Origin of the sequence: Oerskovia jenensis (genome assembly GCF_016907235.1) — a bacterium.
Taxonomy (GTDB): domain Bacteria; phylum Actinomycetota; class Actinomycetes; order Actinomycetales; family Cellulomonadaceae; genus Oerskovia; species Oerskovia jenensis.
In genome coordinates this window covers 3715019-3830361 of record NZ_JAFBBO010000001.1, presented here as the reverse complement: position 1 = coordinate 3830361, position 115343 = coordinate 3715019, and the positions used below count along the sequence as shown (strand labels likewise).

The 115343-nt window shown below is 72.0% G+C and carries 101 protein-coding genes and 1 tRNA gene (2 of these 102 running past the window's edge); 30 read left to right on the top strand and 72 right to left on the bottom strand.

Annotation, left to right across the window (positions count from 1 at the left end; all coding sequences use genetic code 11):
* Positions 1-561, top strand: partial view of a 1,4-alpha-glucan branching protein GlgB gene (glgB, locus tag JOD49_RS17230; protein WP_205308259.1) — the 3' end only. The gene continues 1734 nt to the left of window position 1, outside the view; 561 of the gene's 2295 nt are visible here — the last part of the coding sequence; its start codon lies off the left edge, out of view; it ends in the stop codon at positions 559-561.
* Between the two features lie 138 nt (positions 562-699).
* On the opposite strand, the gene JOD49_RS17225 is transcribed toward glgB, so the two are convergent.
* The 3 genes from JOD49_RS17225 to JOD49_RS17215 all read right to left on the bottom strand — a co-directional run bounded on the left by JOD49_RS17225 (position 700) and on the right by JOD49_RS17215 (position 3994).
* The gene (locus tag JOD49_RS17225) at positions 700-1650 is read right to left on the bottom strand and encodes a tetratricopeptide repeat protein (RefSeq protein WP_205308258.1); all 951 of its coding nucleotides are present in this window, start codon (positions 1648-1650) and stop codon (positions 700-702) included.
* A gap of 110 nt (positions 1651-1760) precedes the next feature.
* On the bottom strand, positions 1761-2780 hold the full coding sequence (locus tag JOD49_RS17220; RefSeq protein ID WP_205308257.1) for a DUF8094 domain-containing protein: 1020 nt from the start codon (positions 2778-2780) through the stop codon (positions 1761-1763).
* Complete coding sequence (locus tag JOD49_RS17215; RefSeq protein WP_205308256.1) at positions 2777-3994, bottom strand: hypothetical protein; 1218 nt, start codon at positions 3992-3994, stop codon at positions 2777-2779. The genes JOD49_RS17220 and JOD49_RS17215 overlap by 4 nt, the downstream gene beginning before the upstream one ends.
* A gap of 261 nt (positions 3995-4255) precedes the next feature.
* On the opposite strand from JOD49_RS17215, the gene JOD49_RS17210 reads away from it, so the two are divergent.
* Together JOD49_RS17210 and JOD49_RS17205 are read left to right on the top strand one after the other, a co-directional pair.
* Positions 4256-5653: a coiled-coil domain-containing protein gene (locus tag JOD49_RS17210; RefSeq protein ID WP_205308255.1), complete on the top strand. Its 1398-nt coding sequence runs from the start codon at positions 4256-4258 to the stop codon at positions 5651-5653.
* Between the two features lie 5 nt (positions 5654-5658).
* Positions 5659-6195 carry a hypothetical protein gene (locus JOD49_RS17205; protein WP_239525248.1) on the top strand — a complete coding sequence of 179 codons (537 nt, stop codon included), beginning with the start codon at positions 5659-5661 and terminating at the stop codon, positions 6193-6195.
* Positions 6196-6254: 59 nt separating this feature from the next.
* Here JOD49_RS17205 and JOD49_RS17200 read toward each other — a convergent pair whose 3' ends face one another.
* The 3 genes from JOD49_RS17200 to JOD49_RS17190 all read right to left on the bottom strand — a co-directional run bounded on the left by JOD49_RS17200 (position 6255) and on the right by JOD49_RS17190 (position 8348).
* Entirely contained in the window at positions 6255-7049 is a 795-nt protein-coding gene (locus JOD49_RS17200; RefSeq protein WP_205308254.1) for an alpha/beta fold hydrolase, read from the bottom strand.
* Positions 7046-7849, bottom strand: a complete 804-nt coding sequence (locus JOD49_RS17195; protein ID WP_307822697.1) for an alpha/beta hydrolase — start codon at positions 7847-7849, stop codon at positions 7046-7048. Before JOD49_RS17195 ends, JOD49_RS17200 begins: the two co-directional genes overlap by 4 nt.
* A 199-nt stretch (positions 7850-8048) precedes the next feature.
* Positions 8049-8348, bottom strand: a complete 300-nt coding sequence (locus JOD49_RS17190) for an Rv1322 family protein (protein ID WP_205308253.1) — start codon at positions 8346-8348, stop codon at positions 8049-8051.
* Positions 8349-8554: 206 nt separating this feature from the next.
* Here JOD49_RS17190 and JOD49_RS17185 point away from each other — a divergent pair, with 206 nt between their 5' ends.
* Together JOD49_RS17185 and JOD49_RS17180 are read left to right on the top strand one after the other, a co-directional pair.
* Entirely contained in the window at positions 8555-9514 is a 960-nt protein-coding gene (locus JOD49_RS17185) for an FKBP-type peptidyl-prolyl cis-trans isomerase (RefSeq protein ID WP_205308252.1), read from the top strand.
* A gap of 148 nt (positions 9515-9662) precedes the next feature.
* On the top strand, positions 9663-10157 hold the full coding sequence (locus tag JOD49_RS17180) for a phosphoribosyltransferase (protein ID WP_205308251.1): 495 nt from the start codon (positions 9663-9665) through the stop codon (positions 10155-10157).
* Between the two features lie 791 nt (positions 10158-10948).
* On the opposite strand, the gene JOD49_RS17175 is transcribed toward JOD49_RS17180, so the two are convergent.
* The 40 genes from JOD49_RS17175 to JOD49_RS16980 form a co-directional block, all read right to left on the bottom strand.
* Positions 10949-12526: a ThiF family adenylyltransferase gene (locus JOD49_RS17175; protein ID WP_344716394.1), complete on the bottom strand. Its 1578-nt coding sequence runs from the start codon at positions 12524-12526 to the stop codon at positions 10949-10951.
* Positions 12527-12612: 86 nt separating this feature from the next.
* On the bottom strand, positions 12613-13596 hold the full coding sequence (locus tag JOD49_RS17170; RefSeq protein WP_205308249.1) for an SMODS domain-containing nucleotidyltransferase: 984 nt from the start codon (positions 13594-13596) through the stop codon (positions 12613-12615).
* A 10-nt stretch (positions 13597-13606) separates the two neighbouring features.
* Positions 13607-14794 (bottom strand): SAVED domain-containing protein, encoded by a 1188-nt coding sequence (locus JOD49_RS20845; RefSeq protein WP_205308248.1) that lies wholly within the window; start codon positions 14792-14794, stop codon positions 13607-13609.
* Between the two features lie 379 nt (positions 14795-15173).
* Complete coding sequence (gene nrdF, locus JOD49_RS17160) at positions 15174-16154, bottom strand: class 1b ribonucleoside-diphosphate reductase subunit beta (protein ID WP_205308247.1); 981 nt, start codon at positions 16152-16154, stop codon at positions 15174-15176.
* 173 nt (positions 16155-16327) lie between these two features.
* Positions 16328-18487: a class 1b ribonucleoside-diphosphate reductase subunit alpha gene (nrdE, locus tag JOD49_RS17155; protein ID WP_275588982.1), complete on the bottom strand. Its 2160-nt coding sequence runs from the start codon at positions 18485-18487 to the stop codon at positions 16328-16330.
* Positions 18457-18888 (bottom strand): class Ib ribonucleoside-diphosphate reductase assembly flavoprotein NrdI, encoded by a 432-nt coding sequence (gene nrdI, locus JOD49_RS17150; RefSeq protein ID WP_138823559.1) that lies wholly within the window; start codon positions 18886-18888, stop codon positions 18457-18459. Before nrdI ends, nrdE begins: the two co-directional genes overlap by 31 nt.
* A gap of 37 nt (positions 18889-18925) precedes the next feature.
* Positions 18926-19168 carry a glutaredoxin-like protein NrdH gene (gene nrdH, locus JOD49_RS17145; RefSeq protein ID WP_030149940.1) on the bottom strand — a complete coding sequence of 81 codons (243 nt, stop codon included), beginning with the start codon at positions 19166-19168 and terminating at the stop codon, positions 18926-18928.
* Between the two features lie 694 nt (positions 19169-19862).
* On the bottom strand, positions 19863-21350 hold the full coding sequence (locus tag JOD49_RS17140; RefSeq protein ID WP_205308246.1) for a GH1 family beta-glucosidase: 1488 nt from the start codon (positions 21348-21350) through the stop codon (positions 19863-19865).
* Positions 21351-21554: 204 nt separating this feature from the next.
* On the bottom strand, positions 21555-23834 hold the full coding sequence (gene yicI, locus JOD49_RS17135; RefSeq protein WP_205308245.1) for an alpha-xylosidase: 2280 nt from the start codon (positions 23832-23834) through the stop codon (positions 21555-21557).
* Between the two features lie 30 nt (positions 23835-23864).
* Complete coding sequence (locus JOD49_RS17130; protein WP_205308244.1) at positions 23865-24770, bottom strand: carbohydrate ABC transporter permease; 906 nt, start codon at positions 24768-24770, stop codon at positions 23865-23867.
* Entirely contained in the window at positions 24770-25735 is a 966-nt protein-coding gene (locus JOD49_RS17125; protein ID WP_205308243.1) for a carbohydrate ABC transporter permease, read from the bottom strand. The genes JOD49_RS17130 and JOD49_RS17125 overlap by 1 nt, the downstream gene beginning before the upstream one ends.
* A 77-nt stretch (positions 25736-25812) precedes the next feature.
* Complete coding sequence (locus JOD49_RS17120) at positions 25813-27117, bottom strand: ABC transporter substrate-binding protein (protein WP_239525247.1); 1305 nt, start codon at positions 27115-27117, stop codon at positions 25813-25815.
* Between the two features lie 147 nt (positions 27118-27264).
* Entirely contained in the window at positions 27265-28290 is a 1026-nt protein-coding gene (locus JOD49_RS17115) for a LacI family DNA-binding transcriptional regulator (protein ID WP_205308242.1), read from the bottom strand.
* 217 nt (positions 28291-28507) lie between these two features.
* Complete coding sequence (locus JOD49_RS17110; RefSeq protein ID WP_205308241.1) at positions 28508-29818, bottom strand: N-acetylglucosamine-6-phosphate deacetylase; 1311 nt, start codon at positions 29816-29818, stop codon at positions 28508-28510.
* An 86-nt stretch (positions 29819-29904) separates the two neighbouring features.
* Positions 29905-30429, bottom strand: a complete 525-nt coding sequence (locus JOD49_RS17105; protein ID WP_205308240.1) for a DUF1990 domain-containing protein — start codon at positions 30427-30429, stop codon at positions 29905-29907.
* A complete protein-coding gene (locus tag JOD49_RS17100; protein WP_205308239.1) occupies positions 30426-31400 on the bottom strand; it encodes a YndJ family protein in 975 nt (324 codons plus the stop codon). Before JOD49_RS17100 ends, JOD49_RS17105 begins: the two co-directional genes overlap by 4 nt.
* Positions 31397-32083 carry a TetR/AcrR family transcriptional regulator gene (locus JOD49_RS17095; RefSeq protein WP_205308238.1) on the bottom strand — a complete coding sequence of 229 codons (687 nt, stop codon included), beginning with the start codon at positions 32081-32083 and terminating at the stop codon, positions 31397-31399. Before JOD49_RS17095 ends, JOD49_RS17100 begins: the two co-directional genes overlap by 4 nt.
* Positions 32084-32298: 215 nt before the next feature.
* The gene (gene nucS / locus JOD49_RS17090) at positions 32299-32994 is read right to left on the bottom strand and encodes an endonuclease NucS (RefSeq protein WP_191790789.1); all 696 of its coding nucleotides are present in this window, start codon (positions 32992-32994) and stop codon (positions 32299-32301) included.
* 64 nt (positions 32995-33058) lie between these two features.
* On the bottom strand, positions 33059-33472 hold the full coding sequence (locus JOD49_RS17085; RefSeq protein ID WP_205308237.1) for a DUF2550 domain-containing protein: 414 nt from the start codon (positions 33470-33472) through the stop codon (positions 33059-33061).
* A gap of 18 nt (positions 33473-33490) precedes the next feature.
* Entirely contained in the window at positions 33491-33775 is a 285-nt protein-coding gene (locus JOD49_RS17080; RefSeq protein WP_205308236.1) for a F0F1 ATP synthase subunit epsilon, read from the bottom strand.
* Between the two features lie 88 nt (positions 33776-33863).
* Positions 33864-35345, bottom strand: coding sequence for a F0F1 ATP synthase subunit beta (gene atpD, locus JOD49_RS17075; protein ID WP_205308235.1), 1482 nt, complete (start codon positions 35343-35345; stop codon positions 33864-33866).
* Positions 35346-35430: 85 nt separating this feature from the next.
* A complete protein-coding gene (locus JOD49_RS17070) occupies positions 35431-36327 on the bottom strand; it encodes a F0F1 ATP synthase subunit gamma (RefSeq protein WP_205308234.1) in 897 nt (298 codons plus the stop codon).
* A 1-nt stretch (position 36328) separates the two neighbouring features.
* Positions 36329-37960: a F0F1 ATP synthase subunit alpha gene (gene atpA / locus JOD49_RS17065; protein ID WP_205308233.1), complete on the bottom strand. Its 1632-nt coding sequence runs from the start codon at positions 37958-37960 to the stop codon at positions 36329-36331.
* A 134-nt stretch (positions 37961-38094) separates the two neighbouring features.
* Positions 38095-38910, bottom strand: coding sequence for a F0F1 ATP synthase subunit delta (locus tag JOD49_RS17060; RefSeq protein ID WP_205308232.1), 816 nt, complete (start codon positions 38908-38910; stop codon positions 38095-38097).
* A complete protein-coding gene (locus JOD49_RS17055; RefSeq protein WP_205308231.1) occupies positions 38910-39503 on the bottom strand; it encodes a F0F1 ATP synthase subunit B in 594 nt (197 codons plus the stop codon). Before JOD49_RS17055 ends, JOD49_RS17060 begins: the two co-directional genes overlap by 1 nt.
* Entirely contained in the window at positions 39503-39730 is a 228-nt protein-coding gene (gene atpE / locus JOD49_RS17050; protein WP_030149959.1) for an ATP synthase F0 subunit C, read from the bottom strand. The genes JOD49_RS17055 and atpE overlap by 1 nt, the downstream gene beginning before the upstream one ends.
* Before the next feature lie 116 nt (positions 39731-39846).
* On the bottom strand, positions 39847-40737 hold the full coding sequence (gene atpB, locus JOD49_RS17045) for a F0F1 ATP synthase subunit A (RefSeq protein WP_205308230.1): 891 nt from the start codon (positions 40735-40737) through the stop codon (positions 39847-39849).
* A gap of 276 nt (positions 40738-41013) precedes the next feature.
* A complete protein-coding gene (locus tag JOD49_RS17040; protein WP_239525246.1) occupies positions 41014-41559 on the bottom strand; it encodes a Cg1360 family ATP-synthase-associated protein in 546 nt (181 codons plus the stop codon).
* A complete protein-coding gene (locus JOD49_RS17035) occupies positions 41556-42809 on the bottom strand; it encodes an MraY family glycosyltransferase (protein ID WP_205308229.1) in 1254 nt (417 codons plus the stop codon). The genes JOD49_RS17040 and JOD49_RS17035 overlap by 4 nt, the downstream gene beginning before the upstream one ends.
* On the bottom strand, positions 42806-43612 hold the full coding sequence (locus JOD49_RS17030; protein ID WP_205309063.1) for an L-threonylcarbamoyladenylate synthase: 807 nt from the start codon (positions 43610-43612) through the stop codon (positions 42806-42808). The genes JOD49_RS17035 and JOD49_RS17030 overlap by 4 nt, the downstream gene beginning before the upstream one ends.
* A 14-nt stretch (positions 43613-43626) precedes the next feature.
* Positions 43627-44712, bottom strand: a complete 1086-nt coding sequence (gene prmC / locus JOD49_RS17025; RefSeq protein WP_205309062.1) for a peptide chain release factor N(5)-glutamine methyltransferase — start codon at positions 44710-44712, stop codon at positions 43627-43629.
* A gap of 50 nt (positions 44713-44762) precedes the next feature.
* Complete coding sequence (gene prfA, locus JOD49_RS17020) at positions 44763-45851, bottom strand: peptide chain release factor 1 (RefSeq protein ID WP_205308228.1); 1089 nt, start codon at positions 45849-45851, stop codon at positions 44763-44765.
* 158 nt (positions 45852-46009) lie between these two features.
* A complete protein-coding gene (rpmE, locus tag JOD49_RS17015; RefSeq protein WP_138823520.1) occupies positions 46010-46228 on the bottom strand; it encodes a 50S ribosomal protein L31 in 219 nt (72 codons plus the stop codon).
* A 149-nt stretch (positions 46229-46377) separates the two neighbouring features.
* The gene (rho, locus tag JOD49_RS17010) at positions 46378-48438 is read right to left on the bottom strand and encodes a transcription termination factor Rho (protein ID WP_205308227.1); all 2061 of its coding nucleotides are present in this window, start codon (positions 48436-48438) and stop codon (positions 46378-46380) included.
* Positions 48439-48765: 327 nt separating this feature from the next.
* Entirely contained in the window at positions 48766-49743 is a 978-nt protein-coding gene (gene thrB, locus JOD49_RS17005; protein ID WP_205308226.1) for a homoserine kinase, read from the bottom strand.
* Positions 49744-49902: 159 nt separating this feature from the next.
* Positions 49903-51006 carry a threonine synthase gene (gene thrC, locus JOD49_RS17000; protein WP_205308225.1) on the bottom strand — a complete coding sequence of 368 codons (1104 nt, stop codon included), beginning with the start codon at positions 51004-51006 and terminating at the stop codon, positions 49903-49905.
* Entirely contained in the window at positions 51006-52361 is a 1356-nt protein-coding gene (locus tag JOD49_RS16995) for a homoserine dehydrogenase (RefSeq protein ID WP_205308224.1), read from the bottom strand. Before JOD49_RS16995 ends, thrC begins: the two co-directional genes overlap by 1 nt.
* Positions 52362-52607: 246 nt before the next feature.
* Positions 52608-54071 (bottom strand): diaminopimelate decarboxylase, encoded by a 1464-nt coding sequence (gene lysA, locus JOD49_RS16990; protein ID WP_372441334.1) that lies wholly within the window; start codon positions 54069-54071, stop codon positions 52608-52610.
* Entirely contained in the window at positions 54068-55762 is a 1695-nt protein-coding gene (gene argS, locus JOD49_RS16985; protein WP_205308223.1) for an arginine--tRNA ligase, read from the bottom strand. The genes lysA and argS overlap by 4 nt, the downstream gene beginning before the upstream one ends.
* Before the next feature lie 164 nt (positions 55763-55926).
* Positions 55927-57213 (bottom strand): MFS transporter, encoded by a 1287-nt coding sequence (locus JOD49_RS16980; RefSeq protein WP_205308222.1) that lies wholly within the window; start codon positions 57211-57213, stop codon positions 55927-55929.
* Between the two features lie 186 nt (positions 57214-57399).
* On the opposite strand from JOD49_RS16980, the gene JOD49_RS16975 reads away from it, so the two are divergent.
* A tRNA-Arg gene (locus JOD49_RS16975) sits at positions 57400-57472 on the top strand.
* Positions 57473-57778: 306 nt separating this feature from the next.
* Here JOD49_RS16975 and JOD49_RS16970 read toward each other — a convergent pair.
* Complete coding sequence (locus JOD49_RS16970; RefSeq protein WP_205308221.1) at positions 57779-58876, bottom strand: hypothetical protein; 1098 nt, start codon at positions 58874-58876, stop codon at positions 57779-57781.
* A 314-nt stretch (positions 58877-59190) separates the two neighbouring features.
* Here JOD49_RS16970 and JOD49_RS16965 point away from each other — a divergent pair, with 314 nt between their 5' ends.
* Positions 59191-60354, top strand: a complete 1164-nt coding sequence (locus JOD49_RS16965; RefSeq protein WP_205308220.1) for a N(5)-(carboxyethyl)ornithine synthase — start codon at positions 59191-59193, stop codon at positions 60352-60354.
* Positions 60355-60376: 22 nt separating this feature from the next.
* Entirely contained in the window at positions 60377-61003 is a 627-nt protein-coding gene (locus tag JOD49_RS16960; protein ID WP_205308219.1) for a CYTH domain-containing protein, read from the top strand.
* 93 nt (positions 61004-61096) lie between these two features.
* On the opposite strand, the gene JOD49_RS16955 is transcribed toward JOD49_RS16960, so the two are convergent.
* Complete coding sequence (locus tag JOD49_RS16955) at positions 61097-61741, bottom strand: hypothetical protein (protein WP_205308218.1); 645 nt, start codon at positions 61739-61741, stop codon at positions 61097-61099.
* Between the two features lie 207 nt (positions 61742-61948).
* Here JOD49_RS16955 and JOD49_RS16950 point away from each other — a divergent pair, with 207 nt between their 5' ends.
* Positions 61949-63649, top strand: a complete 1701-nt coding sequence (locus JOD49_RS16950) for a cation:proton antiporter (protein WP_205308217.1) — start codon at positions 61949-61951, stop codon at positions 63647-63649.
* Between the two features lie 9 nt (positions 63650-63658).
* Here the strand turns inward: JOD49_RS16950 and JOD49_RS20595 are convergent, their stop codons facing one another.
* From JOD49_RS20595 to JOD49_RS16935, 3 genes are all read right to left on the bottom strand, one after another.
* The gene (locus tag JOD49_RS20595; protein WP_205308216.1) at positions 63659-64450 is read right to left on the bottom strand and encodes a M15 family metallopeptidase; all 792 of its coding nucleotides are present in this window, start codon (positions 64448-64450) and stop codon (positions 63659-63661) included.
* Between the two features lie 312 nt (positions 64451-64762).
* Complete coding sequence (locus JOD49_RS16940; protein WP_205308215.1) at positions 64763-65896, bottom strand: hemolysin family protein; 1134 nt, start codon at positions 65894-65896, stop codon at positions 64763-64765.
* Complete coding sequence (locus tag JOD49_RS16935; protein ID WP_307822607.1) at positions 65893-67434, bottom strand: hemolysin family protein; 1542 nt, start codon at positions 67432-67434, stop codon at positions 65893-65895. Before JOD49_RS16935 ends, JOD49_RS16940 begins: the two co-directional genes overlap by 4 nt.
* A gap of 210 nt (positions 67435-67644) precedes the next feature.
* Between JOD49_RS16935 and JOD49_RS16930 the strand changes: the two genes are divergently transcribed.
* The 3 genes from JOD49_RS16930 (at position 67645) to JOD49_RS16920 (ending at position 73659) form a co-directional block, all read left to right on the top strand.
* The gene (locus JOD49_RS16930; protein ID WP_225227495.1) at positions 67645-68406 is read left to right on the top strand and encodes a response regulator transcription factor; all 762 of its coding nucleotides are present in this window, start codon (positions 67645-67647) and stop codon (positions 68404-68406) included.
* Positions 68403-69557 (top strand): sensor histidine kinase, encoded by a 1155-nt coding sequence (locus JOD49_RS16925; RefSeq protein WP_205308214.1) that lies wholly within the window; start codon positions 68403-68405, stop codon positions 69555-69557. Before JOD49_RS16930 ends, JOD49_RS16925 begins: the two co-directional genes overlap by 4 nt.
* A gap of 256 nt (positions 69558-69813) precedes the next feature.
* Complete coding sequence (locus tag JOD49_RS16920) at positions 69814-73659, top strand: multifunctional oxoglutarate decarboxylase/oxoglutarate dehydrogenase thiamine pyrophosphate-binding subunit/dihydrolipoyllysine-residue succinyltransferase subunit (RefSeq protein ID WP_205308213.1); 3846 nt, start codon at positions 69814-69816, stop codon at positions 73657-73659.
* Positions 73660-73778: 119 nt separating this feature from the next.
* On the opposite strand, the gene JOD49_RS16915 is transcribed toward JOD49_RS16920, so the two are convergent.
* Entirely contained in the window at positions 73779-74774 is a 996-nt protein-coding gene (locus tag JOD49_RS16915) for an aldo/keto reductase (protein ID WP_205308212.1), read from the bottom strand.
* Positions 74775-74922: 148 nt separating this feature from the next.
* On the opposite strand from JOD49_RS16915, the gene JOD49_RS16910 reads away from it, so the two are divergent.
* Positions 74923-75837, top strand: coding sequence for an aldose 1-epimerase family protein (locus JOD49_RS16910; RefSeq protein ID WP_307822606.1), 915 nt, complete (start codon positions 74923-74925; stop codon positions 75835-75837).
* 46 nt (positions 75838-75883) lie between these two features.
* Positions 75884-76531, top strand: coding sequence for a GDSL-type esterase/lipase family protein (locus JOD49_RS16905; RefSeq protein ID WP_307822605.1), 648 nt, complete (start codon positions 75884-75886; stop codon positions 76529-76531).
* A gap of 225 nt (positions 76532-76756) precedes the next feature.
* Here the strand turns inward: JOD49_RS16905 and JOD49_RS16900 are convergent, their stop codons facing one another.
* The 3 genes from JOD49_RS16900 to JOD49_RS16890 all read right to left on the bottom strand — a co-directional run bounded on the left by JOD49_RS16900 (position 76757) and on the right by JOD49_RS16890 (position 79238).
* Positions 76757-77554 (bottom strand): DUF4097 family beta strand repeat-containing protein, encoded by a 798-nt coding sequence (locus tag JOD49_RS16900; RefSeq protein WP_205308209.1) that lies wholly within the window; start codon positions 77552-77554, stop codon positions 76757-76759.
* Positions 77555-77658: 104 nt separating this feature from the next.
* Positions 77659-78261, bottom strand: a complete 603-nt coding sequence (locus JOD49_RS16895; RefSeq protein WP_205308208.1) for a PadR family transcriptional regulator — start codon at positions 78259-78261, stop codon at positions 77659-77661.
* Positions 78261-79238, bottom strand: a complete 978-nt coding sequence (locus JOD49_RS16890; RefSeq protein ID WP_205308207.1) for a DUF4097 family beta strand repeat-containing protein — start codon at positions 79236-79238, stop codon at positions 78261-78263. The genes JOD49_RS16895 and JOD49_RS16890 overlap by 1 nt, the downstream gene beginning before the upstream one ends.
* Positions 79239-79386: 148 nt before the next feature.
* On the opposite strand from JOD49_RS16890, the gene JOD49_RS20925 reads away from it, so the two are divergent.
* Positions 79387-79461, top strand: a complete 75-nt coding sequence (locus tag JOD49_RS20925; RefSeq protein WP_156968370.1) for a 50S ribosomal protein bL37 — start codon at positions 79387-79389, stop codon at positions 79459-79461.
* A 213-nt stretch (positions 79462-79674) separates the two neighbouring features.
* Here the strand turns inward: JOD49_RS20925 and rsrA are convergent, their stop codons facing one another.
* Together rsrA and JOD49_RS16880 are read right to left on the bottom strand one after the other, a co-directional pair.
* Positions 79675-79998, bottom strand: a complete 324-nt coding sequence (gene rsrA, locus JOD49_RS20360; RefSeq protein ID WP_205308206.1) for a mycothiol system anti-sigma-R factor — start codon at positions 79996-79998, stop codon at positions 79675-79677.
* Positions 79995-80771 (bottom strand): sigma-70 family RNA polymerase sigma factor, encoded by a 777-nt coding sequence (locus tag JOD49_RS16880; RefSeq protein WP_305778416.1) that lies wholly within the window; start codon positions 80769-80771, stop codon positions 79995-79997. Before JOD49_RS16880 ends, rsrA begins: the two co-directional genes overlap by 4 nt.
* Before the next feature lie 184 nt (positions 80772-80955).
* Between JOD49_RS16880 and JOD49_RS16875 the strand changes: the two genes are divergently transcribed.
* The 5 genes from JOD49_RS16875 (at position 80956) to hisN (ending at position 85968) form a co-directional block, all read left to right on the top strand.
* Positions 80956-81501 (top strand): ferritin, encoded by a 546-nt coding sequence (locus JOD49_RS16875; protein WP_205308205.1) that lies wholly within the window; start codon positions 80956-80958, stop codon positions 81499-81501.
* A 328-nt stretch (positions 81502-81829) separates the two neighbouring features.
* A complete protein-coding gene (locus tag JOD49_RS16870; protein WP_205308204.1) occupies positions 81830-82444 on the top strand; it encodes a DoxX family membrane protein in 615 nt (204 codons plus the stop codon).
* Positions 82445-82714: 270 nt separating this feature from the next.
* Complete coding sequence (gene aroA / locus JOD49_RS16865) at positions 82715-84058, top strand: 3-phosphoshikimate 1-carboxyvinyltransferase (RefSeq protein WP_205308203.1); 1344 nt, start codon at positions 82715-82717, stop codon at positions 84056-84058.
* Positions 84058-85185, top strand: a complete 1128-nt coding sequence (rsgA, locus tag JOD49_RS16860; RefSeq protein WP_205308202.1) for a ribosome small subunit-dependent GTPase A — start codon at positions 84058-84060, stop codon at positions 85183-85185. Before aroA ends, rsgA begins: the two co-directional genes overlap by 1 nt.
* A gap of 3 nt (positions 85186-85188) precedes the next feature.
* Entirely contained in the window at positions 85189-85968 is a 780-nt protein-coding gene (gene hisN, locus JOD49_RS16855) for a histidinol-phosphatase (RefSeq protein ID WP_205308201.1), read from the top strand.
* 123 nt (positions 85969-86091) lie between these two features.
* On the opposite strand, the gene JOD49_RS16850 is transcribed toward hisN, so the two are convergent.
* The 3 genes from JOD49_RS16850 to JOD49_RS16840 are packed head-to-tail and all read right to left on the bottom strand — an operon-like array spanning position 86092 to position 88716.
* The gene (locus tag JOD49_RS16850; protein WP_205308200.1) at positions 86092-86616 is read right to left on the bottom strand and encodes a DUF6912 family protein; all 525 of its coding nucleotides are present in this window, start codon (positions 86614-86616) and stop codon (positions 86092-86094) included.
* Between the two features lie 4 nt (positions 86617-86620).
* Positions 86621-88030, bottom strand: coding sequence for a CpaE/TadZ family protein (locus JOD49_RS16845; RefSeq protein ID WP_205308199.1), 1410 nt, complete (start codon positions 88028-88030; stop codon positions 86621-86623).
* Positions 88027-88716 carry a hypothetical protein gene (locus JOD49_RS16840; RefSeq protein ID WP_205308198.1) on the bottom strand — a complete coding sequence of 230 codons (690 nt, stop codon included), beginning with the start codon at positions 88714-88716 and terminating at the stop codon, positions 88027-88029. Before JOD49_RS16840 ends, JOD49_RS16845 begins: the two co-directional genes overlap by 4 nt.
* A 178-nt stretch (positions 88717-88894) precedes the next feature.
* On the opposite strand from JOD49_RS16840, the gene JOD49_RS16835 reads away from it, so the two are divergent.
* Positions 88895-89110, top strand: coding sequence for a helix-turn-helix domain-containing protein (locus JOD49_RS16835; protein WP_205308197.1), 216 nt, complete (start codon positions 88895-88897; stop codon positions 89108-89110).
* Between the two features lie 111 nt (positions 89111-89221).
* On the opposite strand, the gene JOD49_RS16830 is transcribed toward JOD49_RS16835, so the two are convergent.
* Complete coding sequence (locus tag JOD49_RS16830) at positions 89222-89746, bottom strand: hypothetical protein (protein ID WP_205308196.1); 525 nt, start codon at positions 89744-89746, stop codon at positions 89222-89224.
* Positions 89747-89918: 172 nt separating this feature from the next.
* On the opposite strand from JOD49_RS16830, the gene JOD49_RS16825 reads away from it, so the two are divergent.
* The gene (locus JOD49_RS16825; protein WP_205308195.1) at positions 89919-91031 is read left to right on the top strand and encodes a LysM peptidoglycan-binding domain-containing protein; all 1113 of its coding nucleotides are present in this window, start codon (positions 89919-89921) and stop codon (positions 91029-91031) included.
* 200 nt (positions 91032-91231) lie between these two features.
* Positions 91232-91759 (top strand): Rv3235 family protein, encoded by a 528-nt coding sequence (locus JOD49_RS16820; protein WP_205308194.1) that lies wholly within the window; start codon positions 91232-91234, stop codon positions 91757-91759.
* Between the two features lie 31 nt (positions 91760-91790).
* Here the strand turns inward: JOD49_RS16820 and secA are convergent, their stop codons facing one another.
* The 7 genes from secA to mtrA all read right to left on the bottom strand — a co-directional run bounded on the left by secA (position 91791) and on the right by mtrA (position 102524).
* Positions 91791-94805: a preprotein translocase subunit SecA gene (gene secA, locus JOD49_RS16815; protein ID WP_205308193.1), complete on the bottom strand. Its 3015-nt coding sequence runs from the start codon at positions 94803-94805 to the stop codon at positions 91791-91793.
* 184 nt (positions 94806-94989) lie between these two features.
* Positions 94990-96261, bottom strand: coding sequence for a winged helix-turn-helix domain-containing protein (locus JOD49_RS16810; protein ID WP_239525245.1), 1272 nt, complete (start codon positions 96259-96261; stop codon positions 94990-94992).
* A gap of 184 nt (positions 96262-96445) precedes the next feature.
* Positions 96446-97093: a ribosome hibernation-promoting factor, HPF/YfiA family gene (gene hpf / locus JOD49_RS16805; protein ID WP_205308191.1), complete on the bottom strand. Its 648-nt coding sequence runs from the start codon at positions 97091-97093 to the stop codon at positions 96446-96448.
* A gap of 191 nt (positions 97094-97284) precedes the next feature.
* Positions 97285-98151, bottom strand: coding sequence for a ComF family protein (locus JOD49_RS16800; RefSeq protein WP_307822602.1), 867 nt, complete (start codon positions 98149-98151; stop codon positions 97285-97287).
* Positions 98152-98317: 166 nt separating this feature from the next.
* Positions 98318-100048: an LpqB family beta-propeller domain-containing protein gene (locus JOD49_RS16795; protein WP_205308190.1), complete on the bottom strand. Its 1731-nt coding sequence runs from the start codon at positions 100046-100048 to the stop codon at positions 98318-98320.
* Positions 100045-101844 (bottom strand): MtrAB system histidine kinase MtrB, encoded by a 1800-nt coding sequence (mtrB, locus tag JOD49_RS16790; protein ID WP_307822601.1) that lies wholly within the window; start codon positions 101842-101844, stop codon positions 100045-100047. The genes JOD49_RS16795 and mtrB overlap by 4 nt, the downstream gene beginning before the upstream one ends.
* On the bottom strand, positions 101841-102524 hold the full coding sequence (gene mtrA, locus JOD49_RS16785; RefSeq protein ID WP_205308189.1) for an MtrAB system response regulator MtrA: 684 nt from the start codon (positions 102522-102524) through the stop codon (positions 101841-101843). Before mtrA ends, mtrB begins: the two co-directional genes overlap by 4 nt.
* Positions 102525-102731: 207 nt before the next feature.
* Between mtrA and JOD49_RS16780 the strand changes: the two genes are divergently transcribed.
* The 6 genes from JOD49_RS16780 (at position 102732) to JOD49_RS16755 (ending at position 110087) form a co-directional block, all read left to right on the top strand.
* On the top strand, positions 102732-104024 hold the full coding sequence (locus tag JOD49_RS16780) for a hypothetical protein (RefSeq protein WP_205308188.1): 1293 nt from the start codon (positions 102732-102734) through the stop codon (positions 104022-104024).
* Positions 104021-104791, top strand: a complete 771-nt coding sequence (locus JOD49_RS16775) for a DUF4129 domain-containing protein (RefSeq protein ID WP_205308187.1) — start codon at positions 104021-104023, stop codon at positions 104789-104791. Before JOD49_RS16780 ends, JOD49_RS16775 begins: the two co-directional genes overlap by 4 nt.
* The gene (locus JOD49_RS16770; RefSeq protein WP_307822600.1) at positions 104788-106047 is read left to right on the top strand and encodes a DUF4350 domain-containing protein; all 1260 of its coding nucleotides are present in this window, start codon (positions 104788-104790) and stop codon (positions 106045-106047) included. Before JOD49_RS16775 ends, JOD49_RS16770 begins: the two co-directional genes overlap by 4 nt.
* Positions 106044-107225, top strand: coding sequence for an AAA family ATPase (locus tag JOD49_RS16765; protein ID WP_307822599.1), 1182 nt, complete (start codon positions 106044-106046; stop codon positions 107223-107225). Before JOD49_RS16770 ends, JOD49_RS16765 begins: the two co-directional genes overlap by 4 nt.
* 24 nt (positions 107226-107249) lie before the next feature.
* A complete protein-coding gene (locus tag JOD49_RS16760) occupies positions 107250-108542 on the top strand; it encodes a DUF58 domain-containing protein (protein WP_205308186.1) in 1293 nt (430 codons plus the stop codon).
* 369 nt (positions 108543-108911) lie between these two features.
* Complete coding sequence (locus JOD49_RS16755; RefSeq protein ID WP_205308185.1) at positions 108912-110087, top strand: winged helix DNA-binding domain-containing protein; 1176 nt, start codon at positions 108912-108914, stop codon at positions 110085-110087.
* Between the two features lie 25 nt (positions 110088-110112).
* On the opposite strand, the gene JOD49_RS16750 is transcribed toward JOD49_RS16755, so the two are convergent.
* Positions 110113-111102, bottom strand: a complete 990-nt coding sequence (locus JOD49_RS16750; protein ID WP_205308184.1) for a stage II sporulation protein M — start codon at positions 111100-111102, stop codon at positions 110113-110115.
* 115 nt (positions 111103-111217) lie between these two features.
* On the opposite strand from JOD49_RS16750, the gene JOD49_RS16745 reads away from it, so the two are divergent.
* Positions 111218-112039: an RDD family protein gene (locus tag JOD49_RS16745; protein WP_205308183.1), complete on the top strand. Its 822-nt coding sequence runs from the start codon at positions 111218-111220 to the stop codon at positions 112037-112039.
* Here JOD49_RS16745 and JOD49_RS16740 read toward each other — a convergent pair.
* From JOD49_RS16740 to JOD49_RS16730, 3 genes are all read right to left on the bottom strand, one after another.
* Positions 111951-113417 (bottom strand): acyltransferase family protein, encoded by a 1467-nt coding sequence (locus JOD49_RS16740; RefSeq protein ID WP_205308182.1) that lies wholly within the window; start codon positions 113415-113417, stop codon positions 111951-111953. The two genes, JOD49_RS16745 and JOD49_RS16740, sit on opposite strands and share 89 nt — an antisense overlap.
* A gap of 147 nt (positions 113418-113564) precedes the next feature.
* On the bottom strand, positions 113565-114224 hold the full coding sequence (locus tag JOD49_RS16735; protein WP_205308181.1) for a response regulator transcription factor: 660 nt from the start codon (positions 114222-114224) through the stop codon (positions 113565-113567).
* Between the two features lie 91 nt (positions 114225-114315).
* A protein-coding gene (locus tag JOD49_RS16730; protein ID WP_205308180.1) for a sensor histidine kinase crosses the window boundary here: on the bottom strand, positions 114316-115343 show its 3' portion. The gene runs 448 nt beyond the window's last position; the window shows 1028 of its 1476 coding nt (coding positions 449-1476); the start codon falls outside the window, past its right edge — the gene reads right to left on this strand; its stop codon occupies positions 114316-114318.

Genomic DNA, 115343 nt, shown 5'->3' with positions numbered 1-115343 from the left:
ATGCCGGGCGACGACTGGCAGAAGCGCGCGGGAGTCCGGTCCTTCCTGGCCTACCAGTGGTCGCACCCCGGCAAGCAGCTGCTCTTCATGGGCTGCGAGATCGCCCAGCACGCCGAGTGGAACGAGGCCGCGAGCCTCGACTGGGCCGGCCTCGGCGACCCCGGCAAGGCGGGCGTCCAGCGCCAGGTGCGCGACCTCAACGCGCTCTACCGGCGCACCCCCGCCCTGTGGGCCCTCGACCACGACCCGGCGGGCTTCGAGTGGCTCGACGCCGAGGACGCCGACCACAACGTCATCGCGTACCTCCGGCGCGACGCCGCGGGCAACCAGGTCGCCGTCGTCGTGAACTTCGCGGGCACCCCGCACGAGGGCTACCGGCTCGCGCTGCCCCAGGGCGGCGCGTGGCGCGAGATCCTCAACACCGACGCCGAGGTCTACGGAGGCTCCGGGGTCGGGAACCTCGGCGAGGTCCTGGCAGAGGCACGGCCCTGGAAGGGGCGGGCGTACTCGGTCACGCTGCGCGTCCCGCCGCTCGGGGTGCTGTACCTGGCACCGGCCTGACCTCGAGCCGGTCCGGCCCGGTGGGTCCGGCCCGGGTGGGCGAGAGACGCGGCGCCCACGGGCCACGCACCGCCCGTGCACGACGGCGGCCGGTCACCTCGTGAGGTGACCGGCCGCCGTCGTGCGGGGTACGGGGTGTCAGTACAGGTTGATCGCCAGGACCTGACGCGCCTTGCCGACGCGGGGGTCGGTGGGGCCGAGGATCTCGAAGTAGTCGACGAGCCGACGGCGCAGCGTCTCCTTGTCCTCGGCGCTCGACCCGACGAGGAGGTCGAGCAGGCGCCCGAACGCGTCCTCGACCTTGCCGCCGAGGATGTCCAGGTCCGCGACGTCGAGCTGCGCCTGGAGGTCGGTGGGCCGGGCCGCCGCGGCCTCGCGCGCGGCCTGCAGGTCGAGGTCGCGCGTGCGACGCAGCAGCCCGACCTGCGCGAGCCCCGCGGTGGCGAGGTGGTCACGCGGGTCCTGCTTGATGGCCTTCTCGTACGCGGCGACGGCCGCGTCGAAGTCGTCTCGCTCGATCGCGTCGTACGCCTCCTGGTGCAGGGGCGGCAGCTCGGGCTCGGGGACGGGCGCCTCCGCGGCCTCGTCACCGTCCGCCGCGACGCCCTGCACGGGGGCTCGGCCCGTGACGCCGTTGCCCTCGGCGATCTGCAGGACCTGCTGCAGGACAGCGCGGATCTGGTCCCCCGCGGCAGCGCCCTGGAACAGCGGGACCGGCTGGCCTCCGACGATCGCGACGACCGTCGGCACGCTCTCGACCTGGAAGGCGGCAGCGATCTGCGGGTACGTCTGCGCGTCGACCCTGCCCAGGAGGAACCGCCCGGCGAACTCCTCGGCGATCACGCCGAGCTCGGTGCCGAGCTCCGCGTTGGCCTGGTCGGTCGGGATCCAGAGCAGGACCACGACCGGGTACTGCGTCGAGTCCTGCACGAGCTGCGGGAACGACTCCTCGGTCACGTCGACGACGTACCCGCCCGCCTCGGGCGCCCCACCCGGCGTGCCGGGCGGCGGGGCCGACGGGCGGTTCAAGGACGACAGGTCGACGGCACCACGCACGTCGAAGTTCGGCTGCTGGCTCGGTTGGCTCATGGCTACATCCTATGAAGGATCCGGCCGCGTGCCGCGCGTCCGACGACGGGCGGCACGCGGCCGGACAACGGGTGGTGGGGCGCCCGGGACCGGGCGAGTCCCCGAGGAGGTCAGGAGGTCGCGACGGACGTCGCGACGTTCTCCATGCCGAGGACCTGGACGCCGGTCGTCGCACCCGCGGGCGGGATGTACATCGCGACCATGGTCGTGTACCCGACGTTGAGCTTGTTCGTCGGCTCGTTCGCCCCGAAGAGCGCCTTCTCGGTGTCCGACCCGGGGGCGATCTTGCCGCCCTCCTCGATCGTGCGCGTCTCGAGCCCCGTCAGCCCCGCCATGACCATCGCGCCACCGTCGGCCGTGCGCACCGCGCGCGCCTGGTCGGGGGTCGGGGTGAACGTCATGGTCAACGATCCCGCGGCCTTGCTCAGCTCGGCCATCTGCACGGTCGCGTTGTCCGCGACCCACACACGCAGCGGGTCGTTGGCGAACGATCCTGCGTACGCCGAGCCCGCCCCGAGCGTCAGGACGTCCGCGTACTGCGCCACGGCGTCCGCGGGGGTCACGAGGAGCGACGAGTCGTCCATCGCGACGGCCTCGCTGCCCACCGCGGGACCCGCGAACGTGGGCAGGGTCGCGCTCGGGAACAGCCGCACCCAGGCCCACAGCTTGTACGGGTCGCGGGCAGCCGTCTGCTCGTACGCGAGCAGGCGCGGGGACTGGAGGTCCTCGGGCTGGACGGTCACGGAGTAGGCCTGGCGTGGCCAGGTGTCCGTCGTCGTGATGATGTCCTGCTGGACGTCGGTCGGCAGCTGAGTGACCAGGTTCTGGGCGCCCCGCACCGCGGCGACCGCGAGCTGGCTCGTGCGCAGCGAGAGCGCGGGCCCCGCGAGCCGGTTGGCGAGCTGCGTGGCGTCGTTGGCCGCACCGGCCTCGTCGAGCGTGGTCCCGACCGCGGTGCGCACCTCGGCCATCTGGTCGGCAGTCAGCGCGGGGACCGCCTCGGTGGGCGTCGGGTCCGGGTCCGCCGTGGGCACGGGCGAGGCGCAGCCTGCGAGCAGGATGGCCCCTGCGAGGACACCTGCTACGGCGGCCGTACGGGTCGCTGAGCGGCGAGTCGTGCGTGTGCTCATCGGTCTCCTCCGGTCGAGTCGGGGTTCTGGGTCCGGTCGTCCTCGCCCGAGGTGGGCGGGGCGGCCTTCGTCTGGTTGAAGCCCCAGGCCTGGCGCCAGGCGTCGGCCCGGGCGGCCGAGCCGCCGTCCGCACCGGCCTGTGGCTCGGTCGTCGGGGCCGGCACCACGGGCTGGGCCGCGGTGGCGTTCTTCTGCCGGCCGGGCACGATCGGGATCTGCCCGGTCAGCCACCGGTTGCGGGGGCGCGAACGGGCCTCCTCCTGGGCGGCGTTCTCGGACTCGAGGCGTTCCCGCTCGGCCCGCTCCCTCAGCTCGCGGCGCGTGAGGGAGGCGGTCGCACCGGTCTGCGCGGGCGGCTCCTGCCTCGTGGAGGCCGTGCCACCCTTCCCGGGGGCGGGGTCGCTCGATGCTCCCGCGCCGGTCTGGGCCGTGTGCTCGTCGGCGGCCGGGGTGCCTCCCGTGCGCTTCGGGGTGCGCTCCGAGGGCTTGCCGCCCTTCCTCCCGCTCACGAACGAGACGACTCCGATCGCGAGCCCTGCCAGCAGGAGCAGCGTGCCGCCGGCGATCCCCGGCCACTGCCACGGGGTCGAGACCTCACGGGTCCAGGTCAGGGTCACGACGGGGGCGGCGGGGTCCTCACCCGTGCCGGCCGCGAGCAGGCTCCATCGGCCCGGACGGTCGGACCAGCGCAGGCTGACCTCGCCCGCGCCCGCCGACTCGGCGAACCACATGTCCGACCCGGCCGGGTCGACACCGACGACGGGGGGCGCGGCGGGAGTCTCCGCCGCGGCCTCGCCCTCGGCGGGAACCTCACCCTCCGCGGGGGCCTCACCCTCCGCGGGAGCCTCGCCCTCCGCGGGGGTCTCCTCCGCGGGGGGTGGCGCTGCGACGGAACGGGTCGACAGGGTCTTCCAGTCCGTGAGCCCCGTGACGACCGTGTGGGCGTCCGTGCCGACCCAGCCGGTGACGTCGACGTCGCGTCCGATCACGAGCGTCACCGGCTTGTCGTCGGGGGTCTTCGCAGTGACGGTCACGTCGCCCGCGACCATGTCGAGGACACCGGGCTCGGACACGACGAGCGGCGACGAGCCGTCGGCGGAGGTCGAGGCGACCACCGTCTCGCTCTCACGCCAGATCGTCGCCGAGGCGACCCCCGTGCCGATCCCCACCAGGCCGAGCACGATCAGGCCGGCGGCCAGGATTCGTTGAAGCACCGAGTTTTCCCTTCGTCATGGACAATCCACAATAGAGGCGAACGAGCGTCGGATTCGAAAGTTCGCCGGCTGGCGACGATCGCCGCAGACTCTTCACGAACTCCTCGCGACACCCTGACCGTACCCATTCCGGGTATTCAGGACACAGCCGGGCCACGTATCCTGGTGGACGATCCACAGGTCGGGCTGCCGGTGACGCGCCGGCACTCATCCCCCGACACCCATGCTGGCGTGGACCAGCCCAAGGCGGAAGGTCGACCCGTGTCCGACGAACGCACACTGTTCCCCATCACCATGCGCGGCTACGACCGCATCATGGTGGAAGGCCAGCTGGCCAAGCTCGAGAAGGACCTCGAGGACTCCCGACACCGAGCGGAGGCGGCTGACGCACGGGCCGTGCAGCTCACGTCGGACCTCCAGGACGCCCAGCGCCAGCTGCGCGAGACGGACCGCCCGTCGTACGCGGGGCTGGGGTCGCGCATCGAGCAGCTCCTGCGCTCGGCCGAGGAGCAGTCCGCGGACATCCTGGCCCAGGCCAACGCGCAGGCCGTCGACATCATGTCGCGCGCCAAGGTCGCGGGCGGGCAGATCCGATCGCGTGCCGAGAACGAGGTCGCCGAGCTCCTGTCGAACGCCCGCCGCGAGGCCGAGGAGATCCGCTCGACCGCCGCCGCGGAGACCGAGAGCACGCTGGTCGGCGCTCAGCGCCGCGCCGAGGAGTTCGTGGGCTCGGCCGAGCGTGAGGCCGCCCGCATCCAGAGCGCGCTGAACACCGAGGAGAGCGAGCGTCGCTCGAGCCTCGAGCGCGAGCTGGGCACCCTGCGCGCCCAGACCGAGCGCGAGACGACCGAGCTGCGCGTCGCGACCGAGCGCGAGACCGCCGAGCTGCGCGCCCGGGTCTCGGCCGAGACCGCCGCGATGCGCGAGGCCGCCGACCGCGAGACGACCGAGCTGCGCGAGACCACGCGGCGCGAGGCCGAGCGCCAGGTCGCCGAGGCCAAGCGTGCCGCGTCCGAGGCCGCGAACGCCGTCACGTCGGAGATGGAGGAGCTGCGCGAGAAGGCGCGGACCGCCCTCGCCGAGGCCGAGCTGGACATCGTCCGTCGTCGCGAGGAGGCCGAGCTCGAGAGCGCGGCACGGCACCAGGTCGCGAAGGAGGAGACCGACAAGCTCGTCGCGACCGCCGAGGCGCACGCCTCGGACGCCGAGGCCCGGGTGGTCGCCGCGCTCGAGCAGGCCGAGAAGGTCCGCACCGAGTCCGACGAGTACGTCAAGGAGGTCATCGCCACCGCGCGCCACAACGCGGACCGCGTGGTCGCCGAGGCCCGCGAGTTCGCCGAGCAGACGGTCGGGGACGCCAAGGCGGAGGCCGAGCAGCAGCGGGCCGCGGCGCAGCGCCAGCTCGAGGACCTCACGCGCCAGCACGAGTCGATCAACACCTACCTCGACGAGCTGCGCGGGCTCCTGGGTGACAGCGACGCCGGGGCGGCCAAGGCGAAGGCGGCCGCTCCTGCCGCGATCGCGGGCACGCCGGCCCAGCGTGCACGCGCGGCCAACCTCATGACGGCCGAGTTCCCGCAGGTCGAGGCCGCGGAGTCCGGGGACGAGTCGGCCGCCACGGCCGACGAGCCCGAGGCTCCCGCGCGGACCAAGGGCTGAGGAGTATGACGACCGGCGGCGACGGCACGGGACCCCTTGTTCCCGGGTCGTCGCCGTCGCCGCGTCCGGGCACCGACGGTTCGGGCGACGGTTCGGGCGCTGCCCCGTCGCGCCGGACGGACACGCCCGACGACGTCGCCGCCTGGCGTGCTCAGCGCACCGAGGCCGCGGCGCACCAGGCGGCCGAGCTCGAACGGCGTCGCGCGCAGGAGTCCGCCGAGGCGGCGGTCCTGCTGCTCGAGTTCGTCGCCGAGGCCGGGCGTCGCGGCCTCTCTCCCGTGCCGCTCCAGGCCCGGTCGTACGCGGGCGACGCGACGTACCGGACCCGCACGCTCGGCTGGTACCTGCGCAAGAACCGGACGCTCGCGGTCGGCACCGACGGCGCGTTCTACGTCCTGAGCGTCCCCGGCGGGATCTCGGCCCGACTGCGCGGCGCGGTCCTCACGCCGTCCGACCCGCCGCTCGTGCTCGGCAAGGGCGGCCGCGACGGCGAGTCGATCTCGCTCGCCGACGCTCTCGCACTCGTCCTCGAGCGCGGCTGACCGGCGGCTGCGGCTGACCGGCGCCGCCGGCGCCGCCGGTGCCGCCGGTGCCGCCGGTCTCACCCCTTGGCGGTCGCCCAGAGGTCCCCGAGCGCGTTCGCGACCGCAGCAGGTTCCTCGACCGCGCTCATGTGACCGGCGGACTGCACCAGGACGAGCGCGGTTCCCCGAGCGGCCGCGACCATGTGCTCGGCTGCCTCGACGGGCGTCAGGGTGTCCTCCTCGCCCACGACCACCGTGATCGGGCCCGCGAAGCGGGCCAGGACCTCGGTGCGGTCCGGGCGGGCGGCCATGGCGCGCTGGGCCCACGCGACGCCGTCGGGCCGCTGGGAACGGATCCACTCCTCGAGGCGCGCCGTCAGCGCCGGGCGGGCCACCTTGCTGGTCGCCCCGAGGAGCGCGCCCGGCATGCCGAGCACGGCGTCGACCGTCGCGCTGGCCGTGACGGCCTCCGCGATGCGCAGGCGGTTGGCCCGCGCCTCGTCGGTGTCGGCCGTGGACTTGGTGTCCACGAGGCCCAGCGCGGCCGTGAAGTCGGGGTGCCGCTCGGCGGCCGCGAGCGCGACGTACCCACCCATCGACATCCCGACGACGACCGCTCGCTCGACTCCCGCCGCGCGGGCCGCGGCGACCACGCCGTCCGCTGCGGCCTCGATCGAGGCGGGCTCGGCGCCGACCGGGCTCTGGCCCGCGCCGGGCAGGTCGACCGCGAGGACCGTGGTGCCGTTCGGCAGGGCAGCGGCGACGTCGAGCCACATGCGGTGGTCGAACGGGAACCCGTGCACGAGCAGCACGGGCAGCCCGTGGCCGTGGCGCAACGTGTGGAGGGCGAGGCGTCGGTCGGTCGTGCTCATGGTTCCTGTCCCGTCGTCGATGGCTGGACGTGCGTTCGGCTGGCGTCGTAGGTGGCCTGGTCGGTGGCCTCGGTGTCGGTGCCCGTCTCTGTCGCGGCGTCCCACGTCGTGGGCAGCGGCACGGGGAAGCCGGGCAGGACGTGCGCGACGATCTCGTCGAGGACCCGGCGGACCGACGGTTCCCCGACCCACAGGTGCTTCGCGCCCTCGACCGCGATGACCTCGGCCTGGGGCACACGTGCGAACCGGCGGCGTGCCTCGTCGGGACGCAGGTAGTCGTCGAGCTCGGGCACGAGCACCACGAGGGGCTTGCCGAACGCGGCCCAGCGGTCCAGGTCGTCGTCGGTCGCACGGTGCAGGGGCGGGGAGAGCAGGATCGCGCCCTCGATGCCCGGGTCGGTGCCGTGCTTGAGCGCGATCTCGGTCCCGAACGACCAGCCCACGAGCCACCGGTTCGGCAGGTCGTGGAACTCGGCGAGCTCGATCGCCGCGGCGACGTCGAAGCGTTCGGCCTCGCCGCCGTCGAACGCGCCCTCGCTCGTCCCCCGCGGCGACGAGGTGCCGCGCGTGTTGAAGCGCAGCACCGCGAGGTCGGCGAGCGCCGGGAGGCGCCACGCGGCCTTGCGGTACACGTGGGAGTCCATGTAGCCGCCGTGCGTGGGCAGCGGGTGCAGCGTGATCAGCGTGCCCGACGGCGCAGCGTGCGCCGGGAGCGCGAGCTCACCCACGAGGGTCAGGCCGTCGGCGGTGTGGAGCTCGACGTCCTCGCGGCGGGCCGGCAGGACCGTGAGCGAACGGATCGGTGCGCCGTGCTCGGCGGGCCTTCCCTCGGGTGCGGTGGTGTGCCCGGTCGGGGGCTGTGCTGCGGGCTGCACGTCGGACGGCCCGTCGACCGGGGGCGCGGTCGCTGCGGCGGGCTCGTCGGGGCGGTCGGTCGCGGGGTCGGGACGGTGCGCGTTCATCACGACCGAGCCTAGCCCGCGGTTCCGCGAGCGCAGGTCAGCGGCGACGTTCGCGTGCCGCCCAGCACCCCGTGTGCCAGTGCCGCCGGTCCTCGAGGGCCGAGGCCGCGCCGAACATCGAGTCGTTGGCCCAGGCGACCACGTGGCTCGTGCCCGCCGGGATGGTCTGCCGGCACCCGGGACAGACGTAGGACTTGTCCCCCGAACGTACGGTGCGGACCGACCACTCGCCGTCGGCCCCCGACTCGGAGCGCAGCCCGCCGAGGGCACGCCCCAGGTCGAGGGGGGCGGGTTCAGCCCCCCAGGGACGACGGCGGGACGGACGCTTCGACGGCATCCGTCCATTGTCCCTGCTCGCGACGCGCTCAGGGGCCCGCACGGGGCGCGACCCGTGCCCCGGGGACCGACGCCCCGGGAACCGACCAGGCACCTGCTCCCAGCGGCCTCCCAGAGAGTGCCGTTAGAGTTACCTGGCCTGCAACCCGCGCCCGGCACCGTGTTCGCTCCCGGTCGTGCGCGGACACCCCCGACCGAAGGATCCTTGTGAAGCTCCGTACCTCTCGCGGCCTCGTCGCGATCGCCCTGGGGACCGCCCTGGTCCTCTCCGGCTGCGCCAGCGGCAACGACGGCGGCGCCAGCCCCTCGCCCAGCGAGTCGGCCGCCAGCGGCATCCCGACCCCCACGGCAGAGGACGTCGCGGCGGTCGAGGCCATCAAGGTCAACGGCGACGTCGGTGCCGAGCCCACCCTGGAGTTCAAGGAGGGGCTCTCGGTGTCCGCCCCCACGGCCCGCCTCGTCGACGAAGGCACTGGTGAGGAGCTCGTCAAGGGCAACCAGGTCACCATGCAGTTCGTCGCCTACTCGGGGACCGATGCCGCGAAGACCGGGCAGTCGTCCTGGGAGACCGACTCCCCGCAGTCCTTCACCCTGGGAGACGCGCAGTTCGACCTGCTCAACCCGACGCTGATCGGGCAGAAGGTCGGCACGCGGATGCTCCTCGCGAATCCGATCCAGGGCCAGGACGGGATCACGACGATCATCAACCTCGTCGAGGTCGTCTCCACGAAGGAGATCCCGACGCGCGCCGAGGGCGAGGCAGTGACCCCGGCCGAGGGTCTGCCCGTCGTGACGCTCGACGACTCGGGCAAGCCCAGCATCGAGATTCCCGAGGGCTACGCGGCCCCGACCGAGCTGGTCACCCAGACCCTCATCAAGGGTTCCGGTCCCGAGGTCACGGCCGACAGCACCATCACGGCGCACTACACGGGCTGGACGCTCGACGGCAAGGTCTTCGACTCCTCGTGGGAGAAGGGCGCGCCCATGACGATCCCGCTCGCGAGCCTCGTCGAGGGCTGGAAGCAGGGCCTCACCGGGCAGACCGTCGGCAGCCAGGTGCTCCTGATCGTCCCGCCGGCCCTCGCCTACGGTGAGACCGCGAGCGAGCAGAACCCGCTGGGCGGCCAGACCCTGGTCTTCGTGCTCGACATCCTCGACGCCTCCTGACCGGTCGATCCTGACGGCACCGCCGCCAGAGAGAGCACAGGGCCGCCTCCCGTCCGCGGGAGGCGGCCCTTCTCGTGTGCTGGACCGAGCCGTCCTGCGCCCGACCCTCCGCAGGCCGACCCCCAGGTGCAGCACCTAGGCTCTGCCCATGAGCACAGAGCGCGAAGTCATGACGTGGGAGCTGTTCGGCACCGCGTCCAGGGAGCTGGCCGAGCAGGTGGTGGCCGGCGGCTTCCTGCCCGACGTCGTGGTCGCGATCGCCCGTGGCGGCCTGCTGCCCGGCGGTGCCGTGGCCTACGCCCTGGGCACCAAGGGCGTCGGGACGCTCAACGTCGAGTTCTACACGGACATCGGCCAGACGCTCTCCGACCCGCGTGTCCTGCCCCCGCTCATGGACACGTCCGAGCTCCCGGGGTCCAAGGTCCTCGTGGTCGACGACGTCGCGGACTCGGGTCGGACCCTCGCCCTGGTCATGGGCATGCTCGCCGAGCACGGCACCGAGGCCCGCTCCGCGGTGCTCTACACCAAGCCGCGCACGATCATCCAGCCGGACTTCGCCTGGAAGGAGACCGACCTGTGGATCACGTTCCCGTGGTCGGCCGAGCCTCCGGTCGAGGGCGCGGGGTCACGGCCGAACGACTGACACGCCCCTGACGCTCGGCCAGTCGGCGAACGACCGGTGCCCTGGCTCTCTTGCGTGGAGGAGCGTGGCGCCAGTGGTCTCGCAGGGGGCCGCTATTTGTCGTCTGGCAACCTTCCCTGAGTATCAGTGGCGGCGTTCAGCAGCTTGCGCTGTCACCCCTGACCGATCCGGGATGGCATCGGACGGTGGGCATTTCGGGCGTCATACGAGCAGGTGGCACGACTCCGGATTGCGGACTGGATGCTGGCGGTGGGCACGGTTTCGGTATCGCCGCGGTCCTACTTCTCTCCACGTGGATCCGCGGGCCCCTCCAGGCTGAGTCGGCCACCAGTTGCCCAGCGTCACGACACCAGCGCGAGGTCCTGTCAGCCGCGCCCACGCACACTCGGCATGTGAACCTGCCGCGAACCTCCCCGGGGGTACGTCTCGTGTCCGCGCAGCAGTTCCTCTGCTCAACCAGCGCCCCGTACCGGCAGGCGTTCACCACAACGGCGACCGGCCGGTACCCGCCCCCGTGACTGCGATGGGCGACCGGTGCCGAGGAGCTCGACACGGTCGCGCCCGAGTGGACGCGCACCGTCGTGCGGGTGCGGATCACAGACCTGCAGGTCGTGACCGGAGCCGTGTGACTATCCGCTCAAGACGTCCGCCGACTGTCTGCGGAAGCCTCCGTGCGGCCCCCGGAAGCACGTCGACGCCGCACCGTCCCGCCGACCGGCGTCACCCTCGCAGGCACGGCGTCGTCTAACACCGATTCCCGTAGTCGGGTTCTCGTCGCCCGCGGCAGGCGCTCAGCCTGAGGTGTCGCCCGGGTGGGGCAAGAATGCGTAGCCCGGGGCAACTCCTGTGTGTGGAAGTGCGAACAGGTAGGTGCCGGAGGTCTGCTGGCTCGCATGACGACCGATGATGTTCGTCTGGATCGCGGCAACGGCCGCGAGGTCAGCGGCCGAGCCGTGGAATGTCGGCACGGAGCAGCCACGGGCGGGGACGAGTTCGTCGTCCTCGCTGGTCTCCCAGAACGTGCGGTACGCCTCGAGCTCTCCGGACGCGGTGACGTGAGTACCTGCGACGGTGTCGATCGGAGGAACTTCAGTTCCGGGTGCCGCCACAACGACCATACCGAGCGAGCCGGTGGCTACGTCGGTCGCGACCTGGGCGACGAGAGCACGCCGGCCGGAGGAACCGACGTCGAGCAGGCTGAGATAGGTCGCCATCGCGTGGGAGACAGTGGCGTCGATGATGAAGCCGCCCACCGTCAGCACAGCCAGTGCACCTGGGCTAGGGGTGGAGCCGACACTCTCGGTGACCTTCAAGTCCGGGTTGATCGCTCGCAGGCGCTCCGCGAGTGCGGAGACCTTCGCGTCGGTGACGTCCGCTTCGGTGAAGTTCTGCCTCACGAGGTGTCCACCACCGACGGCTCCGTAGTCGACGAGCTCGATCGACCGGCATCCGGCGCGCACCACGTACTCGGAGATCCATGAGCCGAGCCCTCCGCAACCGAGGAGAACAACGTCGGACTGGTGGAAGGCGTTCACGGGACGATCCTTGTCTCGACGGGTGGAGATCGACGGGCGCTCGTCATACAGGCGGCACCACTCGATGGGACGGTCGTGGAGGGTCGACACTTCGGCGTCGCTTAGATCAACGCGACCGACGAGCAGGGAGGACATCTGGGCGGTCGGGTGGGGCACGTTCACGACGATGTGGACGAACGTGGCATGGTCGCGGCGACGCCGCACGACGCGCGCCCGCCAGGCGTGGAGCGCTGACGTTGCATCGGGCTCGCCGAGCTCGCGCATGACCTGAAACACGCTGCGTCCCGCCCCGGTGTAGAGCGGTCCGGGCATCCGCAGGACGAGGACCTGCTCGTCGTCGGGGTGTCGCTGCGCTCGGTGCAGGTCGAGGCGGTCGCCCGTGCCGTTGCGGCTGAGCCACGCCATGGAGAATGGGCGAGGGTCGTCGAACTCCTCCCGACAAACCACGGGTGCGGCGTTCTCGTGGGAGTACTGGTGCCCACCGACTGCGTGGAACAGGGCGGTGTCTGGGTCGAATCGATCCGCGAGGGCGTCTTCGAACCACCGGAAAATCCGGTCGAGGAACTCGCGCGCGCCACCCAGCGGGTTCCACTCACGCGCCGGGTCGAGGTAGACGCAGAGCTGACCGGAGCTCAGTGCGTGCGGGATACCGATGAAGCGCTCGTGCGTGACGCCGACGACTGGCGGGGCGAGAGCGTTCGACGGGATCAGCACGACCAGGTCCTCGAAGTCGTGCGCGTTCATGCCGCCCGGCGACCGACTCATGCCTCGCGTCGCCAAGCGCAGCCGAACTCTAAGGAGGTCACCATTCAGCGACTCCCGGGCGACTTGCACGAGCGTCTTCGGAGACTCGCGATGCAGGGCACGCAGCTCGGCAAGGAAGCCCTCCTGGTACGGGGTACCGAGGGGGGCGCGGCGGTTCACCCGGCACGGCCCGCGCGGCCGACGCTCAGGGTAGACCCGGCGACGACGAACGGGCTGGCGGACGCGGTCGCGGTGGTCGCGGACTTGAACCCGTCACCGAACAGGGCACGCCACTTTCGGGTGCTCTCCTCGGGGTCCGGCTCGTCGAGCGCGTCGCGCATCTGAGCGGCGTGGGCGTGGATCCGGGCACGGAAAAAACTGTAGGAGATCTGCGACCACCGGTGATTGAACGTCGTTCGCGGCGAGGAGGGGTCGACGACATCCGGCATCAGCGGCCTAGCCTGCAACCAGTCGTCGAGCGACTCCATGAGCGCCACGAGCGTCACGGGCACGTTCTTGTATGCGCCCGGCTGGACGAATTCCTTGAGCGAGTCCGCCTGATTGCCGAGCAGAGTCGTCAGGATGATCGACGGGGTACCGGTGAACGAGTTCTTGTGGTCGCGCAGGTACTTCAGCAGGCGCACGGAGCGACGGAAGTTGCTGTGGGTGATCTCGTCGCGCTTCTTCATCCAGGCGGTGTAACCCGCTGGGTCGGAGTCCTCCCACTCGCCGGTCTGGCGGTTCACGATCCGCTGCCCCCAGGGGGTGTCTACGTACGGGACCAGGTCGACGTGACAGTCGTTGGCGTACTGCACGCGCACGCACCGCGTCTTCATCGTGACCTTGCCCTGGTAGCCGGAGCGCTCGAGCGCCCACTTGAGCGAGGAAATGTAGCGGCCCTTGTCGTTCTCCCAGTCGGGGTTCGCGGTCATGTGGATCAGGACGTCGGCGTCGTACTCCTTGTTCTTCTGGGGCTTAATGATCATGCGGTGGGCCCAGGAGCCCTGCTTGGTCTTCCCCGTGACGAGAGCGCCGATCTCAACGTCGCTGCGAAGCACCCCGAAGATGGTCTCGACACGGTCGTCGAGCTGGTCCAGTCGCCACTGTGGGAGGTTGACCGTGTCACGCAGCAGTGCGTCGAAGTGCTTGACCTGCTCCATCGTCGTTCTCCTACTCGGCCGGGTCGGTGATCGCGGGGGTGGGCATGTACGTACCATTTGCCAGCTGGTAGACCACGAAGGCCGGGTGCGCCCCGCGCATGCGGGCGCGCCCCATGCGGACCGCGAGGCTCGCGGGCACCGATGCGACGACGTGCAGGGTCCGGACGTTTGGGCACCGCTCCTCGACGAGCGCAAGGGATCTCGTCCATGCCGCGGACGCGGCGTCGAGGTCCGCGCGCGTCTCCAGCACGCCTGCGCGGGCGTCCTGCCCGGAGAGTGCCATACGTGCGCGCGGCAGCGGCTCGACATCCTCAAGTAGCCGGCCGACTCGCGCCGTCCCCGAGACGGCGACCTCGATGACCAGTTCGGTGGCGGATGCGTCGCGCGGAACGTCGATGTCAAACTTGACTGGGGGGCCCTCGCGCCGGGGTCGCCACATCCAGGCTCTGGCCTCGTGGTCGTCACGGTGCCGGTCGAACACCCGGACCGTCGTGGTGTCGTCCAACAGGGCACCCAGGTACATCAGCAGCGGAATCGGCGCGAGCGCGAACACCGACAGGTCCGCATCGGCGCCCTGTTCGATGCTCCTACTGATCTTCCGCACCTGGGCCACGATGGTCTTCATCGCGTAGGCCCAGTCGGATAAGTCGTCGAGGGCTTCCGGGAGCTTGACGCAGATGTCGCTCCGCAGGCCCCCGTCCATGTGCGCGGTCAGACCTTCCTCGACGAGAGCATGGGTGACCTGCCTGCTTCCGACGGTGACGCGCTCGGACCGAACAGTGCTCTCGGTGGTCACCACGAGGGTGCGTTGCAGGGTCGAGAAGTCCGTGACCCGGCGGACGCGCGCCTCGTGCTCCTCCTTGCGCTGGGACAGCAGGTCCCCGGTCCAGATCTCGACGTTCTGCGGGTCGTCCACCATCCGGTGACACGCGTGGCAGAGCAGCATCAGGTTCTGCTCGGCAGCGCGGGCCTCCTCGTCAAGCGGGCTGTTGCCACGCGGCGACTTCGGTCCCGAGGACGCGCCGACGATGTGTGCGACCTCCCCGACCTTAGTGGTGTGGATGTGCCACGTGCGCTCGTCGAGCAGGTACGTCGCGCACAGCACGCAGCGGCCCGCGGCCTTGACCCACACACGCAGTTCGACCCCGCTAGCCAGCGCAGTGCGCGCAACCTCGGTATTACGTCTGATATCGGCCACGGCCACAGCTCCTTCCTACCAAGGGGACTGACACGAGGGGCCGGCGCCCCGGGAAGTACCGTCACAGGTAGTGGTCGACTGGAGACCCGACCACTACTATTTGGTACATATCGGTCGTTCGCACGAGGCTACGAAGTGCCTCAGCGCGGCCCGCGTCTGACTCGCTCGGCGCCTCGCCCCCGCCTGCCAGCCTGGCGTTCATCGTTGAAAGAAGGTCGCTCTACGCACGTAGCGCCGAAGGCCGTCTGGCCTTCCCTCCTACTGGTGCGACAGCCAGCCACGGCCCTCATCGACAGCGAACGCTGGAAATCAAGCGTTCGCGTTCGTCTTCTGGACTTGGCTGTCAGACGACACCAGTGGCGACCGCCACCGCAGGGACTCAGAAGTCCCAGTCGTCGTCCTCGGTGTTCACGGCCTTGCCGATCACGTAGGACGAGCCCGAGCCCGAGAAGAAGTCGTGGTTCTCGTCGGCGTTCGGGGACAGCGCGGACAGGATCGCCGGGTTGACGTCGGTCTCGTCCTTGGGGAACAGCGCCTCGTAGCCCAGGTTCATGAGGGCCTTGTTGGCGTTGTAGCGCAGGAACTTCTTGACGTCCTCGGTCAGGCCCACGCCGTCGTAGAGGTCGGCGGTGTACTGGACCTCGTTCTCGTAGAGCTCGAAGAGGAGCTCGTACGTGTACGCCTTCATCTCGTCGCGCTCGGCGGGGCTGAGCTTCTCGAGCCCCTTCTGGAACTTGTAGCCGATGTAGTACCCGTGCACGGCCTCGTCACGGATGATGAGGCGGATCAGGTCAGCGGTGTTCGTGAGCTTGGCCCGGCTCGACCAGTACATCGGGAGGTAGAAGCCCGAGTAGAACAGGAAGGACTCGAGGAGCGTGCTCGCGACCTTGCGCTTGAGCGGCGAGTCGCCCTTGTAGTACTCCATGACGATCTCGGCCTTGCGCTGGAGGTTGGGGTTCTCCTCCGACCAGCGGAACGCCTCGTCGATCTCGCGCGTCGAGCACAGCGTCGAGAAGATCGACGAGTAGCTCTTGGCGTGCACGGACTCCATGAAGGCGATGTTGGTGTACACGGCCTCCTCGTGCGGGGTGATCGCGTCCGGGATGAGCGACACGGCGCCCACGGTGCCCTGGATGGTGTCCAGGAGCGTGAGGCCGGTGAAGACGCGCATCGTGAGCGTCTTCTCCTCCTCGGTGAGCGTGGCCCAGCTCTGGATGTCGTTCGAGACCGGCACCTTCTCGGGGAGCCAGAAGTTCCCGACGAGCCGGTCCCAGACCTCGGCGTCCTTGTCGTCCTCGAGACGGTTCCAGTTGATCGCGGACACGCGATCGATGAGCTTGAGCTTCCCAGTGGGTGACATGTCGTTCTTCTTCTTTCTCAGCACGGTGCCGGCGACGAGACGAGAGGTCCTGCGGGCGGCGGGAGCGGGAGGGGCGCCGGTCGTGGTCGGGCCTGGCGGGGGCCGCGAGGCACGAGCGGCCCGGGGAGACCGGCGCCCCTCCCGTGGACGTCGCCCTCAGGCGACGAGGACGATCACAGCATGCAGGAGACGCAACCCTCGACCTCGGTGCCCTCGAGCGCGAGCTGACGCAGGCGGATGTAGTACAGGGTCTTGATGCCCTTGCGCCAGGCGTAGATCTGCGCACGGTTGACGTCGCGCGTGGTCGCGGTGTCCTTGAAGAACAGCGTCAGGCTCAGGCCCTGGTCCACGTGCTGCGTCGCCGCGGCGTACGTGTCGATGATCTTCTCGTAGCCGATCTCGTACGCGTCCTGGTAGTACTCCAGGTTGTCGTTCGTCAGGTAGGGCGCCGGGTAGTAGACGCGCCCGATCTTGCCCTCCTTGCGGATCTCGATCTTCGCGGCGACCGGGTGGATCGACGACGTCGAGTTGTTGATGTAGGAGATCGAACCGGTCGGCGGGACGGCCTGGAGGTTCTGGTTGTAGATGCCGTGCTCCTTGACGGACGCGGCGAGCGCCTTCCAGTCCTCCTGCGTGGGGATGTGCACGCCGGCGGTCTCGAACAGCTCCTTGACGCGGGGCGTCGCGGGCTCCCACACCTGGTTCGTGTACTTCTCGAAGTACTCGCCCGAGGCGTACGTCGAGTCCTCGAACCCGCCGAACGCGCGGCCCCGCTCGATCGCGAGGCGGTTGCTCGCGGCGATCGCGTGGTAGGCCACGGTGTAGAAGTAGATGTTCGTGAAGTCGATGCCCTCCTCGGAGCCGTAGAACACGCGCTCACGGGCGAGGTAGCCGTGCAGGTTCATCTGGCCGAGGCCGATCGCGTGACCCGACTCGTTGGCGCGCTTGATCGACGGGACGGACTCGATGCTCGTCTGGTCGGACACGGCCGTCAGGGCGCGGATCGCGGTGTCGATGGTCTTGGCGAAGTCCGGCGAGTCCATCGTCTTGGCGATGTTGAGGGAGCCGAGGTTGCACGAGATGTCGCGGCCGACGTGGTCGTACGACAGGTCCTCGTTGTACGTCGAGGGCGTCGAGACCTGGAGGATCTCGGAGCACAGGTTCGAGTGGGTGATGCGGCCCTTGATGGGGTTCGCCTTGTTCACCGTGTCCTCGAACATGACGTACGGGTAGCCGGACTCGAACTGGAGCTCGGCGAGGGTCTGGAAGAACTCGCGCGCCTTGATCTTGGTCTTGCGGATGCGTGCGTCGTCGACCATCTCGTCGTACTTCTCGGAGACCGAGATGTCGGCGAAGGGCTTGCCGTAGACACGCTCGACGTCGTACGGCGAGAAGAGGTACATGTCCTCGTTCTTCTTCGCCAGGTCGAACGTGATGTCGGGGATGACGACGCCGAGCGACAGCGTCTTGATGCGGATCTTCTCGTCCGCGTTCTCACGCTTGGTGTCGAGGAACCGCATGATGTCGGGGTGGTGCGCGTGCAGGTAGACGGCACCGGCACCCTGGCGGGCTCCGAGCTGGTTGGCGTAGGAGAAGGAGTCCTCGAGGAGCTTCATCACGGGGATGACGCCCGAGGACTGGTTCTCGATGTGCTTGATGGGTGCGCCGTGCTCACGGATGTTGCTCAGGAGCAGGGCCACGCCGCCGCCACGCTTGGAGAGCTGCAGCGCGGAGTTGATGCCGCGCGCGATGGACTCCATGTTGTCCTCGATGCGCAGCAGGAAGCAGGACACGGGCTCGCCGCGCTGCGCCTTGCCGATGTTGAGGAACGTCGGGGTCGCGGGCTGGAAACGGCCTGCGACGATCTCCTCGACGATGTCGAGCGCCGTCTGCTCGTTGCCGTCCGCGAGGCCGAGCGCGACCATGGACACCCGGTCCTCGAAGCGCTCGAGGTACCGCTTGCCGTCGAACGTCTTGAGCGTGTACGAGGTGTAGTACTTGAACGCCCCGAGGAACGTGTCGAAGCGGAACTTCTTGGAGTACGCGAACTCGAAGAGCGACTTGACGAAGGCGCGGTCGTACTTGGCGAGGACCGCGGGGTCGTAGTACTTGTTCTCGACCAGGTAGTCGAGCTTCTCCTCGAGGCTGTGGAAGAAGACCGTGTTCTGGTTCACGTGCTGCAGGAAGTACTGGCGCGCAGCCTGGCGGTCCTTGTCGAACTGGATCTCGCCGTCGGGGCCGTACAGGTTGAGCATCGCGTTGAGTGCGTGGTAGTCGAGCTCGACTCCCGCAGCCACCGTGCTCACGCTGGAATCCGTGACTGTCGTTGCCAAAATCGTCCCAATCCGTCGCGGACGCGCTCGACGTCCTCGGCTGTTCCAAGAAGCTCGAAGGCGTACAGGTAAGGCACCTGGCACTTCGAGGAGATGATGTCGCCGGCGATGCAGTAGGCAGCGCCGAAGTTGGTGTTGCCCGCGGCGATCACGCCGCGGATCAACGACCGGTTGTGTGCGTCGTTCAAGAACTTGATGACCTGGCGGGGCACTGCCCCGCCCTCGTTGCCGCCGCCGTACGTCGGGATCATCAGGACGTACGGCTCGTCGACCCGCAGGAACTCGTCCTTGGGTCGCAGCGGGATGCGGTGGACCGACTGGCCGCGGTCCTCGAGGCCCAGCCGCTGGACGAACCGGTGGGTCGTGTCCGAGACGCTGGAGAAGTAGACGAGCGATCCCATGTCACACCTCGCAGCGGGGACCGGTGGGACGAGCTGCTCAGGCGACGGGAGCGACCTTCGCCGCGAGCGCGTTGATCTGGTCGGGACGGAAGCCCGACCAGTGGTCGTCACCCGCGATGACGACGGGTGCCTGCAGGTAGCCGAGGCCACGGACCAGCTCGAGCGCCTCGGCGTCCTGGCTGATGTCCACGACCGAGTACTCGATGCCCTTCTTGTCGAGGGCGCGGTACGTCGCGTCGCACTGAACGCAAGCCGGCTTGCTGTAGACCGTGATGCTCATCTGGTCAGTCTCCTCGTGTAGGGGATCGAGCTTCCACGGGCCCCAGGTCGACTCCCCCTGGGGTGCCTGACCTCGAAGAACACTGGTGGAACTACGATCGTGTGATGTGCCGAGGAGGTGATGCGCTCCCTGGTGCTGACCACTATACCTAGTGGGCGGGCTCGGCGCTCGGCACTAGATGTCGTGGTCCGGTGATTCTCGTGACCTCATCGCCGAGCCTCCTCGGAGTGTGCTACAAGCAGGGTTCCATCCTCCCAGGAGGCACTGACACGACCTCGTCGACACGCTCGTCCACCGCCTGTGCGCGCCTCGATCCGCACGCTCTCGCGGCCCCCGCGACTTCTCCACAGGCTGTGGAGGGTCGTCGTCCACACGCTGTGGGAAGTCGGGCCGACGTCGTCGACCGGGCGCGCGGGTCGTCGAAGAGCATGGTCGGACCTCGGGCGGTGCGCCGCGAAGCGGACAAGCCGGGCAGAAAATCCTCAGGCGTGTCGTGTTCGCTCGGCGTGTCGCGTGGATCCGGTCGGGCTGCGACAAAGATCACCGGTGCCCGGTCGGACCCCGGGCCCCGGGTCCCGGACCCCGGGCCCCGGGCCCCCAGGCACGGAGACCTTCAGGGCGCACACCGCACGACGTCCGGGTCTCCCCTTCTCGGGAAGGCCCGGACGCAGGCGGTCGGGACGTGCCGATGCGGTCAGACCTCGTCGACCCCGGGCAGCACCGACGTCGTCGCGAGCCCGCGGTACCAGTGGGCCGAGTCCTTCCAGGTCCGGGCGAGCGTGTCGTAGTCGACCCGGATGATCCCGAAGCGGCGCTCGTAGCCGTAGCCCCACTCGAAGTTGTCGAGCAGCGACCACGCGAAGTACCCGCGCACGTCGGCCCCCGCGTCGATCGCGGCCCCGACCGCGTCGATGTGGTCGTGCAGGTACGCGACGCGACGGTCGTCGTGGACCCGCGCGGTCCCGTCGGCGTCGACGCTCACCTCGTCGTCGAAGGCCGCGCCGTTCTCGGTGACCATGAGCGGCTGGTCGGGGTAGTCCCGGTGCACCGCGAGCAGGAGCTCGGTCATGCCCGCGGGCTCGATGTTCCAGCCCATCGCGGTGTACGGGCCGGGCTGCTGGACGAACTCGACGTCGTCGACCCCGATCCACGGGCTGTGGCTCGACGCGCCGTGCCCGTCGCTCTCGGAGCGCTCGCCGTCCCCGGAGAAGTGCCGGACGCGCACGGTCGAGTAGTAGTTCACGCCGAGGATGGACAGCGGCTGGCGCACGAGGTCCAGGTCGCCGTCCTGGACGAACGACCAGTCGGTGACGTGCGCGGTGTCGGCGAGCAGGTCCGCGGGGTAGGCGCCGTCGAGGATCGGGCCGAGGAACGCCCGGTTGGCGAGGGCGTCGATCTTCCGCACGGCGTCGTGGTCGGCGTCCGAGGTGGGGTCGTCGGGCCGGATGACGTGCAGGTTGAGCGTCACCGAGGTCTTGGCGTCCTCGCCCAGCTCGTCGCGGATCGCGCGGCACGCGAGACCGTGCGCCAGGTTGAGGTGGTGCACGGCCGCGAGCGCCGCGACGGGCTCGGTGCGGCCGGGGGCGTGCACGCCCGAGCCGTAGCCGAGGTAGGCCGAGCACCAGGGCTCGTTGAGCGTGGTCCACACGTCGATGCGGTCGCCGAGCTCGCGGGCCATGCGGCGCGCGTACTCCGCGAACGCGGAGGCGGTCTCGCGGTTCGCCCAGCCGCCGCGGTCCTCGAGCTCCTGCGGGAGGTCCCAGTGGTAGAGCGTCACGACGGGCTTGACCCCGGCCTCGAGGAGCGCGTCCACGAGCCGCGAGTAGAACGCGATGCCCTCGGGGTTGAACTCGCCCGTCCCGCCGGGCTGGACGCGCGACCAGGAGATGGAGAAGCGGTAGGCGCCGAGCCCGAGGTCCTTGATGTGCTGCACGTCCTCGGCCCACCGGTGGTAGTGGTCGTCGGCGACGTCCCCGGTGTCGCCGTTCAGGGTGCGGCCGGGCGTGTGGGAGTAGGTGTCCCAGATGGAGGGGCCGCGGCCACCCTCGGCGGCGGCTCCCTCGATCTGGTAGGCCGCGGTGGCCGATCCCCAGAGGAAGTCGGTCGGGAAGACCCGCCGTGCGGGTGGCTGTGCTGCGGACGGTGCGGGGTCGGCGTCCTGCCGGGTGGCGACGGTGCTCACGGTGTTCCTTCGGTCGGTCGTCGGTGGATGGTCTGACTCGGGTGTGGAAGCGCTCTCACGTATCGATTCGATCAGCGTACCCACGCGGCCGGGCGACGTCGAGGGCGAGAGGTGAGCGGCGCCGTCGGGCAGGAGGACTCCCCCGTCCGACGACGCCGCTCACCACCCCCTTGCGTCCCCCCGCCGCGTGGCGTGGGGCGAGCGTCAGACGGACAGCTCGACGCTGCCCGCGCCCTGCGCCCGGACCACCTGGTCGCCGAGCTGCACGGCCCACGGCGCACGCGCGTCGTCGGAGGTGACCGTGACCCGCGAGCCCTCGCGGACCGTACGGAACGTCGTGGCCGCCCCCGTCTCGGACGGGATCGTGGTCGTCGCGTCGTGACCGTCGGGCAGCTCGAACAGGCGCAAGGTCACACCGTCGGCCCACTCGTAGTCGGGCCGGTCGGTGCGCGCGCCGACCGGCAGCACCGTGCCCGGGCGGGCCAGGAGCGGCAGCGAGTCGAAGCCGTGCCGCTCCGACACCCACCGCGGTCCCGAGACCGTGCTCCCGTCGAGCAGGTTCGTCCAGCGACCCTCCGGGACGTAGTACTCGACGTCGCCCTCGGCCGTGAAGACCGGCGCCACGAGCAGCGAGCCGCCCAGCATGTACTGCGTGTCGACCCCGAAGCCGCCGCGGTCCCCCGGGAACTCGAGCACCATGGGCCGCATCATCGAGATCCCGTCCCGGTGGGCCTCCTCCGCGACCCCCGCCAGGTACGGCATGAGCGAGAGCTTGAGCCGCGTGAACCGCCGGGTGACGTCGACCGCCTCCTCGTCGAACGCCCACGGCACGCGCACCGAGTCCGAACCGTGCAGCCGGCTGTGCGAGGACAGCAGGCCGAACGCGAGCCACCGCTTGAAGACCCCCGGGTCCGGGACCCCCTCGAAGCCCCCGATGTCGTGGCTCCAGTACCCGAAGCCGGACATCGCGAGCGAGAGCCCGCCGCGCAGCGACTCGGCCATCGAGGCGTACGTCGAGTCGCAGTCGCCACCCCAGTGGACGGGCAGCTGCTGGCCTCCCGCGGTCGCCGACCGCGCGAACAGGACCGCGTCCCCCTCGCCGCGCTCACGTTCCAGGAGCCGGAAGACCGCCTCGTTGTAGAGCTGCGCGTAGTAGTTGTGCATCTTGGCCGGGTCCGACCCGTCGGACCACACGACGTCGTCGACGGGGATGCGCTCGCCGAAGTCGGTCTTGAAGCAGTCGACCCCCTGGTCGAGCAGGCCCTTGAGCTTGCCCAGGTACCACTCGGTCGCCTCGGGGTTCGTGAAGTCGACCAGCCCCATGCCCGCCTGCCACTTGTCCCACTGCCACACGCCGCCGTCGGTCGTGCGGAGCAGGAACCCCGCCGCGCGAGCCTCCTCGAACAGCGGCGAGCGCTGCGCGACGTACGGGTTGATCCACACGCAGATCTTGAGGCCCTTGTCCTTGAGGCGGCCCAGCATGCCCTCGGGATCCGGGAACGTGCGCGGGTCCCACTCGAAGTCGACCCACTGGTACTCGCGCATCCAGAAGCAGTCGAAGTGGAAGACCGACAGCGGCAGGTCCCGCTCGGCCATCCCGTCGATGAACCCGCTCACGGTCTGCTCGTCGTAGCTCGTCGTGAACGACGTCGTGAGCCACAGCCCGAACGACCAGCCCGGGACGCGCGCGGGGCGCCCCGTCAGCGCGGTGTACCGCGTCAGGACCTCCTTGGGCGTGGGGCCCGCGACCAGGTAGTACTGGAGCGACTGCCCCTCGACCGAGAACTGCGCCCGGGTGTTGATCTCGGAGGCGACCTCGAACGACACGAGCTCGGGGTGGTCGACGAACACGCCGTACCCGCGGCTGCTCACGTAGAACGGCACGTTCTTGTACGCCTGCTCGCTCGACGTCCCGCCGTCGGCGTTCCAGATGTCGACCGCCTGCCCGTTCTTGACGAACGGCCCGAACCGCTCCCCCAGCCCGTAGAGCTGCTCGCCCGGTGCGAGGCTCAGCTGCTCGTGCACGAAGTGCGCACCCCCGTGCGCGGCGTCGGCCTGGACCGCGCCCACGGCCTTGTGCAGGCTCGACGTCACGACCTGCCCGTCCTGCTCGACGTCGACGCGCCAGCCGCCGTCCCGGTGCACCCGCACCGCGAGCGGCCCCGATCGCAGCACGCCCGCGACCTCGTCGACCGAGATCTCGGGCCGGAAGCCCTCCTCGCGGTGGAGCTCGAAGTGCGGGCCGCGCCGCACCCCACCGCTCAGGTGCTCGATCCGCACACCGATCACGCCCGGTGCGGGCGACGAGTAGGTGACCGTCAGGAGCGGCCGGTTGAGCGTGTCGCCGCGACGCCGGATCACGGCGGTCGGGGCGTACACCGTCATGGTGCCCGCCGCAGGGTCGGCGCGGACGTCGTCGACCTGGGCCGGGTGGAGCGGCGAGAAGCCGTCACGGACCTGCCAGTAGCCGTCGGTGAACTTCATGGGTGCTCGGTTCCTTCGGGGTAGGTGCGATCACTTCACGGCGCCGGCCGTGACGCCTCGCGTCAGGGTGCGCTGGAAGATCAGGAAGAAGATGACGGCGGGGACGAGCGAGACCAGCGCGCCCGCGTTGGTCGTCGTGGCGTCCATCATCCGGTCGCCCTGGAGCGAGGCCAGCGCGATCGGGATCGTCTGGGTCGCGTTGGTCGTCAGCATGACCAGCGGGATGAAGAACTCGTTCCAGGTCCAGATGAAGAAGAAGATCATCAGGACCGAGAGCGTCGGGCGCACGACCGGGAAGACGATCCTCCACAGGATCTGCCAGCGCGTGGCGCCGTCGAGCGCCGCGGCCTCGAGCAGCGCGGGCGGGAACGTGCCCAGCACCGACGACAGGAGGTACGTGCCGAACGCCGACTGGATGACCGTGAAGATGATGATCACGGACCACTGGGAGTTCGAGAGACCGACCTGCTGCGCCATGGTGAACAGGGGGTAGACCAGGGCCTCCTGCGGCAGCATGTTCGCGAGCAGGAACAGCATGATGATCCACAGGCGCCCCTTGACCTTCCCGACGCCGATCGCGTAGGCGTTGAGCAGCGAGAGCAACGTGCCCCCGATCGCCACGGCGCTCGAGATCCAGATCGAGTTGAGCAGCTTCTGCGGGAAGTCGACCCGCTCCCAGAACGCCACCACGCCGTCGAGGTACAGGTGCGTCGGCCAGCTCAGCGGCCCGTCCTGCGAGTACTCCGCGGGCGACTTGAACGCGTTGAGGAGCATGATGACGAACGGTGCGAGCATCAGGAGCGCGAACAGCGCGGCGGCGGCGAGCACGAACCAGCGCCCGATCCCTCGACGGTGCCGCTGGTCCGGGCGAGTGGAGCGCAGGACCTGCTCCCCGGTGGGCTTCTCGACGGACGGGGACAACGTGTCGGTGGCCATCAGCGGCCTCCTTCTTCACGGCGCTCGGCGCGGGCCTGCAGGGCGAGGATGACGAGGGCGACCACGACGATCACCAGTGTCAGGACGGTCGCCACGGCAGCGCCGTAGCCGACCTTCGACTTGTCGAAGAAGTTGAGGTACGAGTAGTAGCTGGGCACGAGCGTCGAGCTCTCGGGACCACCACGGGTCAGCACGTAGATCGGGCCGAAGACCTTGAGCGCCGCGACCGTGCAGGTCAGGACCACCACGAACGTCTCCGGGCGGATCTGCGGCATCGTGATCGCGCCGAACCTGCGCCACCACCCGGCGCCGTCGAGCTCGGCCGCCTCGTACAGCTCGGGGTCGACGCGCTGGAGCGCCGACATGAAGATCACGACCGGGTAGCCGATCTGGACCCAGACCAGGACGGCCATGACCGTGGGCAGCGCCGTGGTCGTGGACCCGAGCCAGTTGGGCGGGTTCTCGATCCCGATCGAGCGCAGGACCACGTTGAGCGCGCCGGTCTGGGAGTTGAGGATCCAGTTCCACAGCACGCCCGCGACCGCGACGGGCAGGATCTGCGGCAGGTAGTAGGTGGCACGCAGGAAGGCCGCGACGCCGCCGCCGAAACGGCGTCCGAGGTAGTCGAACAGGACGGCCGCCAGGACGAGGCCGATGAGCGTGGGGACCACGACCATCGCGAGGATCATCGCGACCGAGTTCCGGAACGAGGTCCAGAACTGCTCGTCGGCCATCAGCGCCGCGTAGTTGTCGAGCCCCACGAACTCCTTCGGGGCCATGCCGCCCTTCCACTTGAAGAGGCTGTAGTACACGTTCGTGGCGAACGGGATCAGGATGACCACCGTGAAGGCGACCGCTCCCGGGATCAGGTAGGGCAGGTACCCCACCCAGCGGGGTCTGCTGCGCCGCGAGCGCGCGGCTCGTGCTCGCTCGGCCGCGGGGGCCGGCGTCGTGACAGTGCTCATGGTCGTTCCTCGTCGTCGGAGTCCTCGGCCCCGGTGGGCGGGCCCTCGCCCGCCCACCGGGATCCCTGCGCTGCGGATCAGCCCTCGAGCAGGTCCGCCTTGCCCTCCTCGTACGGGCCGGACAGGCCGTCGAGGACCTCGGCCGGGGTCTTGGACGTGTTGACGAGCGACTGGAGCTGGCTCACGAGCACGTCGTAGTAGCCCGCGACGGGCCAGTCGGGGTAGAACGCGAGGCCGTCGGCGGCCAGGATGTCGTTGAAGTTCTGCGTGAGGGCCTGGGTGCGCTCGTCCGTGATGGCCGAGACGTCACCGGCGACGGGGAGCCCGCCGGCCTCGCCCAGGATGTTCTGCACCTCGGGGCGCAGCGTGATGTCGATGAACTCCTCGGCGAGCGACTTCGAGTCGGCGTTCGTGGGAACGACCCACAGGTTGCCCGACGAGCCCACCTGGAGCGTGTTGCCCGGGAAGTTGAACTGGCCCCAGTCGGCGTCCATCTCCTCGGCGATGCGTCCGAACCACCACGAGCCGGAGACCATCATCGGGTAGGTGCCGTTGATGAACGAGACGCCCATGTCCTCTGCCGTGAGCGCGGCCGAGTCGGAGGCGATGTAGCCCTTGTCGATCCAGTCGGCCAGGGTCTCGGTGGCCTTCGTCATCTCGGGGCCCTGGAAGTCGACGTCCCCGTCGAAGAGCTGGTAGGCGTCGACGAAGTCCTGGTCGGCGTTCGCGAGGACGAGCTCGTACCAGAGCTGCCCGAGGGGGTACTCGGCGCCGGCCTCGGCGAGCGGCGTGATGCCCGCGGCCTGGAAGGTCGCCATCGCGGTCTCGAGCTCGGCGAGCGTCGTCGGTACCGCGACGCCGTGCGCGGCGAACATGTCCTTGTTGAAGTAGACGCCCACGAACTCGCCGTAGTTCGGTACGCCGTACCAGTCGCCGGACCCCATGAGGCCGTTCTCGTCGTACGTCGCGGTGGTCTGGAGCGACCCGCTGAGCAGGGTGTCCCAGCCCCGCTCCTTCGCCGCGTCCGTCAACGGCGTGAGCAGGCCCTGCGAGGCGAGCTGACCTGCGGTCGCGTTGCCCTTGTTGTACTCCATGACGTCGGGCACGTCGTCGCCCGTGAGCACGATCTTCGCGTTCTTCTGGATCTGCTCGAACGTCTGCTTCTGGACGTCGACCGTGACGTCGGGGTTCTCGTCCTCGAAGATCTCGATCGCCTTGGCCCAGGCCTGGCCCATCGCGGACTCGTCGGACTCGTAGTGCCAGATCGTGAGGGTCTTGTCGTCGGAGTCCCCACCTCCTCCGGTCCCACCTCCCGCACACGCCGTCAGGGCGAGTGGGAGCGCTACCAGGGCAGCGACAAGAGACTTCCGTGAACGCAACATGACTCTCTCCTCATCATTGAGCGTCGGCGCCAGCGCCGATCGTCTGGTCCTGCACCGGCAGGGCCGGCGAGCGTGCACCGGCAGGGCCGGCGGTCACGACCTCCGCACCTCCGGGTCGAGGCCGCGGTCGGGGTCGAGCACCCGGGGTCAGGACCCCCGGACAGGGGCGGGGCCGACGCTCGCGCCGGCCTCGAGGTCGCACGGGACGAGGACGGGCGCGTGCGCCCTGCCTGCGTCGTCGATCCGTGCCACCAGGGACTGCACACCGAGCCGCCCGAGCTCGGCGCCCGGTGCGTGCATGGTGGTCAAGGGGGGCGTGCTCATCGCACCGACGCCGGGCGAGCTGACGATGCCGAGCACCGAGACGTCGCCCGGGACCGCGAGCCCGCGTGCCTGCAGGCCCGACATGACCCCGAACGTCGCGATCTCGTTCATCGTGACGAACGCGGTGAGCGACGGGTCCTGCTCGAGCAGGTCGCCGACCGCGGCACGCCCGGCCTCAGCCGTCTCGTCGCACAGGAGGCTGCGGCCCACGAGGCCGCGGCGGTCCATGGCTGCGGCGAACCCCTCGCTCGCTCGCAGGGTGGGCCCGTAGCCCGCCGCCGCACTCTCGGCCGAGTGGTTGATGAAGGCGATCCGCCGGTGCCCCAGAGCGGCCAGGTGCTCGACCGCGGCCTCGGTCGTCGCAGCGAAGTCGATGTCGACGTACGGACGACCCTCGAGCTCGCGCGTGCGCCCGATCATCGTGTAGGGCACGCCGGCCTCGTGGAGCACCTCGACGCGCGGGTCGTCGAGCCGGACCTCCATGAGCAGGACCCCGTCGGCCATGCCCTGCTGGGTCAGGTCACGGATCTCGTCGGCCTCGTGCGCCGCGAAGGGCCACAGCACCAGGTGGTAGCCAGCCTCACGGGCGGCCGCGGCGGCGCTCGTGACGAACTCCGAGACGGTCCCGCCGATCCCGGTCTCGGTTGCGGGGAAGATCAGAGCGAGGACGTGGCTCCGGCGCGAGGCGAGCCCGCGCGCCATGGCGTTGCGGTGGTAGCCGAGGTCCGTCATGGCCGTCTCGATCCGGGCGCGCGTCTCGTCGGAGATCTTGCGCGTCCCGTTGAGCGCGTACGACACCGTGCTGAGCGACACGTTCGCCCGTGCGGCCACGTCCTGCATGGTCACCATCTCGCCACCTCCTCGTGGTCGACCCCGGCCTCGGGGATCGAATCGTCGAAGCGCTTCGTCGAAGCGCTTCGAATGAATACGAGTATTGACTGAACTATTGCGATCCGTCAACCCCCGGCCCGCGGACGACGGCGGCCCGGCGCCGAGCTCTCGCTCGGGGCCGGGCCGCCGTCGGGTGTCGTCGCAGGTCAGGCGACGCCTGCCAGGACCTGTCGGGTCAGTCGGTGACCAGCGCTCCCCCACGCCACACGCCGACCGGCTGCAGGTCGGAGTCGGTCACGAGGACGTCGGCACGCCGACCCGCCTCGAGCGCACCGATGTCCTCGCGGCCCAGGACGCCCGCAGGAGTCAGCGAGGCCGCCGTGACCGCGTCGACCAGGGGGATGCCGAACCCGACGGTGGCCCGGACGACGTCGAGCAGGTGGAACGTCCCCCCGGCGATCGACCCCTCGGGCGTGCCGTCGTCCAGGCGTGCGACACCGTCGGCCACGGTGACCGTCATGGGACCGAGCTGGTACTTTCCGTCCGCCATCCCCGCGGCCGCCATCGCGTCCGTGACGAGCACGATCGCGTCGGGCCCCACGAGCTCGAACACGCTGCGGACCGTCCCGGCCGCGAGGTGGGTCCCGTCCGCGACGAGCTCGACCACGAGCTCCCCGCGCGCGGCGGCCGCGAGGCACGACGCGATGGGGCCGGGGGCGCGGTGGTGCAGCGGCCGCATGCCGTTGAACAGGTGCGTCGCGGTCAGGCGGGGCGCAGGACCCACCGGCTCCCCGGCCGCCACCAGGGCGGCCCGGCGAGCGGCGAGCGCCGCGACCCCCTCGGCGATCGCGGCGTCGGTCTGCTCCGACGACGCGTCGGTGTGCCCGATCGACGGCACGGCCCCGACCTCGACCAAGGTCTCGACGACCCCTCCGGGTCCGGTGTTGCCCGGAACCTCGGGGGCGAACGTCATGGTGCGGACGTGGCCCCGGCCTGCCTCGGCGATCGCCCGGACCAGCTCGGGGTCCCCCGCGAGCATGTCGTGCGGGTTCTGCGCGCCGCAGCGCACCTCGGACAGGAACGGTCCTTCCAGGTGGATGCCCGCGATCTCGCCCGCGTCGCCCAGCTCTGCCAGCGTCGCGACCCGGCGCAGCAGGGTCTCACGCTCGGCCGTGACGAGGGACGCGACGAGGCTCGTGGTCCCGTGGCGGCGGTGCTCGCGCACCGCGACGAGGGCCTCCTGCGCGTCGGCGGCGTCGGGGAAGCTCGCACCGCCCCCGCCGTGGTTGTGCAGCTCGACGAGCCCGGGCAGGACGACCTGCCCCGCAGCGGGCTCGTCGGCGGCCTCGACCTCGGCGGCGAAGCCTGCGGCAGCCGCGTCCCGGCGCTCACCGACCCACGCGATCTCAGGACCGTCGAGGACGACCACGCCGTCCTCGAGCACCTCGCGGGGGGTCACGACCCGGCCCCGCAGGGCGGTCCGTCCGGCGGGCGGGGCCTCGTCGGACGAGGTGGCGGACGACAGCGGGGCGGGGTTCGACGTCATGGCCACATTCTTGCGCACTTCGTTCGGAGGACGCACGAATGGCCGCAGGGGGCGCCCGAGGCAGGTCGAGTGCTGAGACGGGCCGGTCAGAGGTCGCGCAGCAACCGGCCCGCGGACCGCGCGAGATGCGCGATGTACAGCCGCTGGAAGGTCGGGACCAGCGGACGCAGGGCCCGGACCCAGCGAGCGGCCGGGTTGCTGAAGACGTCGACCACGAACCAGACGTCTCCCGCCGCGTCGCGTTCGAGCACGAAGGACTCCTCCCCCACGAACACGTGGCCCGGCAGGGTGCCGTAGCCGAAGCCGATCCGCTGCTCCTCCCGCTCGACCCACACGATCTCGCACGGCTCGCTGAGCCGGACGGGCCCCAGGCCCAGCCGCGTCGTCACGAGCCCACCGGGCTCGGCGACGGGCGCCGACGTCACGATCGACACCCGCGCACGCGCGTGCACCTGCCAGGTCAGGAGCAGGTCGCCGAGGCGGCCGAGCTCGTCGACCGAGCAGGGCCGCTCGGAGATCCGGTGACGCAGGCGCAGGTGGGCGTAGCCCGCCGGCAGCTCCGGGGACCGCGTGGCCCCCACCTCGGGGTAGGTCGTGCGGGGCTGCGTCATGCCTGTCTCCGTCCTGGGCTCCTGCTGGGTCTGTGTGGCGAGAGGTCGTGTTCTTGCAGCCCCGGAGCCTGAGGTGGTCCCGAGGTCGCCCCGGCCCGGACGAACCTCAGGCCGAGCAGCGTGCACAGCGAGAACCCGAGCGCGTTCGCGATCCCGTGCGTCGCGGCCATCTGTCCGATGCTCGGGTGCGGCACGCCCGTGAGCTCACCGACCGCCCACCAGACCGCCAGCACCATCGATCCCCCGACCGCGAGCGAACCCGCCACGAGGAGCGCCCGGGCACCGCCGCGCGCCCGGAACCCGAGGACGGCCCAGGCCGTGCACCAGAGCGCGGTGGTCAGCACGAGAGCGCCGAGCAGCTCGACCGCGTTGCCGACGAAGTACCCCACCAGGACCAGCCCGGTCCCCAGCGGGACCCCCAGCGCACCGAGGCGCGCGCACGCCCCCGGCGCGGGGGCACCGTGGGGCCCGCGACGCATGCCCTTCTCGCCGCCCTGCCCCCGCCCGTCGTCGAGGGTCCCGACCAGACCTGCCACGAGAGCCGCCGCGAAGCCGGCGAAGAGCATGTGCGGGACGGTCAGGGTCAGGTACGTCCCCGAGAATCCGAGGAGCCCCCATCCCCCGCGGTCCGCGAGCATGGCTGCCGCACCGACCGCCGGCATGACCAGACCGACGCCGACGGCGAGCCGCACCTCGGGCGCTCGCGGCGCCGTCGGGCCGGGAAGCGCGACGCGGACCGCAGCGGCGAGCAGAACCACCGACCCCACGAGGAACGGGATCGTCGTCGCCTGTGCGAGCGCCCCCTGCGGCAGCCAGGCCCCGGCCGCCGTGACGGCCCCTGCCGCGGGCCACCACGGGCCGCCCGCACCCGGGACCGCGCGCGGGCCGAGCAAGGACAGCCCGAGAGGCAGGATCACCACGAGCCCGAGGGCCACCACCAGGTCGACGAGGACCTCGGTCGCCGGGGTCATCCGGAGCCTCTGAGCGAGGCGGTCAGGCGCAGGACGTCGTCGGCCACGCCGCGCGCGACCGGCAGGCGTGAGAGCCGCACGAGCGTCCCCACGATCGGGCTCGCCCCCGCGACGAGGCGCCGCGTCCGCGCCGTGCCCGACGACGAGTCCTGGACCCAGAAGAGCGTGACCCCGAGGTGCGCGAGCCACAGCAGCTCGGGAAGCTGGGCACGCAACGCGGCCGGGACCGCGGGCGAGGCCCCGGCGACGACGTCCTCGAAGATCGCGAGCGAGAGCTTCCGAGCCTCTCGCGAGGCATCGCTGAACGGGTTGGCCGCGGCGCCCGGCCGCATCGCGACCGCGACGAACTCGGTGCCGAACGAGTGGTACGGCGTGAAGACGTCGATCGCCGCGTCGAGCACACCGCGCAGGCGCTCGGCGAGCGTCCCGCCCCGTGCGAGGACGTCGTCCGCCGCGCGCCGGTGCGCCCGCTGGACCTCGACGTACAGCTCCTGGACCAGGTGGTCCTTCGACGGGAAGTAGTAGTAGGCGTTGCCCGTGCTGACCCCGGCGGCGGCGGCGATCGCCCGCATGGTCGTGGCCTCGTAGCCGTGCTCGCGCAGCATCGCGAGGGCCGCGTCGAGGACCTTGGCGCGCGTGCGCTCCGACTTGGGTCCGGGTGCGTGCACCTCTCGCCCCGTCATGCGCCCCGACCGTCGCTGCCGGTCCCCTTTTTGAACATGTTCAAAAATCTAGCACGAGAAGAGCCCGCCCGGCCACCACGGCCGGACGGGCACACCTCGCGACGAGGCAGTCAGGGAGGAGCGACCCTCGCGACACGGCGCCGACGGGGCCGCCCGGAGGGAGCGAGGTCGCGATCCAGGGGCGCGATCCCGGAGCGCGATCCGGTGGTCGCGACCTAGAACAGGCGCGAGTCGACGTCGTCGACCCCGCGCATCGCGTCGTAGTCCAGGACCAGGCACCCGATCCCCCGGTCCGTCGCCAGCACGCGCGCCTGCGGCTTGATCTCCTGCGCCGCGAACACCCCGCGCACCGGGGACAGGAGCGGGTCACGGTTCAGCAGGTCGAGGTAGCGGGTGAGCTGCTCGACGCCGTCGATGTCGCCGCGGCGCTTGATCTCGACCGCGACCGTCGCACCGTCCTTGTCCCGCGCGAGGATGTCGACCGGTCCGATCGCCGTCGGGTACTCGCGGCGGATCAACGTGTGCCCCGTCCCGAGAAGCTGGATCTGTGCGGCGAGCATCTCCTGCAGGTGCGCCTCGACGCCGTCCTTGATCAGGCCCGGGTCGACGCCGAGGTCGTGCGCCGAGTCGTGCAGCACCTCGTACAGCTCGATCTCGAGCCGGTCGTCGCTCTTCGCGTGCTGGACCGCCCACACCTGGGTCACGCCACGCTCGCGAGCCGACTCGTCGGGCTCCGAGACCGCCATCGAGCACGGCGGGCTCATCCAGTTGAGCGGCTTGTACGACCCGCCGTCCGAGTGCAGGAGCACGCTGCCGTCGGCCTTGACGAGCAGCACGCGGGTCGCGAGCGGGAGGTGGGCCGAGAGCCGGCCCGTGTAGTGAGCCGAGCACTGGGCAACCACGAGACGCACGAAGAACTCCTCAGACGGGGACGATGACGGCGACCGGCCGCAGACGGCCGGCACTCGAAAAGGCTCAGACCACCACGCCGCGGCGACCCGGCGGTGCCGCCTCGAGCCACGACGCCAGGCCGGCGTACGCGCCGCTCGACATCGACAGCTCGAAGCGGACCCCCTCGTACGAGCACTCCACGAGGAAGAGGTCCCGGTCCTCGTCGAGAGGACGACGAGAGACGATCACGAGGTCCTGTCGTCGCCAGGTACGTGCCGGACGCAGCGACAGCGACCAGCACCGCCACCAGTCGATGCGTCCCACACCGTAGTGCGCGATCCCGAGCGACCAGGACGACTGCCCGTCGCCCGCGGGACGGGCACTGCACTCGAAGGACCCCACCCGGTGGGCGATGGCCCGAAGACGCAACGCTCCCAGCCCGATCACGAGCGCGACTGCGAGGAGCAGTCCGATCGCGATCCAGGCGGGGAGCGGCACGTGTGCTACCTGAGTCCGTCAGTGGCCGGAGACGCCGGTGCTGTCGAGCACCTCTGCGTCGTCCACCACGAGCATGACCTGGTTGGAGTCCACCGAGAGGAAGCCACCGGTGACCTTGACGGCGATCTTGTCGCCCTTCACGCCGGTGATCCTCACGGTGCCCTCACCGAGGACGGACAGGAGAGGCGAGTGGTTCACGAGGATACCGATCTCACCGTCGGCGGCAGGCGCACTCACCGCGCGCGCGTCCCCGGACCAGATCTTGCGGTCCGCCGCCACGAGGTCGACGTTCAGCTGTGCCACTTCAACTCCTTCATGTCGGTGCACGGGTCTGACGAAGCGCGCCGCGAGCCCGACCCGCAGGTCGAGCGCGCGGCGCGCTCACGTCGTCTCAGACGCCGTACTCCTTCTGGATACGGGCCCAGTTGCGCTCGAGGTCCTCGAGGCCACCGATGTTGAAGAACGCCTGCTCGGCGATGTGGTCGAACTCGCCGTCCGCGATCTTCTTGAAGGCCTCGATGGTCTCCGTGAGGGGAACCGTCGAACCCACGACACCCGTGAACTTCTCGGCCATGTACGTGTTCTGCGAGAGGAACTGCTGGATGCGGCGCGCACGCGCCACGACCGTCTTGTCCTCCTCCGAGAGCTCGTCCACACCGAGGATCGCGATGATGTCCTGCAGCTCCTTGTTGCGCTGCAGGATGGACTTCACGCGCGTCGCGACGTCGTAGTGCTCCTGGCCCACGTAACGCGGGTCGAGGATGCGCGAGGACGACGTCAGCGGGTCGATCGCCGGGTACAGACCCTTCGAGGCGATCTCACGGGAGAGCTCCGTGGTGGCGTCCAGGTGGGCGAACGTCGTCGCCGGCGCCGGGTCGGTGTAGTCGTCGGCAGGGACGTAGATCGCCTGGAGGGACGTGATCGAGTGACCACGCGTCGAGGTGATGCGCTCCTGGAGCAGACCCATCTCGTCGGCCAGGTTCGGCTGGTAGCCCACCGCGGAGGGCATGCGCCCGAGCAGCGTGGAGACCTCGGAGCCGGCCTGCGTGAAGCGGAAGATGTTGTCGATGAAGAGCAGCACGTCCTGCTTCTGCACGTCGCGGAAGTACTCCGCCATCGTGAGTGCGGACAGCGCGACGCGCAGACGCGTGCCCGGCGGCTCGTCCATCTGGCCGAAGACGAGAGCCGTCTTGTCGAAGACGCCCGCCTCCTCCATCTCGACGATCAGGTCGTTGCCCTCACGGGTGCGCTCGCCGACACCGGCGAACACCGAGACACCACCGTGGTTCTGCGCCACACGCTGGATCATCTCCTGGATGAGGACCGTCTTGCCGACGCCCGCACCACCGAAGAGGCCGATCTTCCCACCGAGCACGTACGGCGTCAGGAGGTCGATCGACTTGATGCCGGTCTCGAACATGGTGGTCTTCGACTCGAGCTGGTCGAAGGCCGGGGGCTTGCGGTGGATGGGCCAGCGCTCGGTGATCTCGAGCTTCTCGCCCTCCTGGAGGTTGAGGACGTCGCCGGTCACGTTGAACACGTGACCCTTGGTGACGTCGCCCACGGGGACGCTGATCGGCGCGCCGGTGTCGGTGACGACAGCGCCACGGACCAGGCCGTCGGTCGGCTTGAGGGCGATCGCACGGATGAGCGAGTCACCCAGGTGCTGCGCGACCTCGAGGGTCAGGCGGAAGGACTTCTCGCCCTCGCCCTGGCCCGACAGGTCGATGTCGACGGTCAGTGCGTTGTAGATCTCGGGGATCGCGTCCGACGGGAACTCGATGTCGACGACGGGGCCGATCACGCGGGCGACACGGCCCACGCCGGGTCCGCTCTGGTGCTCGACCTGGGCTTCCACGGTGGTGGCGGTCATTACTGGCCTCGCTTCGCAGGGCCGGAGACAGCTCCGGCAGGTTCGGTGCAGGTGAAGGAAATCGTCAAGGTCGTCATGCGGTGCCTCACGACGCCGCGAGGGCGTCGGCACCGGAGACGATCTCGCTGATCTCCTGGGTGATGTCGGCCTGTCGTGCCTGGTTCGCAAGTCGCGTGTACATGCGGATCAGGTCCTCGGCGTTGTCCGTCGCGGTGTGCATCGCGCGCTGGCGGGCAGCCAGCTCCGACGCTGCCGCCTGCAGGAGGCAGCTGTAGATGCGGCTGCGCACGTAGCGCGGCAGCAGTGCGTCGAGGACGGCCTCGGGCGACGGCTCGAAGTCGTACAGCGGCAGGACGTCGTTCTGCCCGACCGGCGCGACCCCTTCGACGACCTCGAGGGGAAGCATCCGGACGACGCGGGGGCGCTGCGTGACCATGTTCACGAACTGCGTGTACACGATGTGCAGCTCACCGACGCCACCCTCGTCCGCAGGGGCGAGGAAGGCGCTGAGCAGCGTGTCGGCGATCTCGCCGGCGACGTCCGCCGACGGCGAGTCCGAGTTGCCGCTCCACGAGCCGGCGAGCTCGCGGTGCCGGAACGTGTAGTAGGTCACCGCGCGACGCCCTGCGGCGTAGAGCGCGACCTCCTTGCCCTCGTGCGTGAGGCGCTCGACTAGGCGCTCGGTCTCGCGCAGGATCGACGCCGAGTAGGCGCCGGCCATGCCACGGTCCGAGGCGACGACGAGGACGGCCACCCGGTTGGTGTCGGTGCGCTCCGACGTCAGCGGGTGCTGGGTCGTGGAGTGCGTCGCGACGGCCGACACCGCGGTCGTGATCGCCTGAGCGTAGGGGCCCGCCTCGGACGACCGGGCACGAGCCCGGCCGATCCGAGAGGCAGCGATGAGCTCCTGCGCGCGGAACATCTTCTTGAGGGACTGCGTCGACTTGATCCGCTGCTTGTAGACGCGCTGGGATCCGGCCATGTCAGGCCTTCTTCTGCCGGACGATCTGCTCCTGCTCGACCACGACGGCCTCTTCCTCGTCCGACTCGCCACCGACGAGGGGGGTGCCGTCGCCCGTGAGGAAGCCGTTGCGGAAGTCGTCGACGCCCTGAGCCAGTGCAGCCTCGGTCTCGTCCGAGAGCTTCCCGGTCGACGCGATCGTGCTGAGCACCTCGGTGTTGCGGCGCAGGTGGTCCAGCAGCTCGCTCTCGAAACGACGGACGTCCTCGAGGGGCACGTCGTCGAGCTTGCCCTTGGTACCGGCCCAGATCGAGGCGACCTGGTCCTCGACCGGGTAGGGCGAGTACTGCCCCTGCTTGAGGAGCTCCATCAGGCGAGCGCCACGCGTGAGCTGACCGCGCGAGGCCGCGTCGAGGTCCGAGGCGAACATCGCGAACGCCTCGAGCGAGCGGAACTGGGCGAGCTCGAGCTTGAGCGTGCCCGAGACCTGCTTCATGGCCTTGACCTGTGCGGCACCACCGACACGGGACACGGAGATACCGACGTCCACGGCGGGGCGCTGGTCGGCGTTGAAGAGGTCCGACTGGAGGAAGATCTGGCCGTCGGTGATCGAGATGACGTTGGTCGGGATGTACGCCGACACGTCGTTCGCCTTGGTCTCGATGACCGGCAGACCCGTCATCGAGCCCGCGCCCAGCTCGTCCGAGAGCTTGGCACAACGCTCGAGCAGACGGGAGTGCAGGTAGAAGACGTCACCGGGGTACGCCTCGCGGCCCGGCGGGCGGCGCAGGAGCAGGGACACGGCACGGTACGCCTCGGCCTGCTTCGACAGGTCGTCGAAGACGATGAGGACGTGCTTGCCCCCGTACATCCAGTGCTGACCGATGGCCGAACCGGTGTACGGCGCGAGGTACTTGAAGCCGGCAGGGTCGGACGCAGGAGCAGCGACGATCGTCGTGTACTCCAGGGCGCCGGCCTCTTCCAGGGCGCCACGCACTGCGGCGATGGTCGAGCCCTTCTGACCGATCGCGACGTAGATGCAGCGAACCTGCTTGGTCGGGTCGCCGGTCTCCCAGTTCGCCTTCTGGTTGATGATCGTGTCGATCGCGATCGCCGTCTTGCCGGTCTGGCGGTCACCGATGATCAGCTGACGCTGACCACGGCCCACCGGGATCATCGAGTCGATCGCCTTGAGGCCGGTCTGCAGCGGCTCGTGGACCGACTTGCGGTCCATGACGCCGGGGGCCTGCAGCTCGAGGGCACGACGGCCCTCGGTCTCGATCTCCCCGAGGCCGTCGATCGGCTGACCCAGCGGGTCGACGACGCGACCCAGGTAGCCGTCGCCCACCGCGACGGAGAGGACCTCTCCCGTCCGGCGGACCTCCTGGCCCTCCTCGATCCCGGTGAACTCACCCAGGACGACGACACCGATCTGGCGAACGTCCAGGCTCAGGGCAAGGCCGAGTGTGCCGTCCTCGAAGCGCAGCAGCTCGTTGGCCATTGCGCCCGGAAGGCCTTCCACCTGGGCGATGCCGTCACCGGCAAGGGTGACGCGACCGACTTCCTCGGTCACCGCGCCCCCGGGCTCGTAGGACTTCACGAAGCTGTCCAGCGCGGCCCGAATCTCGTCGGGCCGGATCGTCAGCTCAGCCATTGCTCTTCTCCTGTCGTGGCCGCCCCGCGATGTGCGGGAACGGTCGAACGTTCTTGTCAGTTCGCCGGCTCGAGAGCCGGCGGGGTGTCGACGACACCGGGGGCCGCGAGGACCTCGATGTTCGGGCGAACAGGTCAGCTGACCAGTCGTCTGCGTGCATCGACCAGGCGCGAGAGGACCGTCGAGTCGACGACGTCCGCTCCGACCTGGACGCGCAAGCCGCCGAGGACCTCGGGGTCCACGGTGACGTTCAGCTGGACTGCCCGGCCGTACGCGCGCTCGAGCAGCGCAGACAGACGGTCCTGCTGTGCCTGGCTGAGCACCGTGCCCGACGTCACCGAGGCGACGAGGCGACGGCGACGACGTGCGGCGACGTCCCCGATCCAGATGAGGGTGGCCACGAAGCGACGCCCACGGGGCGCCACGGTCGCCCGCTCCGCGAGGAACTGGGTGACCGGGTCGACCTTGCCCGCGAGGAGCGCGTCGACGAACGTCTTGCGACGAGCGGGATCGGTCGAGGTGTCCGTCAGCACGCGACGGGCCTCACGCTCTCCGACGAGCGAGCGCGTGATGCGGAACAGCTCGTCCTCGACACGCACGAGCGCGCCACGGGCCTCGGCCGAGGCCAGGACCGCGTCGACCCCGAGGTGCTCGACGGCGTCGGCGATGTCGCTGTCGCGCGCCCAGCGGTCCCGGGCGAGCCCGGAGACCAGGTCGACGACACGGCCGTCGAAGCCCTCGCGCAACAGGTCGGCCGCGAGGGCCGCCTTGTCCTCGCCGGACCGCGACGGGTCGGCGAGAGCACGGCGCAGGGGCACGGAGCCGTCGAGCGCTGCGGCCACCGTGAGGAGCTGCTCGCCCAGGGCGAATGCTCCTTCACCGGCAGCACGCAGCACCGGCTCGAAGCGCTCCTGAGCCTTCTCGAGGGAGGCTCCGCTCGTCCCGCGCATCAGCCCTCCTTGCCGTGGGCGGCCGCGCTGGCAGCCCCGGCTCCCGCTGCCTCGAGCTCGTCGAGGAAGCGGTCCACGACACGCGACTGGCGTGCGGAGTCCTCGAGGGACTCGCCGACGATCTTCGAGGCGAGCTGGGTCGCGAGGGTACCGACGTCGTTGCGCAGCGAGACCGAGGCCTGCTGACGCTCGGCCTCGATCTGGCGGTGTGCCGTCTCGACGATGCGAGCGGCCTCCTCGCCGGCCTTGGCCTTCTGGTCGGACACGATGGCCGTGCCCTCGGCGCGAGCGTCCTCACGGATCTTCGCGGCCTCGGTGCGTGCCTCCTGCAGCTGCTGGTGGTACTCGGCCAGTGCTGCTGCGGCCTCCGCCTGGGCGGACTCGGCCTTGGCCAGGCCGCCCTCGATCTTGGCCGTGCGCTCGTCGAGCACCGCCTGGAACTTGGGGAGGACCATCTTGTAGAACACGAACGCGATGATGACCAGCACGACGAACGACCAGAAGAGGTCGTAGAACGGCGGGAGGAACAGCTTGATGGGGTCGACCTCGCCAGACTCTGCGGCGAGGACCGCCTGGGGGCCGATGGTCGACATCAGAAGATGAAGCCAGCGACGAAGCCGAGCAGGGCGAGGATCTCGACGAAGGCAAGACCGATGAACATGGTGCCGCGGAGCTGGCCGGCGACCTCGGGCTGGCGGGCCATGCCCTCGACCGTCTTGCCGATCAGGATGCCGAGGCCGATGCCCGGGCCGATCGCGGCGATGCCGTAGCCGATGGTGTTGATGCTGCCTTCGACAGCGGCAAGGGTGGTGACGTCCACGGTGTTTCCTTCCGTTGGGCGCCCGGTCGTGCGAACGGGCGTCAGGTGCGATGCGTCAGGTGAAGCTCAGGGTCGGTGCTGGAGCCAGGGCTCCGTCACCAGGTCTGTGGAGCGGATCAGTGCTCTTCCTCGATCGACATGTTGATGTAGACCGTGGCGAGGAGCGCGAAGATGTAGGCCTGCAGGCCCGCGACGAACACCTCGAAGAGGGTGATCGCGATGCCGCCCACGAGGGTCAGCGCGCTGATCGCCTTGAGCGCCGGCGCCGCCTCGAGGAGCAGGAAGTTCGTGGCGGCGAAGCACAGGACCAGCATGATGTGGCCCGCGACCATGTTCGCCGTGAGTCGGATGACCAGCGAGGCCGGACGGATGATCAGGAGCTGGAGCAGCTCGATCGGCGCCAGGATGAAGTAGATCGGGAACGGCACTCCCGGAGGGAACAGGTTCGCCCGGATGTAGCCCCACAGGCCGTGCTGCTTGATGCCCGCGGCCCAGTAGGCCACGAACACCCACAGCGCCAGGAGGATCGCCACACCGGCGACCGAGGTGCCCGCGAGGTTGAGACCCGGCACCACGCCGGTCAGGTTGAAGGCGAGGATCGTCACGAAGATCGTCGTGATCATGGGCACGTAGCGGCGAGCCCGCTCGGTCCCCATGATCTCCTCGACGATGTTCACCCGAGCGAAGTCGAGGACCATCTCGACGCCGTTCTGGAACCGGCCGGGGACGAGCTTGGCTCGCCGCGCCGCGATCACGAAGATCGTCAGGATCACGATCGTGGCGATCACTCGGATGAGCTGCAGCCGGTTGAACTCGAACGGGGTGCCGGCGAAGAAGATGGCGTCGGGGAAGAACTCACCGATCGTCGGCGCGTGAAAGCCGCCTTCGCCTTCTGCTGCGGCAACGAAGGGAGAGGGGGTCGCGAGCGTGAACAGGGTGGACTCCCGGTGGTCGTCGGTCGCCGAGGCCGTGCGCTCGATGGGCACGCCGTCGGACCAGGCCTTCATGGATTCGCCGATAGCCTAACGCATGTTCAGACCTTCACAGGTCACGGGTCCGCACCGGCAGCGGGACCGAGGGATAGGATGCCCCCGCCCGTCTCCGGCGCGGTGCACGTCGGCGTGCGACCACGCACCGCGACCGCAGGACGAGCAGCCCCGGTGCGGGCGGTCACGGCCCGCCCGCACGCTGCGCCGGACGCCTCCCCGACCCCGTCCCGCGCCGCCCGCAGGGGGCGGCGCGGACACCGTCACGGGGTCGCGCAGAGCGCGCCGGCGCGACGGTCAGGCCTTCGGCGTGACGTACGGGATGCGGCCGCGGTCGACGGCCCGGTAGTCGAGGAGCGCCGAGCCGATGACCCCGACGAGCAGGACCACGGCGAACACGACCCGGTCGTAGAACTCGTAGTTGCGCAGGACGGCCAGCACGATCCCGAGCAGGACGATCTTGACGAGCCAGCTGCCCAGCACGACCGCCGCCGTGGTGGTCGGCGTCGAGCGCGCGGTGCGCGCCATCGCGACGATCGTCGTGCCGGAGAACACGAGGGCGATCGCGACCCCCATGAGGGCACCCCAGACCCCCGCCACCCCCGCGAGGAGCGCCCCCAGCCCTACCCCGAGGACCAGGAGGCCGCCGAGCAGCAGCAGGGTGTCGCGCAGCGCGGTCCGGAACACGGCGCTGACCGCGTCCCCGACGGCGTCCGCGGTGACCTGGGAGGTGTCCGCCGTGACCGCTGCCTGCGCCTGGCGCGGGTCCTCGGCCGGCGCCGGGACGCTGGGCGGCTGCTCGCTCGTCGGCTCGTCGGGAGTCTGCGGTGCGGGAGTCGTCATCGGGAGGTTCCTTCAGGGTGGGCACGGCGTGGATCGGTGGGGAGTTCGGTGGGGGCCGGGGCCGGGACGACCTGGGAGGCGCCGCTGGCCGCCGCGACGCGTCGGGGCGGCACGGCCGACGGGATGCCCTCGGGCGCGGTCACCGCGTCGTCGTCGAGGAACCTGCCGCGCGTACGCAGGGGGCCGAGCGTGAGGATCGCCGCCACGACGATCGCCACGACCAGCCCGATCGCGACGTTCTCCGCGGGCCACTTCACGAGCGCGACGGCCCCGAACGCGAAGACCGCGGTCCACACGTACATGATGATCACCGCGCGGCGGTGCGAGTGGCCGAGCGTCAGGAGCCGGTGGTGCAGGTGGAGCCGGTCCGGGTGGAAGGGCGACTTGCCCGTGCCCACCCGGCGGACCACGGCGAGGACCATGTCGAGCAGCGGGAGCAGGATGACCGCGAGCGGCAGGAGGATGGGGATGAGCTCGCGCTGACGGCTCGGGTCGGAGGCCATCCCGGTGTCGATGCTCCCGGTGACGACGATCACGGCGGACCCGAGCACGAGCCCGAGCACCATGGAGCCGGAGTCGCCCATGAAGATGCGGGCGGGATGGAAGTTGTGCGGCAGGAAACCGAGACAGATGCCGACGAGGGCCGCCATGATCAAGGTCGCGAGGTTCGAGTAGTCCGTGGGGCTCGCCACGGTCGTCAGGCTGTACGTGTAGACGAAGTAGGCGCCGCCACCGATCGCGATGAGGCCCGCGGCCAGTCCGTCGAGACCGTCCACGAAGTTCACGGCGTTCATCGCGACCACGATGACGAGGACGGTGACGATGAGCGAGAGCCTCGACGAGCCGATCACCAGCCCGTTGATGGGGAAGGTCACGAGCTGCACGCCCTGCCAGGCGACGAACAGCGCCGCGAGGACCTGGCCCGCGAGCTTGGTCATCCAGTCGAGGTCCCAGATGTCGTCCGCGACGCCCAGCAGGCACACGATGAGCGCACCGCCGACGATCGCCCACGCCCTGTCGTCGATCGCGAAGACGCCTTCGAGGAAGGGCATCTGCGACGCGAAAGCCACGGCCACGATGATGCCCGCCGTCATCGCGAGCCCGCCCAGGCGGGCCGTGGGGATGGTGTGCACGTCACGGTCACGGACCGCGGTGATCGCTCCGGTCCTCGCCGCGACCCAGTACGCGAGCGGCGTGAGGAGGTAGGTGACCGCCGCTGCGATCAGCAGGACGAGCAGATAGACCCTCACCCGCCGTTCGCCTCCGGGCCGCTCGTCGTCACGGTCGTCTCGGGGTGGGGGGTCCGGGCAGGGGGCGCGGACGCGTCGGTCGGCGCACCATCGGCGTCCACGTCCGGGTCCGAGCCCGTCCGGTCGTCGGAGACGTCGGCGGGCTCGTCCGCGGCCTCGTCCGGCTCCTCGCCGATCCCGAGGACCGGCGCGACCTCACGCAGCCGCTCGAGCGAGACCGCGCCCTCGCGCACGACCCGCAGGTGCGGCCCCGTCGCGTCGACGATGGTCGAGGCCACTCCCCCGGGCGCGGTGCCGCCGTCGAGGTAGACCGCGACGGACTCCCGGAGCTGGACCTGCGCGTCGGCGACCTCGAGCGCGGCGGGCAGGCCCGTCGAGTTGGCGCTCGAGACGGCGAGCGGCCCCGTGCGGCGCAGCAGGGCGAGCGCGGCCGGGTGGTCCGGCATGCGCAGCGCGACGGTCCCGTGCGTCTCGCCGAGGTCCCACGCGAGCGAGGGCTGGGCGGTCAGGATGATGGTGAAGCCTCCGGGCCAGAACGCCTCGACGAGGGCACGCGCGTCGTCGGGCACCTCGGTCGCGAGCCCGTCGAGGGTCCGCAGGTCGGGGACGAGGACGGGCGGGGGCATCTGCCGCCCGCGCCCCTTCGCGGCCAGGAGGGCCGTGACGGCCTCGGCGTCGAACGCGTCCGCCCCGATCCCGTAGACGGTGTCGGTCGGCAGGACCACGAGGCCGCCGCGCGAGACGGCGTTCACCGCCTCGTCGATCGAAGGGCCCCAGGTGTTCGGGTCGGTGACGGGGTGCACAGAGCTCACGCTTCTCAGTCTTCCATGTCCGAAGGGTCCGCTGGTGCGGGATCTCGCTCGCTCGTCGTCCGCGAGCGTCGGGCCACGACCATACGCGGCCTGCCCGTGAGGTCGCTGGCGGTCCTGACGTCCTCGAAGCCGCCGACCGCGGCGACCATGTCGCGCGCGGCCTCCGCCTGGACCTCGGCGTGCTCCATGACGTAGAGGCCGCCGGGGGCCAGGAGGCGCGCGGCCGCACGGGTCACGCCGCGGGGCACCTCGAGGCCGTCCTCGCCGAGCCCGTAGAGCGCGACCTGGGGATCGTGCAGCGCGACCTCGGGGTCGCGCGGGACCGCGTCGGGCGGCACGTAGGGGGGGTTGGACACGACGACGTCGCACGTCCCGTCGAGCTCGACGAGCGCGGTGCGTGCGTCCCCCCGGACCAGGTGCACGACGGCGCCGCTCGCCTCGTGCGCACGGGTCACGTTGCGCTCGGCCCAGGCGTGCGCGTCGCGGTCGAGCTCGACCGCGTGCACGCGGGCGCCCGGGACCTCGGTCGCCAGGGCCAGAGCGATCGCGCCCGACCCGGTGCACAGGTCCACGACGACCGGTGCCTGCGAGCCCCGCGCGACGGCCGCGAACGCCTCGTCGATCGCGACCTGCGCGACCTGCTCGGTCTCGGGACGCGGGACGAACACGCCGGGCCCCACGACGAGGTCGAGGTGCCGGAAGGGGGCCGTGCCCGTGAGGTGCTGGAGGGGGACGCGCCGGGCGCGGGCGTCGAGCAGCCGGGCCAGCTCGTCGAGCACGGCCGAGGAGGTGCGGACGGTCGACGGTCCCGCGCCCCGGTGCGCCACGGGCCCGGTGGTCCCGGCCGGCCCCGTGGACCCGGCCGGCCCCGCGGACCCGGCCGGCGAGGGGGCCGTCGGGCGCTCGCCCGCGGTCCCGAGCAGCAGCGAGGACACCGGTCGTCCCAGCACCGCCGCCGAGACGACCCGCTCGCGCGGCACACCCGCGGCGTGCGCGAGGAGCAGCTCGGCGTCGACGCGGGGCGTGTCGATCCCGGCCCGGGCCAGGCGGGCCGCGGCCTCGCGCACGAGGCGAGAGACGTCGTCGGGCAGGGCGGGGGCGCGGCCGTCAGCGGACGACGCCGGCGGGACCGCCGGAGAGGTCACGACGCCGCTGCGGCGAGGCGTGCCGCCTCGTCGGCGTCGATCGCCGAGCGGACGACCGGCTCGAGGTCACCGTCGAGGACCTGGTCCAGGTTGTACGCCTTGTAGCCCGTGCGGTGGTCCGCGATCCGGTTCTCCGGGTAGTTGTACGTCCGGATGCGCTCGGAGCGGTCCACGGTGCGGACCTGGGAGCGGCGCAGGTCGTTCGCCGCGGCGGCCTCCTCCTCCTGGCGCGCGGCCAGGAGCCGGGCGCGCAGCACGCGCATGGCCTGCTCGCGGTTCTGGAGCTGGGACTTCTCGTTCTGCATCGAGACCGTGATGCCCGTGGGCAGGTGCGTGATGCGCACCGCCGAGTCGGTCGTGTTGACCGACTGCCCGCCCGGGCCCGAGGACCGGTACACGTCGATGCGCAGCTCGTTCGGGTCGATCTCGATCTCGCCCGCGTCCTCGACCTCGGGGAACACGAGCACGCCCGCGGCCGAGGTGTGGATGCGGCCCTGCGACTCGGTCACGGGCACGCGCTGGACGCGGTGGACGCCGCCCTCGTACTTGAGGTTGGCCCACACCCCGTCGGCGGGGTCGGTCGCACCGGCCCGCGCCTTGACCGCGACCTGGACGTCCTTGTAGCCGCCCAGGTCCGAGTCCGTGGCCTCGATGATCTCGGTCTTCCAGCCGCGGCGCTCGGCGTAGCGCAGGTACATGCGCAGCAGGTCGCCCGCGAACAGCGCGGACTCCTCGCCGCCCTCGCCCGCCTTGATCTCGAGGATCACGTCGCGCCCGTCGTCGGGGTCGCGCGGCACCAGGACCCGGCGCAGCTTCTCGGTCGCGGCCGCAGCCGTCTCCTGGAGCGCCGGCAGCTCCGCGGCGAACGAGCTGTCCTCGGCGGCGAGCTCGGTCGCGGCCTCGACGTCGTCGGTCGCGTCCCGCCACGCGCGGTACGCCGCGACGACCTGTCCCAGCTCGGCGTAGCGGCGCCCGAGCGTGCGCGCCCTGCCGGCGTCCGCGTGGACCGCGGGGTCGGCGAGCAGCGTCTCGATCTCGGCGTGCTCGGCGAGCAGGTGCTCGACGGCGGCGAAGGACTCGGTCACGGGGTGTCCTGACGAAAGGGGTGGGCAAGGGCTGTGCGGCTCGGCGCGCCGGGGTCCGGCGCACTCACGCCGGAAAGACGACAGCGCCGGTGGAACGAGCATGCCGCCTGCCCCTGGAGAGGTTGACGGACGCCCGGACCACCGGCGCTGGAGAGTCGCTACTTGTCGGCGGCCTTCTTGCCGTAACGAGCCTCGAAGCGGGCCACGCGGCCACCGGTGTCGAGGATCTTCTGCTTGCCCGTGTAGAACGGGTGGCAGGCCGAGCAGACGTCGGACGAGATGCGCCCGGACTTCTCGGTGCTGCGCGTGACGAACGTGGAACCGCAGGTGCAGGTGACCTCGGTCAGGACGTACTCGGGGTGGATATCAGCCTTCACAGGACTCTCCTCAATGGGTTGCCCCCGGGTCGCCTGCGGACAGCAGCCGTGAACCGGGGACGGGGAAACCAACAGGACATTGTGCCAGACGCGTCCAGCACACGAAAAATCCGTGGGCCGCTCGCCCGAAGGGAGCGGCCCACGGAGGATCACACGGCGCGACCGACCTCTTCGTCGTGGTTGATGCCGCCCGGCGTCGTCTTCTGCACCTGGAGCAGGAACTCGACGTTGGACTTGGTCTCCTTGAGCTTGCCGAGCAGCAGCTCGATGGCCTGCTGCTGGTCGAGCGCACCCATCACGCGGCGCAGCTTGTAGACGATGCGGAGCTCGTCCTGCGGCATGAGGATCTCCTCGCGGCGGGTACCGGACGCGTTGACGTCCACGGCCGGGAAGATGCGCTTGTCCGCGAGCGAGCGGGAGAGCCGGAGCTCCATGTTTCCCGTGCCCTTGAACTCCTCGAAGATGACCTCGTCCATCTTGGAGCCGGTCTCGACGAGCGCCGAGGCGAGGATCGTGAGCGACCCACCGTTCTCGATGTTGCGCGCCGCGCCGAAGAAGCGCTTGGGCGGGTAGAGCGCCGAGGCGTCCACACCTCCCGAGAGGATGCGTCCGGAGGCCGGGGCCGCCAGGTTGTAGGCACGCGAGAGTCGCGTGAGCGAGTCGAGGAGCACGACGACGTCCTGGCCCAGCTCCACGAGACGCTTGGCGCGCTCGATCGCGAGCTCGGCGACGATCGTGTGGTCGGAGGCGGGACGGTCGAACGTCGAGGCGATGACCTCGCCCTTGACCGTGCGCTCCATGTCCGTGACCTCTTCAGGTCGCTCGTCCACGAGGACGACCATGAGGTGGACCTCAGGGTTGTTCGTCGTGATCGCGTTGGCGATCTGCTGCATGATGATCGTCTTGCCCGCCTTGGGCGGAGCGACGATCAGGCCACGCTGCCCCTTGCCGATCGGGGCGACGATGTCGATCACGCGCGGCGTCAGTCGGCCGACCTCGCCCGTCTCCAGGCGCAGGCGCTCCTGCGGGTAGAGCGGCGTGAGCTTGTTGAACTCGGCACGGTTGCGGGCGGCCTCGGGAGACATGCCGTTGACCGAGTCGAGCCGGACCAGCGCGTTGAACTTCTGGTTGCGCGGCCCGGTCTGCTGGAACGTCTCGCCGTCACGGGGCTGACGCACCGCGCCGACGATCGCGTCGCCGCGACGCAGGCCCGACTTCTTGACCTGACCGAGCGAGACGTAGACGTCGTTCGGTCCGGGCAGGTAGCCGCTGGTGCGCACGAACGCGTACTGGTCGAGCACGTCGAGGATGCCGGCCACGGGCAGCAGCACGTCGTCCTCGGTCACCTCGATGTCGTCGAGACCCGAGACGTCGATGTTCCCGCCACGCGTGCGGCCGCGCTTGCGGTCGCGGTCACGGTTGCGGTCACGCCCACGACGGCGACGTCCGCCGCGCTCGTCGTACTCGTCGCTCTGGCGGTTGCCCTGACCCTGCTGGTCGCGCTGGCCCCCCTGACCACCCTGCTGGTTGCCCTGGCCCTGCTGGCGCTGGCCCCCCTGGCGCTCCTGCTGGCCGTTCTGGCGTTCGCCCTGCCCCTGCTGGTCGCGCTGACGGTCCTGACGACCGTTGCCCGCACCGGCCTCGGGGGCCGGCTCGCGAACGGCCTCGCCCTCGCCGCCGCGCGGAGCACCGGCGCCCCGTCCGGCACGACGCGAACCACGCTCGGGGGCGGAGCCCGTCACCAGGCCGACCGCCGCGGCGGCGCGTGCGGCGCGCTCGTCCGGGGTCTCTCCCCCGGCGCTGCGGTCGCCGTCGACGCGCGCGGCACGGCTGCCCTGCTCCAGGAGCGGGGCGACGATGTCGGCTGCCTGGTCGGACCGCGCCGAACGCTGACCCCGCTCGCGGCGGGGACGCTCGGAGCGCTCGACGTTCTCGGTCGCCGCGCGTGCCGGGACCTCGACCGCCGGCTGGACGACGACCTTCTCGGTCTGGTTGTCCTTCTCCGGCGCACGGCGCGCGGTGGAGGACGCTCCGGCGGGGCGCTCAGGAGCGCTCTTCTCGCCGGAGGTGGATCGGATGACGTCGACAAGATCGCTCTTGCGCATCTTGGACGTGCCCTTGACACCGAGCTGCGAGGCGAGTGCCTGCAGCTCGGGGAGGCGCAGCGTCGAGAGCGCGCCTGCACGGGCGGTGTCGGTGGTGTCTGTCACGAAGGACCCTTCCCCTCGTTTGCGCCCACTCGTCTCGTTGCGAGGGGTGGGCCGCGGGTGATCGACGCTCGGCACGTGACGGCCGGAACGCAGTGGAACCACGCGTCAGTGGTACGACGACGTCAGCTGACGTGGGCTGGATTGCCTTCTCGCGGGGTATGAGTCGCAGTCAGTGGTTGCTCTGCCGATGCCCGGGGACTCGGCGGAGAATCGTCGAGGAATCACCGAGGCATCATCATGAACCTGCGAAGGCTCATTGGATTCTACCATCCGTAGCCCCCCGGAAGACCAGTCCCCCCAGGGGCTGCGCCAGGGATCGACGGACGGTCACCGCACCTGTCGAGGGGACGGGTCGGCCAGGCCCGCCGAGCCCAGGACGCGCTCGGAGCGCACCCCTCCCAGGTCGATGCCCGGCCGGTAGGCGCGCCACTGGTCCGAGCCGTGCAGCAGGTCGCGCAGCACGGCATCGGCGCGGTCGCGGTCCTCGGCGCTCCCCAGGAGCAGGACCGTGGGTCCCGCGCCCGAGATGGTCGCGGCCAGGCCGTCGGCCCGCAGCGCGCGCACGAGCTCCCACGACGCCGACATGACCCCCGCGCGATACTCCTGGTGGAGCCGGTCCTCGGTCGCGTCGAACAGGAGCTGCGGCGAACGGGTCAGCGCCTCGACGAGCAGCGCGGCGCGCCCCGCGTTGAGCGCGGCGTCGGCGTGCGGCACGGTCTCCGGCAGGACACCGCGAGCACGGCTCGTGGCGAGCCGGATCGTGGGGACCAGGACGGTCGCCTCGATGTCCGGGTGGACGTCGAGGCGTACAGCGCGCGCGCCCTCGTGCCCCTCGACCGCGCTCGTCCAGGCGATCGTCGCGCCGCCGTGGATCGCGGGGGCAGCGTTGTCGGGGTGCCCCTCGAACTCGGTCGCGAGCTGGAGGACGGTCGCGTCGTCGAGGGCCGCGGGATCCGCGACCAGAGCGCGCGCGGCGACGATCCCGGCCACGACCGCGGCAGCCGAGGAGCCGAGACCACGGCCGTGCGGGATCGCGTTGGTGCCGGTCAGGTGCAGCCCGGTCTGCGGCGCACCGACCAGGTCGAGGGCGGCACGCAGCGCGCGCACGACCAGGTGCCGCTCGTCACCGGGGACCTCGCCGGCCCCCTCCCCCTCGACGTCGACGACCACGTCGCCGTTGCCGAGCGCACGGACCTCGAGCACGTCGTAGCGCGCGAGGGCCAGTCCCATGGCGTCGAAGCCCGGGCCGAGGTTCGCGCTCGTCGCGGGTACGCGCACCCGCACATGGTCGGCTCCGAGCTGCATCTCGCGGGACCTCTCTTCAGGGAGCTACGGGGACTACGGGACTGCGGCCGCTGCGGCGGACTCACGGGGAGCCTGCGGGATCCACGGCCACGAGGGCCGCGTGCGGCGGGTCCGCCCCCGCCCGTCCGGAGGACGGGGAGGGGGCGGACGGCGACGGGTTCAGCCGAGCTGGAGAGCGTCCGCGATCGAGACGACGTCGGCGCTGACCCGGACGGGGGTCACGTCGGCGCCGTCGAGCGTCTTGAGCGCCCACTGCGGGTCCTTGAGGCCGTGGCCCGTGACCGTGACGACGATGCGCGCTCCCGCGGGCACGAGGCCACGCTCGGCGCGCGAGAGGATGCCCGCGACGCCCGCGGCCGAGCCGGGCTCGACGAACACGCCGGCCTCGGCCGACAGGATGCGGTGCGCCGCGAGGATCTGCTCGTCGGTCACGGCCTCGATGACGCCGCCCGACTCGTCGCGCGCGGCCTCGGCCTGCGCCCAGGAGGCGGGGTTGCCGATGCGGATCGCGGTCGCGATGGTCTCGGGGTGCGTGATGGGGTGGCCCGCGACGATCGGGGCCGCGCCGGCGGCCTGGAAGCCCCACATGATCGGGGTCCTCGTGGAGACCGCAGGCAGGTGCGCCCCCGGGGCGTCGGGGTCGCCGAGGCCCGCGTACTCGCGGAAGCCCTTCCAGTACGCCGTGATGTTGCCCGCGTTCCCCACGGGGAGCGCGTGGATGTCCGGGGCGTCGCCCAGGGCGTCGACGATCTCGAACGCACCGGTCTTCTGGCCCTCGATGCGGTCGGGGTTGACCGAGTTGACGAGCTCGACCGGGTACGCCTCGGCGAGCTTGCGGGCCGCGACCAGGCAGTCGTCGAAGTTGCCGTCGACCTGCAGCAGCTTGGCACCGTGCGCGATCGCCTGGCTCAGCTTGCCCATCGCGATCTTGCCGTCCGGGACCAGGACGGCGCAGACCATGCCGGCCTTGGTCGCGTACGCGGCGGCCGAGGCCGAGGTGTTGCCCGTCGAGGCGCACACCACGACCTTCGCCCCGCGGCCCGCGGCCGAGGAGATCGCCGCGGTCATGCCGCGGTCCTTGAACGACGCGGTCGGGTTCATGCCCTCGACCTTGAGGAAGACCTGCGCCCCCGTGCGCGCCGAGAGCGCGGGCGCCTCGACGAGCGGCGTCCCCCCCTCACCGAGCGTGACGATGCGCTCGGTGACGTGGGCGGGCAGGCGGTCGGCGTACTCGGCGATGATGCCTCGCCACTGGTGGGCCATCAGGCTCCCTCGACTCTCAGGACGGACGTGATCTCTCGGACGGGTTCGAGCACCGCGATCGCGTCGACCGTCGCGGCGAGCGCGGCCTCCGCTGCGGCGTGGGTCGTGATGACGAGGTGGGCGACGCCGGTCGCCCCGTCGTCCGTGGCGTCGGCGCCGGGCGCGGACTGCTCCGACGGCTGACGGACGGCCTCGATCGAGACGCCCTTCGACGCCAGGACCTGGGCGACCTGCGCCAGGACGCCGGGACGGTCGTCGACCGCGAGGCGGACCTGGTAGCGCGTGACCGCGGTGCTGGCGGGCAGGATCGGCAGGGCAGCATAGGTGGACTCCTCGGGGCCCTTGCCACCCAGCACGCGGTGACGGGCCGCCGAGACGACGTCGCCCAGCACCGCCGACGCCGTGGGCGAGCCCCCCGCGCCGCGACCGTAGAACATGAGCTCGCCCGCGGCGTCGGCCTCGACGAAGACCGCGTTGAAGGCTCCGCGCACCCCGGCGAGCGGGTGCGCGAGCGGCACGAGGGCCGGGTGCACGCGCACCGAGACCCCGTGCCCGCCGTCGTCGCCCGTCACGGACTCCGCGATGGCGAGCAGCTTGATGACGTGACCGGTCTGCGCGGCCCACGCGACGTCGTCGGCCGTGATCCTCGTGATGCCCTCGCGCGCGACGTCCTCGAGCGAGACGCGCGTGTGGAACGCGAGGCTCGCGAGGATCGCGGCCTTGGCCGCGGCGTCGAACCCCTCGACGTCGGCGGTCGGGTCGGCCTCGGCGTACCCGAGGTCCTGGGCCTGGCGCACGGCGTCGTCGAACGACATGCCCGTGGTGGCCATCTGGTCCAGGACGTAGTTCGTGGTCCCGTTGACGATGCCCAGGATGCGGCGGACGTGGTCGCCCGCGAGCGACTCGCGGACCGGCCGGACGATCGGGATCGCGCCCGCGACCGCGGCCTCGAAGTAGATGTCGACGCCCGCGGTGTCAGCGGCCTTGTAGAGCGTGGGGCCGTCCTCGGCGAGCAGCGCCTTGTTCGCGGTCACCACCGCGGCACCCGCCTCGATCGCGCGCAGCAGCAGCGCACGGGCCGGCTCGATGCCGCCCATGACCTCGATGACGATGTCGGCGCGCGTCACGAGCCCCTCGGCGTCCTCCGTCAGGAGCGAGCGGTCGATCGAGTCGGCGAGCGGGCGAGGAGCGGACGCGTCGCGCACCGCGATCCCCACGAGCTCGAGCGGCGCCCCGACGCGCGAGGCCAGGTCCGCGCTCTGCTGCGTCAGCAGCCGAGCGACCTCGGACCCGACGACGCCGCACCCGAGCAGCGCGACGCGCAGCGGCCCTTGCTCCTGCTGGCTGGCTCCCACGAAGCTCCTCCTCCATCACCCGGCCCGCACGGTCAGCGGTGCCGTCGTTCTCCGGGACCTGTCGTACGCGATCGCGTCGCAGGGCCCCTCGGTCCCGGTGGGGTGCGGCGGCTCGCGCCGCACGTCCCGACCGGTCGGTCCGAGCGTGTCGATCCTCGCCCGGATGCCCGGATCCTGGGCGTACGTCTCAGGATACGGGTGCGCGGGCACCGGGCCGCGAGGCGCCGCGCCCGGGCCCGGCGGGCGTCAGCCCAGGTCGAGGGCCAGCAGGTCGTCGACCGTCTCGCGACGGACCAGGACCCTGGTCTCGCCGTCGGTCACGGCCACGACCGGGGGCCGGGGCACGTGGTTGTAGTTCGAGGCCATCGAGCGCCCGTAGGCTCCCGTCGCCGCGACGGCCAGCAGGTCCCCCGCCCGGACGTCACCAGGGAGCAGCACGTCGTGGACCACGATGTCACCGCTCTCGCAGTGCTTGCCGACCACGCGCGCGAGCACGGGCTCGGCGTCCGAGAGCCGGTTCGCGAGCTCGGCGTGGTAGTCCGCGCCGTACAGCGCCGGGCGGATGTTGTCGCTCATGCCGCCGTCGATCGAGACGTAGGTGCGCACGAGCGTGCCCTCGGCCTCGCCGGCGCCCGCCGATCCGCCGACCCGCACGGGCTTGACCGTGCCGACCGTGTAGAGCGTCAGGCCCGCCGGGCCGACGACGGCCCGGCCCGGCTCGATCGAGAAGCGCGGCAGGGGCGTGCCCAGGTCCGCCGCCGAGGCCGCGACCGAGGCCGCGACGTCCTTCGCGATCCGGTCCGGGTCGAGCGCGACCTCGCCCGGCAGGTAGGCGATGCCGTACCCGCCGCCCAGGTCCACCTCGGGGACCAGGTAGCCCGTACGAGCTGCGAGCGCGGCCCGCAGCTCGAGGACCTTGCGCGCCGCGACCTCGAAGCCCGAGGGATCGAGGATCTGCGACCCGATGTGCGAGTGGATGCCCAGCAGCTCGAGCTCGGGGCGCGCGAGCACCGCGAGGAGCGCCGTCATGGCCGGGCTGTCCTCACCCGGCGCACCAGGGGCCGTCGCGACCTGGCCACCGGTCGCGAGCGACAGCCCGAACTTCTGGTCCTCGTGCGCGGTCGAGATGTACTCGTGCCCGCCCGCGTGCACGCCCGTGGTCACCCGGATCATGACCGGCGCGGGAGCCCCGCCCCGGGCGCGCGCGGCAGCGGCCACGCGCTCGATCTCGACGAGCGAGTCGACGATGATCCGCCCCACGCCCACGTCGAGAGCGCGCGCGATCTCCGCGTCCGACTTGTTGTTGCCGTGCAGCCCGATGTGCTCGCCGGGCACGCCCGCGCGCAGCGCGACCGCGAGCTCGCCGCCCGTCGCGGTGTCGACGCGCAACCCCTCGGCATGGACCCAGCGGGCCACGGCGACCGACAGGAACGCCTTGCCCGCGTAGTACACGTCGACGCCCGCGCCGACCTCGGCGAAGGCGGCCTCGAACGCGCGACGGTAGGACCGAGCGCGCTCGCGCAGGTCGGCCTCGTCGAGCACGTATGCCGGGGTGCCCTGCGCGGCCGCGAGCTCACGCACGTCGACCCCCGCGACCGTCAGCGCGCCGTCGGACGAGCGACGCACGCCGCTCGACCAGGGCTCGCCCGGCACGAAGGTGCCGGTCGGCGAGAAGGCGGGAGGCGTCGTCGGGCCGGCGGAGGCGCTCACATGCGCTCCGGCGCGGACACGCCCAGCAGGCCGAGGCCGTTGGCGAGCACCTGACGCGTCGCGTCGTTGAGCCACAGGCGCGTGCGGTGCACGTCCGTGACCTCCTCGTCGCCCAGCGGCGTCACGCGGCACTCGTGGTACCAGGAGTGGTAGTCGCCCGCGAGCGCCTCGAGGTAGCGCGCGACGCGGTGCGGCTCGCGCAGCTCGGCGGCCTGGCCCACGACGCGGGGGAACTCGGTGAGCGCACCGAGCAGGATCGACTCGGTCTCGTGCGTGAGCAGCGACGGGTCGAACGCATCGGTCCCGTCCTCACGGAACCGCGAGAACCCGTGCGCCTGCGCGTTGCGCGCGACGTTCGCCGTGCGGGCGTGCGCGTACTGCACGTAGTAGACCGGGTTCTCGTTGCCCGCCTTGGTCAGCAGGTCGAGGTCCAGGTCGATGCTCGAGTCGGTCGAGGAGCGCGCGAGCGAGTAGCGCGCGGCGTCCACGCCCACGGCGTCGACCAGGTCCTCGAGCGTCACGACCGTCCCGGCGCGCTTGGACATGCGGACGGGCTGGCCGTCCTTGACCAGGTTGACCATCTGGCCGATGAGGATCTGCAGGTTCTTGCCCGGCTCGTCGCCGAACGCCGCGCACACGGCCATCATGCGGCTCACGTACCCGTGGTGGTCCGCGCCGAGCATGATGATGACGTCGTCGAACCCGCGCTCGCGCTTGTCGAGGTAGTACGCGATGTCGCCCGCGATGTACGCGGCCTCGCCGTCCGACTTGATGATGACGCGGTCCTTGTCGTCACCGAAGTCGGTCGTGCGCAGCCACGTCGCACCGTCGGCCTCGAACACGTGGCCGCCCTCGCGCAGGCGCTGGACCGCGCGCTCGACCGCACCCGACTCGTGCAGCGTGTCCTCGTGGAAGTACACGTCGAAGTCGACGCCGAAGTCGTGCAGCGCGTTCTTGATCTCGCCGAACATGCGCTCGACGCCGCGCGCCCGGAAGACCTCCTGGGCCTCGTCGTCGGGCAGCGTGCGCGGGTCCGGGTCGCCCGCCGCGATCGCGTCCGCGATGACGGCCTCGGCGATGTCCGAGATGTACTGGCCGCCGTAGCCGTCCTCGGGGGCGGGCTCCCCCTTGGCGCGCGCGAGCAGCGAGCGCGCGAAGCGGTCGATCTGCGCGCCGTGGTCGTTGAAGTAGTACTCGCGCTCGACCACGGCCCCCGACGCCTGGAGCACGCGCGCCAGCGAGTCGCCGACCGCGGCCCAGCGCACGCCACCGATGTGGATCGGGCCCGTGGGGTTCGCCGAGACGAACTCGAGGTTGATGCGCGTGCCCGCCTCGGAGTCGTTGTTCCCGTAGGTCGCGCCCTGCGTGATGATCGTGCGGGCGAGCTCGCCCGCGGCGGCGGCGTCGAGCGTGATGTTCAGGAAGCCCGGGCCCGCGATGTCCACGGACTTGATGCCCGGGTGCGCGGCGAGGCGCTGCGCGAGGTCCTCCGCGATGACACGCGGGGCGACGCCGGCCTTCTTCGCGAGCTGCAGCGCGACGTTCGTGGCCCAGTCGCCGTGCTCGCGCTGGCGGGGTCGCTCGACGTGGACCGACGCGGGGACCGCGTCGGCGGGCAGGGCGAGGGTGCCGTCGGCGACGGCGGAGGCCAGGGCAGCGCTGAGCGCTTCGGAGAGCTCGTTGGGGGTCACCCGACGATTCTAGCGAGGGACGCCAGGGCTTTGCGTCGACGTCCGCGGCGGGCGGACGGGCGGCCACCGGTGCGTGCTGCGACGTCGCGCCGCGCGTCGTCGGGCAGGCCCGCTCCACCGGCCCGACGGCGTCGTTCACCTCGCGTCGTCGCCCTCCCCCGGCGTCACTTCCCCGGGCGGGCCCTGCGTCCCCACGTGTCCTCGATCATGACCGGACGGCAGCCCGCGACCGCTGCGAGGAGGATCACGACGAGGGTGCCGAACAGGAACAGGAACGTGCTGTCCCACGTCCCGCTGCGCCCGTAGAGGATGCCTGCGGTCAGGGGGCCGGCCCCCGCGAGGAGGTACCCGACGCCCTGCACGAACCCCGAGAGCGCGACGGCCCCGGCCGAGGTGCGGCTGCGCAGGTTGATGAGCGCGAGCCCCAGCGGGAAGGTCGATGCCCCGAGCCCCGCGAGCACGACCCACACCCACGTCGCGGGACCCGCCTGACCACCCATGAGTCCGCCGTACCCGACCGCGAGCATCGCGACGAACGTCACGACGAGGGGGTAGGGGTTGCGCATCCGGGCCGCGAGCAGCGGTGTGACGATCGACATGGGCATGCCCACGAACGCGTACAGCGCGAGCGCGCTCGCCGCGACCGGCTCCGACATCCCCGCGTCGATCAGCACGTGCGGCAGCCACGCGAACATGACGTAGGTGTTGAGCGAGTTGAGCCCGAACATCCCGGCGATGCCCCACGCGAGCGGGCTGCGCCAGGCGCGCCCCTCGTGGCGGTGCCGCCCGTCGAGACCCACGGTGTGCTCGGGCGAGTGCTCGAGCACCGACGCGAGCTCGGCGCGGGCGCGGGCCGAGCGGGCGATGACCACGGTCCACGGCACGGCCGCGAGCAGGCCCACGAGCGCCCAGCCGCCCAGGGCGGGCCGCCAGCCCAGCGACGAGGCGATGCCCACCACGAGCAGGGGCGGGATCGCGGTGCTCAACGAGAGCGTGACGGTGTACGCCGCGGTCACGGCCCCGATCCGGTCGGGGAAGTACCGCTTGACCAGGGGTGGCAGCAGCACGTTGCCCATGCCCATGCCCGCGAGCGCGACCGCGGTCCACAGCAGGAAGGACGGGGCGGTGCTCGACAGCGACCGCAGGATCTCCCCGACCGAGCTCACGACCAGCGCGGCGACGAGCGTGGGCTCGAGACCGAACCGGCGCGAGAGGACCGGGACGAGCGAGCCGAAGACGGCGAACGCGATGACGGGGACCGTGCCGAGCAGTCCGGCGAGCTGGTCGCTCAGGTCGATGTCGACCCGGACGACGTCGAGGATCGGCGAGACCGCGGCGACCGCGATCCGCAGGTTGAACGCGGCGAGGACGATCCCGGCGAGGACGACGAACCGCCCTCTCCACGGCCGGAGGGTGCTGTCGGGGGTCGAGCTCGAGTCCTGGCGATCCACTCAAGGAGAGTACGCACCGGTCGCCTCGGGCATCTGTCCCGGGCCGCCTCTCAGGACGGTGAGTCCGGTCACCCCGCCCTGACGGGCGGGCAGAACCTACAGATCCGGGCAGGTGGGAGCACGCACCCGCCGGAGACTGGTAGTCTCGTGCACCGTGCCGGATGCTCGTCAGAGCGAACGCATGCTGCCCTCGTAGCTCAGTGGATAGAGCGTCTGCCTCCGGAGCAGAAGGTCGTAGGTTCGAGTCCTATCGAGGGCACCGCAGACCAAGCCCCTGGACCCCCGGGTCCGGGGGCTTCGTCGTGCCCGGGAGTGGTTTGGGGAAGCGGCTGACCTTCGGCGATGTGACGTCCGGGAGCAGGCCGGGCACACTTCGCGTCGCCGTCAGGCACAACTAGGCAAGCGAGCAACTCCAAAAGGCGATCCAGACGGGGTCTGATCGAGGAGGCAGCACAGCGCTTAGCACGTCACCGCGCCCTGCCTCATCCCTCACGAGCAAGTGGCCTACCAAACCTGCAAGTCACCGCATCGTCCCGAGAGGGGCTCAGGTCCCGAAGTTGCCGAGCTACAGCGTCGACGTGTCTTTTGCCGTCTCCAGCCCGTGCAGGGAGACGTAGCGCTGGCGTTGGGTGAAGGCGCTGCCCTTGCCGCGCGGAAGGTGCGGGACATCGCCCGCCAACCGCCGGTGTCGAGAGTCACCGACATCGTGCGTGAGCTTGAAGAGCTGATACCGCCCCTCGGGCCACACCTTGCCAAGGGAGTCAGCCATCGCCGCCCCGAGCTGCCGCTCTGCTGAGTTCGCAGAACCACTCAGCCGGGCGGCCTCTGCGTGGGTCCACTCGACGTTGTCCTGGCGATCCGTGATCTGGGGAACTTCCGCCTTGATCGACTGGTCGGCGTAGAAGGCGATCCGCTCCACCGGCCGAAACGTCCGCCCGGCTTGGCAGATGTACAACCCATGAGCCTGATAGAGACGCCAGGCGTCTCGAGCTGGCACGACGACAGTGTCGAACTTGGTGACAGGTCGGTCGGCATACACGGCAGTTACCTGCTCGATGCTGTTGAGCCAGTTCGCCGCGTCGGGGTCGATCCACCCGGCGACCTGCACCGCTTGGCGCAACTGGAAGAGGACGTCAGCGGCGAGGAGCGAGTCGGGATGGGCAAGGCGGTTCCGGAACGTCCTGAGTCCGTTGCAGGCAGCAGCGAGGTCTGCACGAACTCCGCGGGAGTGCGGGAACGCGTGGCGCAAGGCGGCCCGCCAAAGGTCCTCGTAACCACGGCCAAGCATCCCGGTCCAGAAGCCGAATGTCAGGCCAGCGACGATCTGGTGACGGTTGTCGCGCTCCGGCCCGATACGACGGAGGTTGCCGCGGGCCGTCCCGATCGCTTCCTCGAGAGCTGACTGGGGCTTTTCACCGGTGATCTTCAGGAAGAACCATGGAATTCCATTGGTGGACTCGTGAAAGTACAGGGAGAGCTGGCGATCGATCGCATTCCTCAGGATGACCTCGAGGTGGCTCATCACCTCAAAGCAGGCTGCGCCGAGCCGCGCGTTCCACTCGTACAGGCGCATCGCGAGATCGGGATCGTCTCCAGCCTCTTGCCGGTAGGGGGCAAGACGGGGTTCCGAAAACCACTCCACGTGTTGCTTCGCTGCTGCCACTGCTCGATGCTATCTTGGAACAAGCCCCAGGTCCGCCTCTGCTCCGTGCATGCGCCTGGGGCTCCCTCGTTCGTGGGCCAAGGACAGGCGCAGAGGCCCGCCCTCCACGCTCGATCCACGCGGCCACAGCCACCGAGGCCCCCTGGCACGACGAATCTCCCCGGACGACTCCAGACAGGAGATTCGTGACAACCTGAGCTGTCAGTCGATAGCAGGCCGCGCGTCCCCGAGGTCACCCGAGTGGCCCCCATGCTCCCCGCACCCGTGTAACGTCCGCACTACTGGGCCACCGTGGTCTCGTTGACGGGACAAGCGTGACAACAGCATCGAACGACACCATCCTCGGTCTCCTCGGGAGGTCGCGGAAGCCCGACGAGCGCCGGCTCCCCCTCCACCCCGACCACCTCGAACGCATCGCCCCCGAGCTCCGGTCGCGGATCGTCGTCGAGCACGGGTACGGCGAGCGCTTCGGGGTGAGCGACGAGCAGATCGCCCCCTGGGTCCGCTCCCTGGGCACCCGCGCCGAGGTCGTCGAAGCGGCCGACGTGATCCTCCTGCCCAAGCCCCAGGTCGCGGACCTGCACGACCTGCGCCCCGGCCAGACCCTGTGGGGCTGGCCGCACTGCGTCCAGGACCGCGAGCTGACCCAGGTCGCGATCGACAAGAGGCTCACGCTCATCGCGTTCGAGGCCATGCACCACTGGGCGGCGGACGGCGGGTTCGGCCTGCACGTCTTCCACAAGAACAACGAGATGGCCGGCTACTGCTCGGTGCTGCACGCGCTCGAGCTGTGCGGCTCGACGGGCGACTACGGCAGGCGCCTGACCGCCGTCGTCATCGGATTCGGCGCCACCGCACGCGGGGCCGTCACGGCCCTCAACGCGCACGGCGTCCACGACGTCCGCGTGCTCACCAACCGCCGGGTCGCCGCGGTCGCGGCGCCGATCCACTCGGCGCAGATCGTGCAGTTCGACCACGACGACGCGCCGTACCTCAGCGAGGTCATCACCGATGAGGGCCGCCTCCCGCTCGCCCCGTTCCTCGCCGAGAGCGACGTCGTCGTCAACTGCACGCTCCAGGACCCCAACGCGCCCCTGCTCTACCTGCGCACCTCGGACCTGGGGGCGTTCCGGCCCGGCAGCCTGATCGTCGACGTGTCGTGCGACGACGGCATGGCGTTCGACTGGGCACGATCGACCACGTTCGCCGACCCGCTGGTCACGGTCGGGGAGAACGTCAACTACTACGCGGTGGACCACAGCCCCTCGTACCTGTGGAACTCGGCGACGTGGGAGATCAGCTCGGCGGTCCTGCCGTTCCTCCCCGCGGTCATGGCGGGCCCGGCAGGGTGGGACGCGAACGAGACGGTCCGCCGCGCGGTCGAGGTGCGCGACGGCGTCGTCCTCAACCCGGCGGTGCTCGAGTTCCAGCACCGCGAGGCCGCGTACCCGCACGTCCCGCTCCCGGCCCAGCCGTGAGCGACCGCGTACGGTATGTCCTATGACGGACGGTGGTAACGGAGACTTCGAGTTCGAGCGTCGCTTCCTCGTGAAGGACGTACCGCCCGACCTGCTCGACGCGCCCGCGCTCATCGTGCAGAGCTACTACCTGGCCGAGGACGGCTACGCGCTGCGGCTGCGCGCCCAGGCCAGCGCGACGGCCGCCCAGCTCAGCGGCCGCACCTCTCCCCTGAGCGTCCTGGACCGGCACACGTTCGACTTCTGTGCGCTCACGGTCAAGGGCCCCACGGTCGGAGGCACCCGGTACGAGGCCGAGCGGGAGATCGACGTCAACGTCGGGGTCGAGATGATCCGCCGTGGTGGTGGGCGCATCGTCAAGACCCGCTACTCGGCGTGGCTCGGTGCCGACGGCTGGGTCATCGACGAGTTCGGCGGCGCCAACCACCCGCTCGTCATCGCGGAGTGCGAGCGCTCCGGTCCGGTGGTGGACCTCCAGATCCCGGAGTTCTGCGTCACCGAGATCACGGACGACCGGCGCTTCTCCAACGACTCGCTCTCGCACACCCCGTACTCGGCGTGGGCGGCGTCGTTCGCGGCCGAGCTCGCGGTCTCGGGTCCCCGCTTCCGGCAGGACTTCGGGCACAACGCCCACCTGCCCGGGGAGTAGCCCGGCTCCGCCCTGGTGGCGGCACCGGGCCGGCCGCGGGCTGCCACCGCCCGCGGCCCACGGCCCGGCGCGGGCGCCCGCGGCCCTCGCCGCTCAGGACGCGTCGTCCTCGACGGGTCCGCGGTCTCCCACGGGCGCGGTCCCCAGGCCACGCACGTAGTAGACCCACGGGAACCAGGTCCCGATCCGCTCCCACCCCTCGGCCTCGAGCCCGAACCTGCTCGCACCCAGGACGTAGACACGCTTGTGCTCCCACTGCTGGGTGGTCCGCTCGATCGTGTGGAACGCCGCGCCGAACCCGACCGAGCGCCACCCGTGCCGCCCGTACACCTCGAGCGCGGCCATCTCGGTCAGGGCCGTGACGGGGGTCAGGGTCCGGGTGTCCCCCGGGACGGCCCCGGCGATCAGGTCACCCACGGGGCCGGCGGCCCCGTCGCCGGGCCCGGCAGGCCGGCCGAACCTCTGCTGGGCAGCCTGTCGCGTGATGCCGAGCGCAGTTCCCACGGCCTCCCAGCTGTGCCCTGCGGAGCGGGCCGACGACACGGCCGTCGCGAGGAGCTCCTCGGTCGCGAGGTGGGCGCGCGCCGTGAGGGCCACGAGCTCGAGGTGCGCGGCGGGCTGGGTCGCGATGCGGTCGCCGATCCCGGGGTCGGCGGCCGCCACGGCCTCGGCGAGCAGGTCGTCGAGCGACCCCGGGTCGTGGGGCTCGAGGCTGCCCCAGGCCGGTGTGCCGCTCACCGTCCGCGGCTCTCGTCGATGCCCGACGCCGGAGCGCCGGTCGCCCCTTCTGCCCGCCACTGGTTCGCCATGTGTCAACCCTGGCTTGACACGATCCCCTTGTCAAGAGGTCGTTGACACCCAGCGCACGGTGCGCGCCCGGTGGGGAACACGCCGTCGGGCCGTCCCCCCGCGCCTCCCCGCCCACCCGGGCGGAGAATGCAGGGCATGGACGAGGCCGTCGTACTCCTGGTCATCACCGGTGCCCTGGCCGTCACGGCCGCGGCGCGGCACTGGGACCTGCCCGCTCCCCTCCTGCTCGTCGTGGTCGGGCTCGGCGTCTCGCTGATACCCGCGGTCCCGCACGTCGAGCTGGCCCCCGAGGTGCTGCTCGGCGTCATCCTGCCGCCGCTGCTCTTCTCGGCGGCCACCGGGAGCTCCTACCAGGACTTCCGCACGTCGCTCCACGCGATCGTGCGCCTGGGAGTCGGGCTCGTGGTCGTCACGGCGCTCGCCGTGGCCTGGGTCGCGACGATCCTGCTGCCCGACCTGCCGTTCGCCGCCGCACTCGTGCTGGGCGCCGTCGTCGCTCCCCCCGACGCGGTCTCCGCCGCCGCGGTCGGTCGACGGCTCGGTCTGCCCCGCCGCGTCATGACCCTGCTCGGCGGCGAGAGCCTCATCAACGACGCGACCTCGCTCACCCTCTACAAGGTCGCCCTCGCCGGCGTCGCCACGGGCGCGTGGGTCTGGACCGAGGGCATCGGGGTCTTCACGCTCGCCGTCGTCGTCGGCGTGGGCGTCGGCCTCGTCATGGGCATCGGGATGCACGCCGCGCGGCTGCGGCTCGCCGACCCGCTCCTCACGAGCGTCGCCGGGATCATCCTCCCGTTCGCGGCCTACTGGATCGCGGAGGAGCTCAGCGGCTCGGGCGTGCTGGCCGTCGTCGCCGCGGGCCTCTACCTGGGGCACACCGCCCCGACCGCGGGCTACGAGACCCGCCTCGTCGAAGAACCCCTGTGGGACAGCCTCGACCTGCTGCTCGAGGCCATCACGTTCGCGCTCATCGGGCTCCAGCTCAAGTTCGTCGTCGAGACCGTCGTGGACTCCGACGAAGGGCTGCGGACCGCGGTCTGGGTGTCCCTCGCGGCCCTCGCGGTGACCATGGCGATCAGGCCCGTCTACGTCTTCGCGACGTCCTGGCTCGACCGCGTGCACCTGCCCGGCTCGAGACGGTCGCGCGGCGACCAGCTCGACTGGCGCGAGTCGCTGGTCGTCTCGTCCGCAGGCATGCGCGGCGTCGTCACGCTCGCCGCCGCGGCCGCCATCCCCGCGACGCTCGGCGGGGCCGAGTTCCCCGGCCGGGCCACGATCCAGCTCGCGGCCTTCACGGTCGCGATCGGCACGCTCCTCCTGCAGGGCGTGACGCTGCCGTGGGTCATCCGGCGGCTCGGCGTCGGCGGGGAGGACGAGGCCGCGAGCGACGCCGCCGAGGAGGCGCGGGTCCGCCGGCTCATGGCCGATGCGCAGGCCGACGCCATCGCGCGGGCCACCACGGAATGGGCTCCCGTGATCGGCGAGGAGAAGGCCGAGGCCACCCGCGCGGCGATGTCCGCCGCGATCGTCGGCCGCGCCCAGGCCGCAGCCCGGCTCCTGTCCCCCGAGTCGGAGGCCGAGGAACCGGTCGAGCAGGCCCCCGTCCGTGCGCGCCCCGCGAGCGGTCGCGCCTTTCCCGTGGCCCGCCCCGGTGACCGGTCGGAGGACCTTCGGCGGCTCAACGCGCTGCGCGCCGACATGAACAAGGCCCAACGACAGGTGCTGGTCGACGAGCGCGACGCCGGACGTCTCAACGAGGCAGTGATGCGCAGGATCCTGCGCGAGCTGGACATCGAGGCCGAGGCCCTGGCCGAGTCCTGGGTCAACCGGATCTGACGGGACCCGTCAGAGAAGGCCACCGTGCTCGACGACACCCTCGGTGAACTCGAAGTGCCACGGCTCGTAGGCGCCGCCTCCGCCGCGCTTGGCCCACGACGGGTTGGCCCAGCCGTACAGGCCGCCGTTCCTGGTGATCCACGAGTAGACCTCACGGTTGCCCGTCTCGCTCGAGCACAGGTCGATCGCGAGGCCCCAGCCGTGGAACGAGGTCCCGGGCTTGGCCGCGAACCCCCCGCGCGAGCCCTTGAGCGAGACCTGCGACGCGATGGTCCGGTAGCTCGAGACCAGGCACATGTCACGACCGAACGTCGACCGGAAGGCCTCGTTCATGGCCGACAGCGCGACCGCCGCGTCCGGACGCAACGACTCCCCCGGCTGCCACAGGTCGCACAACTCGTGCCCGGTGAGCCGACCGTTGGCGCTCGTGACCTTGACCGTGGGGTCGCAGTTGGGCAGCGGCGCACGCTCGACCGAGCGGCTCGCGGCCTGGGCCCGGCCGTCGATCTTCGGGGCCGACGCGACGTACTCGGACGTGGCCTCTGCCGCGGTCGGGTTGCTCACGAGGTCCAGGGCGCTCGGCCCGGTCGGCGTCCCGTCCGGGCCGAAGGGGGCTGCGGGGCCGTCCTGCGCTCCGGCCGACAACGGCATGGCGATGGTCGCGACCGCGAGCGTCCCGAGGACCGCCATGCGAGGAGCCCAGCGCTGGTGCGAGGGGATCTCCGCCCGACGGCGCCCCTTGTGCCCGGTGTCCGCCTCGCGCCGAGCGCGTCGGGAGTCGGAGGACTGGGACGTCGACACCGACTCCACCGGACCTCCGTTCGAGGAACCGCCCGGACACCTCGCGGTGGCCGGAACGGTACAGACGACAAGAAACACACTGCAGCTCGCGGAAAGGACGACCCTCCTCTACCGGAGGAACCGTGCCAGACGAAGCATCGGACACGATATCCGTGGGCGGTCGGTAAGCCAAGTCCCCTGTTCACCGGGCCGCGGAGCGGGCGGGCGCAGGACAGGACGCGTCCGCCGCGCCCCGTCCGCCCGGGGTCGGGCCCGGCACGTCCCGGCCCGGCAGGTCCCGGTCGTGCCCGGTCCGGCCAGGCACGACCGGGCTCAGTGGACGCGACGCTGCATCGCGTCCCGCACCTCTCCGACGAGCTCCTCCAGGATGTCCTCGAGGAAGACGACGCCCAGGGCGCCGGGACCGCGGTCCGGCGCGCCGGCGTCGGGCCCTGCGGCGGCCGGGACTCCCGGGACTCCCGGGCCTCCCAGGACGTCGCCCTCGCGGTCCTCCCGCCCCGCGTCCACACGCGCCAGGTGCGCGCCCGACCGCTGCATCGCCCGCAGGGTGTCCTCGATCTCGTCACCCGGCTCGGCCGTCGCGAGCGCGCGCACCCGCCACGAGGGCACCGGCAGGAACCGGTCCTCGCCGCTCGCGTACAGCACGTCCTTGAGGTGCAGGTAGCCGACGAGCTCACCGTGCACGTCGGCGACCGGGAACCGGCTGAAGCCCGTCTTGGCGACCAGGCGCTCGATCTCGTCGGGCGTGCACCCCTCGACCACGGTCACCAGGCGCTCGACCGGCACCATGACCTCGGCCGCCGTGCGTTCCGAGAACTCGATGGCCCCCGAGAGCAGGCCCTGCTCGTCCTGGAGGATGCCCTCGGCCTGCGAGTGCTCGACGATCGACTGCACCTGCTCGGCCGTGAAGACCGAGGCGACCTCGTCCTTGGGCTCGACGCCGGTCCAGCGCACCACGTGGTTCGCGAGCCAGTTGAGCGAGACGATGATCGGCTTGAGGATGCGGCCCAGCACCACGAGCGGCGGCCCGAACCACATGACGGCCTTCTCCGGGCCCGACACCGCGAGGTTCTTGGGGACCATCTCGCCGAGGACCACGTGCAGGTAGACCACGATCGACAACGCGACGACGAACGCGATGGGGTGCGTGAGCGACGGGCTCACGCCCAGGGCGTGCAGCGGCACCTCGATGAGGTGCGCGACGGCCGGTTCCGCGACGACACCGAGCCCGACCGAGCACACCGTGACGCCGAGCTGGGCGCACGCGAGCATGAGCGAGACGTGCTCCATGGCCCACAGGACCGTCTGGGCGCGGCGGTTCCCCTGCGCGGCGAGGGGCTCGATCGCGCTGCGACGGGCCGAGATGATCGCGAACTCCGCGCCCACGAAGAACGCGTTGGCCGCCAGCAGGAACAGGCCCAGGAGGAGGGCGGCGGTCGAGCTCACCGTGCACCTCCGGACGTCGAGGAGTCCTCACCCGAGCGCGGCACCGCGCCAGGGGGACGTTCGGGCGCGGGCCAGCGCGGAGTGCTCGGGGACGGCGCCCCACCCGCTCGGGACCCGGCCTCGCCGTCGGGCTCGTCGGGCTCGTCGGGCTCGTCGGGCGACGCGAGCACGCGCACCCGGAGGCGCTCGACGCGGCGCCCCTCCATGGCCTCGACCCGTAGCACGACGACCCCTGCCCGGACCTCGTCGCCCACCTCGGGCACCCGGCCCAGGTCGGCCATGACCAGCCCACCCAGGGTCTCGTACGCACCGTCCTCGGGGACCTCGAGACCCGTCGACTCCAGGAGCTCGTCCGGGCGGATGACCCCCGGGACGATCCACGAACCGTCCGTCCCCCGCGCCACGCCGGCCCGGCGGGGATCGTGCTCGTCCGCGACGTCGCCCACGAGCTCCTCGACCACGTCCTCGAGCGTCACGACGCCGGACGTGCCGCCGTACTCGTCGACGACGACGGCCATCTGCAGGCCGAACCCGCGCAGCTCGACGAGCAGCGGACCCAGCGCGACCGTCTCCGGGACGCGGGGGGCCTCGACCATGAGAGCGGCCGCAGGCACCTCGGAGCGGCGCTCGTGCGGTACCCCGACGGCCCGTCGCAGGTGGACGAGGCCGAGCACGTCGTCGCGGTCCTCGCCGATCACGGGAAAGCGCGAGTGGCCCGAGGTGCGCGCGAGCGCCACGACGTCCGCGGCCGTGTCGTCACGACGCAGGACCACCATGCGCATGCGGTCCGTCATGACGTCGACCGCGCTGAGCTCGTCGAGCTCGATCGAGTTGGTCAGGAGCGTGGCGACGGCGGTGTTCAGGGTGCCCTCCTGGGCCGAACGCTTGACGAGTGCCGCGAGCTCCGAGGCCGAGCGTGCCCCCGAGAGCTCCTCACGAGGCTCGACGCCCACGCGCCGCAGGATCGCGTTCGCCGAGCCGTTGAGCACCGAGATGACCGGTCGGAAGAGCTTGGTGAACTGGCGCTGGACCGGGACCACCTGTCGGGCCGTGGCGTACGGGGTCGAGAGCGCGAAGTTCTTGGGGATGAGCTCACCGAAGAGCATCGAGAAGAGGTTCACCACGACGAGCGCCAGGACCACCGCGAGGACCGTGGCCGCGCTCGCCCCGAGCGCCGTGCTCCCGAGAGCGTCACCGATGAGGTTCTGGAGGGCGGGCTGGGCCGTGTAGCCGAGCAGGATGGTCGTGATCGTGATGCCGACCTGCGCCGACGAGAGCTCGGTCGACAGGTGCTTGAGGCCCACCCGGACGCTGCGGTCGCGACGGTCGCTGCGCGCCCGGGCCGCGTGGCCGCCCACCTCGCGCGCACCACCCGGCGGAGCGTCGTCCGGACCGCCCTGCTCGTCGTCTTCGGCGGTCCCGGGCTTGGTCAGGACGGCGGGGTCGAGGGTCACGAGGGAGAACTCGCTCGCCACGAAGACTGCTGTACCTGCGGTCAGGAGCACCCCCAGCGCGACCATCAACCAGTCGCCTACCACGGGGTGCTCCACGGATATCGGGGTGTGCTCTTCATCGTGGCAACGATGCTATCGGCCCGAGGCGAGGCGTCCATCCGGAGCAGCGCACCCGGTCCCGCTTCGCCCCGCTCACCGGACGAGCACCGAACGCCCACCGGAACACCACGGACATCAGCGGAACTTTCGCCCGTCCTGCGGCCATCGTCGCCTCGCTTGTGCCACGCTGGTGCCATGACAGCCAGCGCATTCCCCACCGGTACCGGCGCGACGAGCGCTGGTGGACCCGCAGGCACACCCGCGCAGTCCGCGAACATCCTCGTGGTCGAGGACGAGCCGGCCATCGCCACAGCCATCGCCCAGCGCCTGAGCGCCGAGGGCTGGCGTGTCGAGGTCGCCCGCGACGGGCTCTCGGGCGTCGAGGCCGCGACCCGCCTGCGACCCGACGTGATCGTGCTCGACGTCATGCTGCCGGGCATCGACGGCCTCGAGGTCACGCGCCGCATCCAGGCCGAGCAGCCGGTCCCCATCCTCATGCTGACCGCCCGCGACGACGAGACGGACATGCTCATCGGGCTCGGCGTCGGCGCCGACGACTACATGACCAAGCCCTTCTCGATGCGCGAGCTGGTCGCCCGGGTCAAGGCGCTGCTCCGGCGCGTCGACCGCGCGGCCCAGGCGGCGACGTCGACCCCCACGGACCCGCCGATGGTCGTGGGCGACGTCGTGATCGACCGGGCCCAGCGGCGCGTGCACCGCGCGGGCGAGGAGGTCCACCTGACCCCCACGGAGTTCGAGCTGCTCGTCATGCTGGCCAGCTCCCCCAAGACCGTGCTCACCCGCGAGCGCCTCCTCGCCGAGGTCTGGGACTGGGCCGACGCGAGCGGGACCCGCACGGTCGACTCCCACATCAAGGCCCTGCGCCGCAAGCTCGGGCCGGACCTGATCCGCACCGTGCACGGCGTCGGGTACGCGTTCGAGCCCCCGGTCGCGTGACCTCCGGCCCCCGGACCATCCGCCCCCACCTCCCGGACGTCCGGCCACTCGACTCGTTCCGGTCGCTCAAGATCAAGCTCGGCGTGCTGGTCTTCGCGACGGTCACGCTCGCGGTCCTCATCACCTGGCTCGGTCAGCAGAACAAGCTCGGACCGACCCGCACGTTCCCCCTCGCGATCGTGCTCTCGCTCCTGCTCACGCAGATCCTCGCGCGCGGCATGACGTCGCCGCTGCGGGAGATGACCGCGGCGGCGCAGTCCATGGCCGACGGCGACTACAGCCGACGCGTGCGTGCGACGAGCCGCGACGAGGTGGGCCAGCTCGCCGTCGCCTTCAACATCATGGCCGAGGACCTCGCGTCCTCCGACCAGATGCGGCGCGAGCTCATCGCGAACGTCTCGCACGAGCTGCGCACCCCCATCGCGGCGCTGCAGGCCCAGCTCGAGAACGTCGTCGACGGCGTGAGCGAGGCGAACCCGGCGACCATGGAGATGGCGCTCGCCCAGACCGAGCGCCTGACGCGCCTCGTGACGTACCTCCTGGACCTGTCCCGGATCGAGGCGGGGGCCGCGGCGCTCAACGTCCAGGACGTCCCGCTCGGCGACTTCCTCGAGGAGAACGCCGACGCCGTCTCCATGGTCGAGGCCGGCAAGCAGCTGCGGTACGTGATCGACGTGACCCCGGAGGACCTGACGCTCCCCGCGGACCCCGAGCGGCTGCGACAGATCATCACCAACCTGCTCCAGAACGCGATCCGCCACTCGCCCCAGGGCGGGGAGATCCGCCTCGAGGCCTACCCCGTGGACGACGACGTGGTGATCGAGGTCATCGATCAGGGGCCCGGCATCGCGAAGAAGGACCGCGAGCGGATCTTCGAACGCTTCGCCCGGGGCAACGCCCCCTCGCACGGCCACTCGTCCACGGGCGGGACCGGGATCGGGCTCGCGATCGTGCGCTGGGCGGTCGACCTGCACGGCGGGCGCATCGAGGTCGCGGACTCGCAGCAGGGGGCGACCATGCGCCTGACCTTCCCGGCCCACCCCGCACCGCACACCACGGGCCTCCTGGACGACCTCCCCGAGATCCTCGGGCACCCCGGAGTACCTCGTCCTGACGACCGGAAGGGACGAACCTCCGACACTGCCGAGTGAGACCTTCGTCACACTCGCACCGGGAAATACCCGGCGATGGTCTAAAACGACCTGACCTTTGGTCAGCGAACAGGTGACCGTTGCCCCCCCTTTTGCCTCGCGCAGACGTCTGGTGAAGAAGCAGCCGACACCCTGCACATTTCCACCGCCAGGGGCGCCGACGAGCAGACCGGAGGGCCTAGGCTTGACGGGTCCGGTTCCGGACTAGGTACCCGATATCCAGTGACGATCAGTGGTGAAAGTGGGCGATCCTCGCGTGTCCCCGAAGGCTGAGTCAGAGTCGATCAGCGCAGCAAGTTCTGTGTTCGGCGCCAACGAATGGCTTGTCGACGAGCTCTACGAGCAATACCTCAAGGACAAGAACGCGGTCGATCCCGCGTGGTGGGAGTTCTTCGCGGACTACCGTCCCGGGGACAAGGCGAGCGAGGTGAACGGGAGCGCCGCCCCCGCCGCAGGGACCTCGACGCCCGCCGTCGCGACCCCGGCTCCCGCGGTCCAGATCCCGGCGAACGCACCGGCAGCGCCGCCGGCCCGTCCCACGAGCGCCGTACCGGCGACCGACGGCTCTGCGGCCGGTGAGTCCGCCCAGCGCCCCAAGTCCCCCGTGGTCCCCGCCGACCCGACCGTCAACGCGGCGATCGCGGCCGTGAAGGCCAACCGCCCGGTCGCGACCGCGCAGCCCGCCACGGCGCCGTACGCGGCCGTGGCCGCCGCGAAGTCGAAGTCCGACGCGCCCGACGCCTCGGACGACGTGCAGAAGCTGCGCGGCCCCGCCGCGCGCGTCGTCGTGAACATGGAGGCGAGCCTCGAGGTCCCGACCGCGACCTCGGTGCGCGCCGTGCCGGCCAAGCTCATGGTCGACAACCGCATCGTGATCAACAACCACCTCGCCCGGGGGCGCGGCGGCAAGATCTCGTTCACGCACCTCATCGGCTACGCGCTCGTCGAGGCCCTCGGCGAGATGCCGGCCATGAACTCGAGCTACACCCAGCTCGACGGCAAGCCCGCGGTGAACAACCCGGCGCACGTCAACTTCGGTCTCGCGATCGACCTCGCCAAGCCGGACGGCACCCGCCAGCTCCTCGTGCCGAGCGTCAAGAAGGCCGAGCAGATGGACTTCGCCCAGTTCTGGGCGGCCTACGAGGACCTGGTGCGCCGGGCCCGCGGCAACAAGCTCACCGTCGACGACTTCGCCGGCACGACCATCTCGCTCACCAACCCGGGCGGCATCGGCACCGTGCACTCGGTCCCGCGCCTCATGCAGGGCCAGGGCACGATCATCGGCGTCGGCGCGATGGACTACCCCGCGGAGTTCGCGGGCGCCTCGGTCGAGCAGCTCGCGCGCCTCGGCGTCTCGAAGGTCCTGACGATCACGTCGACCTACGACCACCGCATCATCCAGGGCGCCCAGTCCGGCGAGTTCCTGCGCATCCTCGGGACCAAGCTGATCGGTGAGGACGGGTTCTACGACCGCGTCTTCGCCGCGCTGCGCATCCCCTACGAGCCGGTCCGCTGGACCCGCGACAACACGACGGACGCCGAGATCGAGGCGGCCAAGCCCGCCAAGATCGCCGAGCTCATCCACTCGTTCCGCTCGCGCGGCCACCTCATGGCCGACACGGACCCGCTCGCCTACCGTCAGCGCAAGCACCCCGACCTGGACGTCCAGACCCACGACCTCACGCTGTGGGACCTGGACCGCACCTTCCCCACGGGCGGGTTCGGCGGCAAGACCAAGTCGACGCTGCGCGACATCCTCGGCCTGCTGCGCGACTCGTACTGCCGCTCGATCGGCATCGAGTACATGCACCTCGCGGACCGCGCCCAGCGTCGCTGGCTCCAGGAGCGCCTCGAGTCCGGGTACGCCCGCACCCCGCGCGAGGACCAGCTGCGCATCCTGCGCCGCCTGAACTCCGCGGAGGCGTTCGAGACCTTCCTGCAGACCAAGTTCGTCGGCCAGAAGCGCTTCTCGCTCGAGGGCGGCGAGTCCGTCATCCCGCTGCTCGACGCCGTCCTGTCCAAGGCGGCCGACGGCGGCCTCGACGAGGTCTGCATCGGTATGGCCCACCGTGGCCGCCTCAACGTCCTCGCGAACATCGCGGGCAAGAGCTACGCCCAGATCTTCGCCGAGTTCGAGGGCAACCAGGACCCCAAGAGCGTCCAGGGCTCGGGAGACGTCAAGTACCACCTCGGCACCGAGGGCACGTTCTCGGCCGAGTCGGGTGCGCAGACGCGCGTCTACCTCGCGGCCAACCCCTCGCACCTCGAGGCGGTCGACCCGGTGCTCGAGGGCATCGTGCGCGCCAAGCAGGACCGCATCGACCTGGGCGGCGACGGCTTCTCCGTCCTGCCGATCCTCATCCACGGCGACGCGGCCTTCGCGGGCCAGGGCGTGGTCCCCGAGGTCCTGAACCTCGCGCAGCTCCGCGGCTACCGCACGGGCGGCACGATCCACGTCATCATCAACAACCAGGTCGGCTTCACCACGGGCCCGTCCTCGTCGCGCTCGACGCTCTACTCGACCGACGTCGCCAAGGGCTACCAGGTCCCGATCTTCCACGTGAACGGTGACGACCCCGAGGCGTGCGTGCGCGTCGCCGAGCTCGCCTTCGCGTTCCGCGAGCAGTTCGACCGCGACGTGATCATCGACATGATCTGCTACCGCCGTCGCGGGCACAACGAGGGCGACGACCCCTCGATGACGCAGCCGCTCATGTACAACCTCATCGAGGCCAAGCGCTCGGTGCGCAAGCTCTACACCGAGAACCTCGTCGCGCGCGGCGACATCACGCTCGAGGAGGCCGAGCACGTCCTGCAGGACTACCAGGCCCAGCTCGAGCGCGTCTTCACCGAGACCAAGGAAGGCGGCTTCACGCCGTCGCCCGCCACCGAGCCCGTCGCGGGCCTCGAGCGCCCCGAGTCCCAGCGCGAGGACGCCGGCACGATGGTCGGGTGGAAGACCGCGATCGACCAGTCGATCATCGAGCGCGTGGGTCAGGTGCACGTCTCGCCGCCCGAGGGCTTCACGGTCCACCCCAAGCTGGCGCAGCTCCTCGAGAAGCGCAACCAGATGTCCGCCAACGGCGGCATCGACTGGGGCTACGGCGAGCTGCTCGCGTTCGGTTCGCTGCTCGTCGAGGGCACGCCCGTGCGCCTCGCCGGGCAGGACTCGCGCCGTGGCACGTTCGTGCAGCGTCACGCGGTCCTGCACGACCGCGAGACCGGCGCCGAGTGGACCCCGCTGCTGTACCTGTCGGCGGACCAGGCGAAGTTCTGGGTCTACGACTCCTCCCTGAGCGAGTACGCGGCCCTCGGCTTCGAGTACGGCTACTCGGTCGAGCGCCCTGACGCCCTGGTGCTGTGGGAGGCGCAGTTCGGCGACTTCGTCAACGGCGCCCAGACCGTCATCGACGAGTTCATCTCCTCGGCCGAGCAGAAGTGGGGCCAGAACTCCTCGGTCGTCATGCTGCTGCCGCACGGCTACGAGGGCCAGGGACCGGACCACTCGTCGGCGCGTATCGAGCGCTTCCTGCAGATGTGCGCCGAGAACAACCTCACGGTCGCGCAGCCGTCCACGCCGGCGTCGTACTTCCACCTGCTGCGTCAGCAGGCGTACGCCCGTCCGCGTCGTCCGCTCGTGGTGTTCACGCCCAAGCAGCTGCTGCGTCTCAAGGCGGCCGCGTCCGGGGTCGAGGACTTCACGACCGGCACGTTCCAGCCGGTGCTCGGGGACCCGACGGCGAACCCCGCGTCCGTGGACCGCGTCCTGCTCTGCACGGGCCGCGTCTACTACGACCTGGTCGCCGAGCGCGCCAAGCGTGGGGACGACAAGACGGCGATCGTCCGCCTCGAGCAGCTCTACCCGCTCGACGTGGACGGCATCCGCCGGGAGCTCGCCACGTACGCGGGCGCCGAGGTCGTGTGGGTCCAGGACGAGCCGGAGAACCAGGGTGCGTGGTCGTTCGTCCACGTGAACCTGCCCGAGGACCTGCCGCGCGTCCGGGTCGTCGCGCGCCCGGCGTCGGCCTCGACCGCCGCCGGCACGGCCAAGAAGCACCAGGCCCAGCAGGCCGTCCTGCTCGAGCAGGCGTTCGCCCGCTGAGCAGGGCTCCCGGGCCGACCACCTGAGGGTCACGACGAAGGCCGCCTCCCCGTCCGGGGAGGCGGCCTTCGTCGTCGCTGCCCGGCACACCGGGCAGGAAGGAGGGTGGGCGAGGCCACCTACCAGCGGCCGTGGACCTGCTCGCGCAGATGACGGTCGTAGATCTCGCGGACGCCCGACGCGAACAAGGGCCCCAGCACCTCCGCCGAGCCGGCTGCCGCGTTGGCGCGGGCCTGCTCGACGTTGCGGGCCCCGGGGATCACGGTCGAGACGCCGGGCTGCTGCCAGATCCAGGCGATCGCGGCCTGCGAGGCGGTCACGTCCGGGCCGAGCACGTCGTGCACGAGCGCGGTGAACTCCCCCGCCGCGGTGAGGCCGGTCGCGAAGTCCACCCCGGAGAAGGTCTCGCCGACGTCGAACGCGGAGCCGTCGCGGTTGAAGCTCCGGTGGTCGTTCTCGGCGAACGTCGTCTCGCGCGTGTACTTCCCGGACAGCAGGCCCGAGGCCAGCGGGACGCGCGCGATGATCCCCACCCCTGCCTCGGAGGCCGCGGGGAGCACCTCGTCGAGAGGCTTGAGCCGGAACGCGTTGAGGATGATCTGCACGGTCGCGACACCGGGGCGCGCGATGGCCGCGAGCGCCTCGTCGACGGTCTCGACGCTCACGCCGTAGGCCGCGATCGAGCCCTCTGCCACGAGCGTGTCGAGCGCGTCGTACACCTGGTCGTCCTCGACGACCGACGACGGCGGGCAGTGGAGCTGGACCAGGTCCAGGCGCTCGGTGCGCAGGTTCCGGCGGGACCTGTCGGTCCACTCGCGGAAGTTCGCGAGCGTGTAGCTCTCGGGCTCCTGGGGGGCTCGACGGCCCATCTTGGTCGCGACGGTGATCCCCGAGCCGGGATTGTCCGCGAGGTAGGAGCCGATGATCTCCTCGCTGCGGCCGTCGCCGTAGACGTCGGCCGTGTCGAAGAAGGTCACGCCCGACTCGGCCGAGGCGTCGAGCACGGCGCGGGCGTCGGCCTCGCTGACCTCGCCCCAGTCCGCCCCGAGCTGCCACGTGCCGAGACCGACGACCGAGACCAGTCGTCCGGTGCGTCCGAGCACTCGTCGTTCCATGTGTTCCTCCTCGTCCTGCGGGTGGTGCTCCCGGCTCCGGCAGAGCCCGAGGCGGTGCGTCGCTGGGCCGCGTGCCCGCGGGGGCAGCACGACCGGGTTCTACTGTCCCTGTTCAACGGACGTTCCGCACCCAGTAACGTGTGTGATCGTGAACATCACCCCACCCTCCGGCTCCCAGATCCGCATCGAGCACGGTGACCACCGTGCCACGCTCACGGAGGTCGGTGCCACGGTCCGGGAGTACTCGGTCGGCGGACGTGAGGTCTTCACGCCGTTCGCCGAGGACGAGATCGCCCCCGCGTCGCACGGCGCGGTGCTGCTCCCCTGGCCCAACCGGCTGCGCGACGGTCGGTACACGTTCGACGGGATCGAGCACCAGCTCCCCCTCACCGAGGTGCCGCGGAGCACGGCCATCCACGGCCTGGTGTGCTGGGAGCGCTGGGACGTCGTCGAGCAGTCCCCCTCGGCCGTGACCTTCGAGCTGCACCTCGTCCCCACGCCCGGCTATCCGTTCGACCTCGTCGCCCGCGTCACGTACGCACTGAGCGACGCGGGGCTGCGCGTCACGGCCCGCACGACGAACGTGGGCTCGTCCGACGCTCCCTACGGCGTCGGGTTCCACCCGTGGCTGTCCCCGGGCGACGCGTCGGTCGACGAGTGCACGCTGCGCCTCGACGCGAGCACGCGCGTGACCACGGACGACCGGCTGCTGCCCACGGGCACCGAGCCCGCAGCGGGAGACTTCGACCTGCGCGAGCCCCGCCTGCTCGCGGGCATCGTGCTCGACGACGCCTACGTCGACGTCCTGCGGGACGAGGACGGTCTGTCGTGGATGCGCCTGGCCGCTCCCGACGGCCGCACGGCCGCGGTGTGGACGGACTCCTCGATGGGCACCTGGCAGGTCTGCACGGGCGACGCCGTCGCCGCGGCGCGGTACCGGCGCACGGGGGTCGCGGCCGAGCCCATGAGCTGCGTCGCGGACGCGTTCCGGACGGGTGAGCGCCTCGTCCGGCTCGCCCCCGGGGCCTCGCACGAGGCCGTGTGGGGCGCGACCCTCCTCTGACGCGATGCCGCCCGACCGGCCGGACATCCCGCACGGGAGCCCGGTCGTGACAGACAATGGTGCGCGAGCGAACGAGGAGCACATCACCGTGGGAGAACCTGAAGTACGGATCTGCGTGGTCGGCGACGAGCTGAGCGCGGGCGTCGGCGACGCCAAGGGCCTCGGCTGGGCCGGGCGCGTGATCGCGCGCACCCGTTTTCCCGGGACGGCGATGGTCTTCCCCCTCGCGATCCCGGGCGAGACGACGACGGCGATGAGCCAGCGGTGGGACGCCGAGACGAGCAGGCGCTTCGATCACGATCCGGAGGCCGACAACCGGCTCGTCCTCGCCCTGGGCCGTCACGACCTCGACGCCGGCCTGTCGGTGGCCCGGTCGCGGCTCAACCTGGCCAACGTCCTGGACGTGGCCGAGCACCGCCGGTTGCCCACGTTCGTCGTCGGCCCGCCGCCGGGCCGTCCCGAGGACAACGACCGGGTCGCCGAGCTCTCGGCCGCCTTCGCGGACGTGGCGAACCGGCGTCGGGTCCCGTACGTCGACACGTTCACGCCGCTGGTCACGCACGAGCAGTGGCTCGCGGACCTCGCGACGAGCAGCGGCGGGTACCCGGGCCAGGCGGGCTACGGCCTCATGGCGTGGCTCGTCCTGCACACGGGCTGGCACGCATGGCTCGGCCTGCCCGACGACGTCACGTAGCACGAGCGCCCTGCCCGACGACGAGGACCCGGCCACCCCGCCGACGGTGACACCCGACCCACGGAGGGACCCGGACGGGCGGTGACGCCCGACGGGCGGTGACGCCCCACCCACGGTGACGCGCGCTTCGTGCCGAGACCGGACGCGAGCGGCCCGCGACCACCCGATGAGGGGTGGCCGCGGGCCGCTGCCGTGTCTCCGGGCGTGGGCCGCCCGGTCCTGGTCTCAGCCGCGCGAGACCGTGAGGTCGCCCGAGACCGTGCTGACCGAGACGTAGGCACCGCTCGTGCCCTCGGAGTGGTCCACGGACGTGGTGCGCGACTGCGCGCTGGGGACGGGGGCGCCGTCGAGCACGACCTTGCCCGTGACCGCGCGCGCCTTGAGGTTGACCCCTGCCCCCTCGCTCAGACGCAGGGTGACGTCACCCGAGACCGTCTTGGCCGTCACCAGGGGCGTCGTCTCGCGCGCCTCGACGACCACGTCCGCCGTGACCGTGCTGATGGTGACCCGCCCCAGGGCACCCTCGGCCTCGACGCGGCCCGAGGCCGTGCTGACCTTGAGGTCCCCCTCGTGCGTGCCGACCGAGACGCGGCCCGTGACGGACTTGACCGAGAGCGGGCCCGCGGTGTCGTTGACGGTGATCGTCCCGTCCGCCGTCGTCACCGAGACGGGTGCGCGTGTCCCGCTGATCGTCGCGGCGGCGCGGGCCGTGGCGACCTTGACCGCCAGGTGTGCCGGGAGCACGACCCGCACGGTCGCGGTGTCCTTGTCCTTGAGGCCGCGGACGCGGTCCACGACGCCCTCGACGCCGTCGAAGTCGTAGGCGATCTTGAGCTCGCCGTCGTGCGTCGTGATGCGCAGGGGGCGGGGGCTCACGTCGGTCACGTCGACGCTCGCGCCCGACTCGCGGCTCGGGTCGCTCACGACCTCGACGGCCCCGTTCGTGAGGCCCACGACGAGCGCGGACACCTCGGCGACCTCGATCTGCTGGGGTGCTGCGATGACCCAGGACTCGGTTCCCATGTCGTTCTCCTTCTCCGTCTGTGTGTCGTGCCGGTCGTCGTGCGGGATGTCGTGCTGTCGGTGGGTTCGTGGTTCTCGCGGTGCCGCCGCCCCGGGGCCGCCGGTCACGGCAGCGTCCCGCGGACGGCGCGGCGCGCCGAGTCGAGCACGGTGCGCAGCGTCTCGACCGTCAGCTCCGTGACGGCGCTGCTGGCGTCGGCGCGCCGGAGGTCGGCGCGCACGTCGTCGCGGAAGCGTTGCACCATGGCCTCGGCCTCGACGCGGCGGGCGTAGGACTCCCCGCGTCGTGGGTCGGGGGTGGCTGCCGGGCGGGGGCGGACGCGTGCTTCCTGGGCGGCCGCCGCGAGCTCGGCGCGCAGTCCCTGCATGGAGCCCTCGATGTCGGCGCGCAGGGCGTGGGCTCGCGTGCGCACGGTCTGGGCGATCCCGTCCTCGAGCGCCGCGATGTCGGCCCGGCGTGCCGCGACCTCGGCCCGGCCCGCGGGCGTGAGCTCGTAGGTGGACTTGCGGCCGCTGTCGCTGCGCCGTACGAGCCCCTCCCCCTCCAGGCGGGCGAGTCGGGGGTAGATGGTGCCGGCGCTGGGGCGGTACGTGCCACCGAACCGGTCGCTCAGCTCGGTCATGAGCTCGTAGCCGTGCTTGGGTCCGGACTCGAGCAGCGCGAGGAGGTAGAGCCGGAGCTCTCCGTGGGCGAAGACGGTGGCCATCAGCGGTCCGCCGGTCCGTCCGCGGTCCCACCGCCCGGCCGTGCCGCGCGACTGTCCGCGGTGCCCCAGGGCGCGCCGTGGCCCGGGTGCGTGTCGGTCGGGGCGTCGTCGTACGACCAGGGCCGACCGCCCGCGTCGTCGACCTGCCCGCCGGGGACGCCCCACGCCGTGGCGTCGGCGGGTTCGCCGCGCAGCACCGTGACGTTCCCCGAGACCGAGTTGACCTGGAGCCTCTTGCCCGGGGTCCCGACCGGACCCGCCTGGCGGTAGGCGCTGCCGGTCGGGCCGCGGTGCTCGACGCCGTCGACCACGAGGCGCCCGCTCACGCAGCGCAGCGTGTAGTCGAGGTCGTCGGGCTCGGGGACGCGCACGAGGACGTCGGCCGAGACGGCGTTGACGTTCATCACGTCGGGCGTGGCGCTCGAGTCGAGCGTGACGTTCCCCGAGACGGTGTTGAGCTTGACGTCGGTCAGCGCGCCCGAGGCCGTGAGGTCGCCCGACACGGAGTCCATGACGAGGCTGCCGACGTGGTCGCGCACGGTGACCTCGCCCGTGACGGTGTCCACGCGCACCGCGCCGGTCGTCTGGGTCGTCATGACCGAACCGCCGACGGTCGCGACCGAGACCTTCGCCTGGGTGCCGGCGACGAGGCCGTCGCCACGCACGGTCGCGAGCTTGACGCGCACGTGCGCGGGGACGCCCACGTAGACGTCCGCCCGGTCCTTGCCGCGGTAGTTGCGGAACGAGTCGAGGAAGCCCTGCCAACCACCGGTGGGCGAGTAGCCGACCGTGAGCCGGTCGCCGTCGAGGCGGACCTCGAGCGGTCGGCCCTCGATCGAGTGGACCTCGACGCGGACGCCGGGCTCGTCGTGCACCACGACGTCGATGCGCCCGTTGAGGAGGTTCGCGTCGAGGCGGGCCACGGGCCCGACGTCGATCGTCTGCGGACCTGCCACGGTCCAGTTCTCGGTCGCCATGTCTCTCCTTGCCCTCCGGGAGTGTCCCGCCCGGTCCGGCGAACGCGATGTATCGCGTTTCCCGTCACACGATATATCGCGTCTTGGACCAGGACAAGCCCCAGATGTGGGAACATGGAGCAGACAGAATCCGGCGTGAGGAGCAATCATGAGCAAGCGCGGACGCAAGCGTCGCAGCCGCAAGGGCAGCGCAGCGAACCACGGCAAGCGCCCCAACGCCTGATCACGAGCCCGCCAGGGCCGCGATCACGCGCCCTGCGGGCGAGTGCGACGAAAGGGCCCGTCCTCACCTCGGTGAGGACGGGCCCTTTCGACGTTCTCCGGGACGCCCCGACAGCACGGCCGACGACGCGCGCGGCACGACGGCGCGGTCGCCGGAAGAGCTCAGACGCCGGAGCGCAGACGCGCCGACGGCGTCACGCCCCCGGGCCGAGCGTCAGACGCCCTCGATGACCGTCGTCGTACGCAGTACGGTGAACTGCGCCTGGATGCGCAGCCGGAGCTCGACCGGAGCCTGCTCGTGGCACGAGCGGCGCACGAGCTGCTTGACCAGCTCCTCGGCGCTCAGCTCGGCCAGGCACGGCGAGCAGTGCGCGACGTGCGCACGCATGCGCACCTCGTCGTCGGAGGTCATCTCCGAGTCGAGGTACTCGTACAGGTGCTTGAGCGCGTGCTCGCACTCGGTCTCACCCTCGGTCGAGTGGGGGATCGGCACGATGACCTCGTCCTGCGCCTCCGTGCCCACGTTCTGCTGACTCACGACTCACCTCCGGGGGTCTTGGCCCCCACCAGTCCTCGGTCCTTTGCGTAGTCGCTCAGGAGATCACGCAGCTGGTGCCGACCGCGGTGGAGCCGCGACATCACGGTCCCGATCGGCGTGCCCATGATCTCGGCGATCTCCTTGTACGGGAACCCCTCGACGTCCGCGTAGTACACGGCCATCCGGCGGTCCTCCGGCAGCTCCTGGAGAGCCTTCTTCACGTCGGAGTCCGGGAGCCGGTCCAACGCCTCGGCCTCGGCCGAGCGCAACCCCTGCGACGTGTGCGACGCCGCGCGGTGGATCTGCCAGTCCTCGACGTCCTCCGCCGCGGACTGCAGCGGCTCGCGCTGCTTCTTGCGGTAGTTGTTGATGAACGTGTTGGTGAGGATCCGGTAGAGCCACGCCTTGAGGTTGGTGTCCGGGCGGTACTGGTGGAACGCCGCGAACGCCTTGGTGAAGGTCTCCTGCACCAGGTCCTCCGCGTCGGTCGGGTTGCGCGTCAGGCGCAGCGCCGCCGAGTAGAGCTGGTCGAGGTACACCAGCGCGTCCCGCTCGAAGCGCGCCGAACGGGCCGCGTCGTCCTCGGTCGAGGGAGCCCGGTTCGTGTCTTCGGCGTCATCGGCTCCCGAGAGGTCGCCTGCGCTGCTGCTGATCTGGTCCGTCATCGACAACGAGCCTAGTCCTCCTGCCGGTCGGGTGTCCGCCGAGAGCGCAGAAGGTGCGACCGCGCCGAACGGCACGACCTCGAGGCTCGGTGCGGCGGGGGCGCTCACGGCCGCTTCCGCTTCCAGTACACATGTCACGCTCAGCACAACCGCCGGGTGCGCCGTGTCATTCCCGCAGGGGCCGGATCCCGCGGTTCGCGCGCCTGCCAGGGCCGACGCAGGCAAGCCTGTGCTCGGTGAGGACAGGCAACCATCGGGTGTGCTCAGGCCCGATCCTCGCTAGCGTGACCGCATGACGACCACCACTCCCGACTCCCGGTTCCGCACCCTCCTGCGCGAGCAGGTCGGCCACGAGCTCGACGCCCACCAGCAGTACATCGCGATCGCCGTGTGGTTCGACGCGCACGACCTGCCCCAGCTCGCCGCGCACTTCTACCGCCAGTCGGTCGAGGAGCGCAACCACGCCATGATGATCGTCCGGTACCACCTCGACCGTGACCTGGAGATCTCGATCCCCGGCACGGGCGCGGTGCGCAACGACTTCGACTCGGTGCTCGAGCCTCTCCAGCTCGCGCTCGACCAGGAGAAGCAGGTCACGGACCAGATCGAGGCCATCTTCCGCGCGGCCCGCGAGGAGGGCGACGCCCTGGGCGAGCAGTTCCTCCTGTGGTTCCTCAAGGAGCAGGTCGAGGAGGTCGCCTCGGCCACGACGCTGCTGACGGTCGCTCGCCGCGCCGGGGAGAACCTCTTCGACCTCGAGAACTACGTGGCCCGCGAGACCATCGGCGACGGCGGCGAGTCCGCCGACGCCCCCGAGGCGGCCGGCGGCGCGCTCTGACCTCAGGAGCACACGGGCGGGGCCGGGTCCCCCGGTCCCGCCCGCGGCGTGCTCGGGCCCGGATCCCCGGCCCGCTCGCAGGTCTCGGGGCGGCGCTCGCCCGCGTGGCGGGGCGCCGCCCGGACGGCCCGACGACGGCGCTCACCCCGGGTGCTCGCGCGTCTCGTGGTCCTCGATCACCCCGCTGCCCCGGCGCGCGTCGCGCCCGGGATGCACGCCCGGTGGCATGCTGAGCAGCGATGGGACAGGCTGGTCGGAGCCGGGGACGGCACCGGCGTCCCGGTGTCCGCCGGTCACCCGGCACCCGCTCGACGAAGGAGACCCACCGATGCTGCTGCGTCACGTCGCGAGGCCCATGCTGGCCTCCTGGTTCATCTACGACGGCGTGCAGGCCGCCCTCAAGCCCGCGGAGCACGTGCGCGCCGCCCGGCGCGGCACGAGCCTCGTCGGGCAGCAGCTCGGGGTCGAGGACCCGCTCAGCGAGAAGCAGGTCTCGGCGCTGGTCCGCGCGCACGGCGCCGCGACCGCCGTGGCCGGGCTGTTCCTCGCGTTCGGCAAGGCCCCCCGCACCGCGGCGCTCACGCTCGCGGCCCTGAGCGTCCCGCTCGCGATCGTCAACCAGCCCTTCACCCCTGGCGACGTGCCTCGCGACGAGCGCACCCGCAAGTTCGTGGGCAACCTCGGCGCGATCGGTGCGGCCCTCATCGCGGGCGCCGACTACGAGGGCCGTCCGGGAGTCCGGTGGCGCGTGGACCGTGCACGCAAGGACCTCGACCTCGCCAAGAACGCCAAGCACCAGGTCGACGCGGCCAAGCACACGGTCGAGTCCGTGACCGACAAGGCCACGCACGCGGTCACCGCGAGCGCGCGCACCGCGGCGAAGAAGGCCCGACGTGCGACGAGCTCGGCGGCCGGCTCGGTCAAGGGCGCCGTCGGGCGCTGACGGACGCTGACGGCGGGCACCACGACGCCACAGCCCTGCCGACGGGCGGCGCGCACCCGCGCACCGCCCGGCGGCAGGGCAGTCGGCCCGAGGTCGTCCCTGTCTCTGCCCGACGCGAGGAACACCCCCGACCCGCAGGTGCCGGCCCCGCGCCCCGCCCGCCCCGCACCCGGCAGTGCCCGGTGAGCGGCGCCGTCGGGCCGTGGACTCCCCCGGCCGAGGGCCGGACCGAAGCCCTCCCCCGAAGCCCCGTGCCATAACCTGGGGCATGTGACCAGCGACCTTCCTGCCGCCCGCCCCGACGAGACCACCCCCGCGCCGCCGGCGTGGCCCGCGCCCAGCCGGACCGGCGCGAGCGCCGGCACCCGGCTCGACGCGACCGTCGCCGTCCCGGGCTCCAAGTCGCTCACCAACCGCCTCCTCGTGCTCGCGGCCCTCGCCGACGGACCGGGCGTCCTGCGCGGCGCGCTGCGCAGCCGCGACACCGACCTCATGGCCGCGGCGCTGCGCGACCTGGGCGTGGGCATCACCGAGGGCGAGGACCCGAGCGAGCTGCACGTGACGCCCGGCGCGCTGCACGGTCCCGCCGAGATCGACTGCGGCCTCGCGGGCACGGTCATGCGCTTCGTGCCCGCCGTGGCAGCCCTCGCCGACGGCACCGTGCGGTTCGACGGCGACGAGGGCGCACGCGTGCGCCCCATGGGTCCCGTGCTCGACGCCCTGCGCGACCTGGGCGTGCCCGTCGAGGGCAAGGACACCCTGCCGTTCACGATCACCGGACGCGGCGCGGTGCGCGGCGGGCACGTGGACGTCGACGCCTCGGGGTCGAGCCAGTTCGTCTCGGGCCTGCTGCTCGCCGCCGCGCGCTTCGAGCAGGGCGTCACGCTGCGCCACACGGGACCGACGCTGCCGAGCGTGCCCCACATCGACATGACGGTCGAGGTCCTGCGCGAGGTCGGCGTCCAGGTCGACGACTCGCGCCCCACGATCTGGACCGTCTCCCCCGGGCCGATCGCCGCGCGCGACGTGTACGTCGAGCCCGACCTCTCGAACGCCGGGCCGTTCCTCGCCGCGGCCCTCGTGGTCGGCGGGACCGTGCGCGTCCCGGGCTGGCCCGCCGTGACGACCCAGCCGGGCGCCATGATGGCCGAGCTCCTCACCGCGATGGGCGGCCGCGCCGAGCTGGTGGACGGTGTCATGACCGTGACCGGGACGGGCGAGGTCCGCGGGATCGACGTCGACCTCCACGAGGCCGGCGAGCTCGCCCCGACCATCGCCGCCCTCGCCGCGATCGCCGACTCCCCCAGCCGGCTGCGCGGCATCGCGCACCTGCGCGGGCACGAGACCGACCGCCTGGCCGCGCTCGCGACCGAGATCACGCGCCTCGGCGGGCAGGCCGAGCAGACGCACGACGGCCTCGTCATCACCCCGCGGCCCCTGCACGGCGCCACGTTCCGCACGTACCACGACCACCGCATGGCGACCTCGGGCGCCCTGATCGGGTTGCGCGTGCCCGGCGTGCTCGTGGAGGACGTCGAGACGACCGCCAAGACCCTGCCCGGGTTCACCGCCATGTGGGACCGCATGCTGAGCGCCACGGGATCGGCGAGCTGATGGCGCGGCGCGTCCGCGACGAGTCCGACTTCCACGACCGGGCGAGCAACAAGAACTCGCGCCCGCGGACCAAGCAGCGCCCTCAGCACGAGGACGCCGAGACCGGGCTCGTCACGGGCGTCGACCGCGGGCGCTACACGCTCCTGCTCGACGAGGACCAGCCGACCGAGCGCGCCATCCTCGCGATGAAGGCGCGCGAGCTGACCCGCAACCGCGTCGTCTGCGGCGACCGCGTCGACATCGTCGGGGACACCACGGGCGAGGACGGCACGCTCGCGCGCATCGTCCGCATCCAGGAGCGCACCTCGACCCTGCGGCGCACGGCCGACGACACCGACCCGTACGAGCGCATCATCGTCGCCAACGCCGACCAGCTCGTGATCGTCACGGCCCTCGCCCAGCCCGAGCCACGCACCCGCATGATCGACCGCTGCGTCGTGGCCGCCTACGACGCGGGCATGGACGTGCTGCTGTGCCTGACGAAAGCGGACCTCGCCGACGCGACGCCGCTGCGCGAGCTCTACGAGCCCATCGGGGTCAAGGTCGTCGTGACGCGCCGGGTGCACGATTCCGGCGGGGCCGGCGACGGTGCCGGGCACGGCGCCCACGGTGACGAGCCCGGCCACAACGCCTCCGACGCGGCCGAGGACGCGTGGCGCATCGAGCCGCTCGAGGCCGTGCGGGCCGAGCTCGAGGGCCGCACGTCGGTCCTCGTGGGCCACTCGGGCGTCGGCAAGTCGACGCTCGTCAACGCGCTGGTCCCGGACGCGTACCGGGCCACGGGCGTCGTCAACGACGTCACGGGCCGCGGTCGGCACACCTCCACGTCGGCCGTCGCGCTGCGGCTGCCCGACGCCGACGGCAACCCCGCCGGGTGGGTCATCGACACGCCCGGCGTGCGCTCGTTCGGGCTCGCGCACGTCGACGTCGGCAACCTCCTCAAGGCGTTCGACGACCTCGACGTGGTCGCCGACGAGTGCCCGCGCGGCTGCACGCACCTCGACGGTGCGCCCGACTGCGCGCTCGACGACTGGCTCGAAGCCTCCCCCGAGGACGAGAAGGCGGCGCGCACGGCGCGTGTCGAGTCGTTCCGGCGTCTGCTGGCGGCACGCACCGGTACGGTGTGAGCCATGCCGACCTACGACGACGACCTGCGCCTGGCTCATGTGATCGCCGACCAGGTCGACTCGCACACCATGTCCCGCTTCAAGGCCCTCGACCTGTCCGTGGAGTCCAAGCCGGACAACACCCCGGTCAGCGACGCCGACCGCACCGCTGAGGAGATCATCCGCAGCCACCTCTCCCGGGCCCGAGGGCGCGACGCGATCGTCGGCGAGGAGTTCGGGGAGAGCGGTCACGGTGCGCGCCGCTGGATCATCGACCCGATCGACGGGACCAAGAACTTCGTGCGCGGGGTCCCGGTGTGGGCCACGCTCATCGCGCTGGCCGACGGCGACGAGATCGTCGTGGGGCTCGTGTCGGCGCCCGCGCTGGGCCGCCGCTGGTGGGCCGCCAAGGGCACGGGTGCGTGGAGCGGGCGCTCGCTCGCGGCCGCGAGCCGCCTGCGCGTGTCGAAGGTGAGCAAGATCGAGGACGCGTCCCTGTCCTACTCGTCCCTCGCCGGGTGGGAGGAGCGCGGCAGGCTCGACGCGTTCCTCGACCTGACCCGCGAGACCTGGCGCACGCGCGCCTACGGCGACTTCTGGTCCTACATGCTCGTGGCCGAGGGGGCCGTGGACGCGGCCGCCGAGCCCGAGCTCGAGCTCTACGACATGGCGGCACTGGTCCCCATCGTCACCGAGGCCGGCGGGACGTTCACGTCCCTCGACGGCTCTCCCGGGCCCTGGGGCGGCAACGCCGTGGCCACGAACGGCCTGCTCCACGACGAGATCCTGGGCCGCCTCTCCTGACCCTGCCGGCCGGGCGGCTGCCCGGCTGCCCGGCTGCCCGGCTCGCCGGGCGCCCGGCGGACGAGAACGGACCTGAGGTCGTCATCCGGTGGATGGCGGCCTCAGGTCCGTTCTCGGCCCCTGCTACGTGGCGCGGGGGACGCTCTTGATCTCCGACCAGTCGTACCAGAGCAGGTCGCGCTCGCTCACGCGGTCGAGCGCCGCGTCGAGGTCCTCGTCACGGTCCTCGTCGGCTGCCGCGAAGACCTCGGCGATGTCCGTCGCGGCCTCGGGCTCGTCGACGTGGACGCACACGATGCGCACCTCGGGGATGGACGCCGTGACGTCGACCGCGCTGGGCGCGAGGTCGTCGGCCGACTCGTCGTCGCCGGGCTCGGTGAGCGCGACCATCTCGTCGGGCACCTCGACCGTGACGACCAGACGCTGACGCGGGGCGCCGACCCGACCGGCGATGAGCGCGAGCGAGTCGTCGGCGGCCTCGAGGGCCGCGGCGAACTCCAGCCCCTCCTCGTCCTCGTCGGGCAGCTCGCGGGAGAGGGCGGACGTGACGGCGTGGGCCGCTCGCGGAGCGAGGGACCACACGGCCTCGTCGCCGGTCACGGTGACGGCGTCGAGCTCGTCGACGGTGGCGGGAACGTAGATGCGCATGGGATCAGTGTGCCGGTTCCGGGACGCGTTCGCGTGGTCCGCCCGGCGCGGACGTGCTCGCAGCGGGCCCAGCGGCCCCCCTCACCCGCTCGGCGAGCTCGGCGACCGCTCGCCCGACCGGGGTCTGCGGTGCGTGCTCGGCGAGCGTCCTGCCGGCGAGCAACGCCGCGTCGAGGGTCTCGCGGTCGTCGGGGACCACGTGCAGGTCCGTGACCCCGCCGTACCGGCCGAGCGCGTCACGGACCGCCGCTGCGGGCCGCGGCCCGGCCGCCGAGGAGCGGACCCTGTTGGCGACCACGATCCGCAGCGTCCCGTTCGTCGTGCCGCTGTCTGCGAGGTCTCCCAGCCCGCGGACGAGCCGCTGGATCCCCACGGCGTCGGATCCGCCGACGACCAGCACGACGTCCGCGGCTGCGAGCGCGCTGAGCGTCGCCCCGTTGCGCTGCGGTGCGCGCGTGTCGTAGGACAGCAGCTCGTCCTGCTCGAGCCCGAAGCCGCAGTCGATCACTGTCCAGTCGGCCAGGGCCCGGGACAGCCCCCACACGACGTCGAGGGACGTCGCGGGGAGCTCGGGCCAGCGTGCGGCCCGTGTGATGCCGGTCAGGACGCGCAGCCGTGGCACGACGAGCGGGGCGAGGCGTGCAAGGCCCGCGAGGTCGAGGGTGCCCTGCCCCGCGCTGCGGGCCGCGGCCGCGAGCCCTGGTGACTCGTCGAGCAGACCGAGGTGCTGGGCCACCGAGCCCGCGTAGGTGTCGGCATCGACGAGGAGGACCTCGTGGCGGGGGCCGCTCTCCGTGCCCGACGGCGCCTCTCGTCCCGGGCGTCGACGTCGCCCACCGCGTCGCGCGCGACGCTCCCCCGAGCCGGCCAGCTCCGCCGCGAGGTGCACCGCGAGAGTGGTCCGTCCGGGCGCCCCCGTCGGCCCCCAGACCGCGACGACCTTGCCGCGCCGCGAGGCGGGACCGTGCTCGCCCGAGCCGCCCTGCCCGTCGGGGACGTCGCCCGACGGCGGGCCCGACCGACCGTCGCGCCGTCCTCGTCCGTGGGCCTCGTCCCGGACCGCCGCGACGAGGACCGTGCTCGGGGTGTTCTCCTCGAGGACGACGTCGACGCCGATGGCACGGAGACGGTCCGCGACCCAGTCCTGCCCCCCGCCGAGCGCGACGACCCGCACACCGCACGCGTGCAGGTGCGCGACCGTCTCACGGTTGATCCCGGGCAGGTCGGCCGAGATGATCGCGGCCGTTCCTGCGCCGGCCCCGGCCGCGGCGAGGAGCTCCGTGAGGTCCGCGCACCGACGAGCCACCGAGACTCCAGACCCGGGCGCCGTCAGTGCCGTGACGACCGCCGTCTCACCGCTGCCGCGCACCGCGCACAGCACGGGGGCGACCGGGAGCGTCGCGTCGGCGGTCATGCGCCGCCTCCAGGGACGGGCACGACCGCGATCTCGCCCTCGGCCACGAGCGCGGCCAGGACGCCCGGGAGCTCGTCCGTGGGAACCAGCACGTGGAGCGTGGTCCGCCCTCCCGTCACGAGGCTCCCCCCTGCTTCGGCGACCTGCGCGACCACGACCTGCGAGGCGAGCGCGTACGGCTCGCCGCCGCTCTTCTCGAGCGTGTTCTCACCCTCGCCCGCCAGCGTGCCGTCGGTCGCGGCCGGGACGAACCAGACGTCCACGAGCGCGCCGTCCGTGACCCTGTCGGACAGGGCGGCCGTGACCGGGATCGCCACGGCGCGGACGGCCAGCTCCTCGGACTCGCCCACCGCGGTGCGGGCCACGAGCTCTCCGTCGCCCACGACGCGCAGCGCCACCAGGTCCTCGGGGAGCGGGCGGCCCGCGAGGAAGTACTTCCCGTCACCGGACCCGAGGCGCACCTCGACGGTTCGGAGGTTGCTCGCGTCGACGGCCTCGCCGGGCGTGAGCGGGCCGGCAGCGGCGTAGACGGCAACGGTCCGGCCCGCCGACGACACCGCCCACGAGCCGAGGGCGACCGAGGCGGCGACGAGCACGAGCCCGAGGATCAGGCGAGGGTCTCGCCAACCGGGCCGTCGCAGTCTGGCCACGGTGGGGGTCGGCAGCGGGTCGGGAGAGCTCGTCATCGGGGTCCGTTTCGTCGTCGGGCGGATCGTGCGGGCGGGTTCGAGAGCGACGGCCCCGAGGCACGGGCGACTCGGGGTCCGGGGGCCATCATGCCGAGCAGAGCGGTGGGCGTGGGGCGAGCAGGCCATCGTCTGTGGACAACCAGGACCGGTGTCGGCGTCGTGAAAGACTGTGGCCATGTCACAGCGCTTCCTCACCCTCGCGGACGTCACGGAGGAGCTCAACATCTCTGCGGCACAGGCCTACGCCCTGGTCCGTGGCGGTGAGCTCCCGGCGATCCAGGTCGGCGGACGAGGTCAGTGGAGGGTCGAGGCCAGCGAGCTCGAGGGCTACATCCAGCGCATGTACGCCCAGACGCGCACCCGCATCGACGCGGGCGACTTCGAGTCCTGAACCTCTCGCGCCGCGTGCGGCCGGTCGCGGTCCACTCACGGCGGCGGGCACGCCGGACCACGCGTCCCCTGCTTCCCCCTGCACCTGCCCCGCCCCCTGGTTCCGTCGCGCCTAGGTCTCGCTCACGCACACCAGTGCGGTGAACGGGACGACGTGGCTCGCCCGAGCGCCGCCCGCGGTGGCCAAGAGGTCGAGGTGATCCTTGCCGACGCGCGCGACCCGACCGTCGAGCTCGCCCACGAGCGTGCGCACGCGGACGACGGCACGGTCGCGCATGAGCGTCCTGAGCAGCGCGGGAAGTCCGCGCCCGGCGGCCGGACCTGCGGGGCCGGGGACGGCATGCGCAGCGAGCCCGTCGATCACCGTGACGGCGGGCACGGGCACGACGTGCCTCCTGGTCCCGTCCCCGATCAGGAACCAGTCGGCCGCGACGGCGCGGACCTGGCCGGTCAGTCGTGACCCGTCGGCGAGCCGGACACCGACCGGCGCCCCGTGCGTGCTCGCACGGAGGCGATCGGCGAGCGAGATCGTGGCCTGCTCGGCACGCGTGAGGTCCGCGAGCACGTGCGCGTCGGCCTGAGCGTCACCGGCGTCGAGCTGTGCCACGAGGTCGGCGAACAGCAGGTCCCAGCGCACGCCCTCACCGTAGTGGGCTGCCCGGGGGTTTCGTCCAGAGGCGTCCGAACTGCGAACTCCCTCTGGACAAGTGGAAGAGGGTCTAGTTTGATGTAGCACGATCAAACTGCATCAAACGCGATGATCGTTCCGAGCGCGGACCCGACGTCGTCGTCCATCTTCAGGGGGAAGCATGGCGCAGCATCCACGACCCGACCACGCGAACACCCAGCACGTCGTGCGGAACGGGACGCGAGCGGCAGCTCTTCTCGCGGTCGCGGCGGCCACGGGACTCGTCGCCGTCCTGCTGACCCTGCGCGTCCTGGCCGTCGCGGGCGACCTTCCCAGCCCTCGGTTCGAGACCTACCTGGAGATCCCTCTCGTGGGCACGGGAGGCCTGCTCGCCGCCTGGGTGTCCCTCAGCTCCGCCCTCGCCGCGTCGTGCGTCCTCGTGCGCAGCGCGGGCCGTCGGTGGGCGGCAGGTGAACGGCTCGTGCTCCAGCACGCCCCCGCCATCGTCCGCCGCCTCGCGAGCACCGGCGTCGCGGTGTCGATCGGGGCCGGGCTCGCACTGGGGGCCGGGACGGCACAGGCCGCGGAGGCCGATCCCGTCCCTCGCGCGACGAGCCCGGGCGTCGTCGACCTCGGCTGGCAGAGCACGTCTCCCGGGTCACCGAGCGCCTCCGACCCGGCGACCGCCGGCGGTGGACCGTCGACCGTTCCACGGTCGGCCGAGGACGAGGCGACCACGGCGCTCCCGGCACCCGAGCTCCCGGCACCCGGGACGCGGCAGGAGGCCGACGTCGCGACGCCCTCCCCCGGCAGCGCGGTTCCTGTCCCGGACGTCGCACCACCGGTCGACCCCGCCTCGGTGAGCGAGGTACCGCAAGACCATCGCGTCGGCACCACCGCCGATCCGCCACCCGGGACGCCGACGGTAGGCAGGACGGGCCCGGACCATGTCCCGCTCAGCGACCTGCTGGGCGGCTCGCAGCGCGCCGCTCCCGAGCAGCGCGTCGGGCTCACGCGACCCGCCGCGACCGCGCCCGACGACGCGCTCTCCGAGGAGTCCGCGACAGCGGCTCGGTCGCCCCTCGCGGCGAGCGAGGCCTCGACCGTGTCGGTCGTCGTCCTGCGCGGCGACTCCCTCTGGTCCCTCGCCGGACGAGCCCTCGGTCCCGACGCGACCGACGCCGAGATCACCGCGGAGTGGCCGCGCTGGTACGCGGCGAACGCCGAGACCATCGGCCAGGACCCGAATCTCATCAGACCGGGACAGGTGCTACAGGTCCCCCGGACCCCCTGAACCCGCACACGCCCCGCCCGGGCCGCGGGTCTCGAACCCTCCTGGCGGGCTCGTCCTCACGCACCGCGCACGCCACCCGGCGTCCGCGCCGCTCACGCGACATCCACGCACGCAGCGCGCAGCACCTGCACCGCGAACTCCGTACGCCGTCCCACCGGGCGTCCTCGACGCACCGGCCCTCGCCGACCCTAGGACACGCCATGTCGATCGCCACCGTCCGTCACCACGCCCACACCATCCGCTCCGGCGCTGGTCCCCGACCCGCGGTCTCCGCGACGCTCCCTCGCGTCGTCGCGAGGGCACCGCGTGTCCTCACCTTCGGCGGTGCACCACAGTTCCCCGTCGCCGAGGACCTCGCCGACAACGGCCGTCCCGTCGCGTCGACCACGGAGCTCCCCCTGCCGGACCCCACGTCGATCTGCTGCTCGGTCGTCCGGGCGGCAGTCGAGGTCCTGCGGGGAGAGCGTCCCGTGGCGCAGCTCCAGCGGTGGCTCGCTCCCGACGTGTTCGACGCCCTCGGCCGGCGCGCACTGCTCATGCAGGGGACGACGGGTGGGGACGCCGCGGCGCGACCCGTCGCGATCCGCCGTGCCCGGCTGGTGCGACTCGGCGACACGACGGCCGAGGCCACGGTCGTCCTGGAGGACATGGACAGAGTGCGAGCGGCGGCCCTCCGACTCGAGGCCCGACGCGGCGTGTGGCGCGTCGTGGTCCTCGAGATCGGCTGACCGCCGCTCGTGGGTGTCCTCTCGGAGAGGGTTACTCCTCTTCGTTCAGCCCGTGGCAGAGCTTGTACTTCTTGCCCGACCCGCAGGGGCACTTGGCGTTGCGGGGAGTACCGGGGAACGTGCGCCCGTCGCCCTCGACCGCGGTGGCCTCGCCGTGCAGGGCGCGGCGGGCGCGGCGCGAGCCGTCTCCCGAGACCACGGCCTGGCCCGAACCGTCGTCGGACGGCGCCGAGTACTGCAGCGGCACCTGCTCGCTCGGGCCGTCGAGGCCCTTCGCGATGAGCGTCGGCTCGGCCTTCGCGGCAGGAGCGACCGGCGCGTCCACGAGCTCGTCCTCGACGGGCTCGTCCTCGATCGCGTCGGCCTGCGACGCCGCCTGGGCCTGCGCAGCCTCAGCAGCCGCCTTGGCGTCCGCCGCAGCCTTCGCGGCAGCACCGGCGGCCGCAGCGGCCCCCGCCGCACCGGCCGTACCACCGAACGCCTGACCGGCCACCGACTGCGCGGCAGCCGCCGCCGACACCGGGTTGACCGGCGACGCGCCGGGCTCGGCGACCTTGACCTCGAGGTTGAACAGGAAACCGACCGACTCCTCCTTGATGGCCTCGGTCATGGCCTGGAAGAGCTGGAAGCCCTCGCGCTGGTACTCGACCAGCGGGTCGCGCTGCGCCATGGCGCGCAGACCGATGCCCTCCTTGAGGTAGTCCATCTCGTAGAGGTGCTCGCGCCACTTGCGGTCCAGCACGGAGAGCACCACGCGGCGCTCGAGCTGACGCATGTTCGAGCTGCCCAGCGACGCCTCGCGGTCCTGGTAGGCCACGCGGGCGTCCGACAGGATCTCCTCGAGGATCAGCTCGCGCGTCAGACGCGTGGCTCCCCCGGCCTGCTCGAGCACCTCGTCGACCTCGATCGAGACCGGGTACACCGCGCGCAGCGCCGTCCACAGGGCCTCGAGGTCCCAGTGCTCCGGGTTGCCCTCGGACGTGGCGCCGTCGACGTAGGCCGTGACGACGTCCGTGATGAAGTGCTGGACCTGCTCCTGCATGTCCTCACCCTGGAGCACGCGGCGACGCTCGTCGTAGATGACGGTGCGCTGGCGTGAGAGGACGTCGTCGTACTTGAGGACGTTCTTGCGGATCTCGAAGTTGCGCGCCTCGACCTGGCCCTGCGCGCTCGCAATGCCGCGCGTGACGATCTTCGACTCGAGCGGGACGTCGTCGGGGAAGCCCGCGCGGTTCATCATGGACTCGGCGAGCCCCGAGTTGAACAGGCGCATCAGGTCGTCCTGCATCGACAGGTAGAAGCGGGACTCGCCCGGGTCGCCCTGACGGCCGGAACGACCACGGAGCTGGTTGTCGATCCGGCGCGACTCGTGCCGCTCGGTGCCCAGCACGTAGAGCCCGCCGAGCTCGGTGACCTCGTCGTGCTCCGTGGCCACGGCCGCCTTGGCGCGCTCGACGGCCTCGGGCCACGCGGCCTCGTACTCGTCGGGGTTCTCGGTGGCGTCGAGCCCGCGCGCGGCGAGGTCGGCCACGGCCATGAACTCGGCGTTGCCACCGAGCATGATGTCGGTACCACGGCCGGCCATGTTGGTCGCGACCGTGACCGAGCCCTTGCGCCCGGCCTGCGCGACGATCGCGGCCTCGCGCTCGTGCTGCTTGGCGTTGAGGACCTCGTGCGGGACGCCCTGCTTCTTGAGCTTGGAGGACAGGAGCTCGGACTTCTCGACGCTCGTGGTGCCAACGAGGACCGGCTGGCCCTCGGCGTGGCGCTCGACGATGTCCGCGACCACGGCGTCGAACTTGCCCTCCTCGTTCTTGTACACGAGGTCGGGCTGGTCCACGCGCTGCATCTTGCGGTTCGTGGGGATGGGCACGACGCCCAGCTTGTACGTGCCCTGGAACTCGGCGGCCTCGGTGTCGGCCGTACCGGTCATCCCGGAGATCTTGTCGTACAGACGGAAGTAGTTCTGGAGCGTGATCGTGGCGAGCGTCTGGTTCTCGGCCTTGATCTGCACGCCCTCCTTGGCCTCGATGGCCTGGTGCATGCCCTCGTTGTAGCGGCGGCCCGCGAGGATTCGGCCCGTGTGCTCGTCGACGATCATGACCTCGCCGTTGAGCACGACGTAGTCCTTGTCGCGCTTGAAGAGCTCCTTGGCCTTGATCGCGTTGTTGAGGAACCCGATGAGCGGCGTGTTGAGCGACTCGTACAGGTTGTCGATGCCGAGGTAGTCCTCGACCTTCGCGATCCCGGGCTCGAGCACACCGATCGTGCGCTTCTTCTCGTCGACCTCGTAGTCGGTCTCCGGGCTCAGGCGGCGGACCACCTTGGCGAACTCGCCGTACCAGCGGTTCGCGTCGCCCGACGCAGGGCCCGAGATGATGAGCGGGGTACGCGCCTCGTCGATGAGGATCGAGTCGACCTCGTCGACGATCGCGAAGTTGTGGCCACGCTGCACCAGGTCGTCGGTGCTCCACGCCATGTTGTCGCGCAGGTAGTCGAACCCGAACTCGTTGTTCGTGCCGTACGTGATGTCCGCGGCGTACTGCTCGCGGCGCACCGCGGGGGTCTGGCCCGAGATGATGCAGCCGGTCGTGAGGCCGAGGGCGCGGAAGACGCGACCCATCAGGTCGCTCTGGTACTTGGCCAGGTAGTCGTTGACCGTGACGACGTGCACGCCCTTGCCCGTGAGCGCGTTGAGGTACGCGGGGAAGGTACCGACGAGCGTCTTGCCCTCACCGGTCTTCATCTCGGCGATGTTCCCCAGGTGCAGGGCCGCACCGCCCATGAGCTGGACGTCGTACGCGCGCTGCCCCAGCGTACGGCGGGCGGCCTCGCGGACCGCGGCGAAGGCCTCCGGGAGGATCTCGTCGAGCGTGGCGCCGTTCTCGATCCGTTCCTTGAACCGGTCGGTCTCCTCGCGCAGCTCCTCGTCGGTCAGGTCCTCGAAGCTGGGCTCCAGCTTGTTGACCTGCTCAGCCAGGCCGGACAACTTCTTCAGGATCCGGCCCTCGCCGAAACGCAGGACCTTCTCGAGGATCGCAGGCACGCAGTACTCCCGTATCGATCGCGCCCCCGGGCCGGACGGTCCGGGGCGAATGCGAGGCGACCACCTGGCGGCAGTCGGCTGGATCACACCACAGACCATCGTAGGCGAGTCCGGCACGTGGGTGGGCTTCTGTCCGGTACCTGTGGTTTCGCTCTCCGGCGAAAGCCACCGCGAGCCGCGCGAGCTACCCCGCCACGCCGGGGTCCGCCCGCCCGACCTCGGCCGCGAGCGCGGGCGCCAGGTCCCCCGCCGGCCCGACGACGACGTCCGCCAACCCCAGCCAGGTCGCCATGAGGCGCAGCTCGGCCGCGAGCGCCGTCGCGGTGCCCGAGTCGGCGTGCTCCTCACGGTGCGCCGACAGGACGCGCAGCAGCCCCGCGCGCCGGTCCGCCTTGAGGTCGACCTTGGCGGTGATGCGGTCGCCCTGGAGGAACGGCAGCACGTAGTAGCCGTGGACCCGCTTGGCCGCAGGCACGTAGATCTCGATGCGGTAGTACGTGCCGAAGAGCCGTTCGAGGCGCGTGCGCTCGAACACGAGGGGGTCGAAGGGACTGAGCAGCGCTCGTCCCTGAGCCCGCCGCGGGAGCGCGGCGTCCCGGTGCAGGTACGTGGTCTCGTCCCAGCCGCGGACCTCGACGGGACGGAGTACACCGTCCTCGACGAGCTCAGCCAGCGCGCGGCGGGGAGCCGGTCCCTTGAGCCGGAAGTAGTCCTGGAAGCAGCGCAGCGTCCCGACGCCGTGCGCCCGCGCCCCGATCTCCAGCAGGCGGCGCACCGCGTCCTCGTCGCTCACGGGCGGCGCGGCGAGGACCGCGGGCGGCAGGACACGCTCGGTCAGGTCGTAGCAGCGCTCGAACGCCGCGTTGCGGCGCGCCGCAGTGATCTCGCCCGTGAAGAAGAGGAGCTCGAGCGCCCGCTTGGCCAGGGACCAGTTCCAACCCCACTCCACGGTGCCACGTGCCTCGCCCATGCCCTGGGCCTCGAGGATCTCGTGGACCTCGCTCGCCGTGACCGGCCCGCGTTCGGCCACGATCTGCCGGACGTGCTCCACGACGGCCGAGTGCGAGGCCTCGACCCCGCTGATCGACCCCCAGGCCTCGGTGCGGTACGCCCGCTGCCGCCACTCCAGGAGCCGGTAGGTCTCGGGTGGGACGTAGGACGCGACGTGCGCCCAGTACTCCACGAGGCGTCGCGGCGCGCGGCCCGCCGCCCGGTCGAGCAACGACACGTCGTAGGGGCCGAGCCGCGAGTACAGGGGGACGAGATGGGCCCGCGCCAGGACGTTGACCGAGTCGATCTGCAGCAGCCCCAGCCGGTCCACGGTGCGCTGCACGTGCCGCAGCGTGACCTGCCGGGGCGCGGCGGCGTCGGGCCGGGGGGCGTGCAGGCCCTGCGCGGCGAGGGCGACCCGGCGGGCCTGGGCGAGCGACATCGACTCGGTCTTCACCCGACCCATCCTGCCCCCGGCACCTGACATCCGCGCCGGGCAGGCGACCTGGACCTGCGGCCTGGTTCCCCGGGCCTGAGGTCCGGCTCGCGCAGCCCGGCTCCCTCAATCCGGCTCCCGGGTCCGGACGCGCCGACGGGGTGGCGCCGCCTGGTCGGCGGCGCCACCCCGTCGGGTCAGCTGGTCGCGGCGGTCAGCCCGCGTCGGGCGCGGTCTTCAGGCCGCCGGCGCACGAGGTGTCGAGCGCGATCACCCCGTAGCTCCAACCGCGGCGCCGGTAGGCGACCGAGGGGCGGGCCGTCTCCACGTCGACGAAGAGGTAGAAGTCGTGGCCCACCATCTCCATCTCGTAGAGGGCGTCGTCGATCGTCATGGGCTCTGCGGAGTGGAGCTTCTGACGGATGACGACGGGCGAGTCGCCGAGCTGGGTCTCGACCGCGTCTCCCGGAGCCGCCGGGTGCTCCGGTGCGGGCTCAGGGGTCTTGTCCTCCGGGATGAACGGCCGGACGTCGACGGGCGGGGCGGGGTTGTTGTTGCGGTGGTCCTTGCGACGGTCGCTGACGCGCCGCAGCCTCTCCTGGAGCTTGTTCATGGCCAGGTCGAGTGCCCCGAACCGGTCGTCTGCTGCCGCCTCGGCGCGAACGACGGGTCCCTTGGCGCGGACGGTCAGCTCGACCCTCTCGCGCACCTCGGACAGTCGGGGGTTGTTCTCGTGGGTGACCTCGACGTCGATCCGCTGGGCGGTCGGTGCGAGCTGCTCGAACTTCGCGAGCTTTTCTTCCACGTGTCGGCGGAAGCGGTCAGCCACTTCCGTGTGCCTGCCGACGACAACGATCTCCATGTGAGCCTCCGCAAAGGGTCTCGGACGCTCCTGTGCCTTCCAGAGCGTCCCGTGTGGTCCTGGGTCTGGCTCCCCCGAGGGGGATCCGGAGTACCTATCACCTCCCTGCCCGAGGACCTTGCCTCGGGTCGATCGCTCTGTGGCCGCACGGGTCCCCTACCAACCGTTCCCCGTGACGACTGGTCCCCAGGTTAACCCCCCCCGGTAGGTAAAGGCAGCATCTCCGGGAGATGAACTTCGCGAGCCGCGTCAGCACGCCGGGGCGGTGGCGTCGCGGCGAGCACGAGCGCCCCGAGAACCCGGGCGCCGGCATCCTCCAGGGCCCGCTCGCACGCCGCGAGCGTGGCCCCCGTCGTGAGCACGTCGTCCACCAGGAGGCACGTCGCGCCAGGTCGTGGGGTGTTCCGGCGCGCCCCACCGCGGGTGAGACGGACGCCCCCGAGGCGCGCGCCACGGCCCCTCGCCCCCAGGCCCACCTGGTCCCGTCCTCGCCGTCCCCGCTGCGCCAGGACGGGCGCCGCGACCGCGTCGACCCCGGCCTCCACGAGGCCACGCGCGAGGGCCCTGGCGAGCCCCTGGACGGGCTCGGCGCCCCGTGCGCGACGGGCCGCGGCGGACGAGGGTGCGGGCACGACCAGGATGCGCGCAGCAGCACGGGGCCGAGCAGGCGGCGGTGGCCCGAGGGCATCACGCACCCAGGGGGCGACGGCGCGCCCAGCACGGTGCACGGCCCCACCGAGGAGGGCCGCGAGGTCGTGACGCCCCTTGTCCTTCCACGCGACCACGACGCCCCGGAGCGGGCCTGCGTACGGCGCGAGCGCCCACACCGGGAGCGGCGGGGTCCCGTCCACCCGGTCCAGGCGCGGGGCGTCGGCCTCCCGACGTGCCGGGGCTCCTTCCAGGAGCCCGGCGCACGCGGGGCAGAGCACGACGTCCTGGGCGCCGCAGCCGGGGCACTCGACCGGGACGAGCAGGCGCGCGAGCGTCCGCCACCAGCCGCACACGGTCGTCAGGGCCGCAGCGAGACGGTGGACGCGGTCGTGAGGGTCCGGGGGCACGGGCCGATCCTGCCGGTCGGGGCGTCCCCCTGCCGGCCGCCCAGGTGCGACCTGTGGACGCCGGCGCCCGGGGCGGGTCTGTGCACGGGTCGCCCCGTCGCGCCAGGCCCCGTCGCGCCCGGCCCCGTCCCGCCCGGCCCCGTCCCGACGAGCGGCCGGTGCCCGCTCAGCCCGGGAACGTGGGCAGCGCGACGCCCTCGATCCGCTTCTCCCAGACCGCACCCGACCGGCTGCGACCGAACAGGGTCCCGTCCTGGGTGAGGACCTGGACCGTCCGGTCGCCGTCGCCCGCGCTGATCGCCGTCGCGCCCGCGACCGGCGACAGCCTCGTGGTCTCGCCACCGACCAGGACGAGGTGGACCGTGGGCGCGGCCTCCGTGTCGTCGGTCCCCAGGACCGCGAGCGTCGTCTCGTCGGCCCACACGACCTGCGAGGCCGAGGTGATCGGGGCGCCGACCCGGAAAGGTTCCGAGAGCCCCGTCGGGACGTCCTTCTCGTCGCGCACGATGCCGGCGACCTCCACCCGGGTACTGGTGCCGTCCGAGCTGACCACCGCGATCCGGGCCCCGTCGTGCGCGACCCGGATCGACTGCACGGTCCGCCCGGCCAACCACGGCGCCTCGACCGTGACGGGGTCGCCCGCCTCCGCGAGGTCCGCACGGACGACCTGCAGGGTGCCCGCCTGCACCCGGGGACCGGACCACACCCCGCCGAACCGGTCGACGCTCGGCGCCAGGAGGTCCTCCCCGGCCAGGAGCTGGACGTCGGGCAGGTTCTTGGTCGCGAGCCGCACGAGACGGTCCGTGCCGTCGCGGACCACGAGCGGACGCGCGTTGCTGCCCTGTGCCAGGGCGGTCGCCGTGGTCCCGGCGAGCGAGACCGCGGGGGACAACGACGTCGCCTCCTCCGCTCCGCCGTCGAGCGCCTTGACCTCGCCCTGCGCGGCGACGACCTCGCTGCCCTCGGTCACTGCCTTGATCGGCACCGCCCCGCCCGTAGGGGTGCTCAGCAGGTCCTCCCCGCGATAGAGGTTGACGGTGAGCGGCAACGCGTCGAACAGCGTCGCCTCGAGCTGGGCCTTGAGCAGGGCGCGGTCCTCGGGGGGCGCGAGCGAGATCGTGTCCGTCAACCGGACCTCGGAGACACCGCCCACGCTCGGCACGGCGTCGATGCTCAGCCGCGTCCCCTCGGGAACCACGGGAGCGGTCGACCCCCGCAGCCACTCGACCGGACCGACCAGGATCTCCGTCACGGCGCTCGCCTGCCATCCCCTGTTGGGGAACCAGCGGTCGTCGGGGACCAGCACCTCGCGGTCGGTCGACGGGAAGTACAGGCGGGTCTGTCGGAAGGCCGCCTGGAAACTGCTCTCGGAGAGCAGCAGACCGTCCTCGGCCGTCTCGATCCGCCACTGCCCGTCACCCTGGCGCACCAGCCCGAACGAGACCGGGACGGCGCCCGCCCCGCCGGGGACGTCCTCGGTGTACACACCGCGCTTGTCGAGGGCCCCGACCACGGTCGCGCTGCCCGTGACCGTGACCTGCCCCGTCTTCATGGCTTCCTTGTCCATGGTCAGGTCGAGGTCCCCGTCGAAGACCAGGACCTGCGAGTCCCAGCTCCAGGCACCCGCGTCCGTGAGGAACTCCTGGGCGACGTCGAAGTCGCCGGCCGGCCCCGCGGCCTGTGCGGTGAGGAAGCCCGACACGATGCGCAGCGGGTCGTCGCCCGCGACGGGTCCCCGCGCGCGCAGCCCCGGCGCGTTGTACCCCTGGACCACGTCGCTGCCGCGGATCACCGGGCCGGAGGTGGGGATCGACGCGCAGCCGGACAGCGCGAGGGCCGCCACGACGAGCCCCGCACCGAGGGCACCCGCGGACCTGCGACGTCGTCGGTCGGTCATCGTGCCTGCTCCTGGTCTGCGGACGTGCCGGGCCGTTCGGGGACGCCGCCCTGACGGACGAACGTGAGGTTCTCGTCGGGCAGCACGGGCAGGGCCGAGGGGCTCGTGGTCCCCTCGGTGGGGTCCTCGACCCGCTCGATCTGTCCGGTCGGCGGGCGGAAGCCGCGACCGTGGGTCGGTTCCTCCGGGACCAGCGGGAGCGGTGAGGCCTCGAGCCGGATCCCGGCGCGCAACGGCAGGGTGAGCCGGAAGGCGGCCCCTTGTCCCGGCCGGCCCCAGACCTCGAGCCACCCGCCGTGCAGGTGCGCGTCCTCGAGCGAGATCGCGAGGCCGAGCCCGGTCCCCCCGGTCGTGCGCGCGCGCGCCGGGTCGGCCCGCCAGAAGCGGTCGAACACGTGCAGCGCCTCCTCCTGGGTCATCCCGACGCCGTGGTCGCGGACCACGACCGCGGCCGCGTACCGGTCGTGGGCCACCGTGATCTCGACGGGCTTCTCCTCGGCGTGCTCGATCGCGTTGACCACGAGGTTGCGCACGATCCGTTCGACCCGACGCGGGTCCACGTCCGCGGTCACGGCCTCGTCCGGGAGGTGCACCGACATCCACACGCCCTTGCGCTCCGCGAGCGGCGCGGCGAGCTCGACGGCCGCGTTGACGACGTCGCGCACGTCACGACGCTCGGCGTCGAGCTGGGCGGCCCCCGCGTCGAAGCGGCTGATCTCCAGCAGGTCGGCCAGGAGGTCCTCGAACCTGTCGAGCTGGGTCTGGAGCAGCTCGGCCGACCGCTTCGACGCAGGGTCGAAGTCGTCGCGCGAGGCGTGCAGGACCTCGCCCGCCATCCGGATCGTCGTGAGCGGCGTGCGCAGCTCGTGGGAGACGTCGGACACGAAGCGACGCTGCAGGAGCGAGAGCTCCTCCATCCGACCGATCTGGAGCTGCAGGCTCTCCGCCATCTCGTTGAACGAGCGGGCGAGCGTCGCGAGCTCGTCGTGCCCCTTGACGGGGAGGCGTTCGTTGAGGTGCCCGTCCGCGAGCCGCTCGGCGACCCCCGCGGCGTTGCGGACCGGCTGGACCGCCTGACGCGTCACGACCCAGGTGATGAGCCCCAGGATGCCCACGACGAACACCGCACCGACGACCAGGGTGCGCTGCAGGAACGAGAGGGTCTCCTGCTCGGGCGCGAGCGTGTAGAGGAAGTAGAGCTCGTACGTGCCCACCGTCGGCACCTGGACCTTCGACCCCACGAGCACCCCGGGGTCGACGGGCGAGTTCGGGTCGGACGGGTCTCGGGGGATCGCGACCGACTGGAGCTCACGGCCGTCGCTCTCCATGACCGCGTCGCGGAGCTCGTCGGAGACCAGGCTCGCGAGCTGGTTGTCGGTGCTCACGTCGTTGAGGCGCGACGGCGCCCCCTCGGGCCGCATGAGGAAGATCTTGCGGTCGGGGCTGCCGCTCGTGCGCAGGGCGTTGTGCACGTCGAGCAGGAGCGTCTGGATCTCGGAGTCCTTGGTCTTGGACACCGAGGCCGTGAACAGGCTCTGCGCCTGCTGGATCGAGTTGGCGCTCTCGACGTTGATCTGCTCGAGCCGCTGGTCGAACAACCCGTCACGCATCGTGCTCGACAGGTACGCGCCGAGCGCCGCGACCGTGATCACCCCGACGACGAGCGCGGTGCCGACCACGCGCAGCTGCATCGACGACCGGGCGCGCCAGGTGAGTCGCCCGACCGCGGCGCGCACGCGCCGTCGGGCACGGCGCAGCGACCGCCCCACCCGCACGCGCAGCGACGGAGCGCTCACCCGCGCGCCGCGCCCGCCTTGTACCCGACGCCGCGGACAGTCAGGACGATCTCCGGGTTCTCCGGGTCGTGCTCGACCTTCGACCGCAGCCGCTGCACGTGGACGTTGACCAGGCGCGTGTCCGCCGCGTGCCGGTAGCCCCAGACCTTCTCGAGGAGGACCTCGCGCGTGAAGACCTGCCAGGGCTTGCGGGCGAGCGCGACCAGGAGGTCGAACTCGAGGGGCGTCAGCGCGATGGGGCGGCCGTCGCGCGTGACCCGGTGGCCCGTCACGTCGATCTCGACGTCACCGATCGCCAGGTGCTCGGGCGCGGGCTCGTCCGACCGGCGCAGGCGCGCCCGGATCCGCGCCACGAGCTCCTTGGGCTTGAACGGCTTGGAGATGTAGTCGTCGGCGCCCGACTCCAGCCCCAGGACGACGTCGACCGTGTCGCTCTTGGCCGTGAGCATGATGACCGGCACCCCCGACTCCGCACGGATCAGGCGGCACACCTCGGTGCCGTCCTTGCCGGGCAGCATGAGGTCCAGCAGGACGAGGTCCGGCTGGGTGCTGCGGAACGTCGCCAGGGCGAGGTCCCCGTCCGCACAGAACACCGGGTCGAACCCCTCGGACCGCAGCACGATGCCGATCATCTCGGCGAGAGCGGTGTCGTCGTCGACCACAAGCACACGTACCTTCATGGCCCCATTTTGCCATCGACTGCGGGGTCGTCGGTCCGACCCACCGTACGGCGTCCGCTGTTCACCCGAGCGGGCCGGCCGCCACGTCCTCCGGTCCCCCGTACTAGGGTGGTCCGCTACCGGGCCGGACGCCCTCGTGGCGTCCCGTACGGCCTCACCAGGACGAGCCCACGGGCCCGACAGAACCGAGCGGGGACAGCAGAGCAGATGACGACGCCCGACGACGCCGGCACGCCAGCACCGGACGACACCCCGCGCTACGGCCAGCGCGCCCCGCAGCCCCCGGGAGCGACGCCGCCCACCGGCGGGCCGCCCTCGGCGCCCGGCCAGTACGGTCAGCCCGGTCAGTACGGCCAGCCCGGTCAGTACGGCCAGCCCGCCCCAGCTCCTCAGCCCACCTCGAACGCGTGGGGGCAGCCGCAGCACGGCCAGCCGGGCCAGTACGGTCAGCCCGGGCAGTACGGCCAGCCCGGCCAGTACGGCTCCCCGCAGTACGGCGCGCCCCAGCAACCCGGCTACGGCCCGCCCACGTTCGCGGGCAAGCCCTACGCGCCGCCCGCGAACAAGCCGGGCATCATCCCGCTGCGTCCGCTGAGCCTCGGCGAGATCTTCGACGGTGCGTTCGGCGCGATCCGCGCCAATCCCAAGGTCATGCTCGGGATGAGCGCGGTCGTGATCGCGATCGCGACGATCATCGGGCTCGGCCTGGGCGTGCTGGTCAGCGGGATCTTCTCGCCCCAGCTCGCCCGGCTGGAGTCGGAGGTCTACGGCGACCTCGGCCCCGGCGCCACGGGCATGACGGACGTGTTCCCCCTCCTCGGTGTCACCATGGTGTCCTCGATCGTGCTGGCGCTGGCCATGCCCGTCGTCAACGGGCTCCTCATCACCTCGGTGGGTCAGTCGGTGATCGGCCGCAAGGCGAGCACGAGCGAGGTCTGGGCCCAGGCGAAGTCCAAGATCTGGCCCCTCCTGGGCTTCTCGGTCCTGTGGTCGGTCGTGTTCGGCACCGCCTGGTTCGTCTACCTGCTCCTCACGGTCCTCGCGTTCTCCGCGAACGTCGGCCTGGGCGTCGCCGTGGCGCTCCTCGGGCTGCTGGGCATCGCCGTCTTCAGCGGCTGGATGCTCGTGCGCACGCTGCTGGTCCCACCGGCCCTGGTCCTCGAGGGCCAAGGGTTCGCGAGCGGCGTCGTGCGGGGCTGGAAGATCTCCCGCGGTTCGTTCTGGCGCCTGCTCGGGATCTACCTCCTGGCCTCGGTCGCCGTCGGTGCCATCACGTGGCTCGTCTCGCAGCCCTTCGGGATCATCGGCGGCATGCTCTCGTTCTGGAGCACGCTCGCGATGTACGCGGTGGTGTCCGTGGGCTCGGTCATCACGGGAGTCATCAGCGCGGTGTTCCTCGCAGGCGTCGTCTCGTTGCTCTACATCGACGTCCGCATGCGTCGTGAGGGGCTGGACGTCGAGCTCACGGCTGCGGCCAACGAGCACACCGACCACGCGTGACCGGCGCACTACCCGCCTCGCTCGCCGCCTGGGCGGCGGTCGCCCCGGCACGGCTCGTCCTCCCCCGCGGCGTCGGCACGGACGTCCCGGTCGTCCCCGACGCCGACACCGCGCGCCAGTGGTTGAAGGAGGAGCTCCTGGACCCTGCGTACGTGGACCAGCCCTCGCTCCTGATGCGCTTCATCGACTGGGTGACCGGGCTGTTCACCGACGTCCGGGTCCTCGACGTGAACCCTGTCCTGGCCTCGCTCGTGATCGTCGCTCTCGTCCTCGGGGTGGCCGTGGTCGCCTACGTCGTCACGGGCCCGGTCCGCCTCTCCCGCAAGGCTCGGCCGTCGGTCGCGGTGTTCGACGACGACGAGCGCTCGGCCAAGGACCTGCGCGACGCGGCCGACGCCGCCGCCTCGGCGGGTGACTGGCCGACCGCCGTCGTCGAGCGCTACCGCGCCGTCGTGCGCTCGCTCGAGGAGCGCGTGATCCTGGACCCGCGCCCCGGGCGCACGGCCCACGAGGCCGCGGACGAAGCCGCCGTGCGACTCCCCGCACTCTCCGACCGGCTCGGAGCCGGCGCACGCCTGTTCGACGACGTCCGGTACGGCAAGGTGTCGGTGGGCCCCGCGGCCGACCAGGTGCTGCGCGAGCTGGACGCCGCGACCCTCGCCACGACGCCGACGCCATCCGCCCACCTGCCCGGCGGTCCAGGGTCGGACGTCGACCCGTCGCCCTCCGCCGCGCCGGCACCGACCCCCTCCGGAGGCTCCCGGTGACCACCGGACTCGACGCACCGCCGCCCCCGGTCTCGGCCCCCGACGCAGCCGGCGCGGCCGTCACCACGGCGTACCTCCCGGTCCGCGTGATGGGCGACGGCACCACGGCCGGCTCCCGTGCCGCGCGCCGGTGGCGTGCGGCCCGCTGGCCGCTCGCCGTGATCCTCCTGATCGCGATCGTCGCGGGGCTCGCCGCGTTGTCGCGGCCCGCCGTCTCGAGCACCCCGCTCGCCCCTGACAACGCCGGACCGAACGGCGCCCGGGCCGTGGCCCAGGTGCTGGGCGACCAGGGCGTCGAGGTCGGGTACGTGACCACGACCGCCGACGCCGTCGCGCGCGCCGACGCCGGGACGACGCTCCTCGTGACGTCCGACCTCAACCTCCTGCCCGAGCAGGTCGACGCACTCCTCGCGACCGAGGCCGACCTGGTGCTCCTCGAGCCGGGGTACGACCTGCTCGAGAGCGCGACCGACGGGACCGCGTCCCTGGGCGACGACTGGTCGTCACCCGACTCCCTGCGGAGCCCGCAGTGCACCGACCCCGACGCGGTCGCCGCCGAGGAGATCCGCAGCACGGGCTTCGGCTTCACCGCGAACGGGCCCGGCTCGGTCGTCTGCTTCCCCGGCGACGACAGCCCGCCCGACACGGGGGCCTACCTGGTCCACGAGGGCGAGCGCCGCGTCGTCGCGTTCGACGACGCGCGGCTCGTCACGAACGCCCGTGTCGACCAGGACGGCAACGCCGCCCTCGTCCTGCGCTCGCTCGGTCGCCACGAGACCCTGACCTGGTTCGTGCCCGACCTCCTGGACACGTCGTCGACGGGCGACTCCTCGGTCGGGGCGGCCGTCCTGCCTCCCTGGGTCTCGATCGTCCTCGTCCAGCTCCTGGTGGTCGCCCTGTTCGCGGCCCTCTGGCGCGGTCGCCGGCTCGGGCCGCTCGTCACCGAGGACCTCCCGGTCGTCGTCCGCGCGTCCGAGACGACGCGCGGCCGGGGACGCCTGTACCGCCGGTCCCGCTCCCGAGGCCACGCGGCGGCCGGCCTGCGCGCCCACAGCGCCGACCGCATGGCCTCGCGACTGGGGCTGCCCCGGTCCGCCGCCGCCCCCGCGCTGATCGACGCGATCGTCCGTGCCACGCACCGCCCGGCCGAGCAGGTCGCGCACCTCTTGTACGGCCCACCACCCGCCGACGACGCAGCGCTGCTCGAGCTCGCGCGTCACCTTGACCAGTTGGAGAGCGAGGTCTTCCACCCGTGACGCACCACCCCGAGGGGTCGAACCCCTATCAGCAGCCCGCGGACCGCTACGCGCCGCCGCAGGCCCCTTCCCCGCAGTCCGCGCCGCCGGTTCCGGCCCACCCCCAGGGCCAGGCCGAGCCCCCGGCGCAGCCGCCCGCGTACGGCGCCCCCGTCCCTCCGGCGCCCGCGGCCCCGGCCCCGCCCACCGTCGCCGACGCACCCGCCCAGGCTGCGCCGTCGGGCCCCTCGCACGAGCTGCGCGCGGCCCTGGCCGCAGTGCGGACCGAGGTCGGCAAGGCCGTGGTCGGGCAGGACGCCGCCGTGACGAGCCTGCTCATCGCGATGCTCTGCAAGGGCCACGTGCTGCTCGAGGGCGTGCCCGGCGTCGCCAAGACGCTGCTCGTGCGCACTCTCGCGGCCTCGCTCGACCTGGACACCAAGCGCGTCCAGTTCACGCCGGACCTCATGCCGGGCGACGTCACGGGCTCCCTCGTGTACGACGCGCGCACGGCCGAGTTCTCGTTCCGCGAGGGCCCCGTCTTCACGAACCTCCTGCTGGCCGACGAGATCAACCGCACACCCCCCAAGACCCAGGCGTCGCTGCTCGAGGCCATGGAGGAGCGACAGGTCTCGGTCGACGGGACGCCGCGGTTCCTGCCGGACCCGTTCCTCGTCATCGCGACGCAGAACCCCGTCGAGTACGAGGGCACCTACCCGCTCCCCGAGGCCCAGCTCGACCGCTTCCTGCTCAAGCTCGTCCTGCCGCTGCCCGAGCGCGACCAGGAGATCGAGGTCCTCGCGCGGCACGCCGCGGGCTTCAACCCGCGCGACCTCGCCGCCGCGGGCGTGCGCCCCGTCGCGGGCCGCGAGGTCCTCGACCGCGCGCGTGCCGAGGTCGCCCAGGTGCAGGTCTCGCGCGAGGTCCTCGGCTACGCCGTGGACCTGTGCCGCGCCACCCGCCACTCGCCCTCGCTCTCGCTCGGTGTCTCGCCCCGTGGTGCCACGGCACTCCTCGCGACGTCGCGCGCGTGGGCGTGGCTGTCGGGTCGTGGGTACGTCACGCCCGACGACGTCAAGGCCCTGGCCCACCCGACGCTGCGCCACCGCGTCCAGCTCCGCCCCGAGGCCGAGCTCGAGGGCGTGACCGCCGAGAGCGTGCTCGACACGGTGCTGGCCTCCGTGCCGGTCCCACGCTGAGCGCCGCGTGCCTGAAGGGATGACATGGCTCTGACCTGGCGCGCGGTCGCGCTGGCGGCCCTGGGCGTGGTCGCGGTCCTCGTGGTGCCCTCGTACGGCACCGTGCTGCTCTGGGCGCTCGTCGTGGTGGCGCTGTGCGCGCTCGACGTGACGCTCGCGGCCTCCCCGCGCCAGGTCGCGGTGGAACGGCGCGTGCCCGGCTCGGTACGTCTGACGGGGCGCGCGACGTCGCAGCTCGTCGTGACGAACCTGACCGGGCGGCGGCTGCGGGCCGTGGTGCGCGACGCCTGGGCGCCGTCGGCGGGCGCCGGGCGCAACCGCCACCCCGTCGACCTGCCCCCCGGGGAGTCGGCGCGCCTGCTGACCGCGCTCGTCCCGACCCGGCGCGGGGACCGCGAGGCGGGCGCCGTCACGATCCGTTCCGCCGGTCCGCTCGGCCTCGCGGCCCGTCAGGTCTCGCTCGAGGTCCCGGGGCGCCTGCGCGTGCTCCCCGAGTTCGCCTCGCGCCGCCACCTGCCGAGCAGGCTCGCACGGCTGCGCGAGATGGACGGTCGATCGGCCGTCCAGGTGCGCGGCGAGGGGACCGAGTTCGACTCGCTGCGCGAGTACGTGATCGGCGACGACGTCCGCTCGATCGACTGGCGGGCCTCGGCCCGCCGCGCGGACATGGTCGTGCGGACGTGGCGCCCCGAGCGCGACCGCCGCGTCCTGATCGTGCTGGACACGTCCCGGACGTCGGCCGCGCGCATCGGCGACGAGCCGCGGCTCGACGCGAGCATCGAGGCGGCGCTGCTGCTCTCGGCCCTCGCGGGGCGCGCGGGCGACCGCGTCGAGCTCATCGCGTACGACCGCGGGGTGCGCGCCCGGGTCGCCGGTGCGGCGGGTCCCCGGCTCATGCCCGCGCTCGCCGACGCGCTCGCGCCGGTCCAGCCCGCCCTCCTCGAGACCGACTGGCCCGGGCTGGTCGGCGCGGTCCATCAGCGGCTCTCGCAACGTGCGCTCGTCGTGCTGCTCACGACCCTCGACCCGGCCGCGGTCGAGACGGGACTGCTGCCCGTCGTCGGGCAGCTGGCGTCCACGCACCAGGTCGTCGTCGCCTCGGTCGCCGACCCCGAGGTCGCGACCCTGCGCGCGGCGCGGGGCTCGAGCGTCGAGGTGTACGACGCCGCGGCCGCCGCGCGCGTCGAGCTCGAACGCACCGCGGTGCGGACCGTGCTCTCCCGCAAGGCCGTCGAGGTCGTCGAGGGGCTGCCCGAGGAGCTCGCTCCCCGGCTCGCCGACACGTACCTCGCGCTCAAGGCCGCAGGGCGTCTCTAGCGGTGTGCTGTCAGACCGAGCGTGGCCTCCAGGCCACGCTCGGTCTGACAGCACGCGTACCCGGCTCTCACCCCACCGTCACACGGTCCCGGCGGGATGCTCCCACCCCACGGCCTAGGCTGGTGGGTGGAAACCCCCAACTCCCGAGGAGCACCACCGTGACCCGACCGGCCACCCCGCGCGACCGTGAAGCCCGCAACCGACGGGTCGCGATCATCGTGATCTTCGCGCTGTCCGCGACCTTCGTCATCCCGGCCCTGGGCTTCCTCATCTTCTGACCGGGTGCGCGCAGGCCGCGGGGCGTGCGCCCCTGGCGCGTCCTACGCCGCTCGGAGGCCCACCGTGGGCGCCACGCGGCAGGATGGCTCCATGACCGCCGTCGGCCGCCACGGGCCCGTCCTCACCCTCGACGACCTCAACCGGGCGCTGCTGGCGCGTCAGCACCTGCTGGCCCCGGCCTCCTCGTCCCCCGTGGCGGAGATCGACCACCTCGTGGGCCTTCAGTCGCAGGCTCCGACGAGCCCCTACCCGGGGTTGTGGTCGCGCCTCGACGGCTTCCGGACCGACGACCTCGCGCAACGCTTCCTCGACCGCTCGGTGACCCGCATCGCGGTCATGCGCGGCACGGTCCACCTCATCACGGCCGAGGACGCCCTCGAGCTACCGGGCGTGCTGCGGCCCCTGCTCGAGTCCGGGGTGCGCACCGGCAGCGCGCACGCCAAGGCGCTGGCGGGCACGAACCTCGACGACGTCGCCGCGGCCGCGCGAGATCTCCTCACCCGGTCCCCCCTGACCTCGGGCGACCTGGGGCGTCTGCTCGGGGAGCGCTGGCCCGACGTCCATCCCCAGCACCTGGCCTACACGGCCCGCTGCTTCCTCCCCCTCGTCCAGGTCACGCCCCGCGGGCTGTGGGGCGCGAGCGGCCCCGGCACGACGACGACCTGGACCACCGCGGACTCCTGGTTCGGACAGCCGAGCCGCGCGCTCCTCGACCCCGACGAGCGCGCCGCGGCCCTCGTGCGCCTGGTCCGCCGCTACCTCGCGGCCTTCGGTCCGGCGACCGTCATGGACGCCCAGAGGTGGGCCGGGCTGACGGGCCTGCGGGCCGCCGTCGAACGGCTGCGGCCCGAGCTCGTGACCTTCACCGGGCCCGACGGCAAGGAGTACCTCGACCTGCCGGGCGCCCCGCGCCCCGGCGCGCAGACCCCCGCTCCCCTGGTGCTCGTGGCCGAGTTCGACAACCTCGTGCTGGGGCACGCGGACCGCACGCGTGTCGTGGACGACGTCCGGCGCAGGGCCATCACGACCGTCAACGGCCAGGTGCCCGGGACGGTCCTCGTCGACGGCTACGTGGCCGCGACGTGGAAGGTGCGCCGCGCGGGGGCGAGGCCGACGCCCGACGCCGCCGCGCACCTGGACGTCACACCGCTCGGGCACACGTTCACGCGCGCCCAGCGGGCCGCGCTCGAGGCACGCGGCGGTGAGCTGCTGCGGTTCGTCGCGCCCGAGGCCTCCGAGCACGTCGTGACCGTGGCGGCCACGTGACGCGGACCTGCCGGACCGGGACGGCTCAGGCCGCGACCGGCGCGACGTCCCCCGCGAGGTCGGCCGAGAGGTCGCCCGTCTCCCCCGCCAGCACGGCGCGGCGCCCGAGCACGATCGTGTAGGCCCAGAAGGCCGCGAGCGCGATCGCCCCGATGACGATCTTGAGCCACCACGCCATGCCCGACCCGGTGACGAACCCCTCGATCAGCCCCGAGACGGCCAGCACCACCACGAGCCCGATCACGACCGTGAAGAGCGAGCGCCCCTCCTCCGCGAGGGCGCGCAGGCGAGGGCGGGGACCCGGGTCGACCATGGTCCAGAACAGCCGCAGCCCTGCGGCCCCCGCGACGAAGATCGCGGTGAGCTCGAGCAGGCCGTGCGGGGTGATGAGCGTGAGGAAGGTGTCGAGCTCGCCGTAGGACGCCATCATGCCGCCCGTCGACCCGACCGCCACGGCGTTCGAGAACAGCAGGTACGCCGTGAACACCCCCGTGATCCCGAACGCGATGCACAGCGCGGCGAGCCACGCGTTGTTGGTCCAGACCACGGCCGCGAAGTCCACGCCGGGGTCGTAGTAGCTCGCGAACGCCTCGTCGACGTAGGCCTCGCGCTGGCTGGGCGTGCCCATCGAGGCGAGCGCGTCGGGGTTGGTGGCGACCCACCAGCCCGCGACCACGGCGACCAGGAGGAACAGGGTCATGACCGTCACGGTCCACCAGCGGATCCGGTACAGCGCCGCCGGCACCGAGACCGTGGCGAAGCGCGTCACGTCGCGCCACGCGGGCTCGTGCGCGCCCGCGATACGGCTCCTCGCGCGTGCCAGCAGGTCGGACAGCCGCGTGACGAGGACCGGGTCCGGGGCCGACGAGCGGATCGTCGACAGGTGCGTCGCGACCGACTGGTAGAGGCGGACGAGCTCGTCCGCCTCGGCGCCGTCGAGCGAGCGCTTCTTGGTCAGCTCGGCGAGCCGCGACCACTCGTCGCTGTGCACGGCGTTGAAGGCATCGAGGTCCACGCGGCTACCCTGCCACACCTTGCCCTACAGTGGGCCGGACCCCTTCGTCGCGTCCTGGTCCCCCGGGAGCGGCATCGATCCTGCGACCTGTGTCGACGACCCTGGAGGAGCACGCGTGCGAGACGGCATCCTGACCGGCGAGGGAGTGGTCCTCGACGCGCGGCCCGCGTCGTTCGTGACGCGCGCCCTGGGAGCCGTGATCGACCTGGTGGCTCTCGGGATCGTGATCCTGGTCGTCCTGTTCGCCGTGGCGGGGGCCGCGCTCAACGCGGTCAGCCTCGACTTCGCACCGGCCGTGGGGATCCTTCTCCTGGTCCTGGTCATGGTCGGCATCCCGACGACCGTCGAGACCCTCACCCGGGGCAGGTCGCTCGGCAAGCTCGCGACGGGCATCCGGGTCGTGCGCGACGACGGCGGCCCGGTCCGCTTCCGGCACGCCTTCATCCGTGCCCTCGTGGGCGTGGGCGAGCTGTGGCTGACGTTCGGGTCGGTGGCCATCGTCGCGTCGTTGTCGAACGACAAGGGCAAGCGCGTCGGGGACATGATGGCGGGGACCTACGCGATCCGGGTCCGTGGCGGCAGGCCGACGTACGCGGCGATCGCGATGCCGCCCTACCTCGCCGGGTGGGCCGCGCACGCCGACATGCGCCGGCTCCCGGACGGGCTTGCCCTCGCGGTCCGCCAGTTCCTCGGCCGAGCCACCCAGCTCAACCCGGCTTCGCGCGTGCGGATCGGCCAGGAGCTCGCGGGCCGGATCGAGCAGTACGTGGCCCCCGGCCCGCCGCCCGGGACGCCGCCCGAGGACTTCCTGTGCGCGGTCCTCGCCGAGCGGCGCGGCCGGGACTGGGTCAGCGCCCAGCGGGGACGGGCGCTCGCTCAGGAGCAGGGCGAGCTGCTGCACCGCCTGCCGTACTCGGTCCCCGACCCGCGGAGCTGACGAGCACGCTGCGGGCGCCCGACCGGGCCCGTGCGCCGCGGGGTGCCCGCGCACTGCGGGGCGCCCCGGCCTCGAACCGTCCGAAGACCAGGACCAGCGCCCCGAGCACGAGCGCCGCGGCCCCGAACCACAGCGGGCGGCTGGCCCACCAGTCGGCGCTCCACGACGCGGGCAGGGGCGTGCCGAGCCCCAGCAGGACCACGCCGAGCACGACGAACATCGCGGTCAGGTGCCACAGGTAGAGCGTCATGGACCGGCCGGCGACCCACGTCACCAGAGTCGCGCCGCGCCCCTGCGCCCAGCGCACGACGACGTCGCGCACCGCGAGCGCCACGCTCACCTGGAGCACGGCGTGGGTCACTGCGAGGGCCGTGGGCGGTCCGAGGTTGGAGATCGCGTCACCGGGCATCCCGATGAGGCTCAGGGGGTAGGGGCCCGCGACGACGAGGGTACCCATCGCGGCGAGCGCACCGGCCGCCACGAGGACGAGCGTGCGCCGGGAGGGCAGGGCGCCGCGGCGCACGAGGTCGACGTAGACGATCCCCAGGACGTAGGGCACGCCCCAGCCGAGCAGCACGTTCGCGACGGCCACCTGCTCGAGCCCGGCGGCGAAGCGCAGCACGTCCACGAGGAGGGGCGCCGCGACGACGAGCGCGACCATGCGCCGGCCCCAGGCCCGGTAGGCCCGGAGCAGGGCCGGGGTGACGGCCAGCAGCAGCAGGTAGACGCCGAGGAACCACAGGAGCTGGGGCGCGATCCGCGCGACCTGCAGCACGGCCGTCTCGGGGACCCCGACCGCGACGAGCACGACGGCCGCCACGGCCCACGCACCGACGAACGCCGCGACCGGCTTCCAGATGCGCGGCATCCTGCGCCGCACGACGTCCCACCCGGCAGCGACGAGCCCCGGTGCGACGCCCCGGCGACCTGTCGCCGGGAGGCGAGCGGCGCCGTCGGGCCCGCTCGTCGCGCCCGGGCGCCAGAGCTGATAGGCGGCCGACGCCCCCGCCGCGAAGAACAGCAGCGGCAGGACCTGCAGGACCCACGTGAGCGTCCACGCCCCGCCGTGGGCGAGGGCGTTGCCGATCCCGAGGCGCTGGCCGTCCCACGTGGCCTCGGGCATGAGCCAGTGGACGCTCAGGACCGCGAGGGTCGCGAGCGCGCGCACCGCGTCGACGAACACGTCGCGTCGGGCCGGCGCCGCGGGTCCAGCGACGGGGGCGGTGGAGGCCCGACGACGCGGCACGAGCTCGCGGTCGCGGGTCGCCGGGGTGCGGCTCGGGCCGGCCGACGGGGCGGGTCGCGGGGTCCCGTGCCGGGGCGGGACGAACGGCCGGGCAGGCCGGGCGGGGATCTGGGGGACGTCGACGACGGCCACGGGGTGCTCCTCGGGACGGTGGGAAAGCGTTCCCCACCAGTCTCGAAAATCCCGGTACGTCCCGGAATGGGAGCGGCCCCCGAGGGCCGGGCGGCCGTCCGGTCACGTCTGCGGGGGATGTCCCCCGCAGGCACCCCTGCGACCCGCTCAGTCCCGCAGGTACCTGAGCACCGCGAGCACCCGGCGATGGTCCCCCGCGTCCTGCGGCAGCCCGAGCTTTCCGAAGATCGCCGTGACGTTCTTCTCGACGGCCCCGTAGGACAGGAACAGGTTCTCCGCGATCGCGGTGTTCGACCGGCCCTGCGCCATGAGCCCGAGCACCTCGCGCTCGCGCGGTGTGAGGCGGGACAGGCCGTCGTCGGAGCGTGAGGCGCCCATGAGCTGGCTCACGACCTCGGGGTCGAGCACGGTCTGGCCTGCGGCGATCCGGGTCAGGGCGTCGAGGAACTCGCTCACGTCCGCCACGCGGTCCTTGAGGAGATACCCCACGCCCTCGGCGCCGCCCGTGAGGAGCTCGCTCACGAACCGGGTCTCGACGTACTGCGAGAACAGCAGCACGCCCAGCCCCGGGGACGCCGCACGCAGCGAGAGCGCCGCCCGCAGTCCCTCGTCGGTGAACGTCGGGGGCATGCGGATGTCGATGATGACGACGTCGGGCAGCTCGTCCAGGGCCCCGAGCCGCGCGACCTCGGCGACGAGCGCGCTCCCGTCCCCCACGGCAGCGACGACCTCGTGACCTCGGCGGGTGAGCAGGGCGACGAGCCCGTCGCGCAGGATGACGGAGTCCTCGGCGATCACGAGCCGCACGGTGGTACCTCTTCTGTGTCGATAGGTCGGTCGACGGGTCGGCCCGGGCGCCTGGTCGAGGCGTCCGGGCCGGTCCGGGGGTGGGGGCCGGTCACACCCTGCTCGGCAGGACGACCGTGACCACCGTAGGCCCTCCGACCGGGCTCACGAGGTCGAACGTGCCGTCGACCGAACGGACCCGCTCCTCGAGGCCCGCGAGCCCCGACCGGTGGCCGCGCGCATCGGGCGTCGAGATGCGCGCCCCGCCCTGCCCGTCGTCGCGCACGCGCAGCCGCAGCCGCGACCCCTGCTCCTCGACGAGCACGTAGACCCCCGTGGCACGGGCGTGCTTCGCGGCGTTGGTCACGAGCTCGGCGACGCAGAAGTACGCGATCGTCTCGACGGCCGGCGAGGGCGCGATGCCAGGGTCCACGTCGACCGTCACAGGCAGCGGCGAACGGGCCGCGAGCGTCTCGAGAGCGACCGCCAGACCGTTGTCGAGCGCGGGCGGGTGGATGCCCCGCGCGAGCTCGCGCAGCTCGACGAGCGCCTCCTTGGTCGACGCGTGCGCGTTGTCGACGAGCTCGAGGGCCTCGGTCGCGTCGCCGCCCGCGGCGAGCTGCTCCTTGGCCTCGCCGAGCTGCATCGCGACCGCCACGAGCCGGGCCTGCGTCCCGTCGTGGAGGTCGCGCTCGATGCGGCGCAGCTTGGCGTCGGCGTCCTCGACCGTCTTGCCGCGCGACTTCTCGAGGTCCGCCACGCGCAGGCTCGCGCGGGTGGGGCCGAGCAGGTTGACCGACAGGAGGCGGAAGAGCTGCGCGAACCCGCGCACGAGCTGCGGCCACAGCCACCACAGCGCGATGCCCACGGCCGCGAGCGCCGACTGCCGCAGCGGGGTGTCGACGTACCAGTCCGTGCCCATCTGTGCGCCGCGGTGCCACGTGCCGTCGGCGGCCATCTGCAGCGGGAGGAACTGCGACCAGAACCAGTGCGTCGCGGCCCCCACCGAGACGAAGAAGAACGTCACGGTCACGACGAACGCGACGAGCGCCAGGAAGAAGCTCACGAACATGAACGTCATGGCCCGCCACCCCGGACCGTCCGACAGGTTCGACCAGAGCATGCGCCAGAACCCGCGGC

Bases quoted from the DNA above. Each gene is read 5' to 3' on its own strand.
- JOD49_RS17225 (WP_205308258.1), bottom strand. From the start codon at position 1,650: ATGAGCCAACCGAGCCAGCAGCCGAACTTCGACGTGCGTGGTGCCGTC.
- JOD49_RS17220 (WP_205308257.1), bottom strand. From the start codon at position 2,780: ATGAGCACACGCACGACTCGCCGCTCAGCGACCCGTACGGCCGCCGTA.
- JOD49_RS17205 (WP_239525248.1), top strand. From the start codon at position 5,659: ATGACGACCGGCGGCGACGGCACGGGACCCCTTGTTCCCGGGTCGTCG.
- JOD49_RS17200 (WP_205308254.1), bottom strand. From the start codon at position 7,049: ATGAGCACGACCGACCGACGCCTCGCCCTCCACACGTTGCGCCACGGC.
- JOD49_RS17190 (WP_205308253.1), bottom strand. From the start codon at position 8,348: ATGCCGTCGAAGCGTCCGTCCCGCCGTCGTCCCTGGGGGGCTGAACCC.
- JOD49_RS17180 (WP_205308251.1), top strand. From the start codon at position 9,663: ATGAGCACAGAGCGCGAAGTCATGACGTGGGAGCTGTTCGGCACCGCG.
- JOD49_RS17170 (WP_205308249.1), bottom strand. From the start codon at position 13,596: ATGGAGCAGGTCAAGCACTTCGACGCACTGCTGCGTGACACGGTCAAC.
- nrdF (WP_205308247.1), bottom strand. From the start codon at position 16,154: ATGTCACCCACTGGGAAGCTCAAGCTCATCGATCGCGTGTCCGCGATC.
- nrdI (WP_138823559.1), bottom strand. From the start codon at position 18,888: ATGGGATCGCTCGTCTACTTCTCCAGCGTCTCGGACACGACCCACCGG.
- nrdH (WP_030149940.1), bottom strand. From the start codon at position 19,168: ATGAGCATCACGGTCTACAGCAAGCCGGCTTGCGTTCAGTGCGACGCG.
- yicI (WP_205308245.1), bottom strand. From the start codon at position 23,834: ATGAAGTTCACCGACGGCTACTGGCAGGTCCGTGACGGCTTCTCGCCG.
- JOD49_RS17130 (WP_205308244.1), bottom strand. From the start codon at position 24,770: ATGGCCACCGACACGTTGTCCCCGTCCGTCGAGAAGCCCACCGGGGAG.
- JOD49_RS17125 (WP_205308243.1), bottom strand. From the start codon at position 25,735: ATGAGCACTGTCACGACGCCGGCCCCCGCGGCCGAGCGAGCACGAGCC.
- JOD49_RS17120 (WP_239525247.1), bottom strand. From the start codon at position 27,117: ATGTTGCGTTCACGGAAGTCTCTTGTCGCTGCCCTGGTAGCGCTCCCA.
- JOD49_RS17115 (WP_205308242.1), bottom strand. From the start codon at position 28,290: ATGGTGACCATGCAGGACGTGGCCGCACGGGCGAACGTGTCGCTCAGC.
- JOD49_RS17110 (WP_205308241.1), bottom strand. From the start codon at position 29,818: ATGACGTCGAACCCCGCCCCGCTGTCGTCCGCCACCTCGTCCGACGAG.
- JOD49_RS17105 (WP_205308240.1), bottom strand. From the start codon at position 30,429: ATGACGCAGCCCCGCACGACCTACCCCGAGGTGGGGGCCACGCGGTCC.
- JOD49_RS17100 (WP_205308239.1), bottom strand. From the start codon at position 31,400: ATGACCCCGGCGACCGAGGTCCTCGTCGACCTGGTGGTGGCCCTCGGG.
- JOD49_RS17095 (WP_205308238.1), bottom strand. From the start codon at position 32,083: ATGACGGGGCGAGAGGTGCACGCACCCGGACCCAAGTCGGAGCGCACG.
- atpD (WP_205308235.1), bottom strand. From the start codon at position 35,345: ATGACCGCCACCACCGTGGAAGCCCAGGTCGAGCACCAGAGCGGACCC.
- JOD49_RS17070 (WP_205308234.1), bottom strand. From the start codon at position 36,327: ATGGCCGGATCCCAGCGCGTCTACAAGCAGCGGATCAAGTCGACGCAG.
- atpA (WP_205308233.1), bottom strand. From the start codon at position 37,960: ATGGCTGAGCTGACGATCCGGCCCGACGAGATTCGGGCCGCGCTGGAC.
- JOD49_RS17060 (WP_205308232.1), bottom strand. From the start codon at position 38,910: ATGCGCGGGACGAGCGGAGCCTCCCTCGAGAAGGCTCAGGAGCGCTTC.
- JOD49_RS17055 (WP_205308231.1), bottom strand. From the start codon at position 39,503: ATGTCGACCATCGGCCCCCAGGCGGTCCTCGCCGCAGAGTCTGGCGAG.
- atpB (WP_205308230.1), bottom strand. From the start codon at position 40,737: ATGAAGGCCTGGTCCGACGGCGTGCCCATCGAGCGCACGGCCTCGGCG.
- JOD49_RS17040 (WP_239525246.1), bottom strand. From the start codon at position 41,559: ATGACGACTCCCGCACCGCAGACTCCCGACGAGCCGACGAGCGAGCAG.
- thrB (WP_205308226.1), bottom strand. From the start codon at position 49,743: ATGCAGCTCGGAGCCGACCATGTGCGGGTGCGCGTACCCGCGACGAGC.
- thrC (WP_205308225.1), bottom strand. From the start codon at position 51,006: ATGGCCCACCAGTGGCGAGGCATCATCGCCGAGTACGCCGACCGCCTG.
- JOD49_RS16960 (WP_205308219.1), top strand. From the start codon at position 60,377: ATGACGGACGGTGGTAACGGAGACTTCGAGTTCGAGCGTCGCTTCCTC.
- JOD49_RS16950 (WP_205308217.1), top strand. From the start codon at position 61,949: ATGGACGAGGCCGTCGTACTCCTGGTCATCACCGGTGCCCTGGCCGTC.
- JOD49_RS16930 (WP_225227495.1), top strand. From the start codon at position 67,645: ATGACAGCCAGCGCATTCCCCACCGGTACCGGCGCGACGAGCGCTGGT.
- JOD49_RS16915 (WP_205308212.1), bottom strand. From the start codon at position 74,774: ATGGAACGACGAGTGCTCGGACGCACCGGACGACTGGTCTCGGTCGTC.
- JOD49_RS16900 (WP_205308209.1), bottom strand. From the start codon at position 77,554: ATGGGAACCGAGTCCTGGGTCATCGCAGCACCCCAGCAGATCGAGGTC.
- JOD49_RS16895 (WP_205308208.1), bottom strand. From the start codon at position 78,261: ATGGCCACCGTCTTCGCCCACGGAGAGCTCCGGCTCTACCTCCTCGCG.
- JOD49_RS16890 (WP_205308207.1), bottom strand. From the start codon at position 79,238: ATGGCGACCGAGAACTGGACCGTGGCAGGTCCGCAGACGATCGACGTC.
- JOD49_RS16875 (WP_205308205.1), top strand. From the start codon at position 80,956: ATGACGACCACCACTCCCGACTCCCGGTTCCGCACCCTCCTGCGCGAG.
- JOD49_RS16870 (WP_205308204.1), top strand. From the start codon at position 81,830: ATGCTGCTGCGTCACGTCGCGAGGCCCATGCTGGCCTCCTGGTTCATC.
- rsgA (WP_205308202.1), top strand. From the start codon at position 84,058: ATGGCGCGGCGCGTCCGCGACGAGTCCGACTTCCACGACCGGGCGAGC.
- hisN (WP_205308201.1), top strand. From the start codon at position 85,189: ATGCCGACCTACGACGACGACCTGCGCCTGGCTCATGTGATCGCCGAC.
- JOD49_RS16850 (WP_205308200.1), bottom strand. From the start codon at position 86,616: ATGCGCATCTACGTTCCCGCCACCGTCGACGAGCTCGACGCCGTCACC.
- JOD49_RS16845 (WP_205308199.1), bottom strand. From the start codon at position 88,030: ATGACCGCCGACGCGACGCTCCCGGTCGCCCCCGTGCTGTGCGCGGTG.
- JOD49_RS16840 (WP_205308198.1), bottom strand. From the start codon at position 88,716: ATGACGAGCTCTCCCGACCCGCTGCCGACCCCCACCGTGGCCAGACTG.
- JOD49_RS16835 (WP_205308197.1), top strand. From the start codon at position 88,895: ATGTCACAGCGCTTCCTCACCCTCGCGGACGTCACGGAGGAGCTCAAC.
- JOD49_RS16825 (WP_205308195.1), top strand. From the start codon at position 89,919: ATGGCGCAGCATCCACGACCCGACCACGCGAACACCCAGCACGTCGTG.
- JOD49_RS16820 (WP_205308194.1), top strand. From the start codon at position 91,232: ATGTCGATCGCCACCGTCCGTCACCACGCCCACACCATCCGCTCCGGC.
- JOD49_RS16810 (WP_239525245.1), bottom strand. From the start codon at position 96,261: ATGGGTCGGGTGAAGACCGAGTCGATGTCGCTCGCCCAGGCCCGCCGG.
- hpf (WP_205308191.1), bottom strand. From the start codon at position 97,093: ATGGAGATCGTTGTCGTCGGCAGGCACACGGAAGTGGCTGACCGCTTC.
- JOD49_RS16795 (WP_205308190.1), bottom strand. From the start codon at position 100,048: ATGACCGACCGACGACGTCGCAGGTCCGCGGGTGCCCTCGGTGCGGGG.
- mtrA (WP_205308189.1), bottom strand. From the start codon at position 102,524: ATGAAGGTACGTGTGCTTGTGGTCGACGACGACACCGCTCTCGCCGAG.
- JOD49_RS16780 (WP_205308188.1), top strand. From the start codon at position 102,732: ATGACGACGCCCGACGACGCCGGCACGCCAGCACCGGACGACACCCCG.
- JOD49_RS16760 (WP_205308186.1), top strand. From the start codon at position 107,250: ATGGCTCTGACCTGGCGCGCGGTCGCGCTGGCGGCCCTGGGCGTGGTC.
- JOD49_RS16755 (WP_205308185.1), top strand. From the start codon at position 108,912: ATGACCGCCGTCGGCCGCCACGGGCCCGTCCTCACCCTCGACGACCTC.